The organism is Psychrobacter sp. CCUG 69069 (assembly GCF_021023115.1).
In the GTDB taxonomy this organism is placed as follows: domain Bacteria; phylum Pseudomonadota; class Gammaproteobacteria; order Pseudomonadales; family Moraxellaceae; genus Psychrobacter; species Psychrobacter namhaensis.
In genome coordinates, this window is sequence record NZ_QQAI01000007.1 from 57,672 (window position 1) to 156,039 (window position 98,368).

Here is a 98,368-nt window from a genome sequence, read left to right on the forward strand (position 1 = left end):
AACATCTTCGATCACACCGCCACGCTTAGCGATCACACAAACACCAGAGTCACGAGCAACGTGACGCTCCATACCAGTACCTACTAACGGCTTATCAGCACGTAGCGTAGGAACAGCCTGACGCTGCATGTTCGAGCCCATCAAGGCACGGTTAGCATCATCATGCTCTAGGAATGGAATCAGACCTGCTGCGACCGATACAACCTGGCTTGGCGACACATCCATATGCGTCACTTTGTCAGCTGGCATACGAACAAATTCACCATAGCTACGTACACTAACCATCTCGTCACTTAACGCGCCGTCTTTGGTCATTGGGGAGTCGGCCTGTGCAATGACCGTACCCACTTCTTCAATCGCTGACAGATACTCGATCTCATCGGTCACTTGACCATTAACCACACGGCGATAAGGCGTTTCTAAGAAACCAAAGCTGTTGGTTTTAGCAAATGTCGCTAGTGAGTTGATCAGACCAATGTTTGGACCTTCAGGAGTCTCAATCGGGCAGACACGGCCATAATGCGTGTCATGTACGTCACGTACTTCAAAGCCTGCACGTTCACGAGTCAGACCACCAGGACCTAGTGCTGATACACGGCGCTTATGGGTAACTTCAGACAACGGGTTGTTCTGATCCATAAACTGTGACAACTGGCTTGAACCAAAAAATTCTTTCACCGCAGCCGCTACGGGCTTAGAGTTAATCAAATCTTGTGGCGACAAGTTATCTGATTCCGCTGAGCTTAAACGCTCTTTGACCGCACGCTCAACACGCACTAAACCAACACGGAATTGGTTTTCTGCCATCTCACCTACTGAGCGAATACGGCGGTTACCAAGATGGTCAATATCATCAACATCACCGCGACCATTACGAATCTCAATCAGCTCTTTTAGGACATTAACGATGTCTTCGTTGGTTAACACACTGCGTTCGCGTTGAACATCCGGATCATCTGTATTATCAAACTCTAAACCAAGGCGGCGGTTGAACTTCATACGACCGACATTTGATAAGTCATAACGATCGGCGTTAAAGAACATGCTTTCAAATAATTTTTCAGCCGTCTCAACCGTTGGTGGCTCACCTGGACGCATGACTTTATAGATTTCAATCAGCGCTTCTTCACGGGTTGACGTACTGTCAGCACGTAGCGTATCTGCGATATAACTACCCTGATCGATGTCATTCGTGAATAGAATGCTGAATTCTTTAATAGCGCCACTGGCTTCAAACGAGTTTAATTTAACCAATAGTTCATGATCAATGAGCGTGTTGGCGCGAGCGATGACTTCATCATTCACGACGATATCTTCAGCCAAAATACGCTCATAGAGATATTCATCAGGCACAGCAATCTTCGTCATACCTGCTTCTTCAAGCTGACGAATACGGCGTGCATTAATACGCTTGCCTTGCTCAACAATCACCTCACCTTCAGGTGAAACGATATCAAACTGTGCCATCTCGCCACGCAAGCGGTCTGCAACCAGATCAATCTCAAACTGCTCTTCGCCTTTGTAAACGCTTACTTTATCAAAGAACAGATCTAAGATTTCAGAAGTTGTCAGACCGAGTGCCCGCAGAATGATAGAAGCCAATAGCTTACGACGACGGTCAATACGAGCAAATACTAAGTCTTTCGCATCAAATTCAAAATCTAACCAAGACCCACGGTAAGGGATGATGCGGGCGTTATATAATACTTTACCACTTGAGTGTGACTTACCTTTATCATGATCAAAGAACACACCTGGTGAACGATGTAGCTGTGATACGATGACACGCTCAGTACCATTGATAATAAAGGTACCGTTCGCTGTCATCAACGGGATCTCACCCATGTAAACGCTTTGCTCACGGATGTCTTTGATCGCAGCTTTACTGTCTTTGTCTTTACTATCTTTATCTTTGATGATTAAGCGGATTTTGACACGCATAGGCGCAGCAAACGTTGAACCACGCAAAATACACTCGCGCTCATCAAATTCTGGCGTACCTAAATAGTACTCAACAAATTGCAACTCAGCATTACCAGAGTGACTCTCAATTGGGAAAATAGAGGAATACGCAGCTTGCAAACCAGTATTCTCACGAGCTTTTGGCTTTTTATGCTCTTGCAAAAATTGCTCATAAGAATCTACTTGGATAGACAGCAAATAGGGAATGTCCATCACAGTGGGCAATTCAGCAAAACTTTTGCGAATACGCTTTTTTTCAGTATAAGAATATGCCATCGAGAGTCCTTACAGTAAACGTGGAAACAAATTAAAAGCGCGGCCAACCTGCATAAATACAATGCAAACTTAGCGACGTAAACGATAATATAAAACGGGTGTTCGTGTTCAACTCATATCTTTTTATCAACGACTACTTTACTAATCAGTGCTTGTTTAGCACACTGCACTTAATCGTATAATCGGTATCTAAATAAGTCTATATGACTACCCATACCAAAAAATTCAATATCATACAGTCTATTGCCCTTACGGCATCAGTCACAAACAACCTTACAAAAAAATATGACTACTCGGATTTTTCCAAGCTATCTGTCATCAAGCCCCATTTTGCATTTAGACAGCTCGTCATGGAAAACTCACGTCATCACTGACGGGTACCGTCTACAAGGCTACATACTGACAGCAAACCATGCTAAATGGATAACCTAAGATCAGTAGCTTTTTAGAATTAATAATAGGGATAACTATAACTTTTAGAATCAGTATAAACTATAGTGTTAATGGGAAAGAATGCAGACACAAAAAAATGCCAAACATCTACGGACGTTTAGCTCATATTAACTGATTTCAAAAACTGGCATGTGTGCTTGCATGTATATCGTCTGTCCTTTTGATGGGTATCCACCGTGATGTTGCATACGTATGTTGGCAGACACAAAAGGTCAAGCTACGAATTATAGTAAAAAAAAGCTGGCAATGCAAGGCATTACCAGCTTTTTTTCGTACAGCGTTAAACTTATTTTAGTTCAACAGTTGCACCAGCTTCTTCAAGTTTCTTTTTCAACTCTTCAGCTTCAGCTTTAGATGCGCCTTCTTTGATTGGTGCTGGAGCACTTTCAACCAAATCTTTCGCTTCTTTTAGGCCAAGACCAGTAGCTTCACGTACGGCTTTAATTACGCCAACTTTCTTCTCGCCAAAGCTGGCAAGAACGACGTCAAACTCGTCTTTTTCTTCAGCAGCAGCAGCAGCAGGACCAGCAGCAGCAGGTGCAGCAGCAACAGCAGCTGTTACGCCGAATTTTTCTTCCATGTCGCTGATTAATTCAACGATATCCATTACTGACATTTCAGCGATTGCGTTTAACACATCATCTTTAGATAGTGCCATGAGAACTCTCCGTTATCTGATAAAAATTAATTGATTTTAATATCGCTTTGATTACTTGCCAAATTTAAAAATAGGGTTGACAAAAAAATGTAACCAGCGATGTCAAAGTTACGTTAAAACAAGCAATTAAGCAGCTTCTTTTGCGTCTTTGATTGCCGCTACCGTGCGAACGAACTTGCCAGGAACAGCGTTCATAGTCTGGACAAGCTTGGTCACTGGTGCATTCATAGTAGCCATCAAGATAGAGATTGCTTCGTCGCGAGTTGGTAGCTTCGATACGCGCTCTAGCTCTTCTGGACCATAAACTTCACCACCGACTGATACCAATTTGGTCTCTAAAGCTTTGTTCTCTTTGCTAAAGTCGAAAACGACTCGAGCTGCAGATCCCAAATCTTCCATAGAGAAAGCCAAAAGTAGTGGACCAGTCATACGGTCTGACATGCTCTCAAACTTAGTGCCTTCAAAAGCGCGTTTTGCTAGGGTATTTTTTACCACTTTCAAAACCACGCCTTTCTCACGGGCTTGTTCGCGCAGCTTAGTAAGCTTTGCAACACCAATACCATGATATTCGGCAGCTACTGCTGAGTAAGCATTAGCAGCAACTTCAGACACTTCAGCCACAACTTGTTGTTTTTGCTCTAGCGTTAATGCCATAAGTTGACTCCTTTAATCTTATCAATCAGCTCAGTAATTCAATACTTAAAAACCTAAATTTTCATTTATTAAACGACGGGCTTAGACTGACTTGATACGACACGTTATTTGTAAATAATATAAAAATAAAATCTACTCATAACGACTGATTACGGCACCGTTATCAGAATGACATCAAGTGATAGATTGAACTATCGGCTCTTATCAACAACTGGGTGGGTCACCGTCTGCGTAGGACAACTAAGATTTTCATCTTTTGTCGATTAACAAAAGCAGCTCGTGGTTATTACTAATAATCCAAAGATCACTATTAATAACGCAAAACCGCTCTCTACCTACGGTCTTAGACAGCATAGCGTGTGCTACACTGACCTAATTCTTTAAAAGACTTTTGTCGCCTTTATTTGAAATTGTCAAATAAAGGCACATACTTAATTATTTTGCTGTGCGATATGGAACTGGATCAATACTTAGACCAGGACCCATCGTGCTAGACAAGGTGATTTTTTTGATGAAAGTACCTTTAGAAGTAGCAGGTTTAGCACGTTTTAGATCGGTAATTAGTGCTTCAGCATTTTGGATTACTTGCTCAGCAGTAAAACCAACTTGACCGATAGTGGTATGAATAATACCCGCTTTATCTACACGGTACTGTGCTTGACCAGCTTTCGCGTTTGTCACAGCTTCAGCAACGTTTGGCGTTACTGTACCGACTTTTGGGTTAGGCATCAGGCCACGTGGACCTAGGATCGTACCCAACTGACCAACAACACGCATCGCATCAGGAGCGGCGATAACAACATCAAAGTCCATGTTGCCAGCTTTGATTTCTTCTGCAAGATCTTCAAAACCAACGATGTCTGCACCAGCTTCTTTAGCGGCTTCAGCAGCAGCGCCTTGAGCAAATACAGCAACGCGTTTGGTTTTACCAGTACCAGCAGGTAGGTTGGTAGCGCCACGAACCACTTGATCAGATTTACGTGGGTCAACGCCCAAGTTTACTGCGATATCAATAGACTCTTTGAATTTTAGCGCAGGTAAATCATTTAAGATTTGAACGGCTTCTTCCATAGTGTATTGTTTTTCGTTATCAATACGGCTTTGAATTTCTTTTTGACGTTTGGTTAGCTTAGACATTATACACCCTCCACGGTAATACCCATTGAACGAGCGGTACCAGCGATGGTACGGACAGCAGCATCAAGATCAGCAGCAGTTAAATCTGCATCTTTGGTCTTAACGATTTCTTCTAATTGCGCACGATCAACTTTACCGACTTTAGCGGTGTTTGGTGTACCTGAACCTTTAGCAATACCAGCAGCCTTACGTAGTAAGTACGCAGCTGGTGGTGATTTCATGATGAAGGTAAAAGACTTATCGCTGTATACAGTGATCTCAGTTGGAATCGGTAGACCCGGCTCTTGACCTGAGGTTGCAGCGTTAAATTCTTTACAGAACGCCATGATGTTCACGCCTTTTTGACCCAATGCTGGACCAATAGGTGGTGAAGGATTTGCTTTGCCTGCAGGCACTTGCAGTTTGATGTAACCATCAATCTTCTTAGCCATGATACTCTCCTAAATGGGTGATAGCGCCAAATCAATCCTGTGTAGACACAGTGCGGATTAACAGCTCCCCGGTTGATGAAATTTTTGCGGGTTTAGTCCAGTTTCTCAACTTTACTAAACTCAAGCTCAACCTGAGTCGGTCGATTAAATACGTTTACCGTTAGATGTAGCTTAGATTTCTCATAGTCCACTTTCTCTACCAACCCTTTAAAGTCAGTGAATGGACCATCAATAACCAACAATTCTTCGCCTGGTTCAAATAGCGTCTTAGGACGTGGGTCAGTTTCAGTCTGATTGAGACGATTTAAGATACGATCGGCTTCTACTTGCGTAATGGGCGCTGGCGTTTCAGGTGTGCCACCTACAAAGCCCATAATACGTGGGCAGTCTTTAACGATGTGCCAAGTATTATCGTTCATGTCCATCTGGATCAATACGTATCCTGGAAAGAACTTACGCTCGCTCTTACGTTTTTTGCCGTCTTTCATTTCAACGACTTCTTCAGTAGGAACCAACACATCACCGAACGACTCAGCGAAGTCACTACGATTAATACGATCAGTTAATGAACGTTGTACTTGTTTTTCATATCCTGAAAACGCTTGGACAATATACCAACGCATATCACGCTCCTAATCGTTATAAGTAAAAATTTGAGTGGCAGTATTTAAATGAAAGGCAATCGTAATACACGATCAACTTCAAAACACTTAACCAATAAATATGCCAACGAACCAATTAAAAAAGTTATCTAGTAACCACACGAAAAACCCGACAATAGCAATCACGACAATAACTTGCCATGTGTATTGGAAGGTTTCGTCTTTACTTGGCCATGTCACTCGGCGAAGCTCAACAGCGGCGTCTTTTAACAATATTTTAAAAGCGCGACCTTGATGCGTTAACGCCAAGCACACAACTGCAACTACAATGAGGGCAACGATGATACCAATACGTACCCAGACATCATTGGCGGGTTGCCAATAACCGGGTAAATACTGATTAACTAACGTTGCGCCTATCAAAAGCACTGCGGCAAGAAGCCACAAAATCAAATCTTTTATTGAGCCCGTCTTAGCAACTTCAACAGCAGAATTATTACCCGCTGAAACATGCTTATCTTTAGACAGCATTCCACCAGCAACCGCCTTGGCATCAGATAACTTAGTCTCGAGGTTATCTTGATTATTGCTCATAAAGAACTCGCTTCGGAGATGGTGAGGTACAACAAAGAGATGATAAGAAGATGGCAGGCGATGTAGGACTCGAACCTACAACCCTCGGTTTTGGAGACCGATGCTCTACCAATTGAGCCAATCGCCTATGGGTGTAAAGGACAGCATTATACAATATTTAGCATAAAATGCAAGCCCTTAGCGGTAAAATTGTTTTATTACCCTAATTTGCCTCTTATACCAGACTGCTGTTTATCAGTCAGTCTTTTATCAAAACCGCTAATCTGCACGGCTTATAAGAAGCAGCGTTAATATAGCAAGCAACGTCACAGATTACAATACCAATGAGAACAAATAAACGTTGCTGTGAGCAAGTAGTATGTTGCAAAAATAAGCACTCTATTTTTGCTTTATTACGTATGTACCACTTCCCCGCCCCCATAAAAAAAGCCACCCTCTAAGAGAATGGCTTTTTTATAACTAACTCAAAATCTCATTGCTGAGACTTATCGATTAGTTCAATACGTTAGCAACAACACCAGCGCCTACAGTACGGCCGCCTTCACGAATAGCAAAGCGAAGACCTTTATCCATAGCGATTGGGTGGATAAGCTCTACGCCCATCTCAACGTTATCACCAGGCATTACCATTTCAGTACCGTCTTGTAATTGGATTGCGCCAGTTACGTCAGTGGTACGGAAGTAGAACTGTGGACGATAGCCGTTTAGGAATGGTGTGTGACGACCACCCTCTTCTTTTGATAGTACGTATACTTCTGCGTCAAACTTGGTGTGCGGCGTGATTGAACCTGGCTTCGCTAGTACTTGGCCACGTTGTACGTCTTCACGCTTGGTACCACGTAGTAGTACGCCACAGTTTTCGCCTGCACGACCTTCGTCAAGCAGTTTACGGAACATCTCTACACCAGTACAGGTGGTTTTTTGAGTGTCACGGATACCGACGATTTCGATTTCGTCACCAACTTTTACGATACCAGACTCTACACGGCCAGTTACAACAGTACCACGACCTGAGATTGAGAATACGTCTTCGATTGGCATTAGGAATGCTTTGTCGATGTCACGCTCTGGCTCTGGGATGTAGGTGTCTAGTACGTTTAGTAGTTCTACGACGGCTGGTTGGCCGTACTTGTCTTCTGAGCCTTTTAGGGCTTCAGTAGCAGAACCTTTTACGATTGGAGTGTCATCACCTGGGAAGTCGTAGTCGTTAAGCAATTCACGAACTTCCATTTCTACTAGTTCTAGTAGTTCTTCGTCGTCTACCATGTCGCATTTGTTCATGAATACGATGATGTATGGTACGCCAACCTGACGTGATAGCAAGATGTGCTCACGTGTTTGTGGCATTGGGCCGTCAGTGGCTGATACGACTAGGATTGCGCCGTCCATTTGAGCGGCACCGGTGATCATGTTTTTAACATAATCGGCGTGACCTGGGCAATCAACGTGGGCGTAGTGACGTGTGTCTGTGTCATATTCTACGTGTGAGGTGTTGATGGTGATGCCACGTGCTTTTTCTTCTGGGGCTGAGTCAATTGACGCGTAGTCTTTGGCTTCGCCACCTGAGGTGATTGCTGCTACGGTTGCAATAGCAGCTGTTAGGGTTGTTTTACCGTGGTCAACGTGTCCGATGGTACCGACGTTGACGTGTGGCTTGTTGCGTTCAAACTTGGCCTTTGCCATGGGTATTTCCTCTTTTTTTGGGGTCAAGTGCTTAGCTCGTATAAATACGTTATCTAAGACAATCTTGACCACATTAAGATAATTGTTAAAAGGTCGCACATACTAATGTGCAGATATTATAAGAAAATCACGACCAATAACAAGTCTTTTAACAAGTTATTGGCGTATTCTCGACTGACAATATAGAGATCTGCTTTATATTGTCACCTTCAATAGACTTTTATTTACTCGTCATCATCTTTAGAGTTGTACTTAGAGATGATCTCAGCAGCAACTGACTTTGGAATTTCAGCGTACTTTTGGAATTCCATTGAGTAAGTAGCACGGCCTTGTGACATAGAGCGCATTTGCGTGGCATAGCCGAACATCTCTGCTAACGGTACTTCTGCACGGATCTGCTTAGTACCACCAGGTAAGTCTTCCATACCCTGTACTAGACCACGACGACGGTTAAGATCGCCCATGATATCACCCATGTAGTCTTCAGGTGTTTCTACTTCAACTTTCATGACTGGCTCAAGCAATGCTGGATCAGCTGCCATGAAACCTTTTCTGAAGGCCATAGAACCTGCCATTTTGAACGACAATTCATCAGAATCGACGTCATGGTAAGAACCATCATACAAGGTTGCTTTTACGCCAACGACTGGGTAACCAGCAAGTACGCCGTTTTTCATGCGTTCTTGAATACCTTTGTCGACCGCACCGTGGAATTCTTTTGGTACTGTACCACCAACAACTTCTTCAGCGAACTCATACTCAACTTCGCCCGCTGGATCAAGTGGCTCAAGACGTAACCAAACGTGACCGAATTTACCACGACCACCTGTTTGACGTACGAATTTGCCTTCTTGTTCAACCGTATTACGGATCGTTTCACGATAAGCAACCTGCGGCGCACCGATGTTGGCTTCTACGTTAAACTCACGCTTCATACGATCCACAAGAATCTCTAGATGTAGCTCACCCATACCACTGATGATGGTCTGGCCAGATTCTTCGTCAGTATGTACACGGAATGATGGATCTTCTTTTGCTAAGCGACCCAAAGCGATTGACATTCTTTCTTGGTCAGCTTTGGTCTTAGGCTCAACGGCTAGAGAGATAACTGGATCTGGGAATTCCATACGCTCAAGCGTGATAACATTTTGCTCATCACATAGCGTATCACCAGTGGTCACATCTTTCATACCAACTAACGCTGCGATATCACCAGTACGGATCTCTGCAAGCTCTTCTTGAGAGTTTGCCATCATCTGTACGATACGGCCAACACGCTCACGCTTCATTTTAACTGGGTTATAAACACTACTACCCTGCGTCATAACGCCTGAGTACACACGAACGAACGTTAAGTTACCAACGAATTTATCGTTCATGATTTTGAATGCTAACGCTGAGAACGGCGCGTCATCTGACGCTTCGCGACTGCCTTCAGTTTCGTCTTTGTCATCAAGAATACCGCGAATTGCAGGTACGTCGATTGGTGCTGGAAGATACTGAATGACCGCGTCTAGCATTTTTTGTACACCTTTGTTTTTAAAGGCAGTACCACAAAGTAGCGGGATAATTTCATTATCAATCGTCAACTGACGAATAGCTGTATTGATCTGTTCTACAGACAGCTCACCATTTTCAAGATACTCATTCATGAGCTCTTCGTTGGCTTCAGCCGCACTTTCTACTAGATGCTCGCGATACTCTGCTGCTTTTTCTTGTAGTTCAGTTGGGATTTCGCGTTCTTCGTATTGCATACCTTGAGACGCTTCGTCCCAATAGATAGCTTTCATAGTGACCAGATCAATAACGCCTTCGAAGTCATCTTCTTTACCAATTGGAATAACCAATGGGACAGGATTACCACCCAGACGGGTTTTGATTTGTTCAATAACACGATAGAAATCAGCACCAACACGGTCCATTTTGTTGACAAAAGCAAGACGTGGTACTTTATATTTGTTCGCCTGACGCCATACGGTCTCAGACTGTGGCTGAACGCCGCCTACTGCACAGTAAACCATGCAAGCGCCATCAAGTACACGCATAGAACGTTCAACTTCGATTGTGAAGTCAACGTGGCCTGGGGTATCGATGATGTTAATGCGATGTTCGTCAAACTGTTTTGCCATACCTGACCAAAAACAAGTGGTTGCCGCTGAGGTAATAGTAATACCACGCTCTTGTTCTTGTTCCATCCAGTCCATGGTGGCTGCGCCATCATGTACTTCGCCAATTTTGTGGCTAACACCGGTATAGAATAAAACACGCTCAGTAGTGGTCGTCTTACCAGCATCGATGTGCGCTGAGATACCAATATTGCGATAGCGTTTTAGGGGAGTTTTACGAGCCATAGTGTTTTCCTAGGAAAAGTCGTGTATATAATAATGTATTGTGTCTCTACCTCATACTCTATGACAAAGCGGTCAGCTTCGTAATATTACTTACTGATTATTGAGCCTAATACGGACAAAAAAAGAGCAAATACTAAGAATAGTGCGGCATCAAATTTGGGACGCTCTCCAATTAAACAGTGTATTTTTGGAGAAGCATCTTGATAGACGTCCGCCATCTCTATTACTCACAGGCAAAGCCTATTTGTAACTGGATTAATGATGGCGGCAATCAATAGAATAAATAACAATGTAAGATTAATGGGCCGAAGCCCGTTAATCTAAAGCTACTATCAAACAATAATGTAAAAGAGTAGCTTAGAAGCGGTAATGAGAGAATGCTTTGTTAGCATCTGCCATGCGGTGAACTTCGTCACGCTTTTTCATAGCAGCGCCTTTGCCGTCAGCAGCATCATTCAATTCGCCAGCTAAACGCAAAGCCATTGATTTTTCAGAACGCTTAGCAGCAGCTTCAGCTAACCAACGCATAGCCAAGGCAGTACGACGGGAGGGGCGTACTTCCATTGGTACTTGATAGGTTGCACCGCCAACGCGGCGAGCTTTTACTTCTACCATTGGGCGTACATTTTCAAGCACTTCTTCGAAGAAAGATACTGGATCTTCGACTTTACGTTTCTCGCTTACTGTCTCAAGTGCACCATAAACGATACGCTCAGCAGTAGATTTTTTACCATCACTCATTACATGGTTAATGAATTTTGCAACAGTTTGGCTACCGAACTTAGGATCTGGAAGGATCTCACGGGCAGCAACGACGCGACGTCTTGGCATAATAATTTTCCTTATCTTCAGGAGTGTCCAACATTCACAACATCACACGGGTCAACAGAATATAGTAGTGAGTTGTCAGTTAGCCTTACTGCATGGTGGTATGCTTTAAAGATGATTACTGATATAAAATTATTTATATACCCGTAATACTATCTGTGACACCAAACCCATGCACAGTTATTGGGTAGTGCAAAAAGCTTACTTAATAACGTTTAGTTATTAAACTTTAGGCTTCTTAGCACCGTACTTAGAGCGACCTTGCTTACGGTCTTTTACGCCAGCACAATCTAATGCACCGCGAACAGTGTGATAACGTACACCCGGTAGATCTTTTACACGACCACCGCGGATAAGAACAACACTGTGCTCTTGTAGGTTATGACCTTCGCCGCCGATGTAGCTTGATACTTCATAGCCTGAAGTCAAACGTACACGACATACTTTACGCATGGCTGAGTTAGGTTTTTTTGGCGTGGTAGTATATACACGAGTACATACACCGCGACGTTGTGGGCACGCTTCCAACGCAGGAACTTTTGACTTTTCCTTGATGGTTTTGCGACCTTTACGAATCAATTGGTTAGTTGTTGCCATAAGGCATCCTTCTCCCGTTTGGTATAAAACAAAAAAATGGGGTACTGCGCTATCTATCTGACATTATGACAGATTTTGGCGCACCCATTTTTAGGACAGTGTATTATAAAGAGTTGTTGCTGCTATTTCAACCACTTATGAGTGATTGTGCTTTACAACATTTGATAGATATGCATTCAGCCTACTACTATACCACTTTATCTGTTTTTAATTAAAAATTGGCTAAAAAACAACCCACTAAACGAGATAGCAAAAGTAGAATAGCGTATGGTGTGAGACACATATTTAGCACTAAAAAGCAGTACTTTGTAATGACTAAATGGCGACACTGTCTTATTTTTCAAGTGAAATAAGACAGTGTCGCCACTATTAAGAAAAGATTACTAAGCTATTCTAACTTATCCGCCTCGTTTGCTGAAGCGTAAATTGCCAACTAGCGGGGGTTCATATAAAACGTCTTTGCGCTACTTTTTGGCAGCTTTATCCGTATCATTTGATTGACTTTCAGAGTCCGCTGACTCATCCACGCTATCCTTTTTTTTATTACTGTTTTTCTCAGTATCTTTTTTTGTTGTCTCTGTTGCTTGATCTTTAGCGTCTTGCTGATCATCACCCTGACTATCAGTCGCGTTACTAACCTCAGCTTCGCTACTACTGTCATCTGTGATAGCACGATTGGCAAGTTTTGCATCTGGCGCAAAAGTCGCTTGGGCCACGCCAATCACTTCATCAATCAGATGGCTGTTGTAGCGCATGCCAATCACGACTGCTGTCGCTGGTAACAAGCGGCGCACCCACGTTAAATTGATTTGATCCAAGTCAACACCAACTTGACTGGCAAGACGATCAACTTGTTTGGCATAAAAATTCACGTTTTTATTTTTTAGACCTAGGTTTTTAAGCTCGTTGTGTAGACCATTGCTTTGGGCGTTATCAAGTAACCCTTTACCAATACCAATACCAGCCAGCAAGGCTTGTTTTTCTTGCATCTTACTTAAGTCGGCACTGGCGAGTAGCTCATACGCCATTTTGACGCCTTGCTTACCGGTCAAAGGCTTGTTATACACAGCACCTAGCTGATAAACCGTACGCAATGACACTAATAACAACCACAATGTGTCAGCAAGTAGACCTGGTAGTCCCGCTAAACCTGTCAGGCCGCCCATCGTGGCCAATGCCCGGTTTTGGTTGGCGATGTCAGTGGCTAAGGCATAACGCTCTTCGTCATCTAAGCTGGCGATATTGGCAAAACGATGCTCGTTAGGTAAATCAATTTGGCTCCATTGAGATGCAAGATTTGCTACTTGAGCAAAAGCCCCATCGACAGTCGACTGAAAAAAGCTGTTTGGTACCACTTTTTTGGCATATTTACCATAAGTCGCGAAACGGGGCCCCAATAATTGCTGAGTCGCTTTTAGGGTTTGCTCGCGAAATAAATCTTGTTGATAGTCTTCGTCACCCAAATTGACCGCTTTATAGTGGCGTGGTTTGCTTGTCTTAGCATTCATACTGTCAATCACGGCGCCCACACGCTCTAAGTTATTACGAGTAAAAGAGCCGACAGTGTTGATACCTTTAGAGAGAGTGCTACGCTTTGCCATCGTGATATCCTTAATATGATGATTGGTTTTGTTTTATTATATACTAGGTCGCTAACCTTAATGAATACGTCATTTTAGCGAATCAGCTTGCTGGGTGTCAGTGCGAACAATGTTATTGCAATCACAAATTTTGTATCTAACCGTATCACTTACTTTATCAGTTGCTTCGCCCATTATTTTTTTCAGGTTTACTTAGAGGCTTACTTAGAGATAATTCTTAGAGGTTATTTTTGGTGTCACTCACAAGCACGCTACTGTTAGCGTTTTTGGCCTATAGACATTTAAGCAACTTCTACTAGAGGACACTATTTTGTCGCTATTTTGCACTTGTACAAAGATTTTGAGTGCTTGATACGTTATCATATGTCATCCGTTAAAGCCTGATTGCAACGTCACTTTGTAGAACCGTTTATGCCACTTGTAAAACGTTTGATTGTATGATGACAGCAGTGAGGACTATAACAGAAGCATTTAACGCTCAAAAGCCCTCGTGGCAAGATGGTTGCCATTATAGAGGCATACGGTTGACGTTAAATAACGGGTCTTTAAAAACGATTATTAAAAGTAATGATAAAAAGTTGTTACTCATAAGGAATAGAATATGCGCCGCGTTGTTATCACTGGAGCAGGGATTGTCTCTTGTATCGGACATGATTTAGCCACTGTTACTGCCGCTCTTAAGCAAGGACAGTCTGGCATTACGTTTAACGACGCTTATGCTGAGCATGAGTTTAAGTCGCAAATTAGCGGTAGTATCAATCAATCGACGCTTGATACCAGCGGCATTGATCGTAAATTAAAACGGTTTTTTAGTGAAGCCAGCCTCTATGCGTATGTCAGCGCCTTAAATGCGATTGAGCACGCCGGCTTATCCCTTGAAACCATCAATAATAATCCGCGTGTGGGCGTGGTAGCCAGTTCGGGCGGAGCATCGACAGAAAATATCGTGAATGCTGTGGATGCGATGCGCGAAAAAGGCCTGCGCGGTGTTGGTGCTATGGCGGTGCCAAAAACCATGGGCAGCTCAGTATCAGCGGCACTGGCAACGGGACTAAAAATCCAAGGGGTCTCCTACTCCTTAACGTCGGCTTGCGCGACTTCCACCCATTGTATCGGTCACGCCGCTGAGCTGATTCAGCTAGGCAAAGCCGATGTGGTGCTCGCGGGCGGTAGTGAGGCTGAGCATTGGACACAGTCTTGCATGTTTGACGCCATGGGCGCCGTGAGTACCCAATATAATGACACGCCATCACTGGCATCACGAGCATACGATAAAGATCGTGATGGTTTTGTCATTGCCGCTGGCGGTGCCATGGTTGTCGTTGAAAGCTTAGAGCACGCCCAAGCGCGCGGCGCCAATATTTTGGCCGAAATCGTCGGTTATGGTGCCAGCTCCGATGGCGCAGAAATGGTCGCACCAAGCGGTGAAGGTGCGGTACGTTGTATGCAACAAGCGTTGGCCGAGGCAGGCTTGCAAAGTGTCGATTACATTAACAGCCACGGTACCAGCACGCCACTAGGCGACATCACTGAGCTAAAAGCCATTGCCAAGGTGTTTGGTGATGATGTCAGTAACGTCCCTGCCATCAGCTCAACCAAGTCTATGACAGGCCACAGCTTAGGTGCCGTCGGCGCGCAAGAGCTAATCTACTGCTTACTCATGCTACAAGAAGGGTTTATCGCCCCTAGTATCAATGTCGAACAGTTAGACCCTGCGGCTGAAGGGTTTGATATTGTCACTCAAATGCGTGAGGCCAATCTTGAGACGCTCATGAGCAATAGCTTTGGCTTTGGCGGTACCAACGCAACTCTAATCATCAAAAAGTTTGACGCTTAGCATATGCTCGCAGCAAACGATAACACCACTGAGCAGACAGACTCTGCCCCATCGCCAGCCAGTCAACCTAGCTGGCGTTTTGGTGAGCTGCCTGCGGCCGAACTGCTGCCGCAGCTCCAGCAATATTTGCTGACGCAAGATACTGAGGCAAACTGGCAACTGGTTTGGCTTAACAACGATGGGCGACCAGTGATTGGCTTATTACCTAAAATAAGCTGGTTCCTTTATCCCACTGATAAGCAACCTTCTCGTGATTCACTCAATACTTATAAGGTGGTCAAACATTGCCGCGGTACGGACGTGAGTAGCGGTACTAGCGCTAATAGTGGCCATGCTATCACGACAGCTTATATGAGCTATCTAGAGTGGCAAGACGAACTTATCACTTATAGCAATACTCAAGCAGCTGATAACGACACGTCATATATCAGTATCCAAGAAAGCACCAAACCCAGTTACCACCATGGGCTAGTCGGTTTTATTGGTTATGATGTGGCCGCTCATGAGCTAAGCCCGACAGCCAACATTAAACTGGCATCGCAGCCTTGTGCCGTATTGGGACATTACGATATTTATCTGACGCCAACCGATGAATGCAACAAATCAGTTTGGCAATTGAAAGTAAATAGAACCTATGATTACAACAATAATGATGAGAATAAGAATGCACTTGTAACAGCACTTATTTCCTACTTAGACGAATTAGATCAAAAATTGTCTGATAAGGCTTTAAATCAAACGCCGCTTAAAGCGTCATCACAACCTGCTCCATTAGCACTAACAGCACGATGGGCTAAAAATGATTACCAAAAAGTATTTGAACAAACCCAAAATTATCTACAGCAAGGCGACTGTTACCAGATCAATTTGACCCAAGAGTGGCACGGTTGTCTTGCCCATCAAAATAAACATGATGAACCACTATCAAAATCAAAAATCATTGACTATTTACCCGCTCTACATCGTAATACCAACGCACCATTTGCTGGGTATCTAGGCATTACGCATATTAGCAATGAAATCCATACTAGTGCACAAGACAATACCAGTAAGCAAAATAACCTTACTCAGCAAAAAAGTGATTTTGAACTATTAAGCTGCTCGCCAGAATTATTTTTTACCTTTAGCAAAGACAACGAGACTGGCAAGCACCATATCCGTACCAAACCAATCAAAGGCACGATGCCGCGTGGTGCAACGGCTGAACAAGACAGTATCTATAAACAGCAACTGATTGATAGTGAAAAAGATCGTGCTGAGAACGTCATGATTGTGGATTTACTGCGCAATGATTTGGGCAAATATGCCAAGATAGGTAGCGTTAAAGTGCCACAGTTGTTTGCGATTGAGAGCTTTAGCAATGTGCATCATATGGTCAGTACCATTAGCGCTGAGCTAAAAACCGACACGCATCCATTGGCCGTGTTATTTGGCAGTTTGCCAGCGGGCTCCATCACGGGCACACCCAAAAAGCGGGCAGTTGAGATTATCTCTGAGCTGGAGACCACACCGCGCGGCGCTTACTGTGGCACCATGGGCTATATGAATTTTGATGGTAGTGGTCAATGGAATGTGTTGATTCGTACCATTCAGGCCAACCTATCATCAGATAATGGAATAGATCAAGAAGGTCATGTCAGTTTATGGGCAGGCGGCGGTATTACCGTGGCATCCGATTGTGATGCGGAGTATCAAGAATGCTTGGATAAAGTCGGTAATCTGCTATCAGTACTCGCTCAAACAACGTAAGCGGATAACGGCAAATTTTATACCCCAGTATGGCAAAAAATACAGCCTGCTCAACATGATGTTGGCAGGCTTTTTTATTAATACAACCATCGTGATTTAGCCATCGATTATTACAATGTCAATCGCGAACAAGCTGTTAATCAGTCACGGCTTCTGCATTTTTCTGCAACGCTTGTAACGCCTCTATCAAACGATTATTTTGCGCTGCCGTACCAACAGTGATACGCAAGTACTCGTTGATGCGCGGCTTATCAAAATGACGAACGATAATGCCTTGCTCACGTAACGCACTGGCCACCGCACTAGCGTTGCCATCTTTAGGACGGACAAATATGAAGTTGGCGTGCGATGGCAATACTTGATAATCCAATGCTGTCAATTCTGCCGTGAGTGACTGGCGCAAATCGATCACCTGCTGACAGGTCTGTTCAAAATACGCGGTGTCCAAAACACTAGCGGTCGCCCCAGCTTGCGCCAATTTATCGAGTGGATAGCTGTTGAAGCTGTTTTTCATACGCGTCAGTGCTTCAATCAATGAAGCATTACCAAAGGCCATACCCACACGTAGTCCTGCAAGCGAGCGTGATTTTGAAAAAGTTTGCGTCACAAGAATGTTATCGCAATCATTAATAAGGCTCACCGCTGAGACCTGCGCGTCGGCGCTACCCGCTTCTACCTGAGCAAAATCGATATAAGCCTCATCAATGACAATCACCGAATTAGAATGCTCACCAGCCAGCTTACGAATATCAGCAAGCGATAACAGTAAACCCGTTGGCGCATTAGGGTTGGCAATGATGATACCGCTACACGGCTGACGATAGGCATCAGGGTCAATACTAAAGTCTTCTTCTAGTGGGATTTGTATCAGGTCTACACCAAACGTTTGCGCGTACACGGGATAAAAGCTATAGCTAATATCAGGCGCTAACACAGGGCGCTCTTTTAGAAAAAAACTGGCAAAAACAAGTGCCAATACCTCATCTGAGCCATTACCCACGAACACTTGGTTGACATCAAGATCATATAATTGTGCCAACGCGGCACGCAAATCATCAGACTCAGGCGCTGGATACAAACGCAAGTCATCCGCCTGCTGCTCTAAGACCTTTGTGATTGCCTCCCCTACTTTTGGTGAGGGCGGAAATGGGTTTTCATTGGTATTTAACTTGCATAAATTATCATGTTGCGGCTGCTCACCTGGGACATAAGGTGACAAGTTACGTGCTTTAGATGACCAAAGTCTGGTGTCTATCTTTAACTCACTCATAAGTTATCCTACTATTTGCCACAAAGACTATTAAACATAAATGTCAAAGGTAATTATTAAGGTGTTTTCAAGGTAATCAAAACAAGTTATTGATAGCGATAACGAGCCGAGCGCGCATGGGCCTCTAGATCCTCACGCTGTGCTAAAATATCTGCCGTCTCCGCTAACGGCTTGCTGCCCGTTTCACTACAATAAATAATGGACGATTTTTTTTGGAAATCATAGACACCAAGCGGAGAAGAAAAACGCGCGGTACCCGAAGTCGGTAACACATGGTTAGGCCCCGCACAGTAATCACCAATGGCTTCTGGCGTGTGACGGCCCATAAAGATGGCGCCAGCGTGACGAATGTCATTAAGTAGCGCATCAGGATCATCAACCGACAGCTCTAGATGCTCAGGCGCGACTCGATTGATTACCGCCATGCCCTCACTGCGATCTTTCACTAAAATAAGCGCGCCCCGGTTTTGTAGAGAATCACGGGCGATATCAGCCTTTGGCAACTCAGCCAATGCTTTTTCTATCTCAACTGCGACTGCATCTAACTGCTCACTACTGGTCGTGACAAAGATGGCTTGAGCAATGCGGTCATGCTCGGCTTGCGACAGTAAGTCCATGGCTAACCAGTCCGCGCGATCTTGCGCCTCGCCCTCTGCATAGACCAGTACTTCTGAAGGGCCCGCAATCATATCGATGCCAACTTGGCCAAACACAGCACGTTTGGCCGCTGCTACATACTTATTGCCAGGTCCTGTGATTTTATCCACAGCGGGTATGGTTTCAGTACCATAGGCTAAAGCTGCGACAGCCTGCGCGCCACCAATGGTAAAAACGCGATCAACTTGCGCCAGATGCGCTGCTGCCAGTACCAAGGGATTGAGCACGCCTTTTGGCGCGGGCACGACCATAATGACCTCATTAACCCCAGCCACTTTGGCAGGAATGGCATTCATAAGGACAGAGGACGGATAAGAGGCCAAGCCGCCTGGCACATAGATGCCCACGCGATCAAGTGGCGTGACTTTTTGACCCAAGCGGTTACCCAGCTCATCTTCATACTGCCACGTCTCTTGTATTTGACGCTCATGGAATGTCTGTACGCGGTTCGCCGCCGTGGTTAACGCTGTTTTTACTTCATTATCAAGATTGGCAAATGCGTCAGCAAGCGCTTCCTTGGACAGCTCCAACTCTTGCATCGTCGTTGCTGGGTGCTGATCAAACTGCTGGGTCAACGCCAGTACCACACTATCACCATCATGGCGCACTTGCGCGATGATACGATCAACGGTCTTTAATAAATCGGCATCATTGACCGTTTCAAAAGCAAGCAGTTGGGTCAACTGACTGTCAAAGTCGGCATCTTGAGTACTTAATTGGCGCATGACTTAATCCTATATTCGTGCATAAAATACTGCTATAAAAATTAAAAACCTAAAACAAATCAAAGGTCGCAATGAACTGTACAACCGCTTATGTATGCTGATCTGACTCAGATTGTACTGAGTCTCTATTGTCTGATAAGTTTCTGGCAAGCAAATATAACAAAACCAGTTTAGCACGCTATGTCTATCATAGAGCGCCAAACTGGTTTAAAAATTCGTATAACAATGCTTTAGATTACCAATGATTGGTAGGGATTCATGAAGCGCTGGCAATACTGTTTTTAAAGCTATCCAAAATCGGCTCTAGTAATGCAAATTTACGTTTATAACTGACTTGATTGACGATAAGGCGAGAGGAGACATCACAGATATGATCACGCGCTTCTAGGCCATTCGCACGCAACGTATTGCCCGTATCGACCACATCGACAATCAAATCCCCCAAACCAACTAGGGGGGCAAGCTCCATGGAACCATAAAGCTTAATAACATCTACTTGCTGACCTTGGCTGGCAAAATAAGCGCGGGCTACATTGACGTATTTGGTGGCGATACGCAAACGACGATTGGGTAAGGGGGCATCCTTCACACCAGCGGTCATCAGCTTACACTGCGCAATCTGCAAGTCCAACAACTCGTAAACATGATTGGCACCATGCTCAAGCAACACATCTTTACCCGCCACCCCAAAATCAGCCGCGCCATGCTCTACATAGGTTGGCACATCGCTGGCACGCAAAATCAACACACGTACATGAGGATTTGAGGTTGGAAAAATAAGCTTGCGTGATGCTTCAGGGTCTTCTAGCAAGTCGACACCAGCAGCACGCAGCAATGGCATGGTCTCTTCTAAAATACGACCCTTTGATAAGGCCAGTGTTAAGCCTGAGAACTCATCATTTACTTCGTTTAATAAACCGCTGGCAGGTATTGATTTGATTGCTTCAGTCATAATGACATCGTGTCCATGTACAGTTGGTATCCCCACCGAAGAGGATGCTTTGGTTTTATAAGGCTAAGCGTTGTATGTGAGAAGGTCTGGTACGCCCATTTATACTAGTCTTTGGTATTGATACGCTCAATATTCACACCAAGGCCGCGCAGTTTATTTTCAACATCTTCATAACCACGATCAATATGATAAATGCGGTCGATTAAACTCTCGCCTTCAGCGGTCGCCGCTGCCATGACCAGTGACATGGACGCACGCAAATCAGTTGCCATCACAGGCGCAGCCGTAAAGTTCTCAACCCCTTTCACCACCGCCGTGTGGCCGTCTACTTGGATAGAAGCGCCTAAGCGATTAAGCTCAGGCACGTGCATGTAGCGATTTTCAAAGATATTCTCGATAAAAGTACTGGTACCGTCGGCTAAGCAAGCAATAGCCATTAGCTGAGCTTGCATATCGGTGGGGAAACCAGGATGCGGCTGAGTGCGAATATCAACCGCCTTTGGACGACCTTTCATTTGCGCACGAATCCAATCATCACCTGTGGTAATAACCGCACCCATGTCTTCGAACTTTTCTAATACGGGTGTCAATAATAAAGCGGAGGTATTTTTGGTCAATACATCCCCACGCGTCATCAACGCGCCAGCCAGATAGGAGCCAGTCTCAATACGATCCGCTACCACCGAATACTCACAACCATGCAGACGCTCCACGCCTCCGATCGTCATGGTTGAGGTACCAATACCGCTTATTTTGGCGCCCATGGCGACCAGCATGTTGGCCAGATCGACCACTTCTGGCTCAAGGGCACAGTTGCCCAAAACCGTCGTACCTTTGGCAAGGGCTGCCGCCATAATGACGTTTTCAGTACCGCCAACCGTGATCATATCAAACGAGAAGTTACAGCCAATCAGTTTGCCACCTTTTGGGGCTTGGGCTTTTACATAGCCGTTTTCTACGCTAATCTCAGCGCCCATCGCCTCAAACGCTTTTAGATGCTGATCGACAGGACGTGAACCAATGGCACAGCCACCTGGCAATGACACTTCTGCCTCGCCAAAACGTGCCAATAATGGCCCGAGTACTAAAATTGAGGCGCGCATGGTCTTCACCAAATCATATGGCGCATAGAAGTTGTCGATACTCTTGGTATCACACGTAACCGTATCGCCTTCTTTTTTGATTTTGATACCCATGCCACCAATCAATTCAATCAACGTTCGCACATCTTGTAGCGATGGTACGTTGTGCAATGTCGTTGGGGTCTCGGCCAGTATCATGGCTGCAAGTAACGGCAACGCGGCATTTTTGGCGCCTGAAATAGTAACTTCCCCTGCGATACGACTACTGCCAGTGATTAAAAATTGATCCATAAAGGTGACAACCTAACGATGAGTATAAAAAATGGTGACAACCAAACTGATTAAAACCCGCCACTTACCATGACCAGTCTAAAAAATTTAGCCCTATAATAATGGTTTAGCTTTTTGCTTGAGCATCCCACTCAGCAGGCGTTAATGCTTGAATATTGAGGGCATGAATATCGCCACTCGCAATCTTATCATTGACTAACGCATAGACCGCTTGCTGACGCTGTACGGCGCGTTTGCCTTCAAAACTGGCATCAACCACACGTACATCAAACTTATTACCTTGGTTGGCCGCTTGAATAAAAGCGTCTGGGAAATGAGTCTGTAAAAATGCAATCAGGTCATCAGCGTTCATGCTCATAGAGTGTTCTGCCTTAAAGTAAAATGGGGTGTAGATGTAAAGTGTGACATTATAACAAGAGTTTGCGTATCTTACAGTACTGTCTTACGCAACTGCACATGAGTGTGAGAAATCGCGTTACAGACAGCCAAAACCTCTATCAATGACCTCTAGATAAAACGCATAACAAAAGTTTACTATCTTAGCGTTTTATCCAAGTACGTTAATACTTGCGCGCGCACATCATTGACCCAGCGTAGGGGCGGTGCCATCGCCCCAATACTGGTGGCATGGCTGGCACCTTTGATCTCACCGTTTTCGACCGTGACACCCGCAGCTTGCAGCGCTTTAGTCATCTTAATAGTATTGGTCGCATGGACGACCTTGTCTTTTTCGGCTGTCAGTAATAAATATGGTGGCTGCGCGCCTTTAATTTGGCGATCGGGCATGACCTCATCTGGCGTCGCATTCGCCCCAAAGGCCGTCGCACTACTAAACTTACGAAAATCATAGCTGTAAGGGCCAGCGATACCAATCACAGCGCTCAAATCTTTAGGTTTTATACCATAGGGCGCTAAAAAATCTTCATTAGCGACGGCAGCGACTGCGTTAAACGCCCCAGCAGAATGCCCGATCACGGCTAAACGCTCAGGGTCAGCATAAAAGCGCTTGGCGTTATCATAGCTCCATGCAATCGCTTGTGCCGCATCTTTAACATAGTCCGGATAGACGTGCTCAGGCGCTTTGCGATAATTGATGACTGCCGTCACATAACCTGCTTGAGCCAAGCTTTGGCCAACAAAAGCGTATTCTTCTTTATTACCGCTTTCCCATGAGCCACCATGGACAAACACCACCATTGGATAAGTGGTATTGATCGTGCTTTGGTTTTTCATCGCTTGCGCTAACGGCTTAGGATAATAAAGGTCTAAGTCTTGTGAAGGCTCATCACCGTACAAAATATTTTTGCTCACACCGACACCACTATTAGCCGTAATACCGTTGACGATCGCCAGAGCGGACAGTGCTTGTGCTTGCTGTGTGGCCAATACCATCCCGCCTACCGCTAACGCCGCAGTAACGCCTTTACCGGTGAGTTTAAACGCCCGCGCTTTGTTAAATGAGCTTTCTGTAGATGAATCCTTCATAGCCCCTATTCCTATATACGTCAGCCAATGGATAGTAGAGGGGGTAGCGCTTACTATTATGCTATTGGTGCTGCCCCCTCTACTTTTACTGCTCATATCTTACGTACTGACAAAAAGTTTATCGTGCTTTTACTGTTATCACGGTTAGGTTTATTGTCATTAAAAACCCCACGCTATTGACTACTATAAACACGAAGTAAAGACTCTACTCTGTTTAAAATAAATCGACTGTGTGAACAACCGCTGTTGCTCTACCTGCTTGATAAATACCAGCATTCAATAACAACATTTTTTATCACGAGAGTTTTATCTCAAGTCGACTTTTACGCAACGGTCATTACTGACCCTGATAAAGATCAATGTATGGGCTTGATGACGACTGGTCGACAGTAGCCTCTTCCTCTGTGAGGATAATCGGCGTCGCAGTACTAGTAACGTCTGATGTGGGTACATTATTGGCGCTCGACACTGCTCCACCTTCAACTACTGGCACTGCGGCAGGGCGGGCCAAATTATTCTCATACATAATATCGTCTTCACCAATTTTGACGCCTCTATCATCGACGACCGTCGTCAGTAACACCAGCTCTGTCACCCCAACCGTGCTATTGGCGATATCAATTAAGTAACTCTGCTGAGTAGGGGTCATACGCCCCATAATATAAACCACCCCATTATTGGTCACCGCTTTAATCTGTGACGCTTTAACCCCATCACTTGTGGCCACTTTTGCCAGTAGTTTTGAGGTGATATAACCGTCATGGACAGTCGAGCTATAGCCTTTTGAGGCACTCACTTCCAGCTCGTTATAGACGCGGCGCACATCTGGCATAGAGTTGACGACTTTTTCTACTTCTGCTTTGATCGCTTCAGTCGGTACTTCGCCTGTCAGTAACACTTCACTGTTGAAGCTATCGATGCCCATACGACTGGTTTGTTGCAGATCTTCTCTTAAGCCGTAAATATTGATTTTGGCCGTGTGTTCAATACTTCGATCAAGCAGACGCTGCGGAATGGTGCGCTCAGTCATTGGCACGCCATAAGTTCCTTCAGTACTGTTGGTTAAGTAGTTGGTGGTACAGCCAGTACTGACCACACTAGCCATCAACATCACCCCTATCGCAGTGCGACGTGATGAACCAAAAATAGCCGTGCGCAAATGCAGACGTGTCATAGTTTACCTCTTAGAGCATGGTTGTGACGATTATATAAACTCGGTTAAGTGAGCAAGTCTTAATCTAGTAGCGTTGAATTTAGCTACTTTACTTAATTTTTGCGAGTGGCGGTTAGGTTTTTGGTAACGGTCATGGCTTGCCAGCCTCTATTACCATGCGCTCGCTATAAAAGCGCCTTTGAGCCATTCTGGTTGACTGTCTGCCAGTTGCTCTTTTGGCGATGTTTTACCGGTGGTGTTATAGGCAATGACATCAAACCGGCAGTCATAATGAGCGTACTCAGGATGCTGCTGCAAAAAACACTTGGCGGTTTTAATGACTTTACGTTGCTTGCTCATCGTGATGCTGAGCGCCGCATCACCATAATCTGAACGCTTCCGCTGACGAACTTCAATAAATACCAGCGTTGACCATGCTGACCCTGTCTCAATCATGACCAAGTCTAGCTCACCGATTTTTGGCTGTTGCCAGTTTTGTGCAATCAAACATAGTCCTTGCGCTTGCAAAAACTCACATGCCTGCTGCTCAAACCGGCTACCCTGACGCTGTGTGGGTGAGGTTAGGGTCAAGGTTTTATGGAGTGGTTTATGATTTGCCATGATGTTGCTTGGTCTGGTTAACATTTCAGAATTATCATAGCACAACATGCTAAACTAGCCACTTCTGCGCTATCTACTCTCGAAATCTATGGGATTATTCACTCACTATTTGACCGAAAAAACGGTAAATAACGACTGTCTCTAATGGCGCACTATTATTTTTAACGACCCGAGGTTTTCATGTCTATCCCTACTGCGATGCCAGCTTGTCTTTATATCGTTGCCACGCCGATTGGTAACTTGACCGACATGACCCCGCATGCGATTGATATTTTAAAGCAGGTCGCTATTATCGCCTGTGAAGACACCCGCACCTCAGGTAAGCTGCTGTCACACTTCGGTATTGACACCAAAGGCGGCAAAACTGACGACACAAAAGATTTATTGAGTCATGATGCTGACCATGATGCCGATACGACGCCCAAGCAAAAAGGCCACAATAAGCTTTGGGCTTATCATGAGCACAATAGCGCTGTGCAGACTCCTAAGATTATTGAGATGATCGGGCAAGGTTACTCGGTCGCCTTAATCAGTGATGCCGGCACGCCACTGGTCAGTGACCCAGGTTATCAATTGGTGCAGGCTGCACACGCGGCAGGCGTTACGGTATCCCCTATCGTGGGTGCATCTGCTGCTATTGCTGCCCTGTCGGTCGCAGGTCTTCCATCAGACCGTTTTAGCTTTATTGGCTTCTTACCAGCCAAAGCCCATGGACGCCAAAAACAACTGGCCACCTTAGACACACGCACCGAAACCCTCATATTTTATGAAGCGCCGCATCGTATCGTCGCCAGCCTAGAGGACATGGCGACTATATTTGGTGCAGAGCGCGAAGTGACTTTTTGCCGTGAGCTGACCAAAACTTTTGAGACAGTACATAAGAGTACACTTGGAAATTTGGTCGACTTTGTAAAAGCAGACGACAACCAACAGCGTGGTGAAATCGTTGTGGTCGTCGCTGGTGTCAGCGCGGCAAAAGACGCTGACGATATCAGCACTCATGATGCATTATTGCAACGTCTGTTAGAGGATTTATCAGTGAAAAAGGCTGCCGCGTTGGCCGCTGACATTACGGGCGTAAAAAAGAATGCACTCTATCAGCGCTTGCTTGCGTTACAGGCTGAATAATTGTCCATAATAAAAAAGATGTAGGTTTACAAATTAATTGAGGAGAGGTAAGCAATGTACGACGTAATGGCAATAGGTAACGCGCTGGTTGATCACGAATATGTGCTGTCGGATGCCGCATTGGAAGAGACAGATCTAACCCGTGGCAATATGACATTAGCAGCTATCGAAGAGCAACAGCAACTACTGGCTTACTTCAAGCTTGCTGAGATTGAGCCATCAAAACAAGCGGGTGGCGGCTCAGCAGCCAATGCAATGTATACCTTTGCTAGCCTAGGGGGTAAGCCTTTTTATGCGTGCCGTGTCGGTGATGACACGCAAGGGGCCTTTTACCTAAAAGACCTGCATGACGCAGGCGTGGCAACCTCGGACAAATCCATACACGCAGGCGGTGTGACTGGCTCATGTGTGGTCGCCGTCACAGAAGATGGTGAGCGCACCATGCAAACCTATCTTGGCACGTCAAGCGAGATCACGGCCGACAATGTCGATTTTGATGCGCTAATGCAGGCTGACTGGCTCTACCTAGAAGGCTACTTGGCTATGTCTGAGAGCATTCAACCAGCGATGACTCAGTTGCGGCAACAAGCCGGTGTTCATAATGCAAAAATCGCCGTGAGCTTTGCTGATCCAGCGGTGGTAAAGTTTGCCAAAGAGGGCTTACTTAATATGCTGGGCAATAAAGTTGCCGTGATATTCTGTAATAGTGAAGAAGCCAAGCTGTTCACCGATAAAAAACAAGTCAAAGCCGCCGCACGTGCATTGCTTGAGTACTGCCAAACAGCAGTGGTGACGGATGGTGCCAATGGTGCAGTCATCGCACGCAGGTCTGATGACGAGTCAGAGATTGAGATTCATGATATTGCGACGCCAGTGGTGGCCAATGTCATCGACACCAATGGCGCTGGTGATAACTACGCTGGTGCCTTCTTATATGCTTTATCTCAACAGTATAGTTTGCCAGAATGTGGGCGTCTTGCCAGCGAAGTATCCGCACAAGTCATCCAACAATTCGGTCCGCGTCTGGCCTCACAAGATTACAGAGATATCGCTCAACGTGTGCTAACCGCTTAATCACTGAATGCGTGTGTTTGACGCGAATAAAAAAGCCCATATCAAATCGATATGGGCTTTTTGTTTGTTCGCTAGAACTGCTTAAATAATGTGCTTCATTAAATAAGCAGTCTTTAATTAAGCAGAAGCCAAGGCTTGCGCCAGATCAGCCTTAATGTCTTCGATGTGCTCGATACCGATAGACAAACGTACCATGTCTGCACTCACGCCCGCCTGCTCTAACTCTTGACCATTTAATTGGCGATGGGTCGTCGTCGCTGGATGACAGGCCAATGATTTGGCATCACCGATATTCACAAGACGGGTAATCAATTGTAGCGCATCGATAAAGCGCGCCCCTGCTTCTAGACCACCTTTAACCCCAAAGGTCAAAATGGCAGAGGGCGTGCCTTTCATGTATTTTTGAGCAAGTTCATATTCAGGATGGTCTGATAAACCCGCATATTTCACCCACGCAACCTTATCATGGTCACGTAGGTATTCCGCCACCGCCTGCGCATTCTGTACATGACGCTCCATACGTAGGCTGAGCGTCTCCATACCCTGCATAATACTAAAAGCATTTAACGGGCTAAGCGCGGCACCAGTGTTACGTAGTGGCGCCACACGAGCACGCGCGATAAAGGCTGGCGCGCCCACGTCTTTGACAAAATTGACACCATGATAGCTGGCATCTGGTGTGTTGAGTAACGGGAAACGCTCAGGGTAATCGCCCCAAGCAAACTGACCACTGTCGACAATCGCACCGCCAATTGATGTCCCTGTCCCGCTCATGTACTTGGTCAATGAATGAATTACAATATCAGCCCCGAACTCAAACGGGCGACATAACGCAGGTGTGGCTACTGTATTGTCTATTACGACTGGCACACCGTATTCGTGAGCGATGTCACTGAGTGCCTGAATATCCACGATATTCCCCAGTGGATTGCCAATACTCTCTGCAAAAACCATTTTGGTTTTGTCATCGATTAAGTCACGAATCGCTTCAGGGTTTTTGTGATCAAAGAAGCGCACTTCGATACCTTGCCGCGGCAGGGCGTGAGCGAACAAATTGTAAGTACCACCATATAGAGTCGATACCGCGACGATATTATCCCCCGCTTCACAGATGGTCTGAATCGCATAAGTGATGGCCGCCATACCAGAGGCCACAGCCAGCGCCCCGATACCACCCTCAAGCGCCGCCACACGTTCTTCTAGCACGGCATTCGTGGGATTCATGATACGGGTATAGATATTACCTGTGACCTTTAGATCAAACAAATCTGCCCCATGCTGAGTATTGTCAAAGGCATACGAGCTGGTGTGATAAATGGGCACTGCCACCGCTTTGGTGGTCGGCTCGACGCTATACCCTGCATGAATCGCCAGTGTCTCAAGACGCGGGGTATGCCCGTTTTGCTTAGTCGGTTGTCCGTCACTCATATTGTGCTCCTTGTGTTCATTCACTATCAATTAAATACTTAAACAGCAAAAAACGCTGAAAACTTCCTATTAAAACGCCTATTACTAAACAATAGACACAAAAAAAAGCTGAGTTAATCATAACTCAACTTCTTTATGAAAAGAACAGCCAATTATTCAACACTTAATGACAAAAAGTTATAAGTGAAAAATATAATGGATATACTTATCGATTGATAGCAGCCAGTTAGCCTTTATTTATAGTAGGCATTCTCGGTACGCGTGTGGTCAGTATCATCAATCACTTGAGTCAGCTCGGGTATTTGCTGTTTTAGCTGCACCTCCACACCTTGACGCAACGTCATATCAACCGCTGAACAACCTTGGCAACCACCACCGAACTTCAATACAGCCGTCAGGCCAACACCTTCTTCATCGATCAATTCAAGCAACTGTACGTCACCACCATGCGCGGCTAAACCTGGATTAATCTCTGATTGCAACACGTAATTGATGCGCTCTTCCACACTGGCATCCGCGCCCACTTTGGGTACTTTAGAGTTCGGTGCGCGGAAGGTCAGCTGACCACCGAAACGGTCTTTATTATAATCAATCACCGCGTCTTCTAAATAAGGAACTGATGCCGCCTCGATAAAAGCAGAGAAATCAGCATACGTAAAACGCAGATCAGCGCTGTCTTCTTCACCAGGCTGGTTATACGCCATACAGCACTCTGCACGTGGGGTACCAGGATGCTCAACGAAGATACGCACACCGATACCATCGGTATCCTGCTTAGATAATAACTCCGCCAAATATCCTTGGGCTGACTCGGTAATCGTAATATTGCTTTTTGCTTCAGTTTGCTCAGTATCTAGCGCTGACTCATAGTCTGCTGACTGGTCCAACTGGCTATCAGCTTGGTTGTGCTCACTCATAATATTTCCTATACGTTATGACACAAATGCGATATCTATCAGGGCTACTGTGTCGTGAATGTGGTTATATCTTGAATTTGGTTTGATGTGATTTATGGGGATTATCAATTATCACGGCCTATCGGCTTGAGGCTCTGACCGCCGTTTTTATCACGTTTTTACAAATCTATGGCGACCATTATACCGCACTTAAACGATAATTCCGACTGCGCCACTGTGATTTAAAGCACAGCGATACCTAATGACTCATATCGGTTTTTTTAATGACACTTATTATTTAGTGACACTTATTGTTTAATGGCTTTATCTAGACCACTTAAGCAACGAAACTTAAGCAAAAAAGCCGCTTAAGTAACGAAAGCATAAAAAGTACTGCGATAAAAACAGCTTGTTTGGTCATTGATACGTCACCCCTCTATATAAAGACAACGGTAAGCGTTATCAAGCGCCCTCAACATCTAACGAACAAAGCCGTGTGGTCTGACAGACAGGTTATAGTCAATCCTAAATAAAACAGACACACACTATGCCGCGGGCTACTGGTATTGATTGCCCGTCGCGTCGAGCGACGTAGGCACAGCACGCAACGGAGATTAATACCAGTAGCACTGTACCTATTTTAAAGTGTATTAACTATGTATGACGGCAACACTGAAAAAGACCTTTTTCTACGCTTATCACATCATCACACCTCTAAACATCTTTACACTTGTCAGCCAGTGATGGGCTGTGTCAGTATTGGCCGCATTACTTATTTTTAACCAATGAAAATTTTTAACCAATGAAACTTGAGTAGTAGGAAATTGGCGCATATGAGTGACTCATCAGAACAACATTCAGATAAGAAAAACGATAAACACTATCGTTACTTGGTGTTTATCGGACGTTTTCAGCCGTTTCATCGAGGGCATAAAGCGGTCATCGACGAGGCATTAAAACGCTCGGATGAGGTGATTATGCTTATCGGCTCAGCTAACCTTCCTCGTAGCTTACGCAATCCATTTAGCGTGGCTGAGCGTGCCGCGATGATTAAGGGCGCATACTCGGCAGAGGAAGCCGCGCGTATTCACTGCGTCGGGTTAGATGATGCGCTCTACAATGACACGCGCTGGCTGCAATATGTGCAAGCTGGGGTAAAATCTGTCACAGGCGACTTACAAGCTGACATCGGTTTGATCGGCCATTCAAAAGACAGCTCATCGTACTATTTGTCGCTCTTTCCAAACTGGGCATCGGTTTCTGTCCCCAATTACCACAACCTGTCCGCCACTCCTATTCGTGACAGCTACCTGATGGGCGCGACCCCAACGCCTGATCGCACCCCAGAATCAACGCGCAAGGTCTTGAACGATTTTAAAAAAACAGCTGAGTACCAACAGCTGCATGAAGAAGCAGATTTTATTGATAAATACAAAAGACAGTGGGAGTCTGCGCCTTATCCCCCTACCTTTATGACAGCTGATGCCTTGATTGTACAGTCAGGGCATATCTTGTTAGTCGAGCGCCGTAGCATGCCAGGACGTGGACTATGGGCACTACCAGGTGGTTTTATCAATCCAAAAGAGACGCTGTTTGATGCGTGTATCCGCGAGCTACGCGAAGAGACCCGACTTAAAGTACCTGAGCCCGTTTTGCGTGGCTCTTGCCACAGTCAGCATACCTTTGACGATCCCTATCGCTCAGCACGCGGTCGCACGATTACGCAAGCATTTTACTTTCAGCTTAAAAACGATCCAAAAGGTTTGCCAAAAGTAAAAGGCGGCGACGATGCCGCTCAGGCATTTTGGTTACCGTTGGCAGAACTTGATGCCAAAATGATGTTTGAAGATCATTATGCAATTATCACCAAAATGGTTGGGTTGTAGCCTTTTTTGTCGTTGACGATTGATACATTGTTTACCAGTGGTTCACTAATGACAGTCTATGTCATTTATTTTATATACTTTTATGCCAACGCCGATAGACGTCAATGGTTAATCTAACCGCAGTTGATCTTCATGAAAGCAGCTGCGGTATCTAAAAGCAGAGGAGTTCTGTGATGTACACCAGTAATTTGAATAACTTAATACTCAATAGTGACAGCTATAAAACCTCACATTGGGTGCAATACCCAAGCGGTAGTGACTATCTGTCGAGCTATATTGAAGCGCGTAAAGGCGACTACGATGTGGTGTTCTTTGGTTTACAAGCCTTTATTAAAGAGTACTTAAGCACCCCTATCACGCATCAAGACATTGACGAAGCCGAAATGGTCATTCAAGCACATGGCTTGACCTTTAACCGTGCGGGCTGGGAGCGTTTGGTCGATAAACACAATGGTTATTTGCCACTACGTATCGAAGCTGTACCCGAAGGCAGCATCGTGCCCGTATCCAATGTGGTCTGCCAAGTCATCAATACCGATCCTGAGTTTTACTGGCTACCCAGTTATATCGAAACGGCCCTATTACGCGCGATTTGGTATCCCTCAACGGTCGCTAGTGTCTCGCACTACTGCAAATGCATCATTCGTCAAGCGCTGGAGAAGTCAGCGGACAACACAGAATCGCTCACTTTTCGTTTGCATGATTTTGGCGCGCGAGGCGCTTCTAGCCAAGAATCGGTCGCCCTCGGCAGTTTGGCGCATTTGGTGAATTTTTCTGGCACCGATTCGATGACTGCGCTGGTTGCTGCCAGTCGCTGGTACCAGATGGATAAAGACATGCCAGCGTTTTCTATCCCAGCGGCCGAACACAGCACCATGACGGCATGGGGACGTGACGGCGAAACCGCCGCCTTTGCCAATATGATTGAGCAGTTTGGTGGTAAGGGAAAAAGTTTTTCTGTCGTCTCTGACAGCTATGACTTGTGGAATGCCATTGACAATGTGTGGGGTGGCAGCTTAAAAGACGAGGTAAAAAACATGGGCGGCACCTTGGTCATCAGACCAGACAGTGGCGACCCTGCTAAAGTGGTTCGTGAGGCGTTAGAGCGTTTGGCGGTGAAGTTTGGTACGAGCATCAATAGTAAGGGTTATAAAGTACTGCCGGACTATGTACGCGTCATCCAAGGCGATGGCATCAGTCCACAAAGCTTGAGTAAGATTATTGATGTGGTGATGAAAGCAGGCTTTAGCGCTGACAACGTGACGTTCGGTATGGGCGGCGGCTTACTACAACAAGTCAATCGCGACACCATGAGTTGGGCGATGAAAGCCAGTGCTATCTCTATCGATGGGGCATGGAAAGACATCTACAAAGACCCTGTGACCAGCCGCTCTAAACGCTCAAAAAAAGGGCGCTTAGCCTTGATAAAAGACAGCAGCGGCGCACTAAAAACCATCAAAGCTGAGGCGTTGGCCACAGTTTCTGACAATCTGCTACGGGATGTTTATATCGATGGTAAATTATTAATCGACGACAGTCTTACCACTATTCGGGAGCGTGCAGGATGGTAGCCATATGATAAACAGCAATAAAGTAACCTCTGTCGCAAGAGACGTGCTCCTCGCCCCTGTGTACCTGTATCAAGGGCGCAAAATCAAGCGTGATACCGTGCGTCTACCTGAGCCAAATGGAGAAAGGCACGGTCATGTGTCATTACCAGAACCTTCCGGTACAGCAAAAAACAAGCGTAAACCAACACTAAACCTCATGATTGTTGGTGACTCGGCAGCAGCGGGGGTCGGTAGTCAGACCCAGCAAGAGGCGCTAGCCGGTAAGCTGATTCCCATATTAGCGCAGCAGTCCGATATTTGTACCCAGTTTGATGAGCTGCTCTGGTCGTTGCAAGCGACCACTGGCCATACCAGCTTTGATATCTTGCGTAGGCTCTATGTCCTACCTCCGCCCAGCCATCCTGTTGATGTGATGGTACTGAGTGTCGGGGTCAATGACACGACCTCTAACGTCTCTGTGCATAAATGGCAACAGCAAATTAAAGACATCATTGCTATCGCTCAGCGTAAATTTGGCGTACGCGAACTGATTTTTTTAAGTCTACCGCCAATGGCACAAATGCCGGCGATACCGGCCCCGCTCAATAACTTTGTTGGCGCAAAAGCCTCAATTCTTGACAAGGTATTGCAGCAAGAGTGTGCTGCTAATGACAGCGTCACCTATATGGCAACCGACTTTCCACGGATGATAGAAGAGCACGCTAATGGCGAGCCAATTGATATCGCAGTCATGTTTGCCAGTGACGGTTTTCATCCCAGCAGCCTCATGTATGGTTACTGGGCGCAGCAGTTGGCCGAACGAATCATTCAGGTGCTTGATGCTTCCAGGTCTTAGTTTGCTAGCTGGAAACCATGTGACACTTCCTTTTAACCACCCAATAAAAAACCGCTGACTCATCAGCGGTTTTTTATGGTTTAGTGAACGACCTTTACACAATAAGTGTAAATTATTCAGCAGAATCAGCGGCTTTCTTGCTACGGCCACCGAATGCACCAAAGCGTTTGTTGAAGCTAGCAACACGGCCTTCAGTAGAGGTTTTACGCTGCTCGCCAGTATAGAACGGATGCGATGCACTTGAGATATCAAGTGGGTAGTATGGGTATTCTGTGCCTTCGTATTCACGAGTGGCTTTCGTCTTAACGGTTGAACGAGTCAAAAAGAACACGTCAGCGTTAGTGTCATGGAATAAAACTTCTTGGTAATTAGGATGGATATCTTTACGCATAATAAACTCTCTAGGTCCGATGTATGTAGCGTGATTTTTACACCATCTTTATGGTGGGTCAAACCAGCAATGACATACGTAACTGAGGCACTAAGGACATTTATAAGAATGGCAACTGCGTCACTGGCTTATTCCAGCACAGAGCACCACACTCCTGCTCACTTAGCCTTTCCCCAGCGGGAAAATCAAAACGCGATTTTAACGGTTTTCGACGTTCTATGCAAGCAGCAGTTATGAGGGTTATATGTGATAAGTTGTCAGCAAAACAACCCCGGTATTGAGATATGCGGTTTATACCAGTACAATATTCCATTAGATAAGATAACCAATCCTATCTGATGTTATAGATTAATTTAATAATAGTAGTTTAAAGGGGGACGTTTGTCATTCACAAAGGACATGGGTAATGAGGTAAGTGACTATCTACTATCTACCTCTGACTGCTTTGGTATGATAGGGGCTTCTCTACTGACTATTAGCCTACATCAATAAACGACCGTCAATGAATGAACGCTCAATTAATGCACACTCAATAAGGATACGCTAATGATAAACGCTGCAATGAAAAACACCGCAAAAGCCCTGCTAGTCAGCTCCACCCTTGCTGTTACTACCATGGCTAGTGCTGCACTTCCGAGTCAATGGCAGTTAGACGACTCGCATACTCGCGTCGGCTTTTCTGTTGAACACATGGGATTTTCTACCGTTATGGGTCACTTTAGTGATGTAGAGGGTACCGTTCAATTTGACCTTAAAAACCCAAACCAAGCCCAGCTTAACTTTGTCATTGATACCGACAGTATTGACACTGCTTGGAAAGCGCGTGACGAGCATCTAAAAACCGATGAGTTTTTCAATGTTGAAAAATACCCTACCATGAGCTTTAAATCGACACAGGTTAACTTTATAAACCCACAACAAGCAAAAGTAACCGGTGACTTTACTTTACTGGGTCAAACCAAGCCAGTAACGCTTAACCTAACGTTAAAGAAAGTCGCTAACAGTCCAATGACCAATGAGCCTGTTATTGGCTTCCGTGCGACAGGGACTATCGATCGTACGGCTTATGGTATGGATGCGTATTCTCAAGGCGTTACTACCAGTGTGCCTATTCAAATAGATGGTGAATTAGTAGAGAAAAAAGCAAAATAGTCCTAGCTTTTAGACTAAAAAAGAACATTGTTCTCTCTGATTAAAATAAAAAAGCAGCCACTTTGATGGTTGCTTTTTTGATTCGGCTCAATTATAAATCTCACGTATGGGCGAAGCATTAGTTGGTTTTAACGACATGCCAAACGCCAAGTTTGTTATCGCCATTTTGGTCGCCAACTTTTGTGTCATTGGCATAGAAGTATAAAGGCTTGCCATTCACTGCCCACTGGTATTTGCCGTCTTCACGTTGAAACGCTGCAAATTGACCAGAAGCTTGTGCGTTACTAGGCGCCATAAATGCCGGCCACGCCAACAAACATGCAGAACCGCACTCTGATTTATTCATAGAATCTTTGTCAAAAGTGTACAAGGTCATATAGTTAGTGGCATCGACTAGTACGCCGTTTTTACTGGCTACGGGCGCAGTATTTGTCGTGGTGGCTTGCACCTCATGCATGCCAGAATCATCATTCCCGAATACATTGTTTAACGTTGAACACCCACTAAGCGTCAAAACACCAGTGAGCGCAGATAACATAAGCACACGTTTCATAGTAACTTCCTTATCGTTGTCATTGTCATTGTCATTGTCGTTTTCATTGTCATCGTAAATTTTTATTTAAATGTCTTCTTATCGTTTATCACCTAGACGGCAATAAAGAGCGGTTTGAACCTAGCTTTGTGCCATTTTAATATAGCACATGCTTTTAGAAAGTCGGCTCTAGCCACCCCCGAATTTACAAAAGCGTATCATTTTTAACAATTGGGTGAACGAACGTCTTAACGGTACAGACGCCAGCTCTCCACCCAGTTCTAATAACAAGGTGAAGCGTATGCAAATGTGTATTGCGGTTTGCTATTGTCCATTTTGTACTGATGAGCTTAATTTTGCCGCCACTCCTCTATCACTGATAAAACCGTCTCTATTCGTTGACAAAACTCATGTATCTCCTTACGTATTTGCCGTTACTTTGCTTGTAGTTTTTCGTAGAATATCGTCACGCAAATTAAGAATTACTAAACAGTGATAGATGTGACCATTGCGGCTTAATATAAGTATTGAACTTGACGAGCTTTGCACGCATATCAGCACTCACAAACTCATTAATGAATACGCCGAGCATGACCTGATGGGGATGCTATCAAGGATACAACAACGATAATGACTCACTCTACGAATAAAAAACCCGTTCATGCCGGCAAACGCGTCGGCATTCTCGGTGGTGGGACGGCAGGCGCAACCATTGCTATTCGCCTAGCCGCGCTAGGGCTTGAAACTTACTTATTTGAAAAAAATAAATCACTTATCGATGGGCCGCCGATGTGTCATTTGCATGCGGGTGGCAATCTTTATCGTGAGATTCCTGATGAGGACTGCGTTGCGCTCCTTAAACAGTGTATCGATATCTTGCGTCTTTATCCCTATACCATCGATGTACGCCCCACTGTGTTTGCCGTCCCCACTCGTGATGAAGGCCTGCCCGAGGACTTGTTGCCGCGCCTTGATATATTGACAGACGCTTATCGCGACCTTATTTCCCAAGATAGCAACAATAAAGTATTGGGTGAGCCTGAGAACTACTATCAACTATATAGTCATGAACAACTGACTGAATTGGCTGAACGTGAGCAAGTCGCTGTGCCAAGTACCGTTGACGAATGGATGATACCGGTTGCGAAGTACTTGGATTTAAGCAAAGTCAAGTTTCCGCTGATTGTCGTACAAGAGTATGGTTGGAATATTTTTCGTTTAGCTGCCTCTGCTCAGTTGGCGTTAGAAGGTGATGAGCATGCTCACGTCTTTACTGATACTCAGGTTAAGCAAGTCCTGCCGGTCGATTGTGAAAACTGCTCAAATGCGGATCACCATGTCACTAAATGGCGCATCGACTATCAGCAAGCGGCTGTTTCCGACTCTGCATCTGAGGCCATCGAGGTAGATTACTTAATCAACGCGTGTGGCTTTCGTACTGGCGTAATCGACGATATGGTCGGCGTAAAAGTCACCCGCATGGTCGAGTTTAAGTCTTCTTATATTACGCATTGGGAGGATACTGGCGGCCAGATACCGGAGATTATTGTTTATGGTAATCGCGGTACACCCGCAGGTATGGCGCAGCTTACCCCTTATCCAGGCGGATACTTTCAAATACATGGTATGAGTAAGTTCATCACCCTATTCGATGATGGACTGGTCGCTTCTAGTAAAGACAGCGCCCAACCAGAGTTGCCTCAGCAATACGTCCATTATATCGAAGAGGGCTGGGATAAAGCACCGCTACAAGCGCGTAGCCAGCAAGCCATCAACCATATAGCGGAGTTTGTACCGACGTTCCATAGTGCGCGCACAGTCGGTAACGCCTTATATGGTGGGCAGCAAATCCCCGGTCAAGACGATACGTTGCGAGTTGCTGATGTGAGCCTGTATTCTAATATACGCTACGCCCGCGCTGAAAATGTTAAAGCGTCATCGACCTTAATTGCTGCCGACCAGATTGTGGACGAGTTGACGGCGCTTGGGTTGATTGATAATGACACGCCCGCCAACCGCAATCGTTATGCCCATGAATGGTCTTATCTTGTGCGCAATAATAGCTTGGGTATTGACAAAGTCGCCCGCATGCTCGCTGAAGAGCGCGGATTTCCGCCAGCGATGGCGGATGTGAACCACGGTATTCGCGAAAAAACGCTAGATAACTTATTATCAGATTAAACCTAACGCTCTAATGTGTTTTGCTCCTATAGGCTGCTAATAAAACAAAAAAGGGCAGCAGTAATCAATGCTTGACTACTGCTGCCCTTTTGTCTTTATTTTATCGCTATATAACTGATTTCATCATGGTTTACACAGTCACAGCTAGGTTTTAGCTTTCACTACCAGCCATTTTTTCCGTATCGACGGTGTCGTCTATCTTGACCACTGTCTTTAGCAGATCAATGGCTTCATTGATGGTGTTGCAAACCACCAAACGCTCAAGATCTTCTTGCTTCATAAAGCCCTGCTCAGCGGTGTATTTTAGATGCTCAATCATACGATCATAAAAGCCATTGATATTAAGGATAATCATCGGCTTTTCATGTTGATACAACTGTCGCCATGTGGCAATTTCCATAATCTCTTCCAACGTTCCAAGTCCGCCTGGCAACGTAATAAAAGCGTCGGCGTACTCTGCCATCACTGTTTTACGCGTGTGCATGGTATCGGTCAAATGCAGGCGGGTCAGCTGTTCATGAGCAATTTCGTGCTTGAGCATAAAAGTGGGAATCACCCCCACGGCTTGCGCCCCGCCGCGGATAACCTCATCCGCAACCGCCCCCATTAGCCCTATACTCGCCCCACCGTAGACCAAACCCAAACCATTATCTGCCAAGGCAAGTCCCAGCTCGCGAGCGGCCTGCTCATACACCTCACTGTTGCCCAAACGTGAGCCACAATAAACCGCCACCAGTGGCATCATCAAGGTTGATTTATCGACTGCTTTTTCAATATTGGTAATGTCTTGGCTAGTAATGACCTCATAAGTATCATTATTAATTTTCATTTGCATATAACGTCCTTAATTTTCATTTCAATTGTTTTTACGAGTGCTTGCTGATGGCGACATATTTATTAAAGCGTGTTAAATATTCAAAACAGGATATGCATTCAAATATTTGTGGCCAGTGTCATCGAGGATAAATCACATAGAACTTAGAAGTCATATTTGATCGCCTGGCTTACCAGCATTTATCTTAACATAAGCGATACTACCACGTGGTCGCAACGATTTATCTCTACGCAATTATGACATTTTTGGCGCTGAGCATTGATAAATTATGTCAAGTAAACCGTCTCTCTCTACGCTAACAAACAATAAAAAACTTTAAGGTAACACCATGGATAATACTCGCACGCCCCCTTCTATAGGGCCACTAAACTCTAGAGACAAGCACAGTAACGATACTGGTGCTGATATTGACACCTACTCACTGAGTATCATGACCGCGCGTAATCACCCTTTAGCAGCGACAACCTATCGCCCTAAGACACAGGTAAAAACAGCCGTCATGATAGCGCCAGCAACGGGTATCAAACGTCAGTTTTACCACAATTTTGCGACTTATTTAGCAGAAAATGGCTTTGGTGTACTGACCTTTGACAATGAAGGGATTGGCAAATCGCTTTCAACCGACTTGGCAAAATGTGACGCCTCACTCATCAGTTGGGGTCGCCACGATATGCCAGCCGTGCTCGATGCGTTGCAAGATGAATTTGCCGATGCCTCTTATCACCTCATCGGTCATAGCGCGGGCGGTCAGCTGCTTGGTTTAATGCCAAACTACAAGGCCATTACGTCCGTATTTAATGTCGCCTGCTCCTCAGGCTGCATTAAAAATATGGACATTCCCTATAAGCTCAAAGCGATGGGCTTTATGGATGCGTTTATTCCACTGGCCAACCTAACGCTGGGTTACACGCCTGCGGATAAAGTCGGTATGGGCGAACCATTGCCACGCGGGGTTGCTCGTCAGTGGCGTGAATGGTGCAACGGCTCAGGTTATATCAAGACGGCGTTTGGCAAGAGCATCCACACGCATTTTTATGATGAGATAAACACGCCAGCATTGTGGTTAGGCTTTAGCGATGATGATATCGCCAATAGTAAAAATATGGACGATATGATACGGGTGTTTACAAAAATGCCCGTGGAAAAACGTTTTTTATACCCTAAAGACTTCGGCCTGAGCCACATCGGACACATGCGTTATTTTAGTAGTAAAACCCACACCAAAGCGCCAGAGTTGTGGCAGATGGCAGTAGATTGGTTAGATAAGCAGCCATAATCTCGTATTTGTTTTAGGGCGTGTCCTCAATTCAAATAACGCTATTTATTCCTTCGCGCCTTTTTCTGCATTGATGCGCTTCGTCAACGCAGAATAAAGCGATGGCTGCATGTTATGAATATTGCCCATCATCCATCTAACATAGCTGATGGGCACCTCTTTGATGGGCCTACCTTTATATTTACCAAAGGGCATTTTACTCACTGGATTGGCGGTATTCGAGATAGCATGTGCCGCTGCAAAATCGGTCGGTGCAATCGCCAAACGCTCACAGCATGCCTGATAGAGCAGATAGCACATCCGTGCATCCCCTAACGCGTCATGGGCGGCCATCGTTATTGCACTCGCCTCGCCCTCGCCCAATAATTGCTCGATACACTTAGACTGACCATAAGCGCTCCATTCTGGAAAGGCGGCACGCGCAAGCCTCACGGTACAAATCAGCTTAGTAGATGGGCTGCCAATCACCCGCCAATCAAACCGGACATTATGGCCAATTAAGTACGCTGGTAATTCAAACTCAGCCAAATCAAAACGCTCAAGCCCTGCGACATCCTCATCGGTAATGCCGTGCACCTTGATGACAGTAGGTGATATTGAGCGGCCGCTGTTAAAGTATTGCATCCACTCATAGCCCGTCGCTACATTAATAGTCGCAACTTGGATAGGCCGTGGATCACGCCCTTGATCGGTTTCGGTGTCAATAATAAGCGCTGTGGCAGCCATAAACAAATCAGTCATAAAGAGTCAGCCATCAATAACAGCCATCGTATTTTAAAAGTTGTGTTTGAAAAGAAGCGTTATATTTATGAGGTTAAAATGCTGATATAACAATGCTATACACACGTTAATCGAGCAGACCCATATAATGTTGAATCAGGCAATAAAAGACATATAAGAGATATCGATGCCAGCAGATGAAAAAGTCCCGCAGCCAAAGCCCTCTTTTTTCAGTCGTGTGATCAGCATACTGACCAAGGCCACGCTACTGCTAGCGCTATTATTTGTCTTGGACAAACTGCTACCGAGCATTAGCCAGCAAACCCAGTCATTTGTGGTCGCCAAATGGCAGCAGCTGAGTCTATTGCAACAAGCGCTGCCCACAGAGAATAGCTTACCCAGCCCACTCCCAGAGCAAAACCTGACAGACACTTGGGGCGCAGCGCGTAGTCAAGGGCGCTCCCACGAAGGCATCGATATTTTTGCACCTCGCCACACCCCTATCCAGTCGACAACCCAAGGTATCGTCAGCAAAGTTGGCGAGAATAATTTAGGTGGTCGTGTGGTCGTGGTCGTAGGGCCGGGCGGTGCAGGGCACTATTATGCGCATTTAGAAGACTATGCCGACATCGCTCCCAATGACTGGGTCAACCAAGGCGAGGTGATCGGTTATGTGGGTGACAGCGGCAACGCAAAAGGCACACCGCCCCATGTGCATTACGGCATTTATATTAATGGTAGCGCGGTTAACCCTTATCCGCTTTTGCAAAAAGAGTAGCGTTTGCAACGCACTGTTTAGCACGTTCAAAGACCGCTTATTAATAGAACGCGTATCCTTAATCCGTAGACGCAGAGCGCACACAAGCTGCTGGGAACACCGCGCTAAATGTCGAACCCTCCCCTTCTACTGAGTCAATCTGCAAGTGTGCTTCATGCTGGTGCAAGACGTGCTTTACAATGGCTAACCCTAACCCCGTACCGCCTGTCGCACGGCTGCGACCTTTATCGATACGATAAAAGCGCTCTGTCAAACGGGCAATGTGCTGAGGTGCGATACCAAGGCCATCATCTTCGACAGCAAATCGACAACCATTCGCCGTCCGCGTCCAACTGATGGTAATATTGCCACCTTTCGGTGTGTATTTGATCGCATTAATCACCAAGTTGGACAACGCACTGTTCAAATACATCTCTGACCCATATAGCCCATCATAAGTGTCTATATGCAGATGAATGATGTGTTTGTAGGCTTGATTGTAAGCCTGCGCATCGTCATAGATATTGGTCAACAGCTTGGTCATATTTATGTAATTGAGCTCGTGAGACTCTTCAATCTCTATCTTAGACAACAGCAGTAAGTCATTTACAATTCTATTCATACGCGCAGTCTGCTGGGTCATCAGCTCAAAGCCGCGCCGCCACTTCGGTGGCATATCTGGCTGATCTGAAAAGTTTTCTAGATAACCCATCATCACGGTCAATGGTGTGCGCAACTCATGCGAGACATTGGCCACAAAGTCTTGACGCATTTGCTCTAAATGCCGCAAGCGGGTCACATCATAAATAAACAGCAGTTTCTCATCTCCAAAAGGCGTGATCTCACATTTTAAATAACGACTGGGATCACGCCACGACTCGAGATGCACACCGTCGTTGGGCAACGTGGTGTTTTTATAATACTGCCGAAATTCAGGTACCGTAATGTAATCAAAAATACTTTGACCTTTATCAATGGGCTGCAACGATAGCAAATCTTGCGCCGCTTGATTCCACCACTCTAGACCATCGTTATCATTGAGCAAAATCACCGCATCTCGTAGTGCTCGTAGTGCGCTTCTGATTTTTTGCAGTTGCTCCGCTGTATTCTGCTGGGAGATCGACTCTAATGTATTTTGCTTATTTTGTATGGGTGCCATCTTGTCCATTTCTCATCCTTACCACTATCCATTGCCTTAGATTAACATGGCTTATACCAGTTTAATTTGGCTCAATAAGGCTAGAAAGTCGATAGCCTGTACCGCGTACAGTCTGTATCAAAGTATCGCAATCGTGAGGGCGCAGCAATGTACGCAAACGCTTGATATGGACATCAATGGTTCTGTCTTCAATATAAACATTGCCGCCCCATACTTGATCCAGCAACTGTGTGCGCGTATAAGCACGCTCTGGATGACTCATAAAAAACGCCAATAATCGATATTCAGTAGGTCCAACGTCAATGACTCTACCTGCAGCGGTCACACGCTGACTTTTTGGATCTAAGCTTAGTTTTCCGATTTCGATAGACTTGTCGCTACTGAGTGCATTACTACGACGTAATACCGCTTTGATTCTAGAGACCAATTCACGAGTAGAAAAAGGCTTGGTCATATAATCATCGGCGCCCGCATCGAGGCCATGCACTTTGCTGTCTTCTTCGCTTTTGGCAGTTAGCATGATCACTGGTATCTCAGAGAGCAACTCATCGTTTTTGAGCATGCGACAAAAATCCACACCACTTTTATCGCCAGGTAGCATCCAATCCAACAAAATCAGCGCAGGCCTGTGGTCAACCACTTGCTGGTGCGCCTCGGACACATCAGCGGCTTGCAGGCTATCAAATCCAGCCATCTCCAATGTCATGACGACCATCTCACGAATGGCAGGTTCATCTTCAACAATCAAAATTTGCTCATTGTACATGTGGCATCTCAGTGTTAGAGGACAAAGTTTAGCAGGTGAAAAGACAATACATACTCGTCAGCTTCTATCTATTAAACGGATTAATTGTGACAGCTTAATGACAATGATTGTTTAAATTTCTCATGCTCTAAAGCACTGCGGTGGTTTAATTTATATCTAATAAAAAGTTTATCGGTCCATCATTGATACTCTCAATTTGCATGTCAGCGCCAAACTGACCAGTAGCAACGGTAGAATGCTGAGTCTTTGCGTACTCGACCAATTGAGCAAATAAGACCTGTGCCGCATGAGGTGGCATTGCCCCGCCAAAGTCAGGACGGCGACCTTTGTCTGTTTTTGCCATCAAGGTAAATTGTGACACCAATAACAATCCACCACCCACTTGCTGGATATTTTTATCCAGTTTACCGTATTTGGCAGGATCGTCGTCATTCTCAAAAATACGATACGTCAGGATTTTATCAATCATGCGCTGCGCGGTTTGGAGAGTATCATCGGGACCCAAGCCAATGTACGCCAATACCCCCTGCTCGATGCTACCCACACAATGCTCATCGACGGTGACACTAGCACAGTGTACTCGTTGTATAAGTGCTTTCATTTACTGATTCCTTACAGATTATGGTCATACAATACACGGCTGTCCATGATAAAATATAGCCATTCACTTGCCTATTAATGATTACACTAAACTTTATTTTGGTAGCCTTATTATGAATTTATTCACCACCTTACAACAGCTTGTCCCGCAGCAGCAGCTGAGTAAAGTCGCAGGGCGTTTGGCCGCCAGCCGTCATCCTTATGTCAAACGTACCTTTATTCGTAGCTTTGCCAAAGCCTACAATGTCAGCTTGGATGAGTATGAGCGCCAAAGTCTCAACGCTTATGAGAGCTTCAATGATTTTTTTACGCGTGAGTTAAAAGAAGATGCACGCCCTATCGACAGCACGGCTGATGGCATTGTCAGCCCTGCTGATGGTATTATCTCTCAACTAGGACAGATTGACGACCATAAAGTGTTTCAAGCAAAAGGGCGCTATTATGACGTTGGGCAATTACTGGCTGATAGCGAAGATGGTCGTTATTTTGCCGATGGGAGTTTTGCGACCGTTTATCTAGCACCCAGTAACTATCACCGCGTCCATATGCCATTTGCGGGTACATTGACCAAGACTCGCTATGTGCCTGGTACGCTGTTTTCTGTCAATACCACCACCGCTGCTAACGTGCCCGACTTGTTTGCGCGTAATGAGCGTCTGGTCTGTATGTTTGATACCCAGTATGGCAAAGCGGCCGTTGTGATGGTTGGCGCGATGATCGTCGCTGGTATTGAGACAGTGGCGACAGGCAAGATCGCCCGTACTGAGGACATACAAGAAGCGAATCACGATATGCGTTTTGAGAAAGGGGATGAGCTTGGGCGTTTTTATCTGGGTTCCACTGCTATTGTCGTGCTACCAAAAGCGGCAAAAGCTGACTGGCAAGAGACGATGCAAGCCAACAGTTTTGTAAAAATGGGACAGTTATTAGGGGTCACTAATAGCAAATAAGCTTGCTCTGTAATCACGACATAAAAGCCCAGTGCTACGTGGATGACGACGTGTTACTGGGCTTTTATGTGTCTGTCATTTATAGAGATTTTATCCACTTACTCATCAATCAACCATCCTTGCTGGGTCGCGTACTCAATATTTTTTGACAGCCAGTCATGAATGGCTGGGAAACTGTTTTTGATAAACGCATGGGCGCCCGCCACTTGTGTGCGCGTGACGCCAAGCTCAATCCACGTTTTGCCATTGGTATTTAGGTTTAGCAAAAATGGTAATAAACGATCAACCACGCGAAGCAGCTGAGCCTCTTTGCTGCGGCCTGTCTCTTGCGCCTCCCAAACCTCACTCAAGTCCCTAATACCATTGCCCCGCTCGCGTTGCAATCTAGCGATCCCAGCACGCTCTTCCACGTGGGCATCACGTCGCGTATTGGCATACAAGAAGGTGTCTCCCGCGTCAATCTCGCCCAAATCATGTACCAGAGCCATCTTGAGTACGCTCTCATGATTGACATCCAGCTCAAATAACTCAGCAATAGACCAACATGCCATCGCTAAATGCCAAGAATGTTCAGCAGAGTTTTCATGACGAGTGGTCTGTGTCACGTAGCTGCGGCGATTGATACGTTTGAGTGCATCTAATTCCAGTAAAAAATGCGTGACATCATCGATATTGATGTTTGAGGTGAGCGTGGCGTTGGTGAATGACATAGGTTTGTTTAAGGACATATTTTTCTCTGATGAAAAGCAAAATAGCGCTTATTTTATCAAGCGCTATCTCATGCAAATGACTGCGACGGGCTGCGTCAATTATTTGACTAAATGACTGATGGTTTTAAAAGCAGGGTCTTGACTGCTTCGGCACAGCTCAAACAAAATAGTCTCAACGGTGGTAATCACTCCACCTGCCCGGCGAATACGGCGAATGGCTTGTTTTTTATCATAAGGAAAACGTGAGCCGACTGCATCACCAATAATGACTGGTTGCATACCGTTATCAAGTAAATCGAGCGCTGTTTGGAGCACGCAGACGTGTGCCTCAACACCGAATAACAAGATAGTGCTACGATTCTGCTGCGCCAGATAGTGCCATGCGTCATTATTATCACAGGCGCTAAAGGTCACTTTTTCGAAGCTTTTGGCATTCTCACCTTCTAATACATCACGTATCTCGGGTAACGTATCGCCTAGACCTTTTTTATACTGCTCATTGAGCATAATAGGAATGTTGAGCGCCTGCAGACCTTTGATCAGCGTTACTATTTTTTTTAAAATATTTTCATGGTCATAAATGTGCGGCGTTAAGCGCTCTTGTACATCGATAATCATCGCTTGTGTGTTTTCACGAGCAATTCGATAGGTACGATCGGTAATCATAGTAGACATAGTACACTCCTTGTACGGCTGACATTTATTATTCAAAGCGATGTTAAAGGTAACATCAATAGTGTCTTAGCTCAGCTTACTCTTATTTAGTCACAGTTTGGCTGATGCGTCAATGGAGATAACTTTTAATCACAGTTTATCACTGATTTTATGCTTGTATACTGCACCCTTTTAACCCACAAAAAAACCTCCAGTCATCGTGACTAGAGGTTTTTATCAGTGCATTTACGGACGTTAAACATTATAAATCGGCGATCAATTTATAAATTTAGACGCGCTCAATAACGGTAGCGATCCCTTGACCAAGACCGATACACATTGTCGCTAGACCGATTTCAGTGTCTGATTGCTCCATCGCGTTTAGCAAAGTCACTGTGATACGAGCACCAGAACACCCGAGTGGATGACCAAGCGCGATCGCGCCACCATTGATGTTGACGATGTCTTGCTTGTCAGTCAAGTTTAGTGCTTTTAATACGGATAAGCCTTGCGCTGCAAATGCTTCGTTTAGCTCGATGGTTTGCATGTCATCGATGCTCATGCCAGCACGCTTCAACGCTTTATTGGTAGCAGGGACAGGGCCATAACCCATAATAGCCGCATCACAACCAGCAACGGCCATGCTACGAATACGAGCACGTGGCTTTAGACCCAAATCTTTGGCTTTTTGTGCGCTCATGACGAGCATCGCTGACGCACCGTCAGATAGTGCAGATGAGGTTGCCGCAGTCACTGTACCACCTTTTGGATCAAACGCTGGACGTAGCTTTTGCATTTGCTCCATCGTTGCATCTGGACGAATGACTTCATCCACGGTACACAGTTGCAAGCGACCAGCAGCATCATGACCTTCGATGCCGATGATTTCATTGTCAAAACGACCTTCAGTGGTGGCAGCCCATGCACGGCGATGTGACTCAAGACCAAAAGCGTCTTGCTCTTCGCGTGTGATGTTATTCATACGGCCAAGCATTTCAGCCGTCAAGCCCATCATGTTTGAGGCTTTAGCGTAATGCTTTGATGCTTCAGGATTGAGATCAACACCATGCATCATGCCCACGTGACCCATATGCTCGACACCACCAATGATAAAGATCTCACCTTGGTTGGTCATGATTTGCGCGGCGGCCGTGTGTAGCGCCTGCATAGAAGAACCACACAGGCGGTTCACCGTTTGGCCACCCGCTGTCTTTGGAATGCCCGCCAATAAGCCGATGTTACGACCGATATTTAGGCCTTGTTCTAGCGTCTGGTTGACACAGCCCCAGATGATGTCTTCAACGTCACGTGGGTCAAAGTCGTTACGTTCAACCAACGCACGTACGAGTTCAGCAGACATGCTATCAGCGCGCACATGACGGAACATACCGTTTTTAGATTTACCCATCGCTGAGCGTACGCCATCTACGATGACCACGTCTTTTGGACTTAAAGTTGTCATACTATCTTCCTTTTCAATTTTTATTGTCAGTGTAGCCAGCTCATTTACGCTTTATCACATCGCAATCTTGCTGAAGGTACGATAGGTACCTCTGCGCGCGATGCCTTTGACCAGCGTTTGAACCAACTGTAACCGTACGTTTGCCCCTGAAGAGTATCATCACACCAGTGGCTTCCCTCTCAATAAGCAAACGTACTGCACTTCATCCTAGTAATGACCGCCCTTTACGCTGTTGCGTAAAAGGTCTCGCCTGCTGCTGCCATGTCGCGAATCTTTTGCGGCGCTTCATAGGCTTTGCCAAGGTGCGCGTATTTTTCACACAGTGCCAAGTAGTTATCTAGACCCATTTGGTCGATATAACGGCAAGGACCACCGCGGAATGGCGGGAAACCAACGCCCATAATCATCGCCATATCCGCTTCAGATGGCGTAGACACAATGTTGTCTTCTAAGCAGCGTACGGTTTCATTACAGAAAGCCAGCATGGTGCGGTCGATGATCGCTTGATCATCAAACGCTTGCTTGTCACTATCAGTCGTGGCTTTTAGTAACTCATAAGTGGCGTCATCCGCAACTTTCTTTGGCTTACCGCGCTTGTCTGTCTCGTACTTGTAAAAACCAACGCCGTTTTTCTGACCTAGGCGCTCGTTTTCATATAAATGCTGAATCGCCCCTTTATAATCAGGCTTCATGCGATCTGGGAAACCTTCCGCCATAACTTCTGCGCCATGGACACCTGTGTCTAAACCGACCACGTCGATTAGATAAGCAGGACCCATTGGCCAGCCGAATTTTTCCATGACTTTATCGACATGAGCAAAATCAGCACCTTGCTTTAGTAGCAAGTCAAACGCGCCAAAGTATGGGAACAGGACACGGTTTACCAAGAAACCTGGGCAGTCGTTGACCACGACAGGCACTTTGCCCATTTTAGAGGCGAGCGCAACGGTGGTCGCGATGGCTTCTTCAGAGGACTTCTCCCCGCGGATAACCTCTACTAGCGGCATACGGTGCACAGGGTTAAAGAAGTGCATACCAACGAAGTTTTCTGGACGCTCAAGCGCTTCTGCTAGGTAAGTAATAGAAATGGTTGAGGTGTTTGACGCTAAGATGCAATCATCCTTAACCAAGCCTTCCACTTCTTTTAACACACTACGCTTAACGTTTGGATTTTCTACCACAGCTTCGATGACAATATCGGTATCGCTAAAGTCACCATAGTTTAAGGTTGGACGAATGCGGCTTAACGTTTCACCCATTTTTGCTGGGGTCATTTTCTTACGTTCAACCATTTTGCCAAGCAGTTTACTGGCTTCACCCATACCAAGGTCTAATTGCTCAGCCTTGATGTCTTTCATGATGATTGGTAGGCCTTTGCTCGCCGCTTGATAAGCGATGCCGCCACCCATGATACCTGCGCCCAATACCGCCGCTTCAGTGATTTCATGGGCTTTTTTGCTGTGCTGCTTCGCTAATTTTTTGACCAACTGATCGTTTAAGAACAGACCAACCAAGCTTTCTGCTTGTGGGGTTTTCGCGGCTTTTGCAAAACCGGCGGCTTCTACTTCAATCGCTTTATCGCGTGGCAGATTGACGTGCTTCTCAATCGTCTCGATAGCGATTGCTGGCGCTGGGTACTGTTTAGGATTGGCTTTGGCAAAAATCATGCCTTTGGCACTGTTGAATGCCATGGCTTGCTCAAGCTGGTTTAGCTTAACAGGCGCAAGCTTTTCTTCGCGTTTCGCTTGCCAATCAAGCTCACCTGAGATACATTTTTTGACCAAATCAATCGCCGCATCTTGCAGGTCATCAGCCGGTACAGTTGCATCAACCAAGCCTAGCTTTAAGGCATCAAGAGGTTTTTTTGGCGTACCAGTCGCGATCAGCTCAAGCGCATTGTCGATACCAATCACACGCGTACTACGAACCGTACCACCAAACCCTGGGAAAATGCCCAGCTGAGTTTCTGGTAGACCAATGATTGCTTTGTCACTCATGACACGGTATTCACAAACCAACGTCATCTCACAACCACCGCCAAGCGCTGCGCCATTGATGGCAGCTACTTTCGGAAACGGCAAGTCTTCAAAGCGGTTAAAGGCGTCGTTAACGTCAACAACCCAGTCTTTAATCTCGCTCTCTGGCTTCTTAAAAGAACCAACAAATTCTGTGATGTCAGCACCGGCGATAAACACGCCTTTACTTGAGGTGACGATAAGGCCTTTTACGTTGTCATCTTTTTCTAAAGCGCTTACAGCTTCGCCAAATTGCTTATTGGTCTCAGCATCAAACTTATTCACGCTCTCATTTTCGGCGTTGTACTGCATGTTGGCGATGCCATCCTCTAGCATTGTCACCGTAATGCGATTTCCTTGGTATACCATTTGAAACTCCTTTCTATATAACGAAAGCTACGTTTTGGATTAAAATAAATAGCCAGTTACTGTTAGTAAAATGGGTAATAGCACTGTATTAACCTGCCCGCTCATTATGATAAACAACCCCATCATGATAAACACCTAGCAGATTAATCAGTGAAGATATCTTTGTTATCCAGCGCTCATGATTTTGTATTCACTGCTATTTTGACGTCTCTTGCACAAACTCACACGGCACGTTATTTATATACTATTGGTGCCGATAATAATGTGACAAACACGGTTTAGGCTTGGGTCTCGTGTGAGTTTTTCGCTTAGACAGATGGGCAAAACCCCCATTCTCATCACCAGACCACTTTCACGCCAATTAGTGTAGGGGATTATGCCCCTGACTGTCACAAGCTAATACCATACTCGCAAGTCACTCTTAAAGCTATAGTAGCCCTTTACCTTCCTGCCAACGTGCTTTAAATGACTGCTTGCACACTGATATTTTATCCCAAATATCCACGCTTCAGCACGATCGACAGTAGCTTATCAGTCTCTCAATTGCCTCATTTATCAAAGCACATTCAAACAGCAAATTAAATCGCCAATACGTAACGAGGGCTTGTTGGCGTATTTCACGCTGTTTTTAACATGAACCAGCAAAAAATAATTCATCGACCATACCTGCCGGACAAGGATTACAATCTATCATGCTACACTAACGATATTTTTATTATTCCTCTTATAAATGGTTGGGTTATGACTGTTTCTTCTACACCAAGCTTTATGTCTTTTGATGGCGCTGACCACAGCACCGAACAATTCCACAGTGCCGTGCGCGCCCAATTGGCTCAAGATATCGAGGTGATGTTTGCTTATGCCAAACTTCCTACTCCCCTAGTTGATGCGTGTCGTTATGTGATGACCGGCCAAGGCAAGTTGGTGCGTCCATTGATGGTCGCCAGCGCCTTTGCCAGCGTCAATGATGGTATGAAGGTGGCTACCAATATAAATACTGCCTCAGACGCCCTTTCATCTAGTAGTCGTACCAACCTGACAGATACCGCGCTAAATGATGACTTAGAGATGCTGTTAGAGAACGACTCGGACTATGATATGTGTCGCCGTGCTGCGTTGGCGGTGGAGCTGCTGCATACCTATTCATTGGTGCATGATGACTTACCCTGTATGGACGATGATGAGCTGCGCCGTGGTCAACCGACCTGTCATATCGCCTTTAGTGAGGCGACCGCGCTACTGGCAGGAGATGTATTGCAGACGCTCGCCTTTGAAGTGTTGACCGCAGAGATGCCCACCTTTGCGCCCTTTGATACCGCTATCGCAAGCCAGCTATTTGCTGTATTTGCGCCGCGTGCCAGACGTATGGTGGCAGGCCAAATGCTTGATCTCAATGCTGAAGCCAGCCCCCACATCTCACAAAGCGATTTAGAAGCCATCCACCGTGATAAAACGGGCGCATTAATTGAAGCGGCGATGCTCATGGGCGGTATTTGTGCTGGCGCGACGGCTTTGCAGCGCATGGCGTTACAAGAGTGCGCTCAGCACATTGGTCTCGCTTTCCAAGTCCAAGATGATATCTTAGATGTGACCACCAGCACGGATACGCTCGGCAAACCTGCTGGTAGCGATGAAAAACTAGACAAGTCCACCTATGTCAAACTAATGGGTGTTAAAAACGCAACGGCTTATGCGCAATCGCTGTTTAATGACGGACGCGCTGCCATTACTCGTGAGCTGAGCCGTCATGAATCAAGCAGTAACACCGACAACGATGCTCTACTGGCACTAATAGAATGGCTATGGGCCCGTAAAAAATAACCAAAAATTTAATCATCAAAGAATGGTAATGAGTGGTCAACATGGACAGTAACCCTACCCCGCGTATTTATCTTGGCACTGGCGGCTATAGCGATACCGATCTGCTCGGCACGCTGTATCCCACTGGCACAAAAAAAACAGATTTTTTGCGTGAGTATGCCAAACAATATGGCGCGGTGGAGGTTAATAGCACCTTCTACGCACCCATCGGCCAAAAAGCCTTTGCCGGTATGGTCGATAAAGCCTATGCGCAGGCAGACAGCCAATTAAAATTTGCCGTGAAGCTACATCAAGACTTCACCCATGCACGTAAAGGCACTGCCGATCATGCGCAGGCTTTTTTGACCGCGCTCACGCCGCTTATCGAAGCGAATGCTTTAGCCCCATTACTCTTGCAGTTTCCACACGGTTTTGATCGTACCCGCGAGCACAGGCTTTATCTGGCCAACCTTGTCAGTTGGTTTCAGGACTATCCACTCGCCATTGAGTTTCGTCATAACGGCTGGCACACCCCGCAAGTGGTCGATAGCTTTATCAAGCAAGGTTTGATTTGGTGCAGTGTGGATTATCCCAAGGTGAATGGCCTGCCACCATCGCGGCTGATATTTACCGAGCGCACAGGCTATCTGCGTATGCATGGCAATAATCTAAACTGGTGGGATGCGATGAGTGCGAGCGACCGTCATGATTATCGCTATAGTGAGGCGGAAATGCAGGACTGGGCGCAGGCGATTGCCAATCAGCGCCAGCATTTTGACACGCTCTATATCTTCTTTCAAAACACCGTCAACGCGCATGCCTACTATAATATTGCGATGCTTAGAGAGGCGTTGGTTAAGTTTGGGTTTGAGGTGTTGTAGCTATTTCTACTCATTACTAAAATATTTTACACTTATTTGAACATTTATCTGGATTCATGAAATGGAAGATATTGAAATATACAATCTAGCTACAGATGTTATTTCTTCTATAGCTGCTGATCTGAATGAAAACTTATATTCTAAGATTAACGGTGTTTTATCAGTTTTGTGGAGAACAGATGAAAAATTTAATGCCTCAGCTCAATCAAATTCGAAAGTAGATGAGCCTCCAGTGCATACTGTAAATATGTATTACGAGTTAGCACGTCAGCTATATCGAGATATTGAGGAGTATTGCGCTTATATTGAAAGCGAATGTGACAAACCTATATTCGATACATTATTTGGAAGCCACCATAAATATAAAGAACTAATACCTTCAAGTTTTTCGAAAGCGGAATACAAAAAAAATATGTTTATCAGTACATTAACTTGGGTATTTTTTCATGAAATAGCTCATCTTAATCAGGAACATGGACACATTCGAAGTCAAATACTTCAAAGTGACAATCATTCAATAGATGAATGTAATATTTATAAATCAGAGAACTTAGAAGGAAGAGCTGCTGCCATATATCATACGACAGAAATGGCGGCAGACTTTGAAGCGGTATATATCTGTATCAAAGAATTAGTAAGGCATTTTAAAGGTATGGATTTAGAAGATTCTATAGGATCGTTTGCATGTGCGCTTTCTTGTGCTTTATATAAATTTCACGGTATTAAACCATTAAACATAGATTCAGCACCTAAAGGTACTCATCCTTCGGTAATTGTTAGATTAGAGCACCTTTTACCCCAGATATGGGAGTTTTTTGATATAGCAGAGGTGCAGTCTTTAGGTAAAATTAAGCTCAGTCGTTCTGAGCTAGTTTATATTTGTGAACTGCATTCGGTAACTGTAGGCTTATTCTGGTTCAGAAAGCAGCTATTATCAGAAGAAAAATTTCATGAGTTTCTTCATATAAGGACTATCGATAGAATAGGGGGTAGAGAGTATATGAAAACCATCATCAGTACGTGGGATGAAATTGAGCCAGAGATAAATAAGAACAAACGTTTTGACGACCCTCTTGCTTTGCTCAGGTTTACTGGACAGTATAGGGAGTTAGTATTTGAAACAATAAATAGCTAATGACTGTAATCAATCGAGTATATTCAAACCAAAAAAAGGACACCTCTCGGTGTCCTTTTTTATCAATCAAAACCTTAAGTTAAAGATTACTCTTCAACGCCAGCGTCTTGACCTTTATATTTTGCGTTTGCGTAGTCCCAGTTCACTAGCTTGTCTAGGAACGTATCGACATAATCAGGACGACGGTTACGGTAATCAACATAGTACGCATGTTCCCATACATCACACGTCAAGACGGCAATTTTGTCATGAGCAAGTGGGTTATCAGCATCGCTAGTATTCATCACTGAGAGTTTACCACCTACTTTATCAGTCACGAGCCACGCCCAACCTGAACCGAACTGTGAGGTAGCTGCGTTTTTGAACTCTTCACGGAACTTATCATAGCTACCGAAGTCTTCTTCGATTTTACCTTTTAGATCACCAGTAGGTTCGCCGCCGCCGTTATCTGGCGTCATGCAGTTCCAGTAAAATGTGTGGTTCCACACTTGCGCTGCTTGGTTAAACATCGTTTGCTTGCTGTCATCTTTTGCAGTCGCTTTGATGATCTCTGGCAACGTTTTGTCTTCTAGACCAGAACCTGGTAGTAGATCTTTTAGTTTGTTTACATAAGCTGCATGATGCTTATCATGATGATACTCTAGCGTCTCGGCACTGATATGTGGCTCTAGCGCGTCTTTTGCATATGGTAGGTCTGGTAAAGTAATGTTTGACATAATTATTTTATCCTTGCTGTTTTTGGCCGTTACGTGATAGAAACTGAATTCTACACTGTTCTTACCCTAAAAAATAGCGGCCTAAATTGGCTGAGTTTATTGTTTGAACTGAATGTTTTCGCTGCATACGTGTTATTGCCTAACACAGTAGCACGTATTATTATGAATCCAAAATTGACTTAACTATTATTCTGTGCCCAAAAGCCAAGTGTTTGACTTTATGCGCGTTTATTAACGTCATATTCACAAGCCATAAGATATAATTCACTGTAGCTTGCCGCCTATTATAGCAATAGTCAGCGTTAATATCCGTTACCAAATGTTATAGACGGCACAATCTGTATAGCCACGAGATATTGTTTACTGAGTAGTCACACCTGTTTTATAGCTCCAAGCTACCAGCGTTAAGCTCACGATTGGGTCGAGCAATATAACCATAGTAGTATAACCACAGCAACCGAACCAAAAGTCCAAAACAGACTGACCAAACCATCACTACTTACCTGACGGAATGACTCTATGAGCGCCACCAATCACTCAAACTTACTATCAGCCACTCAGTCGACAACCGATCACCAGTGGGTGCTCGCCAGTAATAATAAAGGCAAACTGGCTGAGTTTCAAAGGTTGTTTGCAGAAGCGAGTTTGGATGTCACTATCGTACCGCAAGGTCAGCTCGATATCGAAGATGCGATTGAGGATGGTCTAAGCTTTATTGAGAACGCCATTATCAAAGCACGACACGCCAGCCGTATCAGCGGATTGCCTGCCATTGCTGATGATTCAGGCTTATGCGTTCCTGCACTGGGTAATGCTCCAGGTATCTACTCTGCTCGTTATGCAGGCGAACACGGCAATGATAGCAAAAACAACGCCAAGCTCATCTCTGATTTGCAGCCTATTCGTAGACAACAGCCGGATAAAGCGGTGCAAGGTATGTTCGTTTGCGTACTGGCAATGGTGCGACATGCCGATGATCCGTTGCCGATTATCGCACAAGGCTTATGGCATGGTGAGATTTTAGAAGCGCCGCATGGTGATGGCGGTTTCGGCTATGATCCGTTGTTTTGGCTACCCAACTTGCAAGCGAGTGCGGCAAGCCTAAGCGCGGCTGACAAAAACCGTCTCAGTCATCGTGGTCAGGCAATTAAGCAATTATTGGCACAGCTACCTTTGTAGATCAGCCTAAAGCTTCTAGTCGATTCCATTTAGCGCTTTGACTGCTCATACGGATACAAGACAATCGAAGGCAATCGAGCGCAAATTGTTCTTTAAGTGAGATTGTCGATGTAGCAGATTCAAAGCGGATTGACGATAAAGAGATAATTTTTACTTTAATAAACAGATAGATTATACTGTTCTACTTTTAAAATTTTGCTGAAAGCCGTTATTTGTCTGTATAATTCACCAAAAAGCGTTATTATGCGGACCATTTACGGTTTATGATTGATATTTGATAGCCTTTATAATATCGGCAATTTCACAGCTTCGTACTCTTTAGATTGCTTGGCACTGACTGCGAGATTGCAGGCTATCATGCATTGTCCCCTATTTATTCCAACGGCAACGCCTAGTACATGCCCATATGTTGAGGCACAGTTGTCTATTACCATTTAACTCCAAGTACTATTAAATCAAACGTACTATTTAATCCTAAAGGTGTAATGAACATGGCTACAGATTTACAAGTCACAACCAACAAGCTATCTAATAAAGAAACCCAGCTAACGGTTAAAGTGCCCGTTGAAAAAATTCAAAACAAAGTTGAAGGTCGTATTCGTCAAGTGGCGAAAACTGCCAAAATTGACGGTTTCCGTAAAGGCAACGTTCCTATGTCACACATCCGCTCTCAGTACGGTGCTGGCATTCAACAAGAAGTCATCAACGATGTGATCCGTGACACAGTTTTTGAAGCGATCAAATCTGAAGACATCCGCGCGGTTGGCATGCCTAACATTGATGATGTAAAACTTGAAGATGATTTCTTGGTTTATCAAGCGACTGTTGAAATCTTCCCAGAAGTTGACGTACAAGGTATCGATGAGATCGAAGTTGAGCGTCACACTGCCCAAGTGAGTGACGAAGACGTTGACACCATGATCGAAAACCTACAAAAACAACGTGAAGAGTTCGTTGAGAAAAAAGGCATGGCGGCGAAAGACAACCAAGTGACGTTTGATTTTGAAGGCTCAATCGGCGGCGAAAAATTTGAAGGCGGCTCAGCGGAAGACTTCAAATTGGTGATCGGTAGCAACCAGATGATTCCAGGCTTTGAAGCGGGAATCAAAGGCATGAAAGCTGGCGAAGAAAAAGTCATCGACGTGACCTTCCCAGAAGATTACCAAGCTGAAAACTTGGCTGGTAAAGAAGCACAGTTCAAAATCAACGTAAAATTGGTTGAAAAATCTAAGCTACCTGAAATCAATGAAGAGTTCCTAGAGCTATTCGGCGTGACCGAGGGCGGCGTTGAGAAATTAAAAGAAGACGTACGCAAAAACATGGAACGCGAAATCAAAAACGCTGCGCGTAGCCAAGTAAAGCAAGCGACTTTTGATGCTTTGCTAGAAAAGAACGAGTTTGACGTGCCAAACGCCATGCTAGAGCAAGAAATCGAGCGTCAACGCAACATGATGATGCAACGTTTCTCTCAGCAGTTCGGTGCGAACGCTGATAGCTTCGATAAAGACATGCTGCCAAATGAGCTGTTTGAAGAGCAAGCATTACGTGCCGCCCGTCTTGGCATCATCGTTGCCCGTATCATCGATACCAAAGGCTTAGAAGTAGATCAAGAGCGCGTTGAAACCTTCATCAAAGAAGCGGCCGAAAACTACGAAGACCCAGCGGAAGTGATCGAGTACTATACCAATGACAAGCAGCAGCGCGCTAACATTGAGTCTGTGGTATTAGAAGATCAAGTGGTGGATTATCTGATCGAGCAAGGTAAAGTCACTGACAAAGAAGTCAGCTACCAAGACTTGCTAGCCGCTCAGCAACAACAGCAGCAAGCAATGTAATTGATGCGACATGCTGTCTTTTTAGACACGCATTAGTCGGTTATCAAAACTAAAATGCGCCCCCAGCCAAAAGACTGGGGGCGCATTTTTTGTGGCGTTATGGCGTTTCGGTGGCAGCGCGATCTAGTACTAAAGTCATCAATACATATAAGGTGCTTACAAAGACACCGCTGCCAAAGCCACACACCTACAAGTCAAAACATAAAGAGCGCGTTACACTAAAGCGGGCGCTAACACCGCCCCTACGCCCAATAATACTAATCCACGCTGTAGCCACAAGTTACCACCCAAGCGTTGTTGCAACTGCTGACTGATCAGCGTACCGACTGCATATAACGCCACCATAGTCACCAGCATGCCGGCGTAAAAGCCCAGCTGACCGCTCATACCAACGTTTGCTGGCACTTCCAGCGCATGCGCCATCCCATGAAAGACTGCCAAACCACCAAAACCAAATGATGACAGCTTTTGCATACTGGGTGTGCGTGCTGGTCGCGTTGGCACTGAGAGTGCGTCTTGTCTACTTTTAGAGCTCATTAAAATCATGGCCAATACGGCCACTGATAGTAATATGGCCATTTCCACAAACCCAGTTGCTGCGGCAAATCCCGCGCCCCCCATCAAAACGCTAGCAGTGCCTAATATCGCCCCCAAGGACAGCCCTGCTGTCAGTGACACCATACCTAGGCGTTGTTTTTTCAGCCCATAAAACAACATGCCCATACCGACTGCCAAAAACAGATGATCCAGCCCCGTCACTGGGTGCATCAGCCCCGCTTGCAACGTGCCTACAAATGACGGCGCTTGCACTGTCGTTGAGTGAATATGTCCTGAGTGCGCCTGCGCTAACGACGGTAGCATTAGTAATGTCGCCAGCACAGTTGAGCCCGTCACGAGGCTACGAGCTGAGAGGGTTTGTGAAAAACGCGAACTTTTTGTATTTGCTATCATGGGACTTTCCTTATTATTCATATTCTAACTTTCGATGATCTTCGTTGGTGAAGCGCCGCTGACTAAGCGAGCATGCCGTGCTCTTTGATAAACGCGATGATCTCACCCAGCCCATCACCCGTTTTCATATTGCTAAAGATAAAAGGTTTGTCGCCACGCATTTTTTTCGCATCGCGCTCCATGACGTCAAGCGAGGCGCCGACCATTGGCGCCAGATCGGTCTTATTGATAATTAATAAATCAGATTTGGTAATACCCGGGCCACCTTTACGAGGTATCTTATCGCCTGCCGAGACATCGATGACATACAAAGTCAAATCAGACAGCTCTGGACTAAACGTCGCGGCCAAATTATCGCCACCTGATTCGATGATGATCATCTCCAACCCCTCAAAGGTCGCTTGTAGCTCAGCGATGGTGGTCAAGTTGATTGACGCGTCTTCACGGATAGCGGTATGCGGGCAGCCGCCGGTCTCTACGCCGCGGATACGCTCAGCTGGCATGGCATTGTTGCGCGTCAAAAACTGTGAGTCTTCTTTGGTATAAATGTCGTTGGTCACAACTGCCATATTGACTGTATCACGCAGGTTTTGGCAAAGCCGTAAGGTCAAAGCCGTCTTACCACTACCGACAGGGCCACCAATACCAAGGCGCAAACACGATAGCGCAGAAGGTGCGGGCTGGTTTAAACTGTCACTACCGGCCAGTGAGTCTGAGGTAGTTTGGGGGTGTTGCGGTTTGAGCGGGGTTAGAGACATGCTGGGCTCCTTAAACGGTTCATATGCGGTAAAATATAAATAGGAACAACTATCAAACTATGAGCGGAATAACCGGCTGTATTGCTCCTCATGCATACTTGAGAGGATAGCCAGATTGGGTAAATTATTAGAAATATTAAGGCTTTTATAGAGGTCTTGACACAGCCGCTGACAGGCTTGATCTTCACTTGCAGCGAGCGTATCGACAATCTCTTGCGCCGTGGTTAAGTCCTCAAAGGCACGCTGTACCCTATCACTGAGCGTATCGACCTGCGCGCTAAGCTTACGCTGTAATTGCCACAGGATACGCTGACCTGCCATTTGTCCTAGCGGCACTGTCTTAACAGCAGCGAGCACCATATTCTCTAATTGCGCAAATCCATAAGTGCTCATTGATTGCGCCATTGACAGTTGCCAGTGCTGAGTAATATGGGCGAAGAGCGGTAAAAACCCATCTTCAGGCACCTCCGTGGGTACGCCAAGACTCAGCACTTCGTTGAGCCACGCCACCATCGCTTGTGCCAGTTGCTGAGACTCAAGTACAAACTCTTTACTCTCTAAGCTGGCATGATAATCGTGTGCCAAACTCGCAGCCAGCGCGTCATGACCTTGACTCAGCGCTTGCATGATCAGCCCCAATATGGGCAGCTCGTAGCCAATGACGGCAAGCTCTAGGTAGTCCTGCATGAATACAAGGGTACTGGCCTCATCAGAAATCACCCCTGACTCAATCGCTGCCTCCACACCTTGTGAATAGGTGTAGCTACCAATAGGTAAATTGCTGGATGCCAGTATTAGCAGCCGTCCGAGCTGATCGGACTGATCGGACTGATGTAACTGAGCACTGTTATCAACCATCATTTAAACTGGCCTACAGGCTCATCAGGATGGCTATGACTATGGCCGCTCTCATGGCCTTGCTCATGCTTATGACTGTGTGAGGTACTGTGCGGATGACTATGCGCGTCGCTACTTAAATGAGAGTGAGAATGGCTGTGCGAATGCCCTTGGCCTGACTGATAGGCGCCCGTCTCAGGCTCGAATGGGACTGACGTAGACTCGGTATGTAGACCAAGATTTTCGAGCATTTGTGCCAGAACATGATCGTTTTCAAAATATAGCGCATACCCTGCATCGCCCTGATCAAAACTGTGATCAAACATGAGTGGCACATGACGATTGCCCAAATGATAAGCGCCTTTCATTAATAAAAAGTCATCATCAGCCGTTACTTTGGTTACCGCTTGCGGCTTGGCGATGACCTGCATCAGCTCGCCTGTCGCACTGATTAGGACATCATCTCCTTTTAATACGCCTGTACGAGGCAAGTCAACCCCAACGGCCTCACCTGAGACTGTCATGGCTCTAAAGCGAGAATGCTGACGGGTATCAAAATCTAGCAGTAGATAGTCATCGGCTTGTTGCTGTTCTGCTAATTGTGCTTTTTGAATGTCGCTAACCGTACTTAAACGGGTGTTAAATATTTTCATAAATAGGCTGCTCTACTGATTGTGGCTCAAACTATTGGTCAATAATATGGACGGTAAAGGGACTAGAGATGAAGGCAAAACCTCACCCAAAAAATCCGTTGTACATCGTTTTTAGCCTCGCCTTTAATATCGTTGTTAACATTGACTGTAGATATGAGTGTCTAAAAAAGATATAAGTGTCTAAAAATTAGAATAAAAAATAACGCTGTGCCATGGGGAGTACGTCAGCTGGCTCACACGTAAGCGTCTCACTATCTGCACGTACTTCATAAGTCTCAGGATTGATGGCCATGTCAGGGCAGTAACTGTTGAAGCGCATATCGCTTTTGCGAATGTCACGAATACCGTGTACTGGCTGGATGACTTTGTTCAGCCCCAGCTGTTTATCCACTTGCTTGTTTATGGCAGCTTGCGACATAAAGGTAATGCTGGTTTGGGCAACCGATTTTGGATACGTGGCAAACATGGTGCGATAATGCACAGGCTGAGGTGTGGGAATGGAAGCGTTAATATCGCCCATCGGCACCGCAGCGATAAGCCCGCCTTTGATGATGCATTCTGGTTTCACCCCAAAAAACTTGGGCGACCATAGCACCATATCGGCCCATTTACCCACTTCGATAGAGCCAACCATATCGCTAATACCATGAGTAATCGCAGGGTTTATCGTGTATTTCGCGATATAGCGTTTGATGCGAAAATTATCATTGTTCGCGCTGTGATCGTAGTCTGTTAGCGTGATGTGCTGGTTTTGCTGCTCAAGATCAGCGGTTGCGTCTGGGGCAAGATGCCCACGTTGAACTTTCATTTTGTGCGCGGTCTGCCATGTGCGAATGACCACTTCGCCTACCCGTCCCATCGCTTGTGAGTCACTACTCATCATCGAGATCGCGCCCAAATCATGTAAAATATCTTCTGCGGCAATGGTTTCTTGGCGAATACGACTTTCGGCAAAAGCCACATCTTCGGCGATAGCAGGGCTCAGGTGATGACAAACCATCAGCATGTCGAGATGCTCATCAATGGTATTGACAGTATAGGGGCGAGTGGGATTGGTCGAGGATGGCAACACATGTGACTCGCCAATCGCCTTTAAGATATCAGGCGCGTGACCACCGCCCGCGCCTTCGGTATGAAAAGTGTGAATACAGCGGTTTTTAAAGGCGGCGAGCGTGCTCTCAAGATAGCCACTTTCGTTTAGCGTATCGGTATGAATGGCGACTTGGACGTCATACTGATCAGCGACGCTTAAACAGTTATCAATGGCTTGCGGGGTTGTACCCCAATCCTCATGGAGCTTAAGCCCGACGGCACCTGCTTCTATTTGCTCGGCAATCGGCGTGGGCACACTCACATTACCTTTGCCAAGTAGGCCAATATTCATGGCGATACTGTCCGTGGATTTTAACATCGAACCAATGTGATAAGCCCCCGGTGTGCAAGTGGTGGCAAGTGTTCCTTGCGCAGGTCCTGTGCCACCGCCAAGCATCGTAGTTACCCCTGACATAAGGGCCGTCTCACACTGTTGGGGCGCAATAAAGTGAATATGGCTATCGACGCCGCCTGCCGTTAGGATTTTCCCTTCACCAGAGATAATCTCGGTCGCACCGCCAATAGGAATGTCGATGGCAGGCTGGATATCAGGGTTACCGGCTTTGCCAATGGCGCTGATACGGCCATCTTTGATACCGATATCTGCTTTGTAGATACCGGTGTAATCCACCACCAAGGCATTGGTAATGACAGTATCGGCGACTTCTGCACCCAGCAGTTGTCCTTGGCCCATGCCGTCACGGATGACTTTGCCGCCACCAAATTTGACTTCTTCACCTTTTATTTCAGTGCTCTGGCTGATACTTTCACCACGTTGCAGCGCCTCTGTTTGGTCAGTAGCAGTGTCTTTGTGACTGGTCAAATCAGCCTCAACTTGTAGCCAAAGCTCGGTATCAGCGAGACGAACCTTATCGCCTGTCGTAGGCCCAAAATGCTCAGCATAAATACGTCGACTCACCTGCTTCTGCGAGGTGGTCGCTTTTTGGTCGATGGCTTTATCTGATGCCTGCTCTGATTTGACTGCACCCATCACCCGCCCAGCAAAACCGTACACTTCCTGCTTGCCAGCATAAGCCACCAATTCTACTTCTCGTGACTGTCCCGGCTCAAATCGTACTGCCGTCCCAGAGATGATATTGAGACGATAGCCACGGGTCTGCTCTCTCTCAAAACTCAAGGCATCATTGACTTCATAAAAGTGATAATGCGAGCCGATTTGAATGGGTCGATCACCCGTGTTGGTGACACTAAGCGTCTGTACGGGTCTCCCTTGGTTTAAGATAATATCGCCATCTTGAATCTGGTATTCGCCTGCTTGCATGAGAGCCGCCTTATTTTGGAGTGATCATTTCGGTGATAGATTTCAGTGATAACCAGTGCTATACGATGGGATTGTGCACCGTGACGAGTTTAGTACCATCGGGAAAAGTCGCCTCGATTTGTACTTCATCTACCATCTCGGCCACGCCTACCATGACATCATCAGCAGACAGATACGTGGCCCCCTCACTCATCAATTCAGCGACTCTTTTGCCATCCCTTGCGCCCTCCATGAGTAGCATACTGATATAGGCAATGGCTTCAGGATAATTAAGCTTAACCCCGCGATTTTTGCGGCGCTCAGCAACCATGCCAGCAGTGAATAGCATGAGTTTGTCTTTTTCGGTGGGTGTCAGGTGCATGGATACTCCTTATTATATTTATCATTGCATCGTCGCAGATTGAGAGGTTTTGGCACGTTAAATACGACTGTCGGGGCAGCCAACATAAACTTAGGTGTCCCAAATACGCGGGCGGCAGGGCTCAAGCTGCCACCAATGCTCACGTAAGACCTCTCTGAGCTGATAAAAAGCTTCAAAACAGCCGCGCACATCTGAACCAATATAACGGACGTTCACCGCTTGGCAATTGTGAGTACAATAGACGGGCAGTTCAGCTTGGGCAATGACTTGGCGCAACGTCACGACGGTATTGTCTAAGTAGTAGGTTAATGCCTGTTTGGTGGTCGCTTGAGCAGCCTTAGTTGACTGCGTGGTTTGGGAAGCCGATCGTGCGTGATTGTCACTCAGCTTACTCAAGCTTGGTACTGCCCAGAATGATCCGTAAATGTGCTGACCTGCTAACCCCAAATGTGAGGTGAACCAGCGACTTTGGGCAGGCTGCGCCACACGCTCAGCTACGATTACTTTGCCTTCTCGATAGATATTTAACCCTGTATGGTAATACCCTTGCAAAAACTGCTCATCGTAAGCTTGCCGCCCAAACACGCTAATCTCCCATGTCATGAGGCTAGACGAGTCTTTTAAATCAAAGCGACTTGTTGCATGCATATTGGCATCGTTATAAATGATACTCTCTTGTGGCAGCCATTCTAAGCGAGCATGTGCCGCAAGCGTGGCTTGCACATCTTGGCTTGCATAGGTAGAGGTATCGTTTTGAGCCCCGCAGAGTTGGACAGCTTCAGTGTCATTTATAATAGCCTCGCCCTCTAACGCCGCGTTTGCGTCGAGGTTGGGCTGGGGAGCTGATTGACTCGACAAGCCTTTTGTTTTTTGGCTGACACTGTCTTTGCCATACCATTTACCCGCTCCTGGGGTGGTGATGACAGCGTGGCTATCTTGATCTAAACGCAAGTCGATGGTCAGTGTGTCACCACCAGCGATACCTGCTGGCGGATACAGCATCAGTATGTGGCAAATCTCTTGCTGAACACTAGGCTCAGGATATAAGGGCCGCTGTACCATTAAAGCACCCGTGTGCTTGCGATGATACAGACGCGTCTTCAGGCCAGTAGCAGTCATACTGTTGGCAGTATCTGTGCGTTTAACAGCATCAAAACTTAATGCTAAAGAAGAAGCCCAACTCATTTTATATACTCAGTTACTCAATTATTTAGTCAAATACGAACTAACATCTGTCAATGGTCATAGCTGCCCCATCACCACAGACTTCTGATTCACCAATGCCATTAACTGTTATTATCCATACAATCTTTATGCCAACTTATGTACACCTCCTATCAAGCGCTACTATGAGTAAGTCTTAAACTAATGATATTGCTTAGATTTTATCTATACATATTTTTCACTCAGTAACCAATTTATTTTATTCCCCCTCAAAAACTGTTCAGCGATGCGAATTTTTTTAGAGTAATATTTGTCTGCACCAAAACTGCACAATATATCACTATATCTGCACCATTTTTTACCATTTTCTCTATTTTTGCTATCCCGTCATATCAGCTACAATAATCAGCAGCAGCAAGATATTTAAGCCAGCAGATTGCCGTTATCAGGCACTCCTTGATGATAGAACCCAAAATTCCCGGACGCTTTGGTAAGGCATTTTTATTGGCGGCTTATGGGCTATCTTTATGAATAGTTTATAGATAACCCCCTTGATAAACGTGTACAGACGCCTTATTAATAGGAAGTCACTCATGTTATTAATAGAAAGTCATTTTTCACATGAAAAGATTACTATTGCCCCCATAAAAAAGTTACCATTGGCTCAACTATTTTTAGCGGCCTCTAGGTCGTACCATGAACTCTAGTTGGCTTTATTAACGAGCGGCAGTATTTACAATGATAAACACCAATAAAAGCTTCGCCGTTTTCTAACCTTTCGCCCTTTATTTTATGTACTTATAAACAGGACATTTTTATGACAGATTATGATCGCATCACTGCCAATCCACATTTCGATATGCTAATGAGTGCGCACAATGAAGTGCAAAACACACAAGCTGCCTTAGTCCCGATGGTCGTTGAGCAATCATCACGCGGTGAACGCTCTTTTGATATTTTTTCACGCCTATTGCGTGAGCGTGTGATCTTTTTGACCGGTCAAGTCGAAGACCACATGGCCAACCTCATTGTCGCCCAGCTGCTGTTCTTAGAAGCTGAAAACCCTGACAAGGACATTCACTTGTATATCAACTCGCCAGGCGGTTCAGTGAGTGCGGGATTGGCCATTTTTGATACCATGAACTTTATCAAGCCTGAAGTGTCAACCATCTGTATGGGCGGTGCTTATAGCATGGGTTCATTCTTGTTGGCCGCAGGTCAAAAAGGCAAGCGCTATTCACTCGCCAACGCGCGTGTGATGATTCACCAACCATCAGGCGGCGCACAAGGCCAAGCAACGGACATCGAAATCAATGCACGCGAAATTCTAAAAACCCGTGCTCGCTTAAATCAGATTTTAGCTGAACGTACGGGGCAGCCAGTAGAGAAGATCGAAAAAGACGTTGAGCGTGATTTTTGGTTAGATGCGCAAGAAGCAAAAGAATACGGTTTGGTTGACGAAGTATTAGAGCGTCGCCCTGACTCTTTATAATATTGAGATAAAAACCTTGTTAAGCATCGAATGCCTTAGCGTATAAGCGCTGGCATTCGTGTTAACCATTAGAATATTTTTAAGCGTTAAATTTTAGGAGCGCCTTTTATGGCAGAAGATACTACCCCGCATTGCTCGTTTTGCGGCAAAGCCAAAAGCGATGTACAGCAGCTGATTGCTGCTGACGATGCCAATATCTGTAATGAATGTATTGAGCTGTGTACCGATTTAATCGCAGACAGTGCTGAAGACGGTGATGACGATAGCGACATTGATACCTCATGGGTCAATAAAAAGCTACCAACGCCAAAAGAGTTGCGCGCCAAGCTTGATGAGTATGTCATCGGTCAAGACGCTGCCAAAAAAGCCCTGTCTGTTGCCGTTTATAACCATTATAAACGCTTAAAAGTGAGTCAAACGTTAGCCAGTGACAGCAAAAAAGCCAAGATCGGTGCTGACGATGCGATGGTCGAGTTGGCCAAAAGTAATATCTTACTGATCGGTCCAACCGGTTCTGGTAAGACACTGCTTGCGCAAACGCTAGCGCGTCTACTTGATGTACCCTTTGCCATGGCTGATGCCACGACTTTGACCGAAGCGGGTTATGTCGGTGAAGACGTTGAAAACATCGTGCAAAAACTGTTGCAAGCATCAGACTATGATGTGAGCAAAGCTGAGCAAGGCATCATCTACATTGATGAGATCGATAAAATCAGCAAAAAAGGCGACAACCCTTCTATCACCCGCGATGTATCAGGTGAAGGCGTACAGCAAGCCCTGCTAAAACTAATCGAAGGTACCGTTGCTGCCATTCCACCGCATGGTGGTCGCAAGCATCCACAGCAAGAGCTTATCCAAGTGGATACCAGCAACATCTTAATCATCGTTGGTGGCGCGTTTGCCGGTCTTGATAAAGTCATTCAGCAGCGTACGGAAAAAGGCGGTATTGGCTTTAACGCGGATGTCAGCTCAAAAGATGACAGCCGTCGCAGCTCAGATTTGCTGCAGCAAGTTGAGCCAGAGGATTTGATCAAATTTGGTCTGATTCCTGAGCTGATCGGTCGTTTGCCTGTGCTAGCTGCCCTACAAGAGCTTGATGAGGAAGCGTTAGTACAAATTCTCACTGAGCCCAAAAACGCTCTGGTTAAGCAATATAAGTATCTCTTTGATATGGAAGGCGCTGAAATCAGTTTCACTCAAGAAGCGCTTGATGCGATTGCCAAAAAAGCCATGGAACGCAAAACAGGTGCTCGTGGTTTGCGTTCTATCGTAGAAAACGCCCTGCTTGAGACGATGTATGAGCTTCCTTCTATGAAAGATGCTAAAACCGTCATGGTTGATGCAGAAGTGATTAATGAAGGTAAAATTCCAAAAATTGCTTAATTTTTTATTGAGTTAATATAGCCAGCTATTATTTACTGGCTATTAACATACAAGAAGCGTCTGGCATCCTGTGCTCAGACGCTTTTTTTGTGTCTGCCTTGGCGGCTGTTTAGTAATTATAAAATGACAGCAGCGTTTATCAATCGCCACCAGTCATGCATACCATTCATGCTAAGGTAGATAGCCTGTCACGCTCGTTTTTGGCTTATATGCTCCATCGCATGTGGCCTATATGAATACCGATTATTAATAAGACAAAGGATTGTTTATTATGTTTAACCATGTCACTGCTATGGCGTCTTCGTTACGTCAACACCTGCCCTTTTATACACCCAATAGACAAAATAACGACATTACCCCTTATTACCGTGACCATGTCGCTGCTATCACTGGCGCAGGATCTGGCATGGGGCGCGAGCTGGCGATTCATTTGGCACAAATGGGCTGCCATGTTGCGCTCTCTGATATCAATAGTGAGCAGCTGGCTGAGACCAAACAGTTACTCGTCGGTTATGATATCAATGTCTCCACGGCAGTACTGGATGTTTCAGACAATAAAGCTGTGCAAGCTTGGGCTGATAGCGTGATGAGCGATCACGGCAAAGTAAATTTTATCTTTAATAATGCAGGCGTAGCACTGTCTTCAACGGTAGAGGGCTGTAGCATTAGCGAGCTTGAGTGGGTGATGGACATCAATTTTTGGGGTGTGGTTTATGGCACCAAGGCGTTTTTACCCTTAATCAAGAACAGCGTCAAACAAAGCGAAGTGGCGAGTGATAGTAGTGATGGGAGTAAGGACAGCAAGCCGCGCCAGTTTGCTGAACATGGTCATATCATCAATGTCTCAAGTTTATTTGGTCTGACCGCCCAGCCATCGCAGTCTGCCTATAATTCGAGCAAATTTGCCGTCCGTGGCTTTACAGAAAGCTTGCGCCAAGAGTTAGAAATACAGCACTGCGGCGTTTCAGCGACCTGTGTCCATCCAGGCGGTATCAAAACCAATATTGCTAATAATGCACGCGGTAATGACAGCGTCAGTGATATTGGCATGCATACTGGTGACAAAGCCATTAAAAGTTTTAACAAGCTGTTGAAATTCGATGCCAGCGACGCAGCTTGGATTATTCTGCATGCGGCAGCGACCGACCAGCCTCGCTGTTTGATCGGCAATGACGCTAAAACGGTTGACGCGGTACAACGAGCATTCCCCTCACATTACAGTCAAGTGCTGAACGGCGTCAATAAGGTAACGCGTAAGTTAAAACCGCGCCGTCATAGACATTCCAAACACGGCTAAATGCTTTAGTTCCACAGGCCTTATTTGTAAAAGTGAGCTTAAACACTGTCTATGTTTGAGCTCCTTTTTAGTTTATGGCCGATTGATGTGGCCTCTTAAGACTATTTTTTACGTCTTACAATATTAAAGACCACCTACTTTAAACCAAATACACTTTACGTATTTATATACTAAAATGATTTATATTTGATACAATTATGTTTCTAGCAACTTACAGATTGATTACTTGGCTATTTAAAATCTCGCTAAAATCAAGTTAGAAAACGCCATTATTACCTCTAAACTATCATATAAATATAGATTCAGATATTATTTTTTATAATAAGGATATTCCAATGAAAATACTTCTGCGAGCCAATGCCTCTCTGCTCATGGCAGCTATTCTCGCTATCAGTGCCACTAGCATTACAGCGTGTAGCGAATCAGGTACCAAAGCGGTTGACCGTGTCGAAGAAGCTGAGGCCTTAGCTCGAGTCAAATCACTCGAAGCACGGGCCGCAGAAATTAAAGATGACATGGCGGCAAACCCAGGTGCCAAACTGAACGTCAGCATGCCAGATGAGTCAACTATCCCTGATGATGAGTATGGCGCAGCCGTCCGTCGAGGATTGGAGCTTGCCAACCATACTTATCGAGAGCTGCCCAATAATGTAGGCAATAAGCTTAATTGTACCAGCTGTCACTTAGGCAATGGTTCAGAGGCTTACGCTGCACCATGGAACGGCCTACCAGGTATTTTTCCTATCTATCGCTCACGTGATGCACGAGTCAACTCATTACAAGAGCGTGTCAATGGTTGTTTTCAGCGTTCAATGAACGGCACACCATTAGATATGGACTCAGATGAGATGAATGCCTTTATCTCTTATATGACCTGGTTATCGCAAGATATGCCAATTGGTGTCTCACCTGAAGGCCGTGGGTTTGTAAAAGTTGATAATACGCTAACACCAGACCCTGTAAAGGGGAAAGAAATCTTTGCTAAGACCTGTACGACCTGTCATGGTGAAAACGGTGAAGGGCAGTATAATGATGATGGTACTTACATCTATCCAGCCATCGCAGGAGAGCACTCATTTAATGATGGCGCAGGTATGGCACGCACATACAAAGCCGCATCGTTTGTAAAAGGTAAAATGCCTTTTGGCCAAGGCAACACCCTTACTGACCAAGAAGCCATCGATGTGGCCAGCTACTTTACTCAGCTGCCACGTCCAGTAAAAGCCAATAAAGACAAGGATTGGCCAAAAGGCGGTGCGCCTGTAGACGTACGTCGTTAATAGAAATAAAGTCAAACATAACGCATTAAAATGTCTCATAAAAAAGCCCAGCTCATAAAAAGAGCTGGGATTTTTGATCTCTAATGTCATCAATAAACGCCTAAAACTTAAGGCAATTTCATATCACCAGCAACCAACCAGCCCATACGGCGCATCACGTAAGCCACTGTGCCAGCAATAATAGCTGGCAAAACAAACATCAATAAAACAATGGCTGTCCATAACTGTGTCGTACTCATCATTCCTTGCGATGCTTCAATGATGCCAAACACCCCAACCAATCCAGCAGTACCCATACCTGCACCTGTCGCCGTACAAGCTAGCCCAAAACCTACTGTTGCGATAGGCCCAACGATGGCGCTGGCGATGACCGCAGGTAATAGAATCAATGGCTTTTTAAGCACATTAGGGATTTGCAACATACTGGTGCCCAAACCCTGAGATATCACGCCACTAACACCATTGTCTTTAAAACTTGCGATAGCGAAACCAATCATATGCGCAGCACAGCCAACGACTGCCGCCCCACCCGCTAATCCCCCAAGCCCAATAGCGATACAAATAGCGGCGCTCGACGTCGGTAGTGTCAATAAAATACCAACCACGACTGCAATAACGATACCCATTAATAACGGCTGTAGTTCAGTGGCAGCGTGGATACCTTGCCCAATTGCAGCCACAGCCGCGACGATAGGCGGATTAAGTAGGGCACAGACCAATAGAGCAATGCCGCAGACCACAAGAGGCACCAATAAAATATCTAATTTGGTCCTACCAGCCACCCACGTACCAGCGCGATAGGCAAATACGGAGGTCAAATACGCCCCTATCGGATTACCAGGTAACGCCACAAATGTCGCAGGCCCACCCACTTGCGGCGTAAACAGGGTCCCCGCCATCAGCGCTTCAGAATGAGCACCCAGCATCCCCGCCACCAAGCAGCTGAGCATGACCAGCGTTGGCGCTTTTAGATAATAAGCAATCCCCACGCCGATACCAGCACCCATTAGTACTGATGCAAGCTTGCCCACCGCTACCAATGCTGGAAGATCTAACCAGCCACCGATTTGCGAGATGATAAGACCAGCTATCAAGGTGATAAATAGCCCTAATGCCATGCCAGTAAACGCATCGATAAAATACTTCTGAAAAAATGCTTTTATAGTACCAGCCGGCGGTGTTACTAAGTTAGATACAGTCATAGCCATACTCTTTATGGAAATTTTGATAAGACACACTATACCAAAGGAATCAAACTACTCTCCTAAAAATAAGAGACAAAAAAAGCGTCATTGCGACGCTTTTTCTATTATTCACAAACCACTAAATTTATCAAAAGCCACTCTGTCTAACGGCGCTGTTCAACGATAATAGAATCAATACCGTTATTTTGCAGGCGCTGCTGGGCAGTGGTAACTGCTTGACGACTATTCATCGGACGTGAGATTACCTGATAAATGGGCAAGCCATTACCCGTGGTATTTTTAACCACCCGCGCGTCGACCCCAGCCATCAGCACTTGCGCTCGGCGGCGATCGGCTTCATCTGCATCACCAAAGCTATTGATCTGCAAAATGTAAGTGGCAGCAGGTTTAGCGGCCTGAACGCTCGCCGTACCTGCACCTGCGTTGTTTGTCCGATTGGCTGAACTGCCACCGCTACTCGCCGGCGTCGAACCATCATAGGTCGCATCTTCTTCCACGATCACGATATCATCGCTGCTACTGGTCGCCGCATTGTTACCACGGCTAGGCTCAATCGTGGTACTTTCGCCGATACCAAAGTTACCCGCATCGTCATTACTGGCTGACGTATCCTCAGGTTGGGTAACAACCACGTCAGGCTCGAAGTCACCAATGTCACCTATTTGATCGTTATCCATCTCAGCAATGTCTTCATCAGGAATAGTGGCCATTTCTTGATTGGGCAAGATATCATAAAACTCATAATCGCCATTATCAGTATCCGTATCGACGCGTGGTTCTACCTGTCGATCATTTTCAGCGGCGCTGTCAGCTGGACTGAAATCAAACAATGGGGATAGGTATATAAATACCCCGATCATAAGGGTCAATATCGCCCCAACAAACATCCACAATAAGCCTGACACGCTACTCGATTTGCGCTTTTCAGTCGCACCTTTAGGTTTTTTGGCTAGCATGGATCTGGTTCTCCCTACTGAATCTAACTGTTATCAATTTATTGCTCTCAAGCGTCTATTTATACTACATGCTAGACGGTGCAGACAACCCTAATAAACCAAGGCCATTGGCCAATACTTGCCTGACCGCTTTAGACAAACGCAGACGCGCTTGCATCAAGTCCATCTCGTCTGTACTTGGCGTCTCACCTGAGGTCAAGCTCACTGGCAAGATGCGATTGCTGTCGTACCAGCCATGGAACAAAGCAGCCAAATCTTTTAGATAGTTGGTCAACACATGCGGCTCATAGCCGGTCGCGGCGCGTAGTAACGTTGCTGGATACCCTGCTAGCAGTTTAATCAACTCATCTTCGTTGGGGGCGCTGAGCAAGTTTTGCTGCTGCAAACCAATCGTATCGTCTACCACAAAACCACTGTTTTGTAGTTTTTCTAACACTCGGCAGACGCGCGCATGTGCGTACTGAATATAATAGACTTGATTGTCTTTACTTTGTGATTTGGCAAGCTCCAAATCAAAATCAACATGTACTTCAGGCTTACGGGCCACATAATAAAAACGCGCCGCATCATTACCGACTTCCTGACGCAGTTCACGTAAGGTGACGAACTTGCCTGAACGTGATGACATTTGAACCTTTTCACTACCGCGCCATAGGGCTACAAACTGCACGAGCACCACATCTAAACGCTCAGCATCGATACCGAGGGCTAATAAAGCCGCTTTTACTCGTGGGACGTAACCATGGTGATCGGCACCCCAAACATTAATGACTTTATCAAAGCCACGGTCAAACTTATTCTTATGGTAAGCAATATCAGAGGCAAAATAAGTAGATTGACCGTTGGCACGGCGTACCACTCGGTCTTTTTCATCACCAAAATCGGTCGACTTAAACCAAATATTGCCGTCTTTTTCGTACAGATAGCCTTTGTCATCTAAGACTTGTAGGACAGGCTCGATCTCGCTATCAATAGACCTTTCGCTAAACCAGCACTCGTAGCTCACACCAAAGTCATTTAAATCATCTTTAATATCGGCCAAAATACTACTCAATGCTGCATTTAAAAACAGCTCATAGCCAGCACCAAGCAGCGCTTTACTGTTGGCAATCAGACCATCAATGTGCGCTTCTTTATCACCTGAGAGCAATGTTTTTTCGCCATCAGCATTTGTCTCAAACTGCGCATCTGCTGGCACGCCTTGAGCAATTTTAGCAAAGCTGTGGACATAGCTATCACCATGTTGCGCTTTTAGCGTTTGGGCGATATCACTGACATAGTCGCCTTGATAGCCATTGACTGGGAACGTTACCTGCTCACCACTTTGCTCTAAATAACGTAAATACGTACTGGTCGCCAAGATATCCATTTGGCGGCCCGCGTCATTGACATAATACTCACGCGTAACGTCATAACCAATCGCCTCTAGCAAGTTTGCCACACTCATACCAAAGGCAGCACCGCGTCCATGACCGACATGCAGACTAGACGTAGGATTGGCAGAGACAAACTCCACTTGTATCTTTTGTCCATCAAACTGATCGCTTAAACCAAAACGATCTTGCAAGGTAAAGATATCATCTAATACAGCAAATTTGGCTTCAGCATTTAAAAAGACATTAATAAAACCTGGGCCTGCGATTTCTACTTGGCGAATGTCTTGATTTTTGGGCAGGGCGTTGACGATTTTTTCGGCGAGCTGGCGGGGATTGGCTTTGGCTGCCTTAGCAGCAGTCAGCGCGATATTACTGGCAAAATCACCATGACTAAGATCTTTAGTACGAGTGATTTGGCTGTTATTCTGCCAATCAGCCGGTAGCGTGCCATCTGCCTGTAGGGTATGAATGGCATCATTAAATAAGGAGGCAAGTGTATCAATTTGGGTTTGTGACATAGGGTTTGAACTCAGTTAAATAAACAACAAAAACAAGACGGAATTTTGACGAATATGAGCAGTCGATAGCTGCTTATTATAATAGCGACCGACCCTGTAGGGGATAAAATCATGCAAAAAGATAAGTAACCTGTAAATATAACAACCTTTGCGCTTTATTGCACCATTTGCCCCAAAATTAGCACTAAAATCTTACGGTTATGCTAGCTGACCTGAATCACTAGGCGGACCAAAAGACTTATCTATACGCTAACGCTGATGAAATCGGTACGAATAGACCAATACCAATACCAATACCGCCGGTGGGTACAGATAAATGAATCACGCTAATTGTAGCGTTACTGTTGCTCGCCCTTAGCAGCAGTTTATACCCGTTCGCTTCCGCGTTATAATGAACGTTTGTATTGGTCTTCTTAAAGATAGAAGATGCGTTACTACTTTTATAGGATTATGCCATGTTTGCTATTGCTGCCAGTACGATCACCAGTTGGGGACTGTATGTTTTATTACCCATCTTCATCGCGTTCTTATTTTTTATCATGTGGGATATCTCTAAAACGTCAGACGCTGGGCGCGCGGGTACTTTTTGGATTTTCTTAGCGCTGGGCGCAGGTTTTGTAGGCTTTTTGCTCAAGCTATTGCTAGAAGTCGCCTTTAAAAGATGGTTTATATAACCAGCAACCGCTCCCCCTCACCTTCTTTTTATTTAAACACGCTATTTATTAATACAAACGGTTTGCTTATTTTTTTGCGATGAGCGTTGCGCGCATCGGAGCAGGATAGCCCTCAATGGTCTTGGTTGCATCATTGGGATCTAAGAAATCTGCCAACGAATGATAACTCATCCAGTCGGTTTTACGCTGCTCATGGGTAGAAGTTACCGCCACATCGACGCAGCGTACCTCTGTAAAACCAACCTTTTCTAGCCAGCCGATTAGCGCTGCTACTGATGGCAGAAAATACACGTTATTCATCTGGGCATAGCGGTCATGCGGTACCAGTACCGTATTGGCGTCGCCTTCAACCACCAAGGTTTCTAGCACCAGCTCACCACCTTTTATCAGCTGCCCTCTGAGCTGCTGTAAATGCTCAAACGGCGACTGACGATGATAGAGCACGCCCATACTAAATACCGTATCAAATAACTGGCTGTGCTCAGGCAGTGCCTCGAGCGGCACTGGAATATAATGGGTACGGTAACGGCCTGTATCATGAGCGTCAGCGCTACCGACAAAATGACGAATCGCCATAAACTGGTGATAAAACAAGCAAGACGGATCAATGATGATGACCGTGTCCGCGCCAGCCCCTGCCATACGCCAGCCATGATAACCAGAGCCGCCGCCCACATCTAACACGCGGCGACCTTTTAACGTGCCTAAATGCGGTGCGACCCGTTGCCACTTCCAATCACTGTGCCATTCCGTATCTATAAATATTGGCTCGCTTTTTTCGCTACTACTTTGACTGTTATTGGCCTGACTAAGACCAATCTGAAAAGGTCCTTTGCGCCATGGCATCAATTGTTTTAACAATGCAGTGGTTTGTTTGCGCTCAGAGTCCGTCAGCGCCGCTTCAATCGTCAGTATGTCACTATCTAAATTGACTTTATCGATCGTTAAGTCTGGCAAACGTGCGACCGATGCTTGATAAGCAGGCGCATGAGCATAGTTGGCTTTATCCTTGATAGCATTTAACCACGTTGGCAGTTTTGTGAGCCATTTATAAGCACTCGGCTGCTGCTGGGCAAGCTCTAGCAAGGTTAAATACAGTTCGCGTTCGGCGTGGATGATGGTGTCGTTAAGCATAAAAGCAGATACCGTATGAATCAAAAGAGAGTGTGAAAGGGGTTTTTAAAAAGCGACGTGATATATAAAGGTCACATCAGCACTATTTAAACGCCACAATCGACACAAAGTTCAAAAACTGAAACCACGTCAAATGACGAGCAAAACCAACTTGATCAAGTCGCGCGTGATGCTCATCTAATGTGTCGGTAATAAGGACGTTTTCTAGCGCATTACGTTTGCCGCTAATTTCCATCTCAGTATAGCCATTGGCACGCTTAAAATCATAATACCGCTCAACCAACCACGCATCGTATTGCTCATCAAACGCATGGGTCTTTTCAGTGAGCACCAATATCCCGCCCTCGCTTAACGCGGCATAAATCTTCTCTAACACCGCCACCCTATCAGCGACTGGCAAAAACTGTAACGTCAAGTTTAAAATCACCATGTCGCACGGCTCAAACTCAACATCACGAATATCCGCTGTCATCACTTCTATATCATGCTCAGGATAGTTATCACTTAATAAGGCGGTTGCTTCAGTCGTCATAGCAGGTGAGATATCGATCGCTTTGATCTGCAAATCTTGTGGGTCAAACTCGCCAGCCAGCGCCATACTGGCGGCGCCCAATGAACAGCCCAAGTCATAAATTCGGCTGACACGCTGACTGCTATCGCTCTGTTGGCGATACTTACAGTGACGACGGGCAAATATGGGCAGCATGGCTAATACCTGCCCATAACCCGGAACACTACGACGAATCATATCGGGAAAACACGCCACCACTTGCTCATCAAAGGAAAAACGCGCAGCCTTATCCAGTGGTGTGGTAAACGGTTTGTCAAATAAGGTATCATGTTTAACGGTAGCAGGATTGGATTGGCTCATGGTGCGACTCTTTCTTTGAAAATAAAACTGAAGTTAGGAAGTAGCTAGCAGTGTTGCTTGACGCTATTAATCGTTTTGTAAAAGCTTGCGCAGATAGCAAAAGCCCATTATAACATTACTGTTTGTTACTTAGCGCTAGCAGATGCCCTGCTAAGCTAAAGAGGTCTTGCTGAGTGTACGAATCATACTCAACCCGTGTTATATACTTATAAAAATAGGAATAAATTATGCAAACCATTATATTAGGTGGCGGCTGCTTTTGGTGCACCGAGTCGGTATTTTTATCCGTGAAAGGTGTGCAGTCTGTGGTATCAGGCTATATGGGCGGCGATGCTGTCTCTGCTAATTATGAAGCCGTCTGTAGCGGTAACACCGGACACGTCGAAGTCATCAAAGTCGAATTTGATGAGTCTGTCGTCCCATTAGAAGTGATCCTTGATGTTTTCTTTGCGACCCATGACCCCACCACCATGGATCGTCAAGGTAATGATGTCGGCAGTCAGTATCGCAGCGTCGTCTTTTACACCGATGAAGACCAAAAGCCCACCATCGACCGCACGATTAACAAACTGCGTGACATGGGTATCAATGTCGTCACAGAAGTGCACCCTGCCCTTGAGTTTTATAAAGCAGAAGAAACCCATCAAGATTTCTTTAATAGAAATCCAGGTCAAGCCTATTGTAACTTTGCCATACCGCCAAAACTGGCCAAACTGCGCAAAGAATTTAGTCAATACATGGTCAGCTAAACGATTGACTGGACAAAAATATCATGTTTACTGGCAGCCAAACGCTTATACAATAGGCGTTTGGCTTTTTTGTGTTAAACATTCTTATATAAACCGTTATGATAACGGACTGAAAATCAAAGAATGACTTATGATAACAACACTTACTGATAGGCTTACATTATGAACCCTGAATTTTGGCAAAATCGTTGGCAAGAAAAACGCATTGGCTTTAATCAGTCTGAGGTCAATTCGCTATTAATAAAATATTGGTCAGCGTTAAATTTGCCAGCTAGTAGCCGCGTCTTTGTACCTTTATGCGGCAAATCAATTGATATGGTGTGGCTGTCAGCACAAGGTTATGACGTGGTGGGTGTTGAATTGGTTGAGTCAGCTGTGCAAGCGTTCTTTGCTGAACAAAACATCCAGCCCACCATATATCAGCATGCAGAAAATATCGAGATTAAATGTTATCAAGGAGAGCTGGGAGATAGCGAGACTAAGCGAACTATTACCTTATGGGTCGCTGATATCTTTGCGCTGACCTCCACAGATATTGGCTCTATCGATGTGGTATATGACAAAGCAGCATTGATTGCCCTGCCAGCCGATATGCGTACACAATATAGTGAGCAAGTATGCCTGCTTAGCGGCACCGTCCCACAGTTGGTAATCACCCTTAACTATGATCAAAGTAAAAAGGATGGTCCGCCATTCTCTGTCAGCTGTGAACAAGTGCAGCAGTATTATGGCAGTCGTTATCAAATTACCGAGTTGGCACGTGAGCCTGCCGCTATTGGTTCTGCGCCTGACCTAACAGTTTCCGAGCAGGTTTGGTTATTGAGTGAGTAATAGGTAGATATAATCAATCCTAAACAAAACTGGCACATACTATGCCACGTGCGACTGGTATTGATTTCGCGTAGCATCGAGCGGCATAGGCACAGCACGCAAGGGCAATTAAATACCAGTAGCGCTGTACCTATTTTAACTTTTCAACTATAGTTTTCTATTATCAGACTTTTAAGAATTTGATACTGATTAAACGGCTATCTTTCCCAAAACTTCTCTGAATCTCACGGTAACGTCAGCTTATAGTAACCATTTATAACCGTGGTACTTCGTTCGCTTTTCTTTACTGTTTAGATTGGTTACTCTAAGTTAAAGTCATTTTTTCCTTCTTTACTTTCTACTACCTACTTTGATGTTTATAGGATATTTTCATGCGTTTGACTCCCCTCTCTACTTTATCGCTGCTTAGTATGGCTGTTAGCATCAGCCTTGCCAGTACTGCTCAAGCTGCTAGGCCACCAGCCCCAGACTTATCTAACGCTGAATTCCAACAATGTCTGGATGGCTTAAAAAATTCTAGCAAATTCCGCGGTGTCGATAGTTTTACCTTTAACAACTATCGTCCCAGCCAGCCTGATCCTAGCGTGATCCAATCACTCAACTACCAGCCGGAGTTTCAAAAAGACGTGTGGGATTATCTCTCAGCACTCGTGGATAAAGAGCGGGTCGAAGATGGTATTCGGGCGAAGCGTCAGTGGGGCGACACGCTCCGCCAAATTGAATCACGTTATGGGGTAAAGGCAGAGCACGTACTTGGGGTGTGGGGTGTGGAGTCCAATTTTGGTCAGACACTGGGCAAAAAACCCTTATTTGAGTCCTTGGCGACCCTATCGTGTTTTGATCGTCGGCAAAGCTATTTCCAAGGTGAGTACGCCAACGCGCTAAAAATCGTGCAAAACGGTGATATTGCGCCAAGCGATATGACAGGCTCGTGGGCAGGTGCCTTTGGGCAGACGCAATTTATGCCAAGCACCTTTTTAGAGCTAGCCGTTGATTTTGATGGCGATGGTCGTCGTGATTTGGTGAATAGCGTGCCCGATGCGCTCGCCTCTACCGCTAACTTTTTAGACAAACGTGGCTATCGTACAGGCGAGCCTTGGGGATATGAAGTCAAGCTACCTAACGGCTTTTGGGCCGCCTCTAACCGCAAAGATAAAAAATCTATCAGTCATTGGCGCAATCAAGGTATCACGCTTGCCAACGGTAGCCCGCTACCTTACGACTTGAGCCGCGCAGGCTTATTGTTACCCGCTGGAATGGAAGGCCCTGCATTTTTGGTCGGCAAAAACTTTGACACGTTTTATTCGTACAATGCGTCAGAAAACTACGCATTGGCAATCGCTCACTTATCAGACTTAATCACGCGTGAAGACAGCAGCAAGACTGATTTTGTGACCGCGTGGCCAACAGACGACCCTGGTATCAGTCGCCAGCAAGCCAAAGATATTCAACAGGCATTACTAAACGCCGGTTACGATATTGGCGGTGTTGATGGCATCATCGGTGATAATACCCGCACTGCTATCCAGCAATACCAATCTAGTCGCGGTATTTTTCCAGCCGATGGCCGTGCAGGGCAAAAGTTCTACCGCACCATCATAGGTAACATGGCTCCTAGCAGCTCACAATACGATAATCAGTACGGCCAACCAGCAAATAGCCAGCCCTTGAATCCTGCCCCTGCCGATCGTATGGGACAACTGATCCAGCAACAAACGACCAATCCTACTACTTACTCAGCCCAGCCCTCTGCTCAACCATCACGCTCTGGCAACACACGCTATCGCCGGGTCACGGGTTCTGATGGTGTCGTAAAGCTTGTCCGTATTGATGAAGGTTTGTAGTACCCGATCGAACCAGTGATAAGTGCATTCATAGTTGCACCAAAAAGGCCACGCTAACCATAGCGTAGCCTTTTTATGAGCGTTATTTTCTAATATCACTTATCTAGCAACTTTAATATTTAAACCACAACGCTTCAATATACATTTAAACGATAGGGGGCGGATTTGGTTTGCCATTGTCACCATTCCAGTTTTCACGTGCTTTTTCATCTAAATCAGCAGGCGTTTTTGGTTCCCATTTGCCATTTTCTTTCCAAGTGGCATCGCCCCAATCTTCATCCTCTTCTTTTCTATCCATCTCTTTATACACTTGACTCGGATCGATGCCGCGACGCTTCATATCTGCCACTTGCTCTTCTAAGGTGTGAAACTGATCCGCATCATGCATGGATTTTTCTAGGCCATCAAGCTCTCTTTTTAACTCATCATTTTTAGCGTTACTCATTATGCGCTCTCCTTAATTGGTCAGTATTATTGTACGGTCTGTCTGGTTGTAATTTTAATATAAATGATGCACTCGATATTACTCGCTGCTTTATTCTATTATTACCAGTCTTGCTTAGATTCACAACCATTGACGCGTATGCTTTGTATTACAAAACGTAGTCATAAGCGCAGACGAGATTTTACAATCGATATGACGCTTAACTTGATTAAGCGGGAGAAGCCCAACACTATTAGCATTCAATTCTGATGGTTAAGGTTAGATATCCTCGTTACTTAATAGGTTTTTTGCATAAGCGGTCAACTTCCAAAGCTCTTGTGAGACTCGAGTACCGTAGGTGGTTAGCTGGATCCAACTTGCAGCCACCAGTTGGCGTTGCAGATTGTTTAGATCATCTTGGAAAATTTGGCAGCGTGAGACGGCGTGGACATTTGGCATGTCTTTTTTAATGTCTCGCTCAGCTTTTGATGCTATTAAGCGGTTAATAGCGTTTTGCAATCCATAACTGGAAAAGGGCGACGGAATGTTCATTAGTACCACCAATATCTCTCGCCACGTTAGCAGCATGGTTCTAGAGACGTCTGTTAAGTTGCCGCCTTCATAAGCTTGTGCGCTGTATTTAACGTTAAAGGCTTCCATTAATACAATGGGTCTACTAACTTTATCTGCTATGAGTTCATCATCAGCGTTGCTGTCTTGGTTATTGGCTTTATTAGTCGCTAAAAGATCGGCAAATCTTTCGGCCACCGTTTGCTGGCTAAACTTGATCATCTCCTCGCTGGCTCTTACCCAACCACCAGACACTTTATGATTACTCACGACATTATAATAAGCTTGTACAAGTAATTGCTCGATGTCATTTTCTGTATCATAATAATAGAGCTCGTTGTCTTGCCGAGTCACTGATTTAATGAATTCTTGTAGTTGCCGACTGATATTGGCATCCTGATGATGGTTTTTGATGAATATCAGTAAAGGTTTGAGTTTGGCTTTGGCATTTAAATAACTCAAATGCATCTGGCTAACACCCGTTTTTTGTACCGTACCGTAGCTGTCTCCGATGATCATCAACGCATAATCGCAAGAGTCAATGCATTGGCGCCCATATAGTGACGCTTTTGGTAGTTTACTCGACACATCATGGGTTAAGAACGCACGAGACTGAAAGAAGATCGATAAGCTGTCTAAGACCAGCAATTGATCATTGTCAGCGCATATGACATGAATATGATAGCGACAGTTTGACACAGTTACCTCTAAACTTAGGTCGTGGCATAAAAGAGTATGATATCAAGTACAGCACAAATATCTTGCTGGGCACAGCCTAGCATAATCCTACAAAGATGAGCTCAATTTATTTGATTAAATCACTATTTAGGTTATGGAATTGATTGAATCAATATCAATAGCGGCTATTTAGAGTAGTATTGCAGCGCTGCCTTTTTACCAAGCAGACGCTCTATTAAAACGTCCAGTTTATCATCAGATTTTGTGGCATAAAAAGTTAGTGGGAGTTGCTTGCCGTCCTTAGTATGGTTCAACGGCTTTGATAGACTACTATCTGCCCCACTATTGTCTAAATAACGCCCCTCTGTTTCATTATCAGAGCTTGCAGACATTTGATTTGCCACCAACAGTTGCTTGACTCGCTCAGCAATCGCTTGCCCAGAATCCACTACCTGTATCGATAATTGCTGCTGGGCAATCTCTTCTAATAAAAACGCTTTAAAAAACGGATAATGCGTACAGCCTAGCACCAACTGATCTACCCCATCATTCGCAAATGTGTGTAGCTGCTGGCGTAAGCGTAGCGCTGTGTCATCCTGTTCTGGCATCCCTACTTCTACCCACGGCACCAGTTGGGGGTCAAAATACTTGATGACTGCCGTGTTATTAGGGTGAGCAAAGTGGTTGATAACCTCATTAAGCAATGACCCATTCAAGGTTGCCTTAGTCGCCAATACCGCCACACGGCCACTTTTACTCGCCAGTACTGCGGGTTTCAAAGCCGGTACTAAACCTACGATGGGCAGCTGAGGATAACACCGCCTTGCGGTCTCCAACGCGTAGGCTGAGGCACTATTGCAAGCAATGACGATGAGTTTACAGCCCTGCTTATACAGCCACTCTACTGCCGTGAGGGTCAAGGCTTCAATATCATCACTATCACGACTGCCATAGGGTACATTTAGGGTGTCGGCATAATAAACATAACGCTCGGCAGGTAGCTGCTGGGCTAAATGGAGATAAATGGATAAACCACCAATGCCAGAGTCAAACAACCCTATTGGGGCGCTGCGGTCTTTATTTATCAAAACCTTCTGAACAGCAAATTTATTAATATCTGCTTTATTGGCCCCTATTTTTGCCGTGGTAGTCTTCTTCAAAGCCTTGCCACTCACAGTTTCTGTCCCTTTTTCAACCACATTGCTGGCGTTACCTACGATAATATCCATCGTTACGCTACCGCTACTTTTATATACATATCATCATCTTAATACGAGTTAGCCACTGATAAGTGCGTTAAATACGATGCAGCGTGTAGCTAGCGAATCGTTCCGTAAAAAATTATAGTACCTATACAGTGGATTGCAACGAATAAATTGCTGTTCATCAGTTGCTTTAAATGGTTCCTCTAAATAGTGACGGACCCTTAGTTGGCTGGCATCGACAGCTGATAAGACTTACCACCACTTTGTAAGGTGAGAGTCGTCTCGCCGTTTTGTTCGGTCAGCTCGCCAATTTCGGTCAAATGATAAAAAGTATTGCGACCGATAAGTGCGGTTAAACCATTTCTCACAGGCATATAAGGCCGTACTTGCGCCTCGACTGCGGCTTCCTGATTACTGTACGTCTTTAACATGATGGGGTGCTTTTCATCTAGCCGTAGCACATCACCTGTCGTTGTCGTAAACTCCAACCAACTGGTATCGCCTTCATAGACTATACCCACATCGTTGATCAGTAATGGCGCGTCCTCGACTTGGATACGGATTTTTTGTACAGGTGTCTTTAAGAAGTACTCAGTCTTGCCCTTATTTTCTTCTTTCCATAAAATAGTGGCAAACAAGCTCACCAATGACTCACGGGTCATCTGTCCTCCTTCATGCCACCATTCCCCATTTGCCTTTATGACTAAGTCCATATCCGCCACATTCTCAGGGTGCCACTTTTCTAGTGGCGGTATGGCACGACCTGCCCGCTCACCGGCAGTAGACTTTAGATAGTGACTGAGTGCCTCCATACTATTTAGGTTGGATACCTTGTCGTTTGGGGAGTTAGCCACACTGTTATCATTTTCCGTGATGCTTTTATTATCGTTATTCATCTTGTCATCCTTTACCTAGTGTTCAAAGTTTGGCAAATCTATTATTACTATAAATTTTAGTTTCGGGTATGATGAAACCATATTTCGTCAATACCCTTATTATCTTGAACTTACCTTAACACCGATACTCATAAATGCGTATCGTGTTTGTAAGACTTTTCTTTTATAATGAGTAACGATTTTTTATTGAATTGGTCAAGTGGGTGTTGTGTTAATGACACATTTTACGTCATAGGTTGATGTCTTTAAATAATTGACCTTAACAGCAACGTGGTCAACTGGTGTCACAAAGGCAGTTTTTATCGGGCAGCCATATGTCTGAGTAGCGTTAGCGCCGCAAATCTATTATTTAATTGTTAAGCTAATGATGCCCTGAGATAAGCCACTAAAAGTTTAGGAGTAGGTATGCAAGAGCAAGACAATCAAAAGCCAGTTATGGATGGTGACACTGTGAATACGGGCACGCCAGTAGCAACAGAGACAGCAGAGCCAACAGCTGCGACTCAAGAAGAGCAAATAACTGAAACAGTTGCTGCGGAAAAAGCGCCAGAGCCAGTAGTAGAGCCTGTCGCACAAGAGCCTGAGATCGAACGTGAATCAATGGAGTTCGATGTCATCATCGTCGGTGGTGGACCTGCTGGTCTCTCTGCTGCCATCCGTCTACGTCAGCTCGCTATTAAAGCTGGCAATGATGAATTTATGGTTTGTGTGGTTGAAAAAGGCTCTGAGTTCGGAGCGCATACCCTGTCTGGCGCCGTCATCGAGCCACGTGCTTTGAACGAGCTGATCCCAGACTGGAAAGAAAAAGGCGCGCCACTTAACGTGCCAGCAACCGAAGATCGCTTCTACTACTTAAACTCAGCCACGCGCTCTACCAAAGTGCCTGATTCATTAATTCCAGGTCCGATGCACAATAACGGCAACTATATTGTCTCGCTGGGTAATGTGGTTCGCTGGTTGGCCGTACAGGCAGAAGAGCTTGAAGTCATGATGTTCCCAGGTTTCCCTGCCGATGATATCTTGTATAACGACGATGGTTCAGTCAGAGGCATCTTAACAGGCGATATGGGTGTGGCCGCTAATGGCGAAGCGAAGCCTAGCTTTGAGCCTGGTTACGAGCTACTGGCCAAGTACACCATCTTTGCCGAAGGCAGCCGCGGTCATTTGGGCAAGCGCTTAATCAGTCGTTTCGGTCTTGATAAAGACTCTGACCCTCAGCACTATGGTATCGGTCTAAAAGAGCTGTGGGAAGTTGCGCCAGAAAAACACGAGCAAGGTGTGGTCATGCACGGTCTTGGCTGGCCATTAACAGAAACTGGCTCTACCGGTGGTTGGTGGTTGTACTTTGATGAAAACAACCAAGTAAGCTTTGGTCTGGTCGCTGACCTGTCTTATCACAACCCATACATGTCTCCATTTGATGAGATGCAACGCTTAAAAACGCATCCTGTCATCAAAGAGGTGCTAGAAGGCGGTAAGCGTATTTCTTACGGCGCGCGTGCACTGACTAAAGGTGGTTTGAACTCATTACCAAAATTCACCTTCCCAGGTGGCGTGTTGGTCGGTGATGATGCTGGATTTTTGAACCCAGCCAAAATCAAAGGCACCCATACCTCGATGAAGTCAGGCATGCTAGCAGCCGAAGCTATCTTTGAGGCACTGCAAGCAGATCGTCAACATGACGAAGTCGTTGCCTATAGCACGATGTATAAAGAGTCATGGCTCTATCAAGACAATTACGAGTCGCGCAACTTCTCACCTGCGATGCACCGTATGGGCCAGTTCATGGGTGGCGCTTTTATCTTTATTGAGCACAACCTGCTAAAAGGTAAGATGCCATTTACCATACATGACAATCGCCCAGACTATGATCAACTAGAACGTGCCAATCATGCTTATCAACCAACCTACCTAAAGCCTGATGGTAAATTGGTATTTGATAAATTGTCATCGGTCTTTATATCTAACACCAACCATGCTGAAGATCAGCCGACGCATTTAAAATTGACCGACCCGACGGTACCTGTATCAATCAACTTGCCCTTGTATGCTGAGCCAGCACGTTTGTACTGTCCAGCTGGTGTCTATGAAGTGGTAAAAGACGCTGAGGGCGCCAAGTTCGTCATCAATGCCCAAAACTGCGTCCATTGTAAGACCTGTGATATCAAAGACCCTTCGCAGAATATTACTTGGGTCACACCAGAAGGCGGCGGTGGTCCTAACTATCCAAACATGTAAGTCGCAACTGCGATAATGCTTGTTTTAAGACAGTAACAGCACGCCAATAAAAAGCGCCCTTCTTTTATATAAAAGAAGGGCGCTTTTTTATACTGATATGTTTAACCATCAATGTGGATTTTTCAGCTTAATCCGTCCAAGCATCACGATTGGCTTCATCTTTTAGCTTCACAAAATCATCAGGGTCAAATTTGATTTGATCGCCTGTTTTGCCTTCTTTTACTTGACGCTCATAGTCACGCAATATTCTCAGCGCCACAGGAGACAACATTAAAATAGCCACTAAGTTGACCAAGGCCATCAGTCCCATCGATAGATCGGCGAAGTTCCAGATCGCTGGCAGACTGGCAACAGCACCAACAAACACCATGCCCAGCACCATAAAGCGGAATATCATGATCATGACTTTGGCATTTTTGGTGCCAGAGATGAACTCAAGGTTCGATTCACCATAACTATAGTTAGCAATGATGGAGGTAAACGAAAAGAAGAAAATAGCAATCGCGACAAAGATAATACCTAAGTCACCAACATACTGCGATAAGGCCAACTGAGTGAGCTGAATACCCTCTTGCTCAACATTTGGATCGACCACACCAGATAAAATAATGATTGACGCAGTTGCTGTACAGATAATAAGGGTATCCATAAACACCCCCAGCATTTGCATAAACCCTTGCACAGCGGGATGATCAGGATGACTCTTCGCCGTTGCTGCAGCATTCGGTGCTGAACCCATACCGGCTTCATTCGAAAACAAACCACGCTTGATACCGTTGATCATGGCCTGAGCAATACCATAACCAATAACCCCGCCCGCTGCTTGCTCAAAACCAAACGCTGACTTTACAATTAACACAATCGCTGCTGGGAACTGGCTAAAGTTAGTGACGATAATAAATAAGGCCAATAAAATATATAAAATCGCCATGATGGGTACGATTTTACCCGCGATACGCGCGACCGAACGTAAACCACCGAAGACCACTGGCGCAACTAGGGCCACCAAGACCGCGCCCGTCATCCACGTTGGCACCCCAAAGGCTTCATTGGTCGCTTGGGCAATGGTATTTGACTGTACACCGTTGAACGCTAAACCAAAAGCCACGAGCAGGCACACTGAGAAAAATATGGCTAACCAACGCTTACCGAGACCTTTTTCAATATAATAAGCAGGTCCACCGCGGTAGACATTATCATTGTGTGGGACTTTGTACGCTTGTGCTAAGGTGGATTCGATAAAGCTGGTCGACATACCAACGATCGCTGTCATCCACATCCAAAATACCGCCCCTGGACCACCGAGATAAATCGCAATCGCGACCCCGGCCAGATTACCGGTCCCAACGCGCGCCGCTAACGATGTCATCAAGGCCTCAAACGAGCTGATACCACCATCTTTACGCCCTTGATTGGAGACACGTAACAATTGCCACATGTGACCAAAATGACGGAACTGGATAAAGCGTGTGACCACGGTGAAATACAGGCCAGCACCAATCAGTAAGAACATTAACAGTCCGTACCAAGGATTACTCGCGATCAACCAATCATTGTTTCCCCAGATAATACCAACACCGTAATTTACAATGTTATTAAACCAACCTGCTACCCCTTCGCTCATACGGACTCCTCATTTACCCTTTATATATCTTGCTTGTATGTCTTATTGATATCGTTGTCGCCCAATTCTAACCTTAAAAACGCGTACTTAAAATGGCGGAGATCAAAATGTCACGTGCATTCTATAGTTATAAGGTTGTTTACAACCATCACGTTTGGTTATTAACTCAGTAATTTTATTTATAAAATAAATGTTACTTACACTTGATATCCTATAGAATGTATTGAGTAACAATTTAATAGCACAAACTAGACCGTTTACGTACTATCACCATGATGTCAACGTCTAATGTGGCAACTTACATACTAATTATTATAAAAAACTTTGATTTATATGAATAATTTTTATGTTTTATTGTTGATAAAACGATTTTATCAATGTTAGTGTAGATTAACCATTCAGTAATCTGCATGAATGGTGAAAGCATTAAAAACTTTAAGATGCTTGTCAGGAAGACAAGATTGTGAAAAAGACAGCGGACTGTCCTACCTCCTCTTTCTTCCTAGATAAACCCTGTGCCTTTTACATGGCAGTCTTAATAAAAGTGACCAATGCGATACCTGACTATTGAGTGATTGTTTGCAAACACAACAGGTTAAATACGCGTGTTTATAGTTACCCATTAAAGGTCTCACTGTTTGTAACTCTTACTTTATAAAGCAGTACCTATCTATTTTTTATGACAATTTAAGTAATAAAAAATAGCCAAAGCCTCTCTCATATTGTTGTTTGTGTTAACGCTGTTGGATTACTTGGTATTGGCTGTCTATCAAGCAAAGTTTTTGCTGTAGAGATAATGTCGTCGCAATCGATAAGTGCCAAATCGTCGTAATTTATTAGGGTTAGACCAACAATTGTATTTTAGGTAGACAAAAGGAGTTGTCCTATGGAAAACCACAACGATCCATCCGGTTATTGGCGTGCCAATGTCCGTCTCATTTTAGGCAGCCTGATTATTTGGGCGCTATGCTCTTACGGGTTTGGAATTTTATTACGTCCTCTTTTAGCAGGTATTAGAATCGGTGGGACCGATTTGGGCTTTTGGTTCGCTCAACAAGGATCCATTGGGGTATTTATCATTTTAATTTTCTTCTACGCTTGGCGTATGAATAAGTTAGATAAACAATACGGTGTAGACGAGGAATAGCCCCATGAGTCAATTTACGATTAATATTATTTTTGTAGGTCTATCTTTCGCTCTCTACTTCGGTATTGCGATTTGGGCGCGTGCTGGTTCAACAAGTGAGTTTTATGTTGCAGGCGGCGGCGTGCATCCCGTTGTGAATGGTATGGCAACCGCTGCTGACTGGATGAGTGCCGCGTCATTTATCTCGATGGCAGGCTTACTTGCTGCTGGTGGTTACGGTGCATCAACGTATTTGATGGGCTGGACGGGTGGTTACGTTCTACTCGCCATGTTACTTGCGCCTTATTTACGTAAGTTTGGTAAGTTTACCGTTCCTGATTTTATTGGCGATCGCTTTTATTCTAAGACCGCCGCTATGATCGCAGTGGTTTGTTTGATTATCGCATCGACCACTTACGTTATCGGTCAGATGACGGGTGCTGGTGTTGCTTTCTCACGCTTCTTAGAAGTTGAAAACACGACTGGTCTTATCATTGCAGCTGTTGTGGTCTTCTTCTACGCAGTCCTTGGTGGTATGAAAGGGATTACTTACACGCAGGTTGCGCAGTATGTGGTTCTTATGATTGCTTATACCATTCCTGCAGTTTTCATCTCACTTGAGTTGACGGGCAATCCAATTCCAGGTTTGGGTTTATTTTCAAACCATATAGAATCTGGCGTTCCTATCTTGACCAAGCTCGATCAGGTAGTGACTGATTTAGGTTTCACAGCCTACACCGCTGATGTCCCTAATAAGCTAAATATGGTGCTATTTACCTTATCGCTTATGATTGGTACAGCTGGTCTACCACACGTTATCATTCGCTTCTTTACCGTCCCTAAAGTGGCTGACGCTCGCTGGACAGCTGGTTGGACGCTAGTGTTTATCTCACTTCTGTACTTTACTGCGCCTGCAGTAGGTGCTATGGCGCGTCTAAACCTTATCGACACTATCTATCCACAAGGTGTCGAAGAGCCTGCTATCGACTATGATCAACGTCCAGACTGGATGAGAACGTGGGAAGACACGGGCCTTATTAAATATACTGACCTCAATAATGATGGTCGTATTCAGATGTATAACGACAGTGGACTTGGCGCTGCAGAAACTGCATTAGCCAGTGCACAAACTGAGGGCGGTGATGTGGCTGCCGCGACTACCGCTGTTGAAACAGCACGTGTCGCACATGATCTAGAAGTTGACGGCCGCTTTGCCGATGCAGGCTGGGCAGGTAACGAGCTTGATGTCAATGCTGATATCTTAGTACTGGCCAACCCAGAGATTGCCCAGCTTCCACCATGGGTTATTGGACTTATCGCAGCAGGTGGTCTAGCCGCAGCACTATCAACAGCCGCTGGTCTGCTACTGGCGATATCCTCAGCCATCAGTCATGATTTGATTAAACGTAATCTTAATCCAAACATTAGTGATAAAGGTGAGCTACTAGTCGCACGTATCACCATGAGTGTCGCGATTGTCGTGGCTACATGGCTCGGTATTAACCCACCAGGGTTTGCAGCACAGGTGGTAGCATTAGCATTTGGTATCGCTGGTGCCTCACTCTTCCCTGCGCTAATGATGGGTATCTTCTCTAAACGTGTTAACAATATTGGTGCGATCGCTGGTATGCTGACAGGTTTGATTAGTATCTTGGTTTATATCTTTGTCTTTAAAGGCTGGTTTTTCATCAGCGGTACGGCAAACTTCCCTGATACAGCCGATTACTGGTTGTTCGGTATCTCGCCATTATCATTTGGCGCGATTGGGGCATTGTTGAACTTTATCGTAGCGTTTATTGTTTCGTATGCGACTAAAGCGCCGCCGTTACATATCCAAGAATTGGTAGAAAGCGTTCGTTCGCCACGTGGCGCTGGTGGAGCCATCGACCACTAAGCTTCCAAATGATGATATATTGTCAGTTACCATATATCACTCACAGGCAGTAGCTGCTTGTGAGTGATTTTTTTATCTCCTATTTATTATAAAAGTTTTTGAATTTTTGCTTTATTCAATGTGCCTATCGTATTAAGGAAGATTTTATGCTTTTTGAGTTTATCGCTACCATAGCTGCTGCATTTGGTATGGCTGGGCTGGCACTAATCATAACTCATCTCAGTAAACTGGCAGGCAAACGCGCACCCAAATGGCTGATCCCTCTATTTGCGGCTATCGGCATGTTTGCCTTTCAAATACACCAAGAATATAACTGGTATGGTCAACAAGTAAGTAAGCTACCAGAAGGCGTGCAAGTCGTAAAAACCGCGGAAAGTACCGAATGGTTCCGCCCATGGTCATATGCTAAGCCACAAATATTACGTTTTATAGCTGCCGATGTTGGCAACGCCACTGTGCAGGTCAACGACCCAAATATATACTTGGTCAATTTGTATTTATTTGAACGGCGTAGAAGTGTGCAAAAAGTGCCACAAGTCATCGATTGCAGCATCCCTGCACGCGCAGATTATGTGTTACCCGAAAAAGGCAGCCAGCTTTCGATTGATGAACATGTGAAGCAAACAACAGCATGGCGAGATTTGGCGACCGATGATCCATTATTCACCAGTATTTGCACTGATAAAAACTAGCAATGCCATAAGCGTGAGCAATAGATCGATCTTGAGACATCACGATGAGAGCGGTTCTATCAAATTTTATATGTTTGGGGCATTTAATAGCGCTGTGAATTTGCTGAATAAGTATGCTTTGAGTTAGCTCCTAACAGTAGTCCGGCGCACAAACCACCAAAGTGCGCCGCAAATGAGATGCCTTGTTGGGGCATTAGTCCTTGCTTGATAGTCAGCCAATAGCCAGTCCCCATAATAATACAGGCCAATAGATACCCCCAGCGACGAGCAAACACGGCGCCGCCTATCATGTAACCGAGCATCGCAAAACACAGTCCTGAAGCACCAATATGAATGGAAGATGGTGAGCCAATCACCCAAGTGACCAAACCAGAGGCGACAATCAGCTTTAGCACAGTACGATACGCATTTTTTTCAAACAAACCAAACAAGAATAAGATTTGTAACAACGTGACAGTATTACCAAGTAAATGCGGAAAATTGCCATGCATCGTCCACGAAGCAAACACCCCTATCAGACTGCCCACATCTAAAGCACGCGGGACAATACCAAAAATATTCCACAGTCCAAACAGCGCGACTTCATTTAATAAAAACATACCCCACATGGGTATTAATACAAAAGCATATAAACCAATCACCTGCTTTATTCGTATCACAATCAAGCTGAATAACTGCTGCCAATTCATACCACACCTTGTCTTTTTGTGAATGACCTTCTTGTTGCCCTACTTTTTTTAGAACCGCCTTAATGACTCACGGCAAAAAGGGGCCGCTCTACCGGTGTAAAAGCCAACAAGGACACATCTTTATCCGCCGTTAAGTAACTGTCGCCGTGTAGTAATGATGTCGAATGATAAGGAACCAAGGCAGTAGGAATGAAGCTACGTGCTGCATCAATATGCTTGATCGAGTCATCAAAAAAAATGTGGGGAGCAAACGTTCTCAGTACTGCTGTTTTTTCTAGGCCACCTAAGAAAAACGCCATATCGACATTGACTCCCCATTCTCGTAGTGTCTTGATCGCACGTAGATCAGCGGGTGCGTTACGGGCGGTCACCAATGCAATCTTTACTGGAGAGTATTTGAGACCGGCTGGCAGGCGCTCTTGTAATTTTGATAGCTTAATCAGTAACTCCGCATAAGGGCCTTTTTCGATGGGTAAGTCACGCATCTGCGTTTCACGATCATGAAAGGCGCGCAGACCTTTTTGCTTATAAAGTAGCTCGCCTGAATCATCAAATAGCACCGCATCTCCATCAAAAGCAATGCGCAGCTGATTGGTATCTAACTCATATGTGTTTACAGGCGTCGCATCGAGTATCGCGCAAGCGCAGATATTAGCGTCAGCAACTTGCTGCGCATCATCACGGTTGGTGGTTAAAAACAAGTCAACGTTGAAATCTTGAATATAAGGCGCAACAAGGCTGCCTGAAATAAACGCTGATCGTGAAATGTTCAGCCCGTGTTCAAGAATCGCGTTAAGTACTTGGATACCCGTATCTGGACTGCTTTTTGAGACGATAACGACTTCTACTAGTGGGGCTTCCATCTCTAACTCTGTGCCCTCTGTATTACAGTAGTCATTTAGATTGAGCAGTGCTTTGATCAACGGATAGCCAGCACCAATACTTAAAGGATCGTTTTCACGCTCGCTCATGTAGTCACGGAACTCTTTAATAGCGCTGGTAGGTCGCTGCTCTAAGAGCTGCAATAAATAGTTTTCTGACTCTGTTAAGTCAAAAAGCGCGGTTGCAGAAATCGCGACTATTAGCGTGTTACTAAAATCGACTGCCATGTATCTTCTCTGCCTATCATGTTATCTATACGAAAGTATCTACCAGTTTACTACATTCACCCGCCTTTAGAATGCTAAGAAAAGTTATCACTGTGCAATATAACTTAACCGTACAACGATGCTTAAACTTGAGCAGACAAAGTAACAGCTCAAAGTGTCTTTATTATTTTTATATTGTGATGAGCAGTCTAGCCTCTAAACCAACTTATCGCTTTCCCATAAAAAAGCCACATTGTGATGAACACAATGTGGCTTAAAACATAGATAAATTGTTAGACAACGTCTTACCGACTCTTTAGACTTTCTTTTATCGTTAGCCCTTACGCTAACAACACTAGAGATATGGCTGGGAACGCAACCAAAATAACCAGACGAATCACATCAGAGACAATAAAAGGCGCCACCCCGCGAAACATATCAGACAGTTTAATGTGCGGCGCCATCGCTTTAATGACAAAGATATTCATCCCCATGGGCGGTGTGATCAAACCAAGCTCTACCGTCAACACCGCAATAATACCAAACCATACCGGATCAAACCCTAAAGCAACTATGATGGGATAGACCACAGGAATGGTAATCACTAACATCGCTAAGGCATCCATAAACAGCCCAAGCAAAAAGTACATAATCAAAATACAGATGAGTACCACCATCGGACTGACTGCGAGTGTACCAATCCAAGTCGCAAGCGAGTAAGATAAGCGAGAGACTGAGATGAAGTAGCCCAACGCCTCTGCACCCAGCAGCATAAAAAACACCACCGCAGATAGTGCGAGCGTTTCAATGAGCGATTGCTTCAATCCTTTCATACGCATGCCTTTGGCAAAAGCATAAGCCCAAGAAACAAAAGCACCTACAGCTGCCCCTTCTGTTGGGGTAAATAACCCAAAGAAAATACCAGCAATAATCACAATAAAGATAAAACTAAAGGGTATCAGACCAGTTAATGATACAAGCTTTTCTTTCCAAGGCGTAGACTCACCGCGACGCGCTAAGTGGGGCTTCCAGCGCACCATGATCATGACCGTGATCGAATACATCACCATGCCAAGCATACCCGGTAAGAAGCCAGCAATGAACATATCACCAACAGATTGCTGCGTTAAGATGGCGTAGACCAGTAAGGCAATACTGGGCGGAATCATGATACCCAGCGTACCGCCAGCAGCAAGGACACCGCAGGCAAAGCCTGGCTGGTAACCGTACTTCTCCATCTGTGGTAAGGCAACTTTGGTCATGGTAGAAGCGGTAGCGAGAGATGAGCCTGAAATAGAAGCAAAGATACCAGAGGAGCCGATACCAGCAATACCAAGGCTTCCCCTCACTCCACCAAATATGGTTCGGGTGGCTTCAAACAGTTTGCCCGCCATACCCGAATGGGTGGCAAAGACCCCCATTAAGATAAATAAAGGAATGGCACTAAAGTCATACTTGGCCAAAACATCGACTGGGATGTCTTTGAGCATTTGTAGGGCGCCGCTAGGGGCGGTGACGGCGCCAAATCCAACGAGACCCACACCTAACATCGCAAGCGCGACGGGTACACGTAAGACGACCAGTAAGATCATGACGATTAAGCCAATTGCACCGATAATTTCTGGACTCATGCGCCTGTCTCCTCGGCGTCAAAGAACTCGCCTGTCTTAAAGATATTAATAGATTCGATCAGTGAGCGAATGGCGAGCAACAGGCTTAAAAAGGCACTGATGGCATAAATGGGCATCATGGATATACGCAGATCTTGGGTGACTTTGCCGTACTCAAGCGCGTCAATGGCACTCTCATAAAGACCCCAAGTAAAGACAACGCCAATAAAGAAGAAGCCAAGCATAAAGAGGCCCATCAAGTAGCCTTTGATAGACTGAAGCATTTTCTGGGTAAAGACGTCGACGATGATTTGTGAGCGCTCGACGAAAGCGGCAAAGGCGGCCAGCAAAGCAAACAGCATAAAGTAGGAGACAATCTCCACACCCCCTTTGACCGTAAATCCAAGCTCACCACCAGTGAGCTTGAAGATGTAGCGGGCAGTCACGTCTAACATGGTGGTTAGGACGATAATGATAAGGCTGATGCCACCAATAAATTGGCACAGCCTTGAGATGAGGGTACTAAGTTTTATTAAGAATGTCATACAGCGCCTCCAAAGGGTTATACCACTTTACAGGCGGCACTGGCAGCTTTCGCTTTTTCATAGACACTATCAGCGTCTAGACCCAAAGCATTGACATCACTTAGATATTTTTGTGTTCCTTTTTGCAGCGGTCCTTTCCAGTCTGGATCGTTTAGGGGATCAGGTATTTCAATGATTTCATCACCTTTATCTTTGGCAGCTTGTATGGCCATTTGGTCATGTTTATCAAACACTTCACCAACTTTATTGGCCAGTGCCATCCCTGAGTTTTTATCCAAAACTTGCTTTAAATCATCAGGTAAACTTTCATACTTGTCCTTATTCATAGTGACCATAAGTGCCGAACTATAAAAAGGGATATTGGTGTGATACTTAGTGATCTCGTCAATCTTAAAGGCCGTTACCGCCTCCCAAGGGAAGCTTAGCCCATCAACGACACCGCGCTGTAGCGAGGTATACATATCATTGGCAGGTAATCCGACAGGTGATGCACCAGCACTTTCAATAATATCACCAGCAACCGCAGAGGGCCGGCGGATACGCATACCTTTCATGTCTGCTGGTGTTCGAATCAGCTTATCCGTCGTATGAAGCGACCCAGGACCCGCACCATACATGAACAAAAGGTGTGTGTCCTCATACTCACTAGCAAGTGTGCCATCATTATAAAGGGTTTGTAGCATACAACCCATTTGGGTGGCTGAATTCGATAAGCCCGGAAGCTCAGTGATCTGAGTCAAAGGGAAACGACCATTGGTATAGCCATGAGCTTGTGAACCAATATCTATCGTTCCTTTCGCAGCAGCTTCATAAGTAACATCTGCTTTGGCAAGACCCGCTGAAGGATACAGCTCTACTTTTAGGCGACCATTAGAGTCAGTCTCTATTTGTTTGGCCCAAGGCTCAAATACTTCTGTGCTAATAGAGGAAGTTGCTGGCCAAAAGTGAGAAAAACGTAAAATAGTGGGATCTTGAGAGGTCGCTGATGAGCCATTAGCAGTACTAGCCGATGGATTAGAACAGCCTAAAAGACTAATAGCTGCTAAAGCACCTATTGAAAAAAGAGGAGCTAACTTCATTATCAATTCCTTTTGATAATTATGAGAATAGAAATAACACTTATATTTAGTGCTTTAAGCCACTAACATGCTGTTATATATAATCAGCTAATACTTCCATGTGGTTAGCTTTAATAACATACCATTTAAAATTATCAGTTAAAATGATATAAGTCAAATCATTTTAAAAATATATTTATGCGAGTTTTAGGGCCGGTATGAATTTTATTCAATAGATTTAAGCAAAGAAGTGACGTTCAAACTAAACGTTCAAATAAGGAGCGGTAGAAAGCAGTTGATTGTGAAAGCTCCGAACAAACCGCCTACAAAGAAAAGCCCCCTCCGCGTTAGCGAAGAGGGCTTTTACTTAGAATAGAGAGCTGACGATGACCTACTCTCACATGGGCGAACCACACTACCATTGGCGCTACGATGTTTCACTTCTGAGTTCGGGAAGGGATCAGGTGGTGCCATCGTGCTATTGTCGTCAGCAAAGGGGGTTAGATATGAGTCTGTTGTTGTATTTATTGACATCAAGTATTAGCTTGTTGCCGATCAACTTGTAACCTAACTGAATCAAGGTTAAAGGTGATATCGAAATATATTTCTTCGTTATGACCACTACAGTCATACAAGATAGATTAATTAGACTTGGTATACAAACCACTTGGGTGTTGTATGGTCAAGCCAAACGAGCAATTAGTACAGGTTAGCTACACACATCGCTGTGCTTCCACACCCTGCCTATCAACGTCCTAGTCTTGAACGGCTCTTTAGGGAA

At 45.3% G+C, this 98,368-nt stretch carries 85 protein-coding genes, 1 tRNA gene, 2 rRNA genes and 1 pseudogene (1 of these 89 running past the window's edge); 29 read left to right on the top strand and 60 right to left on the bottom strand.

The window, feature by feature from the left end; translation table 11 throughout:
• The 14 genes and pseudogenes from rpoB to DVY93_RS06555 form a co-directional block, all read right to left on the bottom strand.
• Positions 1 to 2,238 carry the 5' portion of a DNA-directed RNA polymerase subunit beta gene (gene rpoB / locus DVY93_RS06495; protein WP_193006702.1) on the bottom strand. Its footprint begins 1,881 nt before the window's first position, so 2,238 of the gene's 4,119 nt are visible here — the first part of the coding sequence; its start codon is at positions 2,236 to 2,238; the stop codon falls past the left edge of the window.
• Between the two features lie 739 nt (positions 2,239 to 2,977).
• Positions 2,978 to 3,349, bottom strand: a complete 372-nt coding sequence (rplL, locus tag DVY93_RS06500; RefSeq protein ID WP_057761722.1) for a 50S ribosomal protein L7/L12 — start codon at positions 3,347 to 3,349, stop codon at positions 2,978 to 2,980.
• Between the two features lie 126 nt (positions 3,350 to 3,475).
• The gene (gene rplJ, locus DVY93_RS06505; RefSeq protein WP_193006701.1) at positions 3,476 to 4,003 is read right to left on the bottom strand and encodes a 50S ribosomal protein L10; all 528 of its coding nucleotides are present in this window, start codon (positions 4,001 to 4,003) and stop codon (positions 3,476 to 3,478) included.
• Between the two features lie 263 nt (positions 4,004 to 4,266).
• Positions 4,267 to 4,329 (bottom strand): annotated as a pseudogene (locus DVY93_RS12510) (hypothetical protein); the annotation flags it as partial.
• Positions 4,330 to 4,438: 109 nt separating this feature from the next.
• A complete protein-coding gene (gene rplA / locus DVY93_RS06510) occupies positions 4,439 to 5,140 on the bottom strand; it encodes a 50S ribosomal protein L1 (RefSeq protein ID WP_193006700.1) in 702 nt (233 codons plus the stop codon).
• Positions 5,140 to 5,571 (bottom strand): 50S ribosomal protein L11, encoded by a 432-nt coding sequence (gene rplK, locus DVY93_RS06515; RefSeq protein ID WP_193006699.1) that lies wholly within the window; start codon positions 5,569 to 5,571, stop codon positions 5,140 to 5,142. The genes rplA and rplK overlap by 1 nt, the downstream gene beginning before the upstream one ends.
• A 92-nt stretch (positions 5,572 to 5,663) precedes the next feature.
• On the bottom strand, positions 5,664 to 6,194 hold the full coding sequence (gene nusG / locus DVY93_RS06520) for a transcription termination/antitermination protein NusG (RefSeq protein WP_193006698.1): 531 nt from the start codon (positions 6,192 to 6,194) through the stop codon (positions 5,664 to 5,666).
• Between the two features lie 87 nt (positions 6,195 to 6,281).
• Positions 6,282 to 6,767 (bottom strand): preprotein translocase subunit SecE, encoded by a 486-nt coding sequence (secE, locus tag DVY93_RS06525; protein WP_193006697.1) that lies wholly within the window; start codon positions 6,765 to 6,767, stop codon positions 6,282 to 6,284.
• 51 nt (positions 6,768 to 6,818) lie between these two features.
• Positions 6,819 to 6,894, bottom strand: a tRNA-Trp gene (locus DVY93_RS06530).
• Between the two features lie 365 nt (positions 6,895 to 7,259).
• Complete coding sequence (gene tuf / locus DVY93_RS06535) at positions 7,260 to 8,450, bottom strand: elongation factor Tu (RefSeq protein ID WP_193005364.1); 1,191 nt, start codon at positions 8,448 to 8,450, stop codon at positions 7,260 to 7,262.
• A 224-nt stretch (positions 8,451 to 8,674) separates the two neighbouring features.
• The gene (fusA, locus tag DVY93_RS06540; protein ID WP_198334827.1) at positions 8,675 to 10,801 is read right to left on the bottom strand and encodes an elongation factor G; all 2,127 of its coding nucleotides are present in this window, start codon (positions 10,799 to 10,801) and stop codon (positions 8,675 to 8,677) included.
• A 357-nt stretch (positions 10,802 to 11,158) separates the two neighbouring features.
• Positions 11,159 to 11,632: a 30S ribosomal protein S7 gene (rpsG, locus tag DVY93_RS06545; protein ID WP_057761735.1), complete on the bottom strand. Its 474-nt coding sequence runs from the start codon at positions 11,630 to 11,632 to the stop codon at positions 11,159 to 11,161.
• 219 nt (positions 11,633 to 11,851) lie between these two features.
• Positions 11,852 to 12,226: a 30S ribosomal protein S12 gene (gene rpsL / locus DVY93_RS06550; protein ID WP_011281154.1), complete on the bottom strand. Its 375-nt coding sequence runs from the start codon at positions 12,224 to 12,226 to the stop codon at positions 11,852 to 11,854.
• Positions 12,227 to 12,690: 464 nt separating this feature from the next.
• Positions 12,691 to 13,827, bottom strand: coding sequence for an EcsC family protein (locus DVY93_RS06555; RefSeq protein WP_230709852.1), 1,137 nt, complete (start codon positions 13,825 to 13,827; stop codon positions 12,691 to 12,693).
• Between the two features lie 601 nt (positions 13,828 to 14,428).
• Between DVY93_RS06555 and DVY93_RS06560 the strand changes: the two genes are divergently transcribed.
• Positions 14,429 to 15,664, top strand: a complete 1,236-nt coding sequence (locus tag DVY93_RS06560) for a beta-ketoacyl-ACP synthase II (protein WP_230709854.1) — start codon at positions 14,429 to 14,431, stop codon at positions 15,662 to 15,664.
• A gap of 3 nt (positions 15,665 to 15,667) precedes the next feature.
• A complete protein-coding gene (locus DVY93_RS06565) occupies positions 15,668 to 17,413 on the top strand; it encodes an anthranilate synthase component I family protein (RefSeq protein ID WP_230709856.1) in 1,746 nt (581 codons plus the stop codon).
• Positions 17,414 to 17,549: 136 nt separating this feature from the next.
• On the opposite strand, the gene hisC is transcribed toward DVY93_RS06565, so the two are convergent.
• From hisC to DVY93_RS06605, 8 genes are all read right to left on the bottom strand, one after another.
• Positions 17,550 to 18,683, bottom strand: a complete 1,134-nt coding sequence (hisC, locus tag DVY93_RS06570) for a histidinol-phosphate transaminase (protein ID WP_230709858.1) — start codon at positions 18,681 to 18,683, stop codon at positions 17,550 to 17,552.
• An 86-nt stretch (positions 18,684 to 18,769) separates the two neighbouring features.
• Positions 18,770 to 20,065, bottom strand: a complete 1,296-nt coding sequence (hisD, locus tag DVY93_RS06575) for a histidinol dehydrogenase (protein WP_230709860.1) — start codon at positions 20,063 to 20,065, stop codon at positions 18,770 to 18,772.
• Between the two features lie 256 nt (positions 20,066 to 20,321).
• Positions 20,322 to 21,017 (bottom strand): ATP phosphoribosyltransferase, encoded by a 696-nt coding sequence (gene hisG, locus DVY93_RS06580; protein ID WP_193005219.1) that lies wholly within the window; start codon positions 21,015 to 21,017, stop codon positions 20,322 to 20,324.
• 104 nt (positions 21,018 to 21,121) lie between these two features.
• Positions 21,122 to 22,390, bottom strand: coding sequence for a UDP-N-acetylglucosamine 1-carboxyvinyltransferase (murA, locus tag DVY93_RS06585; protein ID WP_230709862.1), 1,269 nt, complete (start codon positions 22,388 to 22,390; stop codon positions 21,122 to 21,124).
• A gap of 106 nt (positions 22,391 to 22,496) precedes the next feature.
• The gene (locus DVY93_RS06590) at positions 22,497 to 22,742 is read right to left on the bottom strand and encodes a BolA/IbaG family iron-sulfur metabolism protein (protein ID WP_193005227.1); all 246 of its coding nucleotides are present in this window, start codon (positions 22,740 to 22,742) and stop codon (positions 22,497 to 22,499) included.
• A 182-nt stretch (positions 22,743 to 22,924) separates the two neighbouring features.
• The gene (locus DVY93_RS06595) at positions 22,925 to 23,875 is read right to left on the bottom strand and encodes an alpha/beta hydrolase (protein ID WP_230709863.1); all 951 of its coding nucleotides are present in this window, start codon (positions 23,873 to 23,875) and stop codon (positions 22,925 to 22,927) included.
• A 337-nt stretch (positions 23,876 to 24,212) separates the two neighbouring features.
• Positions 24,213 to 25,049 (bottom strand): BON domain-containing protein, encoded by an 837-nt coding sequence (locus DVY93_RS06600; protein ID WP_230709865.1) that lies wholly within the window; start codon positions 25,047 to 25,049, stop codon positions 24,213 to 24,215.
• Between the two features lie 150 nt (positions 25,050 to 25,199).
• Positions 25,200 to 25,697 (bottom strand): YraN family protein, encoded by a 498-nt coding sequence (locus DVY93_RS06605; protein WP_230709867.1) that lies wholly within the window; start codon positions 25,695 to 25,697, stop codon positions 25,200 to 25,202.
• A 132-nt stretch (positions 25,698 to 25,829) separates the two neighbouring features.
• Between DVY93_RS06605 and rsmI the strand changes: the two genes are divergently transcribed.
• Together rsmI and DVY93_RS06615 are read left to right on the top strand one after the other, a co-directional pair.
• Positions 25,830 to 26,777, top strand: coding sequence for a 16S rRNA (cytidine(1402)-2'-O)-methyltransferase (gene rsmI / locus DVY93_RS06610; RefSeq protein ID WP_230709870.1), 948 nt, complete (start codon positions 25,830 to 25,832; stop codon positions 26,775 to 26,777).
• Between the two features lie 54 nt (positions 26,778 to 26,831).
• Positions 26,832 to 27,851 (top strand): adenosine kinase, encoded by a 1,020-nt coding sequence (locus DVY93_RS06615; RefSeq protein ID WP_230709872.1) that lies wholly within the window; start codon positions 26,832 to 26,834, stop codon positions 27,849 to 27,851.
• A 117-nt stretch (positions 27,852 to 27,968) separates the two neighbouring features.
• On the opposite strand, the gene DVY93_RS06620 is transcribed toward DVY93_RS06615, so the two are convergent.
• Positions 27,969 to 29,279 carry an O-acetylhomoserine aminocarboxypropyltransferase/cysteine synthase family protein gene (locus DVY93_RS06620; protein ID WP_230709873.1) on the bottom strand — a complete coding sequence of 437 codons (1,311 nt, stop codon included), beginning with the start codon at positions 29,277 to 29,279 and terminating at the stop codon, positions 27,969 to 27,971.
• Between the two features lie 233 nt (positions 29,280 to 29,512).
• Positions 29,513 to 30,196, bottom strand: coding sequence for a Fe-S biogenesis protein NfuA (gene nfuA, locus DVY93_RS06625; RefSeq protein ID WP_193005211.1), 684 nt, complete (start codon positions 30,194 to 30,196; stop codon positions 29,513 to 29,515).
• Between the two features lie 812 nt (positions 30,197 to 31,008).
• Here nfuA and DVY93_RS06630 point away from each other — a divergent pair.
• The 3 genes from DVY93_RS06630 to DVY93_RS06640 all read left to right on the top strand — a co-directional run bounded on the left by DVY93_RS06630 (position 31,009) and on the right by DVY93_RS06640 (position 34,467).
• Positions 31,009 to 32,061 carry a bifunctional nicotinamide-nucleotide adenylyltransferase/Nudix hydroxylase gene (locus DVY93_RS06630; protein WP_230709874.1) on the top strand — a complete coding sequence of 351 codons (1,053 nt, stop codon included), beginning with the start codon at positions 31,009 to 31,011 and terminating at the stop codon, positions 32,059 to 32,061.
• 173 nt (positions 32,062 to 32,234) lie between these two features.
• Positions 32,235 to 33,632, top strand: a complete 1,398-nt coding sequence (locus DVY93_RS06635) for a nicotinate phosphoribosyltransferase (protein ID WP_230709875.1) — start codon at positions 32,235 to 32,237, stop codon at positions 33,630 to 33,632.
• A gap of 4 nt (positions 33,633 to 33,636) precedes the next feature.
• Positions 33,637 to 34,467 (top strand): SGNH/GDSL hydrolase family protein, encoded by an 831-nt coding sequence (locus DVY93_RS06640; protein WP_230709876.1) that lies wholly within the window; start codon positions 33,637 to 33,639, stop codon positions 34,465 to 34,467.
• Between the two features lie 112 nt (positions 34,468 to 34,579).
• Here the strand turns inward: DVY93_RS06640 and DVY93_RS06645 are convergent, their stop codons facing one another.
• Entirely contained in the window at positions 34,580 to 34,858 is a 279-nt protein-coding gene (locus DVY93_RS06645; protein ID WP_193005207.1) for a type B 50S ribosomal protein L31, read from the bottom strand.
• A gap of 546 nt (positions 34,859 to 35,404) precedes the next feature.
• Here DVY93_RS06645 and DVY93_RS06650 point away from each other — a divergent pair.
• On the top strand, positions 35,405 to 36,010 hold the full coding sequence (locus tag DVY93_RS06650) for a YceI family protein (RefSeq protein WP_193005206.1): 606 nt from the start codon (positions 35,405 to 35,407) through the stop codon (positions 36,008 to 36,010).
• Between the two features lie 118 nt (positions 36,011 to 36,128).
• Here the strand turns inward: DVY93_RS06650 and DVY93_RS06655 are convergent, their stop codons facing one another.
• Positions 36,129 to 36,563: a hypothetical protein gene (locus DVY93_RS06655; protein ID WP_230709877.1), complete on the bottom strand. Its 435-nt coding sequence runs from the start codon at positions 36,561 to 36,563 to the stop codon at positions 36,129 to 36,131.
• A 609-nt stretch (positions 36,564 to 37,172) separates the two neighbouring features.
• Between DVY93_RS06655 and DVY93_RS06660 the strand changes: the two genes are divergently transcribed.
• The gene (locus DVY93_RS06660) at positions 37,173 to 38,723 is read left to right on the top strand and encodes an FAD-dependent oxidoreductase (protein WP_230709879.1); all 1,551 of its coding nucleotides are present in this window, start codon (positions 37,173 to 37,175) and stop codon (positions 38,721 to 38,723) included.
• Positions 38,724 to 38,874: 151 nt separating this feature from the next.
• On the opposite strand, the gene DVY93_RS06665 is transcribed toward DVY93_RS06660, so the two are convergent.
• Complete coding sequence (locus DVY93_RS06665; protein WP_230709881.1) at positions 38,875 to 39,558, bottom strand: TIGR00730 family Rossman fold protein; 684 nt, start codon at positions 39,556 to 39,558, stop codon at positions 38,875 to 38,877.
• Between the two features lie 430 nt (positions 39,559 to 39,988).
• On the opposite strand from DVY93_RS06665, the gene DVY93_RS06670 reads away from it, so the two are divergent.
• Positions 39,989 to 40,834: an alpha/beta hydrolase family protein gene (locus tag DVY93_RS06670; RefSeq protein WP_404672208.1), complete on the top strand. Its 846-nt coding sequence runs from the start codon at positions 39,989 to 39,991 to the stop codon at positions 40,832 to 40,834.
• A 45-nt stretch (positions 40,835 to 40,879) separates the two neighbouring features.
• On the opposite strand, the gene DVY93_RS06675 is transcribed toward DVY93_RS06670, so the two are convergent.
• Positions 40,880 to 41,575, bottom strand: a complete 696-nt coding sequence (locus DVY93_RS06675) for a putative quorum-sensing-regulated virulence factor (RefSeq protein WP_230709885.1) — start codon at positions 41,573 to 41,575, stop codon at positions 40,880 to 40,882.
• Positions 41,576 to 41,741: 166 nt separating this feature from the next.
• On the opposite strand from DVY93_RS06675, the gene DVY93_RS06680 reads away from it, so the two are divergent.
• Positions 41,742 to 42,332 (top strand): M23 family metallopeptidase, encoded by a 591-nt coding sequence (locus tag DVY93_RS06680; protein ID WP_230709887.1) that lies wholly within the window; start codon positions 41,742 to 41,744, stop codon positions 42,330 to 42,332.
• Between the two features lie 58 nt (positions 42,333 to 42,390).
• Here the strand turns inward: DVY93_RS06680 and phoR are convergent, their stop codons facing one another.
• The 3 genes from phoR to dtd all read right to left on the bottom strand — a co-directional run bounded on the left by phoR (position 42,391) and on the right by dtd (position 44,837).
• Positions 42,391 to 43,479: a phosphate regulon sensor histidine kinase PhoR gene (gene phoR / locus DVY93_RS06685; protein WP_230709888.1), complete on the bottom strand. Its 1,089-nt coding sequence runs from the start codon at positions 43,477 to 43,479 to the stop codon at positions 42,391 to 42,393.
• A gap of 52 nt (positions 43,480 to 43,531) precedes the next feature.
• A complete protein-coding gene (gene phoB, locus DVY93_RS06690) occupies positions 43,532 to 44,236 on the bottom strand; it encodes a phosphate regulon transcriptional regulator PhoB (protein WP_193005198.1) in 705 nt (234 codons plus the stop codon).
• Positions 44,237 to 44,381: 145 nt separating this feature from the next.
• Positions 44,382 to 44,837, bottom strand: a complete 456-nt coding sequence (gene dtd / locus DVY93_RS06695) for a D-aminoacyl-tRNA deacylase (RefSeq protein WP_193005197.1) — start codon at positions 44,835 to 44,837, stop codon at positions 44,382 to 44,384.
• Between the two features lie 112 nt (positions 44,838 to 44,949).
• Here dtd and asd point away from each other — a divergent pair, with 112 nt between their 5' ends.
• A complete protein-coding gene (gene asd, locus DVY93_RS06700) occupies positions 44,950 to 45,786 on the top strand; it encodes an archaetidylserine decarboxylase (RefSeq protein WP_230709889.1) in 837 nt (278 codons plus the stop codon).
• A gap of 98 nt (positions 45,787 to 45,884) precedes the next feature.
• On the opposite strand, the gene DVY93_RS06705 is transcribed toward asd, so the two are convergent.
• The 4 genes from DVY93_RS06705 to fadB all read right to left on the bottom strand — a co-directional run bounded on the left by DVY93_RS06705 (position 45,885) and on the right by fadB (position 50,996).
• Complete coding sequence (locus tag DVY93_RS06705; RefSeq protein ID WP_230709890.1) at positions 45,885 to 46,514, bottom strand: HD domain-containing protein; 630 nt, start codon at positions 46,512 to 46,514, stop codon at positions 45,885 to 45,887.
• An 81-nt stretch (positions 46,515 to 46,595) separates the two neighbouring features.
• On the bottom strand, positions 46,596 to 47,171 hold the full coding sequence (locus DVY93_RS06710) for an isochorismatase family protein (protein WP_198334851.1): 576 nt from the start codon (positions 47,169 to 47,171) through the stop codon (positions 46,596 to 46,598).
• 268 nt (positions 47,172 to 47,439) lie between these two features.
• A complete protein-coding gene (fadA, locus tag DVY93_RS06715) occupies positions 47,440 to 48,612 on the bottom strand; it encodes an acetyl-CoA C-acyltransferase FadA (protein WP_193005194.1) in 1,173 nt (390 codons plus the stop codon).
• A 224-nt stretch (positions 48,613 to 48,836) separates the two neighbouring features.
• Positions 48,837 to 50,996: a fatty acid oxidation complex subunit alpha FadB gene (fadB, locus tag DVY93_RS06720; protein WP_230709891.1), complete on the bottom strand. Its 2,160-nt coding sequence runs from the start codon at positions 50,994 to 50,996 to the stop codon at positions 48,837 to 48,839.
• A 741-nt stretch (positions 50,997 to 51,737) separates the two neighbouring features.
• Here fadB and DVY93_RS06725 point away from each other — a divergent pair.
• The 3 genes from DVY93_RS06725 (at position 51,738) to DVY93_RS06735 (ending at position 54,812) form a co-directional block, all read left to right on the top strand.
• Positions 51,738 to 52,817 (top strand): polyprenyl synthetase family protein, encoded by a 1,080-nt coding sequence (locus DVY93_RS06725; protein WP_230709892.1) that lies wholly within the window; start codon positions 51,738 to 51,740, stop codon positions 52,815 to 52,817.
• 41 nt (positions 52,818 to 52,858) lie between these two features.
• Positions 52,859 to 53,677: a DUF72 domain-containing protein gene (locus DVY93_RS06730; RefSeq protein ID WP_230709893.1), complete on the top strand. Its 819-nt coding sequence runs from the start codon at positions 52,859 to 52,861 to the stop codon at positions 53,675 to 53,677.
• Positions 53,678 to 53,738: 61 nt separating this feature from the next.
• On the top strand, positions 53,739 to 54,812 hold the full coding sequence (locus tag DVY93_RS06735; RefSeq protein WP_198334855.1) for a hypothetical protein: 1,074 nt from the start codon (positions 53,739 to 53,741) through the stop codon (positions 54,810 to 54,812).
• A gap of 86 nt (positions 54,813 to 54,898) precedes the next feature.
• On the opposite strand, the gene DVY93_RS06740 is transcribed toward DVY93_RS06735, so the two are convergent.
• Positions 54,899 to 55,528: a superoxide dismutase gene (locus DVY93_RS06740; protein ID WP_193004671.1), complete on the bottom strand. Its 630-nt coding sequence runs from the start codon at positions 55,526 to 55,528 to the stop codon at positions 54,899 to 54,901.
• Between the two features lie 519 nt (positions 55,529 to 56,047).
• Here DVY93_RS06740 and rdgB point away from each other — a divergent pair.
• Both rdgB and tig read left to right on the top strand, forming a co-directional pair.
• Entirely contained in the window at positions 56,048 to 56,707 is a 660-nt protein-coding gene (rdgB, locus tag DVY93_RS06745) for an RdgB/HAM1 family non-canonical purine NTP pyrophosphatase (RefSeq protein WP_230709894.1), read from the top strand.
• A 491-nt stretch (positions 56,708 to 57,198) separates the two neighbouring features.
• Positions 57,199 to 58,542 (top strand): trigger factor, encoded by a 1,344-nt coding sequence (gene tig / locus DVY93_RS06750; RefSeq protein ID WP_230709896.1) that lies wholly within the window; start codon positions 57,199 to 57,201, stop codon positions 58,540 to 58,542.
• A gap of 213 nt (positions 58,543 to 58,755) precedes the next feature.
• Here tig and DVY93_RS06755 read toward each other — a convergent pair whose 3' ends face one another.
• From DVY93_RS06755 to DVY93_RS06785, 7 genes are all read right to left on the bottom strand, one after another.
• Complete coding sequence (locus DVY93_RS06755) at positions 58,756 to 59,493, bottom strand: HupE/UreJ family protein (protein WP_230709898.1); 738 nt, start codon at positions 59,491 to 59,493, stop codon at positions 58,756 to 58,758.
• 62 nt (positions 59,494 to 59,555) lie between these two features.
• Positions 59,556 to 60,251 (bottom strand): urease accessory protein UreG, encoded by a 696-nt coding sequence (gene ureG, locus DVY93_RS06760; protein ID WP_230709900.1) that lies wholly within the window; start codon positions 60,249 to 60,251, stop codon positions 59,556 to 59,558.
• A gap of 57 nt (positions 60,252 to 60,308) precedes the next feature.
• Positions 60,309 to 61,112, bottom strand: a complete 804-nt coding sequence (locus tag DVY93_RS06765; protein WP_230709901.1) for an urease accessory protein UreF — start codon at positions 61,110 to 61,112, stop codon at positions 60,309 to 60,311.
• Positions 61,109 to 61,741, bottom strand: a complete 633-nt coding sequence (ureE, locus tag DVY93_RS06770; RefSeq protein ID WP_230709902.1) for an urease accessory protein UreE — start codon at positions 61,739 to 61,741, stop codon at positions 61,109 to 61,111. The genes DVY93_RS06765 and ureE overlap by 4 nt, the downstream gene beginning before the upstream one ends.
• Before the next feature lie 187 nt (positions 61,742 to 61,928).
• Positions 61,929 to 64,115, bottom strand: a complete 2,187-nt coding sequence (ureC, locus tag DVY93_RS06775; RefSeq protein ID WP_230709903.1) for an urease subunit alpha — start codon at positions 64,113 to 64,115, stop codon at positions 61,929 to 61,931.
• Between the two features lie 58 nt (positions 64,116 to 64,173).
• The gene (gene ureA / locus DVY93_RS06780) at positions 64,174 to 64,476 is read right to left on the bottom strand and encodes an urease subunit gamma (protein WP_230709904.1); all 303 of its coding nucleotides are present in this window, start codon (positions 64,474 to 64,476) and stop codon (positions 64,174 to 64,176) included.
• A 90-nt stretch (positions 64,477 to 64,566) separates the two neighbouring features.
• Positions 64,567 to 65,661: an urease accessory protein UreD gene (locus DVY93_RS06785; RefSeq protein WP_230709905.1), complete on the bottom strand. Its 1,095-nt coding sequence runs from the start codon at positions 65,659 to 65,661 to the stop codon at positions 64,567 to 64,569.
• Positions 65,662 to 66,457: 796 nt separating this feature from the next.
• On the opposite strand from DVY93_RS06785, the gene clpP reads away from it, so the two are divergent.
• From clpP to DVY93_RS06805, 4 genes are all read left to right on the top strand, one after another.
• Positions 66,458 to 67,132, top strand: a complete 675-nt coding sequence (gene clpP, locus DVY93_RS06790) for an ATP-dependent Clp endopeptidase proteolytic subunit ClpP (RefSeq protein ID WP_062845552.1) — start codon at positions 66,458 to 66,460, stop codon at positions 67,130 to 67,132.
• A 108-nt stretch (positions 67,133 to 67,240) separates the two neighbouring features.
• Positions 67,241 to 68,515: an ATP-dependent protease ATP-binding subunit ClpX gene (gene clpX / locus DVY93_RS06795; protein WP_193004680.1), complete on the top strand. Its 1,275-nt coding sequence runs from the start codon at positions 67,241 to 67,243 to the stop codon at positions 68,513 to 68,515.
• Positions 68,516 to 68,786: 271 nt separating this feature from the next.
• Positions 68,787 to 69,812: an SDR family NAD(P)-dependent oxidoreductase gene (locus tag DVY93_RS06800; RefSeq protein ID WP_269062824.1), complete on the top strand. Its 1,026-nt coding sequence runs from the start codon at positions 68,787 to 68,789 to the stop codon at positions 69,810 to 69,812.
• 335 nt (positions 69,813 to 70,147) lie between these two features.
• Complete coding sequence (locus DVY93_RS06805; protein ID WP_230709907.1) at positions 70,148 to 71,092, top strand: c-type cytochrome; 945 nt, start codon at positions 70,148 to 70,150, stop codon at positions 71,090 to 71,092.
• A gap of 107 nt (positions 71,093 to 71,199) precedes the next feature.
• Here DVY93_RS06805 and DVY93_RS06810 read toward each other — a convergent pair whose 3' ends face one another.
• From DVY93_RS06810 to argS, 3 genes are all read right to left on the bottom strand, one after another.
• Entirely contained in the window at positions 71,200 to 72,294 is a 1,095-nt protein-coding gene (locus tag DVY93_RS06810; protein ID WP_230709909.1) for a PTS transporter subunit IIC, read from the bottom strand.
• Between the two features lie 146 nt (positions 72,295 to 72,440).
• Complete coding sequence (locus tag DVY93_RS06815) at positions 72,441 to 73,253, bottom strand: SPOR domain-containing protein (protein ID WP_193004682.1); 813 nt, start codon at positions 73,251 to 73,253, stop codon at positions 72,441 to 72,443.
• Positions 73,254 to 73,317: 64 nt separating this feature from the next.
• Positions 73,318 to 75,147: an arginine--tRNA ligase gene (gene argS, locus DVY93_RS06820; protein WP_230709911.1), complete on the bottom strand. Its 1,830-nt coding sequence runs from the start codon at positions 75,145 to 75,147 to the stop codon at positions 73,318 to 73,320.
• Positions 75,148 to 75,602: 455 nt separating this feature from the next.
• Here argS and DVY93_RS06825 point away from each other — a divergent pair, with 455 nt between their 5' ends.
• Positions 75,603 to 75,821: a DUF2788 domain-containing protein gene (locus DVY93_RS06825; RefSeq protein WP_193004684.1), complete on the top strand. Its 219-nt coding sequence runs from the start codon at positions 75,603 to 75,605 to the stop codon at positions 75,819 to 75,821.
• Positions 75,822 to 75,887: 66 nt separating this feature from the next.
• Here DVY93_RS06825 and cmoB read toward each other — a convergent pair whose 3' ends face one another.
• Together cmoB and cmoA are read right to left on the bottom strand one after the other, a co-directional pair.
• On the bottom strand, positions 75,888 to 76,955 hold the full coding sequence (gene cmoB, locus DVY93_RS06830) for a tRNA 5-methoxyuridine(34)/uridine 5-oxyacetic acid(34) synthase CmoB (protein WP_230709913.1): 1,068 nt from the start codon (positions 76,953 to 76,955) through the stop codon (positions 75,888 to 75,890).
• An 82-nt stretch (positions 76,956 to 77,037) separates the two neighbouring features.
• Positions 77,038 to 77,826 carry a carboxy-S-adenosyl-L-methionine synthase CmoA gene (cmoA, locus tag DVY93_RS06835; RefSeq protein WP_230709914.1) on the bottom strand — a complete coding sequence of 263 codons (789 nt, stop codon included), beginning with the start codon at positions 77,824 to 77,826 and terminating at the stop codon, positions 77,038 to 77,040.
• Positions 77,827 to 78,053: 227 nt separating this feature from the next.
• Here cmoA and msrA point away from each other — a divergent pair, with 227 nt between their 5' ends.
• From msrA to DVY93_RS06850, 3 genes are all read left to right on the top strand, one after another.
• On the top strand, positions 78,054 to 78,575 hold the full coding sequence (gene msrA / locus DVY93_RS06840; protein WP_193004687.1) for a peptide-methionine (S)-S-oxide reductase MsrA: 522 nt from the start codon (positions 78,054 to 78,056) through the stop codon (positions 78,573 to 78,575).
• A 162-nt stretch (positions 78,576 to 78,737) separates the two neighbouring features.
• Positions 78,738 to 79,406 (top strand): thiopurine S-methyltransferase, encoded by a 669-nt coding sequence (gene tmpT, locus DVY93_RS06845; protein WP_230709916.1) that lies wholly within the window; start codon positions 78,738 to 78,740, stop codon positions 79,404 to 79,406.
• Between the two features lie 371 nt (positions 79,407 to 79,777).
• Positions 79,778 to 81,250, top strand: coding sequence for a lytic murein transglycosylase (locus DVY93_RS06850; protein WP_442966508.1), 1,473 nt, complete (start codon positions 79,778 to 79,780; stop codon positions 81,248 to 81,250).
• Between the two features lie 145 nt (positions 81,251 to 81,395).
• Here the strand turns inward: DVY93_RS06850 and DVY93_RS06855 are convergent, their stop codons facing one another.
• The 4 genes from DVY93_RS06855 to DVY93_RS06870 form a co-directional block, all read right to left on the bottom strand.
• Entirely contained in the window at positions 81,396 to 81,695 is a 300-nt protein-coding gene (locus DVY93_RS06855; protein ID WP_193004692.1) for a hypothetical protein, read from the bottom strand.
• Between the two features lie 258 nt (positions 81,696 to 81,953).
• Positions 81,954 to 82,943 carry a DUF4062 domain-containing protein gene (locus DVY93_RS06860; protein WP_230709918.1) on the bottom strand — a complete coding sequence of 330 codons (990 nt, stop codon included), beginning with the start codon at positions 82,941 to 82,943 and terminating at the stop codon, positions 81,954 to 81,956.
• A 164-nt stretch (positions 82,944 to 83,107) separates the two neighbouring features.
• On the bottom strand, positions 83,108 to 84,151 hold the full coding sequence (gene murI / locus DVY93_RS06865) for a glutamate racemase (protein ID WP_230709920.1): 1,044 nt from the start codon (positions 84,149 to 84,151) through the stop codon (positions 83,108 to 83,110).
• A gap of 197 nt (positions 84,152 to 84,348) precedes the next feature.
• Positions 84,349 to 85,023, bottom strand: a complete 675-nt coding sequence (locus DVY93_RS06870) for a DUF1285 domain-containing protein (RefSeq protein ID WP_230709922.1) — start codon at positions 85,021 to 85,023, stop codon at positions 84,349 to 84,351.
• A gap of 600 nt (positions 85,024 to 85,623) precedes the next feature.
• On the opposite strand from DVY93_RS06870, the gene DVY93_RS06875 reads away from it, so the two are divergent.
• On the top strand, positions 85,624 to 87,261 hold the full coding sequence (locus DVY93_RS06875; RefSeq protein WP_193004708.1) for an electron transfer flavoprotein-ubiquinone oxidoreductase: 1,638 nt from the start codon (positions 85,624 to 85,626) through the stop codon (positions 87,259 to 87,261).
• Positions 87,262 to 87,388: 127 nt separating this feature from the next.
• Here the strand turns inward: DVY93_RS06875 and DVY93_RS06880 are convergent, their stop codons facing one another.
• On the bottom strand, positions 87,389 to 88,885 hold the full coding sequence (locus tag DVY93_RS06880; RefSeq protein ID WP_230709924.1) for an alanine/glycine:cation symporter family protein: 1,497 nt from the start codon (positions 88,883 to 88,885) through the stop codon (positions 87,389 to 87,391).
• 886 nt (positions 88,886 to 89,771) lie between these two features.
• Between DVY93_RS06880 and DVY93_RS06885 the strand changes: the two genes are divergently transcribed.
• The 3 genes from DVY93_RS06885 (at position 89,772) to DVY93_RS06895 (ending at position 92,597) form a co-directional block, all read left to right on the top strand.
• Complete coding sequence (locus DVY93_RS06885) at positions 89,772 to 90,032, top strand: DUF4212 domain-containing protein (protein ID WP_193004696.1); 261 nt, start codon at positions 89,772 to 89,774, stop codon at positions 90,030 to 90,032.
• Positions 90,033 to 90,036: 4 nt separating this feature from the next.
• Positions 90,037 to 91,905: a sodium:solute symporter family protein gene (locus DVY93_RS06890; protein ID WP_230709926.1), complete on the top strand. Its 1,869-nt coding sequence runs from the start codon at positions 90,037 to 90,039 to the stop codon at positions 91,903 to 91,905.
• A 146-nt stretch (positions 91,906 to 92,051) separates the two neighbouring features.
• Entirely contained in the window at positions 92,052 to 92,597 is a 546-nt protein-coding gene (locus tag DVY93_RS06895; RefSeq protein WP_230709928.1) for a hypothetical protein, read from the top strand.
• Between the two features lie 83 nt (positions 92,598 to 92,680).
• On the opposite strand, the gene DVY93_RS06900 is transcribed toward DVY93_RS06895, so the two are convergent.
• From DVY93_RS06900 to DVY93_RS06930, 7 genes are all read right to left on the bottom strand, one after another.
• Positions 92,681 to 93,286 (bottom strand): rhomboid family intramembrane serine protease, encoded by a 606-nt coding sequence (locus DVY93_RS06900; RefSeq protein ID WP_230709930.1) that lies wholly within the window; start codon positions 93,284 to 93,286, stop codon positions 92,681 to 92,683.
• A 59-nt stretch (positions 93,287 to 93,345) separates the two neighbouring features.
• A complete protein-coding gene (locus tag DVY93_RS06905) occupies positions 93,346 to 94,395 on the bottom strand; it encodes a 5'-nucleotidase (protein ID WP_230709932.1) in 1,050 nt (349 codons plus the stop codon).
• A 320-nt stretch (positions 94,396 to 94,715) separates the two neighbouring features.
• Positions 94,716 to 96,005 (bottom strand): TRAP transporter large permease, encoded by a 1,290-nt coding sequence (locus DVY93_RS06910; RefSeq protein WP_230709934.1) that lies wholly within the window; start codon positions 96,003 to 96,005, stop codon positions 94,716 to 94,718.
• On the bottom strand, positions 96,002 to 96,529 hold the full coding sequence (locus DVY93_RS06915; RefSeq protein ID WP_230709936.1) for a TRAP transporter small permease: 528 nt from the start codon (positions 96,527 to 96,529) through the stop codon (positions 96,002 to 96,004). Before DVY93_RS06915 ends, DVY93_RS06910 begins: the two co-directional genes overlap by 4 nt.
• Positions 96,530 to 96,546: 17 nt before the next feature.
• Entirely contained in the window at positions 96,547 to 97,608 is a 1,062-nt protein-coding gene (locus DVY93_RS06920; RefSeq protein WP_230709937.1) for a TRAP transporter substrate-binding protein, read from the bottom strand.
• A 357-nt stretch (positions 97,609 to 97,965) separates the two neighbouring features.
• Positions 97,966 to 98,079: ribosomal RNA gene (gene rrf, locus DVY93_RS06925) — 5S ribosomal RNA — on the bottom strand.
• A 186-nt stretch (positions 98,080 to 98,265) separates the two neighbouring features.
• Positions 98,266 to 98,368, bottom strand: a 23S ribosomal RNA gene (locus tag DVY93_RS06930); the annotation flags it as partial.

What these genes read in the sequence shown, in the direction of transcription:
- DVY93_RS06600 (WP_230709865.1), bottom strand. Translation starts at nt 25,049, where the DNA reads ATGACACGTCTGCATTTGCGCACGGCTATTTTTGGTTCATCACGTCGC.
- DVY93_RS06670 (WP_404672208.1), top strand. Translation starts at nt 39,989, where the DNA reads ATGACCGCGCGTAATCACCCTTTAGCAGCGACAACCTATCGCCCTAAG.
- tig (WP_230709896.1), top strand. Translation starts at nt 57,199, where the DNA reads ATGGCTACAGATTTACAAGTCACAACCAACAAGCTATCTAATAAAGAA.
- murA (WP_230709862.1), bottom strand. Translation starts at nt 22,390, where the DNA reads ATGGATCAATTTTTAATCACTGGCAGTAGTCGTATCGCAGGGGAAGTT.
- DVY93_RS06710 (WP_198334851.1), bottom strand. Translation starts at nt 47,171, where the DNA reads ATGTCTACTATGATTACCGATCGTACCTATCGAATTGCTCGTGAAAAC.
- DVY93_RS06800 (WP_269062824.1), top strand. Translation starts at nt 68,787, where the DNA reads ATGTTTAACCATGTCACTGCTATGGCGTCTTCGTTACGTCAACACCTG.
- DVY93_RS06675 (WP_230709885.1), bottom strand. Translation starts at nt 41,575, where the DNA reads ATGACTGATTTGTTTATGGCTGCCACAGCGCTTATTATTGACACCGAA.
- ureA (WP_230709904.1), bottom strand. Translation starts at nt 64,476, where the DNA reads ATGCACCTGACACCCACCGAAAAAGACAAACTCATGCTATTCACTGCT.
- DVY93_RS06875 (WP_193004708.1), top strand. Translation starts at nt 85,624, where the DNA reads ATGGAGTTCGATGTCATCATCGTCGGTGGTGGACCTGCTGGTCTCTCT.
- rplJ (WP_193006701.1), bottom strand. Translation starts at nt 4,003, where the DNA reads ATGGCATTAACGCTAGAGCAAAAACAACAAGTTGTGGCTGAAGTGTCT.
- DVY93_RS06605 (WP_230709867.1), bottom strand. Translation starts at nt 25,697, where the DNA reads ATGTTGTGCTATGATAATTCTGAAATGTTAACCAGACCAAGCAACATC.
- DVY93_RS06805 (WP_230709907.1), top strand. Translation starts at nt 70,148, where the DNA reads ATGAAAATACTTCTGCGAGCCAATGCCTCTCTGCTCATGGCAGCTATT.
- dtd (WP_193005197.1), bottom strand. Translation starts at nt 44,837, where the DNA reads ATGAAAGCACTTATACAACGAGTACACTGTGCTAGTGTCACCGTCGAT.
- DVY93_RS06595 (WP_230709863.1), bottom strand. Translation starts at nt 23,875, where the DNA reads ATGAAGGATTCATCTACAGAAAGCTCATTTAACAAAGCGCGGGCGTTT.
- ureC (WP_230709903.1), bottom strand. Translation starts at nt 64,115, where the DNA reads ATGCAAGCAGGCGAATACCAGATTCAAGATGGCGATATTATCTTAAAC.
- DVY93_RS06910 (WP_230709934.1), bottom strand. Translation starts at nt 96,005, where the DNA reads ATGAGTCCAGAAATTATCGGTGCAATTGGCTTAATCGTCATGATCTTA.
- DVY93_RS06560 (WP_230709854.1), top strand. Translation starts at nt 14,429, where the DNA reads ATGCGCCGCGTTGTTATCACTGGAGCAGGGATTGTCTCTTGTATCGGA.
- hisD (WP_230709860.1), bottom strand. Translation starts at nt 20,065, where the DNA reads ATGCGCCAATTAAGTACTCAAGATGCCGACTTTGACAGTCAGTTGACC.
- tuf (WP_193005364.1), bottom strand. Translation starts at nt 8,450, where the DNA reads ATGGCAAAGGCCAAGTTTGAACGCAACAAGCCACACGTCAACGTCGGT.
- rdgB (WP_230709894.1), top strand. Translation starts at nt 56,048, where the DNA reads ATGAGCGCCACCAATCACTCAAACTTACTATCAGCCACTCAGTCGACA.
- rpsL (WP_011281154.1), bottom strand. Translation starts at nt 12,226, where the DNA reads ATGGCAACAACTAACCAATTGATTCGTAAAGGTCGCAAAACCATCAAG.
- DVY93_RS06615 (WP_230709872.1), top strand. Translation starts at nt 26,832, where the DNA reads ATGTACGACGTAATGGCAATAGGTAACGCGCTGGTTGATCACGAATAT.
- hisG (WP_193005219.1), bottom strand. Translation starts at nt 21,017, where the DNA reads ATGACTGAAGCAATCAAATCAATACCTGCCAGCGGTTTATTAAACGAA.
- DVY93_RS06850 (WP_442966508.1), top strand. Translation starts at nt 79,778, where the DNA reads ATGCGTTTGACTCCCCTCTCTACTTTATCGCTGCTTAGTATGGCTGTT.
- ureE (WP_230709902.1), bottom strand. Translation starts at nt 61,741, where the DNA reads ATGAAAATATTTAACACCCGTTTAAGTACGGTTAGCGACATTCAAAAA.
- DVY93_RS06755 (WP_230709898.1), bottom strand. Translation starts at nt 59,493, where the DNA reads ATGATAGCAAATACAAAAAGTTCGCGTTTTTCACAAACCCTCTCAGCT.
- DVY93_RS06660 (WP_230709879.1), top strand. Translation starts at nt 37,173, where the DNA reads ATGACTCACTCTACGAATAAAAAACCCGTTCATGCCGGCAAACGCGTC.
- msrA (WP_193004687.1), top strand. Translation starts at nt 78,054, where the DNA reads ATGCAAACCATTATATTAGGTGGCGGCTGCTTTTGGTGCACCGAGTCG.
- DVY93_RS06855 (WP_193004692.1), bottom strand. Translation starts at nt 81,695, where the DNA reads ATGAGTAACGCTAAAAATGATGAGTTAAAAAGAGAGCTTGATGGCCTA.
- DVY93_RS06730 (WP_230709893.1), top strand. Translation starts at nt 52,859, where the DNA reads ATGGACAGTAACCCTACCCCGCGTATTTATCTTGGCACTGGCGGCTAT.
- asd (WP_230709889.1), top strand. Translation starts at nt 44,950, where the DNA reads ATGAATTTATTCACCACCTTACAACAGCTTGTCCCGCAGCAGCAGCTG.
- clpX (WP_193004680.1), top strand. Translation starts at nt 67,241, where the DNA reads ATGGCAGAAGATACTACCCCGCATTGCTCGTTTTGCGGCAAAGCCAAA.
- nfuA (WP_193005211.1), bottom strand. Translation starts at nt 30,196, where the DNA reads ATGAGTGAGCACAACCAAGCTGATAGCCAGTTGGACCAGTCAGCAGAC.
- DVY93_RS06810 (WP_230709909.1), bottom strand. Translation starts at nt 72,294, where the DNA reads ATGACTGTATCTAACTTAGTAACACCGCCGGCTGGTACTATAAAAGCA.
- ureG (WP_230709900.1), bottom strand. Translation starts at nt 60,251, where the DNA reads ATGTCTCTAACCCCGCTCAAACCGCAACACCCCCAAACTACCTCAGAC.
- secE (WP_193006697.1), bottom strand. Translation starts at nt 6,767, where the DNA reads ATGAGCAATAATCAAGATAACCTCGAGACTAAGTTATCTGATGCCAAG.
- rpsG (WP_057761735.1), bottom strand. Translation starts at nt 11,632, where the DNA reads ATGCCAAGACGTCGCGTCGTTGCTGCCCGTGAGATCCTTCCAGATCCT.
- DVY93_RS06900 (WP_230709930.1), bottom strand. Translation starts at nt 93,286, where the DNA reads ATGAATTGGCAGCAGTTATTCAGCTTGATTGTGATACGAATAAAGCAG.
- cmoB (WP_230709913.1), bottom strand. Translation starts at nt 76,955, where the DNA reads ATGCTTAACGACACCATCATCCACGCCGAACGCGAACTGTATTTAACC.
- clpP (WP_062845552.1), top strand. Translation starts at nt 66,458, where the DNA reads ATGACAGATTATGATCGCATCACTGCCAATCCACATTTCGATATGCTA.
- rplA (WP_193006700.1), bottom strand. Translation starts at nt 5,140, where the DNA reads ATGTCTAAGCTAACCAAACGTCAAAAAGAAATTCAAAGCCGTATTGAT.
- DVY93_RS06590 (WP_193005227.1), bottom strand. Translation starts at nt 22,742, where the DNA reads ATGAACGCTGATGACCTGATTGCATTTTTACAGACTCATTTCCCAGAC.
- DVY93_RS06565 (WP_230709856.1), top strand. Translation starts at nt 15,668, where the DNA reads ATGCTCGCAGCAAACGATAACACCACTGAGCAGACAGACTCTGCCCCA.
- murI (WP_230709920.1), bottom strand. Translation starts at nt 84,151, where the DNA reads ATGGATATTATCGTAGGTAACGCCAGCAATGTGGTTGAAAAAGGGACA.
- DVY93_RS06765 (WP_230709901.1), bottom strand. Translation starts at nt 61,112, where the DNA reads ATGATGGTTGATAACAGTGCTCAGTTACATCAGTCCGATCAGTCCGAT.
- DVY93_RS06915 (WP_230709936.1), bottom strand. Translation starts at nt 96,529, where the DNA reads ATGACATTCTTAATAAAACTTAGTACCCTCATCTCAAGGCTGTGCCAA.
- DVY93_RS06635 (WP_230709875.1), top strand. Translation starts at nt 32,235, where the DNA reads ATGTACACCAGTAATTTGAATAACTTAATACTCAATAGTGACAGCTAT.
- fusA (WP_198334827.1), bottom strand. Translation starts at nt 10,801, where the DNA reads ATGGCTCGTAAAACTCCCCTAAAACGCTATCGCAATATTGGTATCTCA.
- nusG (WP_193006698.1), bottom strand. Translation starts at nt 6,194, where the DNA reads ATGCGTTGGTATATTGTCCAAGCGTTTTCAGGATATGAAAAACAAGTA.
- DVY93_RS06920 (WP_230709937.1), bottom strand. Translation starts at nt 97,608, where the DNA reads ATGAAGTTAGCTCCTCTTTTTTCAATAGGTGCTTTAGCAGCTATTAGT.
- DVY93_RS06815 (WP_193004682.1), bottom strand. Translation starts at nt 73,253, where the DNA reads ATGCTAGCCAAAAAACCTAAAGGTGCGACTGAAAAGCGCAAATCGAGT.
- DVY93_RS06740 (WP_193004671.1), bottom strand. Translation starts at nt 55,528, where the DNA reads ATGTCAAACATTACTTTACCAGACCTACCATATGCAAAAGACGCGCTA.
- rplL (WP_057761722.1), bottom strand. Translation starts at nt 3,349, where the DNA reads ATGGCACTATCTAAAGATGATGTGTTAAACGCAATCGCTGAAATGTCA.
- DVY93_RS06630 (WP_230709874.1), top strand. Translation starts at nt 31,009, where the DNA reads ATGAGTGACTCATCAGAACAACATTCAGATAAGAAAAACGATAAACAC.
- rsmI (WP_230709870.1), top strand. Translation starts at nt 25,830, where the DNA reads ATGTCTATCCCTACTGCGATGCCAGCTTGTCTTTATATCGTTGCCACG.
- DVY93_RS06885 (WP_193004696.1), top strand. Translation starts at nt 89,772, where the DNA reads ATGGAAAACCACAACGATCCATCCGGTTATTGGCGTGCCAATGTCCGT.
- DVY93_RS06890 (WP_230709926.1), top strand. Translation starts at nt 90,037, where the DNA reads ATGAGTCAATTTACGATTAATATTATTTTTGTAGGTCTATCTTTCGCT.
- DVY93_RS06880 (WP_230709924.1), bottom strand. Translation starts at nt 88,885, where the DNA reads ATGAGCGAAGGGGTAGCAGGTTGGTTTAATAACATTGTAAATTACGGT.
- hisC (WP_230709858.1), bottom strand. Translation starts at nt 18,683, where the DNA reads ATGAGTGAGTTAAAGATAGACACCAGACTTTGGTCATCTAAAGCACGT.
- DVY93_RS06785 (WP_230709905.1), bottom strand. Translation starts at nt 65,661, where the DNA reads ATGAGTTGGGCTTCTTCTTTAGCATTAAGTTTTGATGCTGTTAAACGC.
- phoB (WP_193005198.1), bottom strand. Translation starts at nt 44,236, where the DNA reads ATGTACAATGAGCAAATTTTGATTGTTGAAGATGAACCTGCCATTCGT.
- fadB (WP_230709891.1), bottom strand. Translation starts at nt 50,996, where the DNA reads ATGGTATACCAAGGAAATCGCATTACGGTGACAATGCTAGAGGATGGC.
- DVY93_RS06735 (WP_198334855.1), top strand. Translation starts at nt 53,739, where the DNA reads ATGGAAGATATTGAAATATACAATCTAGCTACAGATGTTATTTCTTCT.
- cmoA (WP_230709914.1), bottom strand. Translation starts at nt 77,826, where the DNA reads ATGAGCCAATCCAATCCTGCTACCGTTAAACATGATACCTTATTTGAC.
- DVY93_RS06655 (WP_230709877.1), bottom strand. Translation starts at nt 36,563, where the DNA reads ATGAAACGTGTGCTTATGTTATCTGCGCTCACTGGTGTTTTGACGCTT.
- DVY93_RS06870 (WP_230709922.1), bottom strand. Translation starts at nt 85,023, where the DNA reads ATGAATAACGATAATAAAAGCATCACGGAAAATGATAACAGTGTGGCT.
- DVY93_RS06905 (WP_230709932.1), bottom strand. Translation starts at nt 94,395, where the DNA reads ATGGCAGTCGATTTTAGTAACACGCTAATAGTCGCGATTTCTGCAACC.
- DVY93_RS06725 (WP_230709892.1), top strand. Translation starts at nt 51,738, where the DNA reads ATGACTGTTTCTTCTACACCAAGCTTTATGTCTTTTGATGGCGCTGAC.
- DVY93_RS06620 (WP_230709873.1), bottom strand. Translation starts at nt 29,279, where the DNA reads ATGAGTGACGGACAACCGACTAAGCAAAACGGGCATACCCCGCGTCTT.
- DVY93_RS06680 (WP_230709887.1), top strand. Translation starts at nt 41,742, where the DNA reads ATGCCAGCAGATGAAAAAGTCCCGCAGCCAAAGCCCTCTTTTTTCAGT.
- DVY93_RS06650 (WP_193005206.1), top strand. Translation starts at nt 35,405, where the DNA reads ATGATAAACGCTGCAATGAAAAACACCGCAAAAGCCCTGCTAGTCAGC.
- DVY93_RS06825 (WP_193004684.1), top strand. Translation starts at nt 75,603, where the DNA reads ATGTTTGCTATTGCTGCCAGTACGATCACCAGTTGGGGACTGTATGTT.
- tmpT (WP_230709916.1), top strand. Translation starts at nt 78,738, where the DNA reads ATGAACCCTGAATTTTGGCAAAATCGTTGGCAAGAAAAACGCATTGGC.
- argS (WP_230709911.1), bottom strand. Translation starts at nt 75,147, where the DNA reads ATGTCACAAACCCAAATTGATACACTTGCCTCCTTATTTAATGATGCC.
- rplK (WP_193006699.1), bottom strand. Translation starts at nt 5,571, where the DNA reads ATGGCTAAGAAGATTGATGGTTACATCAAACTGCAAGTGCCTGCAGGC.
- DVY93_RS06705 (WP_230709890.1), bottom strand. Translation starts at nt 46,514, where the DNA reads ATGTCCTTAAACAAACCTATGTCATTCACCAACGCCACGCTCACCTCA.
- DVY93_RS06665 (WP_230709881.1), bottom strand. Translation starts at nt 39,558, where the DNA reads ATGCAAATGAAAATTAATAATGATACTTATGAGGTCATTACTAGCCAA.
- DVY93_RS06895 (WP_230709928.1), top strand. Translation starts at nt 92,052, where the DNA reads ATGCTTTTTGAGTTTATCGCTACCATAGCTGCTGCATTTGGTATGGCT.
- DVY93_RS06645 (WP_193005207.1), bottom strand. Translation starts at nt 34,858, where the DNA reads ATGCGTAAAGATATCCATCCTAATTACCAAGAAGTTTTATTCCATGAC.
- DVY93_RS06640 (WP_230709876.1), top strand. Translation starts at nt 33,637, where the DNA reads ATGATAAACAGCAATAAAGTAACCTCTGTCGCAAGAGACGTGCTCCTC.
- DVY93_RS06555 (WP_230709852.1), bottom strand. Translation starts at nt 13,827, where the DNA reads ATGGCAAAGCGTAGCACTCTCTCTAAAGGTATCAACACTGTCGGCTCT.
- fadA (WP_193005194.1), bottom strand. Translation starts at nt 48,612, where the DNA reads ATGACAACTTTAAGTCCAAAAGACGTGGTCATCGTAGATGGCGTACGC.
- phoR (WP_230709888.1), bottom strand. Translation starts at nt 43,479, where the DNA reads ATGGACAAGATGGCACCCATACAAAATAAGCAAAATACATTAGAGTCG.